Origin of the sequence: Kitasatospora sp. GAS204B (assembly GCF_029892155.1) — a bacterium.
Taxonomy (GTDB): Bacteria; Actinomycetota; Actinomycetes; order Streptomycetales; family Streptomycetaceae; genus Kitasatospora.
This window is the reverse complement of record NZ_JARZAG010000014.1, coordinates 115,344-209,509: the sequence shown is the minus strand read 5'-3', so window position 1 is coordinate 209,509 and position 94,166 is coordinate 115,344. Positions and strand designations below refer to the sequence as shown.

Below are 94,166 nucleotides of genomic sequence, written 5' to 3'. Positions count from 1 at the left end.
CAACCTCCTCTTCCACCTCGGACTCACCTACACCGCCACCTACACCGGCGACACCAACCACACCGCCAGCACCGCCCACGCCCACCTCCTCTAACAAGCAACCCCAGCCACGCAACAACACCGTGGCTCCCGCCAACGTCGCTGGTGGGCAATGGTGTCTGAGCATGCGTCCCGTCGCCGTCAGGCGGCGGGACGTCGTGCTTTCGGGTGATCGATGCGTCGAGGCAGGGGGCGCGGCTCACCGCGGTGGTCGGCGAGCGGGTGCTGCGGGTGGGCCTTCGCGGCGAGTCCCATAAAGGCGGCCGGGCCCGGGTGGCCTGGCGGACGCGGTCGGCGGGAGGCCGCCCTCGGGCCGTCGGAGAACGGCGGGCGCTGTCGTGCAGGGCGGTGACCGCCCCAGGGCGGGGGATCGTGTCCCCGACTTAAGTCGGTTGGAATCGTCGCCTGCCAGCCGGTGCGAGGACCGGGACAGCCCGTAGCGTGGTGAACCTGCCTCGCCGAAACGGCAATTTCGATGCGAATGATCTGGAGGGGCCCAAGGACTTTCTTTTTCTCGCGGCTGCCCTGGTGGATGCGCGGATTGCCGCGCGGGTGTGGCGGCGTGCGGCCGAGTGGCCCGGCGGGGCGGGCACTGTCCGCGCTGGGGGCAGTAGGTCTGCCGGAGAGGCGCGGGCGGTATACGGGCGCCTTTTGACCTATGGGGCCATCGCCCTCCCCGGGGGCGGGTGGGAGCGGTAGCCGTGGCTGGCCCGCAGCGCGCTGCGGCCCTGTGGCTCGCTGACGCACCATCATGAGGGCCTTCGTTCCTGGCAGGTTGGCGGCCCTGCTCCCCGGGGCCGGACCTTCCCAAGCATTCGATCCACAAGTGAAGGAGCCATCGTGGACGCGCGTTTGGCCACACCGTCGGCAAGGTCACCGCGGCGGCACGCGCAGCCGCAAGGCTCGCCCCGGGTCTGCGCCGTGGTCGGCTCCTCGGCCACCGAGGAGCAACTGCGGGCGGCGCTGGCCGCGGTGGGGGAGCGCTGCGAGCCGCTGGGGGGCAGCTGGGCTATGCAACTGTACGTGAAGGGACAGCAGTTCACCGTTCACCGTCTACCGCGGCCGGTGAGCGCACCGCGCACCTTGGACGTGATTCTGCCGTCCCTTGCGCAGTTTGACGTCGTGCTCCTTGCCTGCGAGGGCGATTCCTCCGGGTCGGTTGGCGAGAGGTGGGTCATCGAGGCCGTGCGCCGGGCCGGAGCCGGTTTCACCGACCGGGAGCTGGCGGGGATCGATGCGGCCATGCCGCTGCTGGGCCGCTTCGCGATACCGGAACCGGTCATGGCCGGATGGGCTCTTGTCTTCCGTGACCACTACGTGGAGAACAGTGTTGGCTTCCTGGCCGCGATGGAGCGGGTGGGCGTACCTGCGCAGTGGGTCTATGCGCTGTCCAAGGGCGACCGCACGCGCAACCGCGACCAGGTGCACGAGACGTTCCTGCGCCGCGGCTACCGCAGCGATGTCCTGGACAACTCCTTCATCAACGCCACCAGCACGGCCGCGAAGCAGGACCACGCCCGTCAAAGCGCTGAGCGGGTAGCCGAGTTCATCCGCCAGGCCCACGCCGTGCACCGCCGGGTGCTGGTCATCGACAACGGGGGGTTGCTCGCACTGGGCCACGGCCCAGCCGGCGGTGCCCGGGCGGACGCGGCCATCGAACTGACCGTCAGCGGACTCAAGCGCATCAAGGCCGCCGGGGCAGTGGAGATCCCGGTGGTGAACCTCGCCCGCTCGGCCGTGAAGACCCACCTGGGCTACAACGAGATCGCCGACAGCTGTCTGCGCCGCCTGCGCGAGGTCGTGTCGGGCGAGAAGTTCATCGGCCGCCGGGTGGCGGTCGTCGATCCGGACATCCTCGCCCTGATCCAGGCCGCCGAGCAGGGCTTCGAAACCTACCGGACCATGGCGCAGGCGCTGAGCGCGACCCGGCCGCTGCTGATTGTCGGCACCGCGGGCGAACAGGTCATCGACTGAAGGGAATTGGCGTTGCTTGCGGACGGCAGCTACCTGGCCGGCTTCGCAACGAAGGACTTCGCTCTCCTGTCCGAGTGCACGTGCGGCAGCATCGAGTGCGCCGTCGCCGGCGTGCGCCACCAGCTGCCCGATGGCCGCACGGTGACCCTGCTGGGGGATGGCCGCTCGCTCAACCTGTTCGAGAACGAGGGCATCCCCAACCGCGGCTATGACGCGTACCGGGTCGGCGCTCTCCTCGCCGCCGTGGCACTGTGCTGCCAGGCGCACGACCTGCCCGTCGGCCTCGACACCGCCCTGGCCGACCGGGTGATCGCCGAATCCGGGCTGTTCGAGGCGTACTACGACCTCTACCTGGGCGGGAGCTGAACCGTGATCCCTCAGCCACACCCCGCACACCCGCCCACCGGACTCCGGACCGCCATCGTGGGCCACGGAGTGGCCGGCCGACAGCACCGGGCGGCCCTGCGTGCCCTGGGCGCACACGTCAGCGCGGTCGTCGATCCCGCCCACGGCAGGTGGGCCGGCCCTGCGCACTGGACCGATCTGACGTAACCTGCCGCAGGAAGTGCTCACCGCGGTGGACATGTGGAGCGTGTGCTGCCCCACCGACACGCACCTGAGCACTGTGCGCACCCTACTGGAACGCGATCCGCGCGCCCGTGTGCTGCTGGAGAAGCCCGCCTGCCGCAGCGGTGAGATCGAGGAGTTCACCGAGCTGCTGGCTGCCCACCCCCAGGCCCGCCTGGTCCTGGTCGACCAGTACCGCTACTCCAAGGCCCCCGCCGTCCTGGCCGAGCTGCTGGCCTTGAGCACGGCCGCAGCACCGATCGATCAGCAGCATCGACATCACCTTCACCAAGGACCGCCGCACAGACATCGCCCAGGGCCGGTTCGTCGATCGGGACTACGGCGTCCTCGGCTACGAATGGCTGCACATCCTGGCAGTCCTGCGCACACTCATCGATCCGGCGGACTTCCACGGATATGTCACCGGCGATCTCACCTGCGCGCAGCTGACCCCGCGCCATGACCCCGACCTGTTCCTCAGCACACTCAGCGAGAGCGCGACTTCCCTCGGGCATCCGCGTCACCTGGCGCTCCCCCATAGTGGAGCCCGCCGGGCCGGCCGGCCGCCGTCGGCGCGCCGTGGTCCGGGCCGACCGGGCGTGCGGGGTGATCGACTTCGACCCCGTACTTCGCTGCGACGAACGCCCGATGGGCCGTAACTGCCACCGGGTGACCATCGAGGCGCCCGGCACCGTCCTCGAGAGGATACTCGTCGATTCCCCACTGACCACCGCGATCGGCGATGCCATCAGCCAACTGCGCGCGGCGCCCGGCCCAGCTCCCCTCGACCTGGCCCCGCTGGAGCGGATCGCCCGCATCGCGCACCGGCTGCGCCCCGCACTTCGCCCGTGAGACCCCGGCACCCGCACACCCCTGCGCCCGCTCACATGCCCGCCCGTGCCCAGGAGCACACTGTGACGCACATCTGCTTCGTCATCCCCGCCGACGAGTTCGAACGGTATAACGGCATTTCGTCCAATTCCCGGCCGACGTGGCCAACGCCGCAGCCCTGCTGCAGGCCGAAGGCTGCACCGTCTCGGGCTGGGACCAGCGGCTCCAAGCAGGCTCCCAGTTGCCGGCCGACAGAATCGACGGCCTCGTACTGGTGACCGCGATAGCCGACCGGGCCCAGTGCTACCCGCTGGACCTGACCCCTATACGGTCGCACCAGCCCTGGAGATTCGAGACCATGCTTCGCCCTGCCGAACGGCGCCTGGGAGAGTTGTTCGACCGTGCCGCGCCGACCTACGGCCAGGTCGGCATCGGGCTGTTGCGGCAAGCCGGCCGGCGCCTTGTGTAGCACGCGGAACTCGCCCCCCCCGCGACGCGGTCCTGGTCCTCGGCTGCGGCGCATGCCTCCTGCCCGCTGCGGGAGCAGTCGGCCCCAGCGGATTGGCGCTCGGCCTGGACCTGCCCGCCGAGATGCTCCGGCGCGCCCGAGCTGAACGGCATCCGGGGCAGGCGAATGTCAGGAGCGGGGGCGGCGCAGGCGTGTCGGCGGTCGCTGATCGCAGGACATCAGCGGATTCTTGCGAGGAGCCCCTGGCGTTCACGGCTCCGTTGGGAATCCGCGAACCGGGCTGGGATCAGGCTGCCAGTTCGAGTGCGGCCAGGTGTGAGGTTCGTGTCTTGCCCCACCCGGCCCCGCGGCTGCAACGCCTTCGCATCCGCTGGGAGCGCCGCGACGACATCCACGACCCGTTCCCCTGCCTGCTGCGCCATCACCTACCGACGCGTCAAGCCTGGTGTCAGCTCCTCGGGAACCAGCCTCGCTTTCACTCAGCCCGCCGAGCGGGAGCCCCGCCGCGGCCCGGGGTTTGCGCGCAACTCCCACAGTCATGAACCCGCCTAACGCCGTTGACACGCCATCGGCGGCGTCATATCAGCAGGCGCGGCTCCTCTTATCACACGAGGAGACCGCCCCCGTGTCGCACGAGGGGTCCTCCTCCTTCTCGAAAGGAAGACCACATGCTTAAGACCATCAAGCGCACTGCTGCCCTCGCTACCGTTGGCGTGTGCGCCGCCGTCACTCTCGCCGCAGGCGCGCCCACCGCGTCCGCTTCGACGGGCAACTGGACCTTTGAGGGCGGGTCGGGCCCCGTCACGCTCCAACACGGTGTCAACGCGGTCGCCCCGGGCTATGGGCTGACGTGCCAGACCGTTGACGGGTGCACCCTCAAGGCCGGCACCCAGATCGTCTTCCAGACCGCGAACGGTGCGACCTTGCTACCGCCGTCGGTCGGGACCTGGCAGCTCGGCACCCCTTCAGCGGTGGCCAACTGCAACGTGACCAGCCCCAGCACCATCCAGTGCATCTTCACCACCGACGTCAGCGTGCCCTACAACGGGCTCATCAGCACGAACAGCTCCGCGGTGATGATCGTGCCGACCAATCTTCCTCCCGGCACGGTCGTGGGCAGGCAGACCTGGTTCGACCCGGGCGGGATGTGGGCTAACAACCCTGCCGAGAACAACCAGACCTTCTACGTGGGCGCGATCTGAGTCGCCGCAACTGAAGCTTGAGTGGGTGCTCACAGCGGGCAGGCGGCACACAGCCGGCCCCAGAGGGCAGTGATGCAGACCCGGTTCCCATGACGAAGAGGGAACCGGGTCCCGCATTGATCCAGGTCCGCCGAGCCAGAGCACCGCCATCGCCCGGGTTGCGCGCAGTGTGTCGTGGTGTCCGCTCGAAAGCAGGTGGTCGCCGTGCACCTCGCGGTGTGGACGCAGGTCGGCAGCGGTATGAGCATGGGTAGCGCCGTGAACGGGCAGACTGTTATGGCCATCGCCCGCCGGGTGCGCGCGGCAGCCCGTGCGGCCAACTCCGTGGCCCTGGCCGTGATCTGCCCGGTCAGGTGGACCGTCCGCGCTGGCGGCGTTCCAGTAGCCCGGGGATCTGTTCGCGAAAGGCCTCGCCGACAGGCCTCTGGCGGGGCACACCAGTCGGCGCAGGCACGGCGAGCACGACCCGGCGGGCATCAACCAACACGTCCGCGACCATCCGCCCGCGACAGCCTTGCACGCGGCCGGTCAGCGCACCGCAATCCGGGCACGCCGCCGGCTCACCCGAAGTCAGTTTGGCGGGCCTCGCAGTCGAGCACGGGCTGAGCAGACACGGCCTGGGCGGCGAGTCGGGAAGAACCCGTACAAGCCTGCTGTTCCCCGCCACCGCCCCCGATGGACCGCCGCTGCCCAGCGCGCGCGCTTCAACTGGCGGACGGACGCTGGAGTATGGCCAATTTGAGAGTTGAAATGCTGATCAACGGCGCATGGCGTGTGGTCCGGGAGATCGTCCCGGCCCCATACAACCGCGGCAAGGCCGAGGCCTTCGAGCGGGTGCCCGCTCAGGAGGACGAGCGCGCCCGCCTGGCGGCGAGGCTGGAGCGGTGCTTGAGGGGCCGCGCAGAGTTGTGGGTTGTGTTCGAGGACGGCGACGCGGTCCTGTTCCGTACCGAGCCCGAGGGTCCGTTTCGCATCGAGATGGAAGCGGAGCTGAGTGAACTGGCCGAGACCATCCACAAGGAGACCGTCTTCGATGAGCAGGCGCGATCGGCACCTTACGTGCGGTAACCACCGTTGACAGCCGCCTGCATGCAGCGGCGGCGCAGCAGGACGCGGACGGCGTCCTGAGGCGCAGTCTCGCCGCGCTGCAGGGGGATGTCGAAGGCCACGTCCTGCTCCCGCGTGGGCGTTGTCAGGCGAACCCGGCTCGTTGGGGCAGCAGGCCCGGCCCGGGGTATGGACGTTCACGGCGGCGGCGAGGGCACTCCAGGAACCCACCGGGGCGGACCTGACGGCACAGGACGTCTCGTTGAGGGGCGCCGTGGGATGCGGCAGACCACCTCGTTGAAGGCCATCGTGAGCGACCGCTCCGCCCACGTGACCTCAGCGTCTGTTCCTGCTTGCCGAGCTTGCTGAGGTGGACTGGCAGGCGTTCGAGGCCGCTCAGCGCGGGTGGGGCCGTATCCAGCGGCCGCTGAGTGCCCAGGAGTTTGACGTGTCCGATAGTCCGACGATTCTGGCCTCGGCCCGTCAACGGGCCGAGGCCAGGTATGGGCACGTAACGACGTCGCGGTGTGCAGACGGGTCACCGTGATGCCGCCAGCGCTGCCTGTGATCCCTCTCCCGGTCAAGGCAGCGAGTGATCGCACCCATCCCTGAGAAGGCGCGGTTCTATCTGGTCATGACGACATGCCTCCAGTGTCGGCCCGTTCGGTCTACGACTCTGGCCCCCGACGTGACGATGTGGAGCTGTGCCCTCGATGGCTTCGACACCCACGAGCTGTGCGGGAGGCCCTACGTTCATGCTCGCCCAGCCAGAAGACCACCCGGCCGAGTTGACGCCCTCGAACTCATGCTCGCCAAGATCGATAGAGCAACGGCTTCTGACCACCACACCGATGGTCCGAGTCAAAGCGGAGCAAGCTCAGGTGAGCAGCTGCCCCAGCGCGGACCTCGCCCACCGGTACCGCGCGGTGGTGCGCCCGATTGGGTGAGCTGTGCGTGCATCGCGTCATCGGGCACGACCAGCGCCGTCCTCTCATCAGGCCTGCGGTTCGGGGCGTCTGGCGCACTGGGATTCGGCACGGGACGACTTCCGGACGCGGCCCTGTTCTGACCCCGTGCCGAAAGGGCTCTCGGCACGGGGTCTTCGGCATGCTCGAGCGCCGCGAAAGGGAAACAGACATGGGGAATGTACCCAAAGGCATGAGCCGGATCCGCTGGTGGTGGGTGAGGCTGGTGACAGCCGGCCAGCCGACACGGTGCGTCTACTGGCCGGCGCAGGGGCCAACGGGAACGCGGACCCTGCGGATGTATGACCGGTCCGGGCGCCACGTGGCGGTCCTGCACTGGCAGGTGTGCGATGCCTGCCGCTACGGGAAGATCAAGGCGATCTATCTGTGGCGCGGATGGCAGGGGCGCGGTTACGGCCGCCAGCTGATTGCGCGTGCCCTGTGGGAAGGCCCGACTTATACCTGGATCACCACCCACCAGACCCCTGACGGTGAAGGGTTCTTCGCGGCGATGGCTGCTGAGACCGGAGCGGCATTCGACTGGCTTGACGCAGGCTGCCCACACCTGCACGACTACCCGACGCTGCCAGCACCCGCCGCACGCTCCACCCGCCCTCCGGTTGTGGAGCGTATGGACGCCGCCGGGGTCCGCCGATACCGGGCAGCTGAGGGCGCCAGCGCACGCGGCCCGATCCGCGGCGAGGACCACCCGCAGGCGGCATCGTCGTGCCCCTGATGACCCGACGCAGGATGCTCACCGTGATGGCCACTGCCGCGGGCGCCGACCTGCTGCCAGCGAGCGTGCAGCGCGCGCTGGCAGCAGGAACCCCACGGCGCGGCTCGCTGCAGGACGTGGAGCACGTGGTCATGCTGATGCAGGAGAACCGGTCCTTCGACCACTACTTCGGCACGCTGGCGGGTGTGCGGGGCTTCGACGACCCGCATGCTCTGCTCCTGGAAACCGGCCGCTCGGTCTTCCATCAGCCCGACAACTCACACCCGGACGGCTACCTGCTGCCCTACCGGCTGAACACCCGCACCACCAGCGCCCAGGCGATCCCCTCCACCGACCATTCCTGGCACGTCCAGCACCGGGCTTGGAACGGCGGGAAGCTCGACGCCTGGATGAGCGCCCACCGGGCCGCCGACGGCACGCACGCGCCTTACGTGATGGGTTACTACACCCGCGAAGACATCCCCTTCCACTTCGCCCTGGCCGACAGTTTCACCATCTGCGACCACTACTTCTCCTCGGTCCAGGGCCCGACCTGGCCCAACCGGCTCCATTGGATGACCGGCGGCATCGACGCCGAGGGCAGGCACGGCGGCCCGGTCACCGGATTCTTTCCCGACAGGGAACTGACCTGGACCACCTACGCCGAACAACTGGAGGCCGCCCAGGTGAGCTGGCGGGTCTACCAGGAATCCGAGAGCCGCGACTTCAACACCTTGGCCGCCTTCGCGGCGTTCAAGCACGCCAAGCCAGGCGACCCCCTCCACGACAAGGCGATGACCGCTCAGCCCGCCGGCACCTTCGAAGACGACGCCCGCGCCGACCGGCTGCCCGCCGTCTCCTGGATCCTGCCGACCACCGACCGCTGCGAGCACCCCAACGCCCTGCCCGCGGCCGGCGCCGACTTCATCGCCTCCAAGATCGAAGCAATCGCCGCCAACCCCAAGGTCTGGGCGAAGACCGTCTTCATTCTCAACTACGACGAGAACGACGGCCTCTTCGACCACGTCCCGCCGCCGGTTCCCCCCTTCGGCACCGCCGGCGAGTTCGTCCAGGGCGTGCCGATCGGAGCAGGCTTTCGAGTACCGTGCATCATCATCTCCCCCTGGACCACGGGTGGCCGCGTGGCCTCCGAACTCTTCGACCACACCTCGGTCCTGCAGTTCCTGGAACGCTTCACCGGCGTACGGGCCGCTTACGTCACCGACTGGCGCCGCCAGACCTTTGGCGACCTCACCTCCGCCTTCCAGTTCGACAAGGGCCCCAGTACAGCGCCCCCTCTGCTTGACACCACTGCACCACTGGAGCAGGCCAAGCACGACGTCGCCACCCTGCCCGCTGCCACCCCGCCCGGCGCAAGCCAGCAACTCCCACGCCAGGAGCCGCGGCGCTGAGACCATACATCCATGCTCCGCCGTGGCGCGGGCGGGCGAACACCACCGAGCGGCACCTTCCATCAGTGTGACTCCTCCCTGGCGTGAGCGCCGGGGCTTTTCGCTATGCCGGGTTGGCGTTGCGGCGGGCCAGCTCGGCCCGTCGAACATTGGCGGTTGCCAACTGTTTCGGTGTGCGCCTGGTGAGGTTCCCCCACTGACCTGGACAGCTCGATACTGGGACGGATGGTCCCGGCTTCGACTTCATGGCGCTTGGTGGCTTCCGGTACCGGTTGGTCGAGCATGGCTTGGAGGAGAGGGTCCTGGACCTGGTCCCGGAGCGGATCTGCGAGGTGGGGTCGTTGCGGGCAAACCCAGCGGGACGGCCGCACTCTGACGCTCCTACCCCGCGAGCAGCAGCAGGTCCTGGCGCAACGCCACATCGAGCAGCGGACTGCGCAGTCGAAGGCCCGCTACGACGTCCGAGCAGGTGCTGAGGGCACGATCTCGCAGGCCGTGCGGCGCACCGGCATCCGCCGAAGTCGCTACACCGCACTGACCAAAGCCCATCTCGGTCATGTATTCGCCGTCACCGCGATCAACATCATCCGCCTCGACGCCTGGCTCACCGGCACACCCCTCGGCAAGACCCGCACCTCACACCTGGCAGCACTCGATCTGGCAGCCTGATCCCAGCCCGCACTGCGATTTCCCAACGGAGTCGCTAATGGCCGGGATTCCCTGCGAAGATCAAGGGATGGCGGACCCGTGCACGAGGCTGCGGCGGCACGCCCCGCCGCACCCCCAGGTGTGCACCCGTGCGGTGAAGGCCAGTTGATAGCGAGTCGTCAATGGTCTGCCGTCAGCTCCGGTGGCGGAGTACGAGCGGCGTCCACCGGATCGACGCGTACCAGGCTGCCCCACACCGCCATCCTGTAGCGGGAGGTGTACACCGGCGTGCAGGTCGTTAGCGTGATGTAGCGCCCGGGGCCCTGATAGCCCGAGCCTTCCGGGATCGGCGCGATGACACCGGTGTCGTTCTTGGACGTCCGCGCCAGAACTGAGTCCACCCGGTACACGTACCACGAGTCCCGGGTCTCCACCACCACGGCATCCCCCTTCTCCACCGCGTCCAGGTCATGGAACTTGGCGCCGTGCCCGTCTCGGTGCGCCGCGAGAGCGAAGTTCCCGCTCGGGTCCCATGGCATCGCCGAGTGGTAGGGCGTCTCGTACACCCCCGCCGCGCCCTCGTTCAAGATCTCCGAACCGGTGCCCATCCGGATCAGCACCTGGTAGTTCTTCCCCATGGCCGGCACGTGCAGGAAACCGACCGCCCCCTCGCCTTGGAACGGCCGGGGCGCCGCCGGTCCGGGCGGAGCGGCCCAGACCTGATGCAGGCGCTCACCGGCCCGGCCTGAGCGGTTATCAGCGGTGAGATTCGTCCACCAGAGGGCGTAGACGACGAAAAGAGTCAGGACCAGTCCGCCCGTGATCAAGAGCTCGCCCAGGACGCCTACCAGGGCGAGCAGGCTGCTCCGTCGGCGTTCGGTGGTCGCCTCGCAGCGGGTCATCAGCGGATCGCTCCCAGGATGCCTCGAGCTGGAGGCGGGGGAGGTGGGGGTCCTGCCGTGCGGAGGGCGGGGCAGGGTCCTCGGCTCGAGGCCGCGAGGCTGCGTCCTGTGCTTGGCAGGCAAGGACGGCAGGCGCTGCCGGGGCCTCGCGGTAGGTGGATCGTGTGCATCTGCGGTACTCCTGTCGCTCGCCTCTATCCGATGGTGGGTCAGCGCTCGGGGCTCACCCCGAGGGTCGGGTTTGTTCGCGTGGTGTACGAGCGCCCTAGGCGGCGCGAAGCAGGTCCGCCGCAACCGGAATATCTTCGACCCACCTTCTGGCAGGCGCGTGGCGGCCGGAAGGTAGGTCCGCCCTGGTTCACGTCCAGCAAGGAGCCGCTCAGGTCCACCGGCAACGGGCTCCGCATCCGGGGCAAGTTGAACCTGGCGAAAGCCGGTTCATCGCCAAGCGTTGCGCGGCACGAGGGGCGCGGGAGGCCCACGAATACAGAATCCCTGCCCGTAGCGACCTTAGGCAGGATGTGCTCAAGCCATGCATGTGCGATCACCCTCGCGTTCAACCGGGCCTCCAGGCCCAGTCCCGCCGGGGCGTGTCGTGCTCACCACACGCAGAGGGCATGCGGGTTATTCTCGGCTGTCATCGCCGTGCCACCTGGCCGCCTTTCAGGGCGGCGCGGACGGCATCGGCGTACTGGCGGAGCCGGTCGGGCAGCTGCCACGCCAACTCAAGTGTCCCGTCATGGTTGTCGCAGGGCCAGGGACGCCCCGCAGGCGAAGGGACGGTGGTGTCCGGTGCGGCGTGCAGTGCTTCGAGCACGTGCTGGCGGGCCTCTTCGATCCGCGGGTCGTCCTGCGGGTGTCCGCACTTGATCGGTGGCGGTCGGAACCAGAAAGCAACCGGGAACTCCTCGTGCACGCCGGGCGCGGACGGTCCGGGTGGCGCCATCGGGCCGGCTGCCACCACTTCGTATGCTTGTCTGGCATACGTGTTGGACAGGCGCCGGCGCAGGATGCGGCAGTCGGTAAGGTCACCAAGGGCACCGAGGTCGCGCAGGCACTGCGCGGCATCGGGGGCGGCTGTGGCCTGGGCCGAGCGCCGGGCCAGGTCTGCCTCGGCGCGATCGATCTGTTCGTCCAGGGCGTCAAGCAGGGCGGCTGTTGCGTCCAGCCGCTCCAGGGCGAACGCCCGCCGGGTTGCGGGCGAATGACCTCGTTCCATGCTCAGCTCCACAAGGGTCCGGATCAGGAGTGCTTGCAATCGCGCCCCCCGATCTGGCGTGCGCCTCAGGCATTCCTGGCCCTCTCGATAGGCGTAGGGATATGGCAGTGCCGACTTGCTAGGTAAGAATCCGAAGACGGCGGTCGGTGACGCGAGCGGTAAATAGTCGCCCCATCGTGTTTTTGGCAATTCTGTTTTCGGTCGCTTGAGCTACGGTCGTTCCCGGGTTCGCCATCTGAAGTCTATGCCCGGTACTGCCCGCAGCGGCGTACTTGCCGCCTACGAGTCGTTGGCATACCGTCAACTGCCCGCCGCGTGAGGGCGCTGCCTCGTGAGGGCTGCTGAGGTACCGCGTCCTGGCCCGACGCGCATGACGGGCGCGGCCGCTGACGCCATGCACCGAGACTGTTCCGGTCGAAAACCCAGGCTCACATTCGGGCAGGTGTATGGAAGTTGGGGCCGCTACGCGTCACGACCAGGCCGAACTCCCGCGTGCTGTCTGTCCACGCCATCCCATGTCGACCGGCGTACGGCGGAGCGGGCGCGCCGTGCGTGTCGCTGCCCTGGCGGGTTCGCATCGGTGTCGATCCCCCTCCCGGCCGGATAGAGCCAGGGCGGAGCACGCTTCCTCGCGCGGCGCGGTTGATGTTCCATGCGCCCCGCTTTCGAGCCCGCGACGCGGGCGCATTGGCGACCCGAGCGAGAGATCGCAGCCCCCTGGCGATGCTACCCGGGGGCCACAGGGCTGGGCGGTATACGAAGCCTGGCGAGGTGGGTAGTGGGTCAGGCGAACTGGTAACCAGGTCGGTCCGCGTGGCAGTGGGGCGCACGGGGCGCGGGGCGCGCCCTGGGCACTCGGTCAGCGCTGTTTGGTCAACGGCGCCGCTCGCGTGACCCGGGTCTGCGTGATGGCGCTGTTTTGACGTCGGTGCGTTGGGTGGGCTCACCTGCGGGCCGGGCGCCTGCCGACCTGGCTCGGACCGCAGGTGCTGCGAGGCCCGAGTGCGATTCCGCTGACGCCGCGTTTGCAGACCGGTGATGGGCACGAGGCGGCTGGTTTGCCGCGGGGTCTCGAGGTTCCGCCCGGCGCGTACCGATGCATCGGGTAAGGACTTTGGTGCGCCGGCGGGTGCATGCGCCGGGGTCGCGAGTACGGAACTCGGTCGGGAGTGCGATCCGGTGGTTCTTGTTGTGGGTGGGGGGTGGTGTGTTTTGGGGTTGCTGGTGGAATATGCCGGGTGTTGTTTGGGTTTTGGGTGTTTGGTTGGGGGCGGGGTGGGGCGGGTGTGAGGGGGTGGGGGGTTGGTCATGACGGGGTTTGGGGGTGTGTCACTCTTCTTGGTGGTGTGCTGCAGCCAAGCTGATGCACGACACTGTCTGCGTTGTTGCAACGATGTCTTTTGTCTCCTACACAGGGAAGCGTCATCGGCGTCGGGTCGAGGGCTGCGGGTGGTGGGTTGCCGTGGTGGGAGTAGGGCGGGTGCTCGTTCTGCGGCTGCTGTTCGGTTGGGTGTTCTCCGTGTGAGGTGCCTGGTCGGTGACCACTTGTGCGCGGCGTTGTTTTCCGGGGCGCCTCGGATCGAGCTTGTACTGGAGGCTTTGTGCCGACACCGTTTCCCTTCCCGCAGGCTGCGTCTGTGGATGTTGATGTTGATGTTGACGCGGGTGCGGTCTGCGGGGATCTGAAGGATGTGCCGGATGCTCGGCTTCTGGATCTGGTGCGGGCGGGTGGTCGTGATGCCTATGGCGAGTTGTTTCGTCGGCATCATCGGACGGCTTTGCGGTATGCGCGGGGGGTGTCGCGCTCGCCGGACGAGGCGTTTGATTTGACGGCGGAGGCGTTTACGCGGATTTTGCAGACGTTGGCGCGGGGATCGGGTCCTTCGACGTCGTTTGTGCCGTACTTGTTGACGACGATTCGGCGGATTGCGGTGGAGGCGGGTCGGGCGGCTGCGCAGACGTATCCGGTGGCGGATGTGCCGGAGCGGGAGTGTGCTCCGGCGGCGAGTGCTGATGTTCTGGCGCTTTTCGAGTATGCGACGGTGCTGCGGGCGTTTGGGACGTTGCCGGAGCGGTGGCGGACGGTGTTGTGGCGGACGGAGGTTCATGGGGAGGAGCCGGCGAGGGTCGCTGAGACGTTGGGGTTGTCGCCCAATGCGGTGTCGGCGTTGGCGTATCGGGCGCGTGAGGGGTTGCGTCGGGCGTATTTGACGCAGCATGTGCGGCAGGGGCGTCAGCGGTGTCGGCGGTTTGTGGAACGGTTTGGTGCTCATGCGCGGGGTGCTTTGAGTGAGGAGTCCTCGCGTGGTCAGGAGCAGCATCTGCGTGAGTGTGGGGAGTGTCGTGTGGCGTTCGCGGAGGTGCGTCATGTGGAGCGGACGTTGCATGCGGGAGTGGTGCCGGTGTTGGTGGGTGCGGTAGGGCTGTTCCGGGGTGGGGGTGGGTTGGTTCGTCAGGTGTGGCAATTCGGGTGTGATGTGGTAGGAGGCTGTGGGCAGTTGGTGAATATGGTGACGGATCTTGGTCCGTTGGCGGGGCTGATGGCGTGGGCGGGCCGGCTGGGTACTGGTGTTGTGCTGGTGGCGGCCACCGCTCTGGGCCTCAACTCGCCACCGGACCTGGAGCTGGATACACCCGTAGCGCCAGCGGTCTGTGCCAGCCCGGCGGTACCGGTTGCAGCGGCCCCCAAAGGCTGCGGCAGCATTCGTCCTCCTCTGGCGCCTCAGGCCGCGATCCGAGGGCCGGTCCCACCGCTCGGCAGACCCTGAGCCTGTCCCCCGAGAGGAGACTGTCCGGGCGACTCCAGGGGCCGAGCCCGCCCTCGAGCATGACGGGCCCTGCTGCCAACGGTTCCCGCTCCGGCTGCATCCCAACCTGCGTTGCCACCGGTGGCCGCAGCTGGGAGCGCGCAGGCCTTCACCGCGGATCCCAGTGGCCGGGCAAGAAGGTTGGTACCTCCCCTGGGATGCTGGAGTCATTCCCGTCTCGCGCCCGCGCTCCGGGTTCCAGGCCACAGCATGAACCGCTCCGCCGTGCACGCTTGACCGACGGGAAAAGAAAACTGCCAGACCATCAGATTTTGTTGGTTGTATGTTGTCGCTATAAGACTGAGCGTACTGGGAGCTCCTCTGAGCCCCATGAGGCCGGCCCTGAACCGTTCCGTTTAGCGGTTCGGCGAGGAGCCGGCCCCTGGGGGCGAGCCCCTGCCCCAGGAGAGCGAATTCGGGCCGAGCCGTGACGCGCCCGACCCAGAAAACCGCCCCTTCCCGGGACAACCGCTCTCCTCACGCGGTCGCCGGTGGCCTGAACCGCGCAGCCAGTCGGGTCGGATCCTGCAGAGTCGGCGTGGACAGCGGGGCGTGCGGGTGGGGTGTGCCTGGTGCGGGTGGCGTCATAACGGGCGGGTGCTGAGCTCCTCAGAGATGGACTGCGACGAGGGTCGGCGATCGCTGCTGCTGAATGGCAGGGCACGTAATCGGCCGCCGTCGTGGACCCATGCCCGGTGCGGCAGGCGCCATCGAGGTGAGAGTGGAGGTACCCGCCAGTGGCGGTGTCAGGAGCACGGGCTGGCCCATCTGCACGGACCGGGCACGTACACGGTACCCGCGGGCCCAGGCGCCCAGGAAAGCCAGTACGCCGCCCGTCCCAGGGGTGATCCGCTCGATGCCCCACGGGCCGCAGGCACCGACACCGTTCCTTGGCGGGATCCTTGTCCCTGCCGGCGCCATCGGACCCGAGAGGCAGGCCGGGGCCCGCGGCCGGGACGCCACTGTGAGGACCAGGTGCCGGCGAGCCCCGAGGCGGCCCGCCGGACGTCCACGAACCTGGCGGTGAGATGTCCGTTAACTCTGGCGTGGGTATCGCTGCTCTCTTCACCCGACCCGACATCAAGGGCCAGGCGAGACAGGGCCGCGGAGACGCTGGCCCACCCACCCACCAAGCCAGGCAGGTTCTCACGCCCGTTGCCATGCTCGATCCGATTGAGGTAGTGACATGCCGGCTGCTCGTGTACTCCTGCCCGTCGGACAGGATTTCGGCCCGCTGTACGGTGCGGACGGCCAAGCGGAACCGCCCTACATCATCCGAATCGGCTCGAGGTTCATCCACCTGCCCGAGGCGGCCTACACGGCGTGGCGGATCGCCAGCTTCACCGATCCGGGCCCGGGCGAGAAGTCGGTGACCACCAAGTTCCAACAGGACCTCGCGGCAGCCGAGATCGGCGGGGCGCAGCAGATCCTGGCCACCTTGCGCAGGGAGGAGGCTATCCAGATCATTGATCCCTCGGGCGGCAACGCGATCGATTTCGCTGCCACCCGCCGCTGCTGCCTGACGATGCGGGGACTGGGCAACACCGCCGGGGACCCCGAAGCGTTCCTGCTCGGCACCCCCGGACGGCCGCTGCTGACAGTCACCGCGACGCTGTACGCGGTGCTCATGCACGCGGCGATGGAGACGAACCTGTGGGCCAACTGCTGCGCTGTCGCCGATCGCGGGGACACATATGGGCGTGACAGCGGGGCGCTGGTGCCCGAGGACATCCTGTCCCACGTCCTGCGTTCTCTTCCGTTGCTGGTGCGGATGGGAGCTGTCTACCTCGATGCGACCTCGTCCACTTGACCCGTCCTGACGGGCCCGGGCGGATTCGCGCGAATCAGCGACACCACGGCGGCAGGCCACGGGGCGGCAAAGGCAGGGGGCGCCCCATGAGCGTGTAGCTCTTGCCGCTGATATGCCCAGGAGGGGCCAGATCGCAAAAGCCGAGCTTCTGGTAGAGCCGGTGGGCCGGGCGGGCGGGCGACAGCGTGGTGAGTACGGCCCACGGCTCGGTGGCCACGGCGCACAGCGAGCGCAGGAGGGCTTCTCCGATCCCGTGGCACTGCCAGTGGGGGAGTACATGGAGTTCGAGGACGGCGAAGGAGTCCTCAAGATCGACGGGATGGTCCCATGCGCTCAGCGCCTCCTGGAAAAGGCGTACCCAGTGCCATTGTTGACACGTCGGCGCGCCGTAGCTGAATCCGACGAGCTCGTCCTTGACCATGGCGCCGAATGCCCGGATAGTCGGATCCGTGCCTTGGTGAAGGATGAGTTGTGAGCGGTGCTGGGCCCGCAGGCCTGTCAAGTTGTTCGCGCGGGCCTGGACGGACACCGCTCTCTCCACCCATAGGCCAAGCTCGATGGAGGATATCCGTACAGGCCCGCCGTTCTGATGGCAGGGCAGCGGCTCTCCATGAGAGGCATGGGGGAGGGCTCTGCTGCCGGTGCCGTCCGCCACGCAGTACCACCACCTCTCTTGGAGGACTACTACAGGCTGCCTCCTACTGTGGCCGGTGTGGCAGCCGCAGCGCATCGGGATGAATACCGACTTGGCCAACTGGCGGGGCCCGCGGCGGCGGGCACCGCCAGCTGGCCCAGAACCGCATCGGTGGCCACGCCCTGGTGAGAGGCGCCAGGGCGTGGCCCGTCCTCGCCTGGGCATGGCAGGGGAGCGGAGGCCGTCGCGGGCCCGGCCGGGTCTCGTTGGTGCAGGTTTCATGTGCCGCCGAAGCGGTCGAGCGCCTCTTGGAACATGTCCGGGCGCACGCGCAGGACTCCGGTGAAGGGCAGGGCCATCTCATGAGTCAGCAGGAGCAGCAGGGCGATGGTGCTCGTGAGGCACAGGACCATGACTGCTTGGGCGAAGTCGGTGGAGAGGCCGAAGAGGAAGGTGAAGCCGATGGTGACCACGCCGCCGGTGATCAGGATGATCCACAGGTATCCGGGCAGGCCTTCTTGTGCTGCAGCCAGTCGGTCGCGCCGTGCGTCGTAGACTTCCTGCAGGCGGTCCAGGCAGCGGTCCAGCGCTGCCTGGCTTCCTTCGTCGGCGGGGTGGACGGAGGCGAGTACCGCCGACATGCTGTCCAGTTCCGTCCATGCCGCGGGGCTGGCCTGGTGGTGGTGGGTCATCAGGGACCATTCCGAGGTCAGCACGGTCTGGGCGTACTGGCGGGTGGTGGTCTGGATCTGGGTGTGTGCGGGCTGCGGGAGGCCGGCGGCGACCAGGTACAGGTCCATGAGGCTGTTGGTCTCGCTCTGGACGGTGGTACGGCTGGTGGACAGTGACTCCCAGGCGGTGACTGCCACCAGCCCCGTGGTGACGGCGTACACCGCTGCGATCACCGCGAAGATGAAGCCGGCGACTTCGTTGTACTGGACGCGGCGCTCCACGGTCAGACGCCGGTGGACGGCGATCATGAGGCCCGTGGTGATGACAAGGGAGCCGAAGAAGAGCAGGAGGTCGCTCGTCAGGCTGCCACCCATGGCAGTTCCTCTCGGGTACTGGTTCGTGCCCAGGTCGCAAGGGGCCCGCTATCGCCGGGGGTAGCGGCAGGCGTCTGTCGGGAGGGGGAGGGGAGCGGGTTGCAGCCGCGTGCCGCGTCGTCGCGGCCCGCCGGGCCGTTGTGCCCGGGCGGGGTCGGTTGGTCGTGGCGGAGGGCAGGGTCCTCCTGCAGCAGGTGCGGGACCAGGCCGCGTTCTTTGAGTGGTCGCGCGGTGACGGCTGGCACGCCGAGAAGCTGGGACAGGCCCGGGATGCCTCCACGGTGGGTATGGGCATGGGCGATGCCGATGAGGACGGCGTACTTTCCCGCTTCCGGCCCGGTTGTGCGGCGGTCGTCCTGGATGATCTGCGTCGCGTTGACGTTCATCGACCGTGCGCGGCGCAGGCGGTCCTGAGGTGTGGCGATCGGCAGGTCGACCGTCACCGCCGTCTCCAGGCCCACGACTCGCATTCCCATCTGTCGGGCTTGGCGCAGGAGCCGTTCTCGCCCGTTGTGCCCCCAGTGCGTATCGGCCCGCACCAGCAGGGCGTGCAGGCGGGGGTCCATGCGGCCGTGGCGCAGGTAGGCGTCGGTGAGTTCCTGGTAGAGGCCGGCGCGCAGGAATTCGACGTAGAGCGTACGTACGCCCGCCTGGTGCAGCTCGCCCAGGTGGTCCACGGTGAAGCCCATGGTGTGAGGGCACGCGTGGTAGTCCGCCAGGATGAGGCCTTGGCCGCTCAGCAGGGTCCTCAGCGCGGTGGCGGGGTCGCTGTCGTGCGCGGCACGGGCCAGGGCCTGTACGCGGGCTGGGGGGAAGAGGCGGTCGTAGGCGGCGAAGTCGTAGGCGTGGCAAACCTGTTGCGCATGTGCATCGAGGTGAGCCGTCTTGCAGGCTCGTGTCCTGCGGTGCCGATCGGTGGTGAACAGCTCGGTGGCGCGTGCAGCGAGTTGTTCTGAGCGGGGCACGCCCGTCAGGACGGCGGCAGCGTAGTAGAGGCGCCCGCACCAGTCCTCGCTCCAGAGGGCGATCCTGAGGAGGTTGCGGTGGATGACCGGGTACAGCTCGAGGAGGGTCTGCAGGTCGTAGCCGATCCCCACGGTGCATCCCGTGTCGTTCCAGGCGATGTTGGGATCATTGGTCGAGCGGGGGAACCCGGCACGCAGCCGGTGCCACCACAGGCTGCCGAGATAGCGTTCCTCCTCGGTCCAGCACCGGGACTTGAAGACCCCATAGGCCCAGCGCGGGTCGGCCCCCGGCCGGGTGAGGCGGTGGAAGTCAATCACAAACGGGCCCCTGGCGGGTTGGGCGAGGGCGTGGTCTTCTGCCATCGTCTGACCTCCATCGATGCTGGACGGAACGCTTGGATGCGTTCACGCGCACGGGACTGCTGTTCTTTCATGCTCCTGCCTGATCGGGTCTCCCGGAGCGGGGCAAGCACCGACAGCACTGTGCACGCCGTCGGGAAGCGGGCCGTTCGGCGGGCCCGCCCTTGTTCAGCGGACGCCGGTGCTGGCCAGCGCGCACACCGCGGTGGCGATGCGGGTGCTCGCGAGCCCGTCGCCGAACGGGGAGGGGGTATCGGCCAGGCGGCGCGCCAGTCCATCGTCGTCGATCATGGCGCAGGCCGCGTCGTGCAGTTGCCGTCCGGGCTGGACCACGACGGCGAACCCGGCGTCGACCGCTTCCTGGCGCTCGGTGGAGTTGCGAACCACCACCAGGGGCTTCTTCAGCACGGTCACCTCCTCCTGCACTCCTCCGGAGTCGGACACCAGCAGCCGGGCGTGAGCGGCCAGCGCGAGGAAGCGCGGATGATCCAGGGGCGGCAGCAGGCGCAGGCCGTTCGTCAGCTTGGTCAGTTTGTGGCGCCGTACGGCCGCCTGGGTGCGAGGGTGGACCGGGAAGACGACGGGCAGTTTCAGGGAGTGCAGCGACTCCAGGAGCGCGGCGAGCCGCTGGGGGTCGTCGGTGTTCTCGGGCCGGTGGATCGTGGCCAGCACATAGCCGTCGTCGGCCAGTTCGTAGCGCCCCAGCAGCCTGCGCGCCATTTCGGCACTTGGTCTCGACTCGAGTGTGGCCTCCACAACGGTGTTCCCGGTCCGCTGGATTAGGCGGTCCGAGACGCCCTCGGCGAGCAGGTTGCGACGGTTGCCCGGGGTCGGCACGCAGTGCAGTGCGGCCACCGACCCCACCAGCCGCCGGTTGATCTCCTCGGGCATCGACCGGTCGAAGGACCGCAGACCCGCCTCGACATGGACCACCGGCACTCCGCTGCACTCGGCCGCCAGGGCCCCGCCCAGGGTGCTGTTGGTGTCGCCCTGGACGACGACGACCGACGGGGCGCGGCGCGTGAACATGGCGGTCAGCTCCTTGACGATGGCAGAGACCTGGGTACCGCGCGAGGCACCGCCCACGCCAAGGATGCTCTTGTCAGGATTGTTGAGCTTGAAGGTGTCGAAGAACGCCCCCGACAGCGTCCGGTCGTAGTGCTGGCCCGTGTAGATGACGTGGGCCAGCGGACCCAGGATCCGGATCACATGAGCCAGCTTGATGATCTCCGGGCGGGTGCCGAGAACTACTGCCACTGAACCGGTCTGCATGGCTCCCTCTGAAGTGTAGCGACGGCCTGGATCAAGCCACATCAGCTTGCCTACACCGGAGGGAGCCCACCCGAGGCTGGTCATGACGATCCGAGGGCTGTCCGCTGGGCCAGACGGGAGCGGGCACCGCCTCCGAACCGGTGAAAGGAGGTACGGCCGGATGCGGTGCTGCCCCGTCGGCACACGGGCAGGGCCCCTGGGGTGCACTCTGCGCGCCGTCATGAACGCACCGCCCACGCCGTCTTGTCCTTGGAGCCGGCCGCGTGCCGCGGCTTCGCCTCCCGGCCAGGCTCTCGTGACGGGCGGCGCCTCTGCTGCCCTGCCTGCGACCCCCAGCCGACGAAGGAGAATCCGAGTGAGCGCAGCGAACGCCTTCAGCTTCGATCCCTGGGCGATGGTCGAGCACGGCCTGGAACCGCTCGGGCTGGCCCATGCGGAATCCGTCTTCGCACTCTCCAACGGCCACATCGGCCTGCGCGCCAACCTGGACGAGGGCGAGCCGCACGGCCTGCCCGGCACCTATCTCAACGGTGTCTTCGAGCTGCGCCCGCTGCCCTACCCGGAGGGCGGCTACGGCTATCCGGAGTCCGGGCAGAGCGTCATCAACGTCACCAACGGCAAGCTGATCCGGCTGCTGGTCGACGACGAGCCGTTTGACCTGCGGTACGGCGAACTGCGCGGCCACCGCCGCTCGCTGGACTTCCGCGAGGGCGTGCTGCGGCGCGAGGCCGAGTGGACCTCGCCAGCGGGGCGGACCGTCAAGATCCATTCGGCCCGGCTGGTCTCGCTCACCCAGCGGGCGATCGCCGCGGTGCAGTACGAGGTCGAGGCGGTCGACGGTCCGGTCCGGATCGTGGTCCAGTCCGAGCTGGTCGCCAACGAGCAACTCCCCGAGGGCAGCAGCGATCCGCGGGCGGCCGCCGTGTTCGAGGCGCCGCTGGTCGCCGAGGCGCACCACGCGCACGGCACCAACGCCACCCTGGTGCACCGCACCCGCTTCAGCGGCCTGCGGATCGCGGCCGGCATGGACCACCTCATCGAGGGCCCCAAGGGCGTGAGTGTCACCTCCGAGGCCCGGCGCGACCAGGCCAGGGTCAGCGCCACCACGGTGCTGCGGCCCGGCCAGCGGCTGCGGGTCACCAAGTTCATCGGCTACGGCTGGTCGGCCACCCGCTCGCTGCCGGCCGTGCGCGACCAGGTGGAGGCGGCGATCACCGCCGCCCGCTACTCCGGCTGGGACGGCCTGGTGGCCGAGCAGAAGGAGTTCCTGGGCGACTTCTGGGACTCCAGCGACATCGAGATCGACGGTGACGTCGAACTCCAGCAGGCGGTCCGGTTCGCGCTCTTCCACCTGCTGCAGGCCAGCGCCAGGATCGAGGAGCGGGCGATCCCCGCCAAGGGGCTGACCGGCCCCGGCTACGACGGGCACAGTTTCTGGGACACCGAGGCCTTCGTGCTGCCGGTACTCACCTACTGCCTACCCGCGGCGGTGGCCCAGGCGCTGCGCTGGCGGCACAGCACGCTGCCGCTGGCCCGCGAGCGGGCCGCCCAACTGGGCCTGGCCGGCGCGGTGTTCCCATGGCGAACGATCCACGGCGAGGAGTGCTCCGGGTACTGGCCGGCCGGCACCGCGGCCTTCCACATAGGAGCGGATATCGCGGTCGCCGTGGTCCGCTACGTCCGGGTCACCGGGGACGTGGAGTTCGAGCGCGGCTACGGCCTGGAGCTGCTGGTCGAGACCGCTCGGATGTGGCGCTCGCTCGGCCACCACGACGCGCAGGGCCGTTTCCGGATCGAGGGCGTCACCGGGCCCGACGAGTACAGCGCCATCGCCGACAACAACGTCTTCACCAACCTGATGGCCCAGGCCAACCTGCGCGCCGCGGCCGAGTGCGCCCAGGGACACCAGCTGGAGGCCGCCGCCCTGGGGGTGGACACCGAGGAGATGGCCGCCTGGCGCGACGCGGCCAAGGCGATGCACATCCCGTACGACGAGAAGCTCGGCGTCCACCCCCAGGCGGACGGCTTCACCGACCACCAGGTCTGGGACTTCGAGAACACCCCGCAGGAGAAGTACCCGCTGCTGCTGCACTACCCGTACTTCGACCTGTACCGCAAGCAGGTGGTCAAGCAGGCCGACCTGGTGCTCGCCATGCTGTTCCGCGGCGACGCCTTCACGCCCGAGCAGAAGGCCCGCAACTTCGCCTACTACGAGCGCCTGACGGTACGTGACTCCTCGCTCTCAGCCTGTGCCCAGGCCGTGATGGCGGCCGAGGTGGGCCAGCTCGACCTGGCCTACGACTACACCGCCGAGGCCGCCCTGATGGACCTGCACGACCTGGGCGGCAACACCCGCGACGGCCTGCACATGGCCTCGCTGGCCGGTGCCTGCCTCGCGCTGGTGGCGGGCTTCGGCGGATTGCGCGACTACGGACAGGCGTTGGCACTGCGGCCACTGCTGCCCGCCGGGCTGACCCGCCTGGCGTTCAGCCTGCGCGTGCGGAACAGCCTGATCAGGGTCGACATCGGCCGTGAGGAGGTCACCTACACCGTGCGTGAGGGTGAGGGAGTGCGGCTGCTGCACGAGGGGAGGGAGGTGCTGGTCAAGCGCGGGCAGCCGCAGAGCTTCCCGGCCCTGAGCGTGAGTCCGGGCGAACGCGCCGAGCAGCCCGCCGGGCGCGAACCGGCCCGCCGCCGGGCACAGCCCGGCCCGCCCATCGGCGTCCCTACGGCGGACGGTCGCGACCCTGGGGCCGAATGACACCGCAAACAGGCGCAGGAAGACACCTCCCAGATCCTGGGCGTGAAGCACGGGCTCGGCCGCCGACCGTCAAACAGCACTGCAAGGCCGCCGGTTCACCCGGGGCCATCCCCGTCCACAGCGGGGAGCGTGAGGGTGATCTGGTGGCGCAGATCGCGGAACTGGGCAGGGCGGTTGAAGCAGACCGCGCCGATCAGTAGCCCCTCGCGATGAAAGGTCGCGGTGAAGTCTCGGGCGTCGACATCGCCACTGAGCCTTGTGCGGTCGGCGGCCAGCGGCCATCCGCAGATCTGGACTTTCGTGCCGAACTGATCGGTCCAACACCAGGGCAGCGGCACATGGGCCATCGGCTTGCCCAACATGTTGAGGGCCGCGACGACACCGTGTTCCTGGGCGTTGGCCCATTGCTCGATGCGGCGGTGGCCGCCCAGGAGGGCATCGGGCTGACTGGTGACATCGCCGGCTGCGAAGATGCCCGGCTCGCTGGTGGCGCAGTAGCGATCCACCACGATGCCGTCATCGACGGCCAGCCCGGCTTCCCCGGCGAGCTCGGCGTTCGCACGCGTGCCGGTTGCGACCACGACAACATCGGCCTCCCAACTGCGCCCGGACCGGTCGGTCGCGGTCAGAACGCCGTTGTCGCCCGCACTCAGATCCTGCAGATGAACGAAGGTGTGCAGCCCCACACCTCGAGCGCGGTGCAACGCGGTGAGAGGGGCGGACACCTCCGCGGGCAGAAGATGGGCCAGCGGGTGCGGCGCCGCCTCGATGACGGTGACCTGGCAGTCCCGGACACGGGCACAGGCGGCGACCTCCAGGCCGATCATCCCGGCCCCGATCACCAGGAGACGGGCGCCCGGGGTGAGTTGCCTACTCAGGGCACGAGCTTGGCCCAGGGTACGCAGCGTGTGGACGCCCGCCAACCTGTGCGCCGAGGGCCACGGGCGGGGGTACGCCCCAGTAGCCAGCAACAGCCGGTCGTAGGGCAACGGCGCGCGGGTACCGAGGTCGACGGTGCGCCGCCGCGTGTCGATGGCGGCGACAGTGGTCGAGGTAAGCAGCTTGATATCCAGCCGCGTCCAGGTGTCCGATGTGTACAACCGCAAGCTCTGTGCTGCCATCTCGCCGCGCAGGAAGCCCTTGGACAGCGGCGGCCTGCGGTACGGGGCATCAGGCTCCTGGCCGATCAACACGATCGAGCCACGATACCCCTCGGCTCGCAGGGTGAGGGCAGCGGTGGAGCCGGCGATGCCGTTGCCGATCACCACCATCGGCTCAGGCACGGGTGATCTCGATCATCTCGAAGTCCGCCTTGGCAGCTCCGCAGTCCGGGCAGGACCAGTCGTCGGGGATGTCCTGCCAGCGGGTGCCGGCTGCGATGCCCTCCTCGGGCCAGCCGTGTTCCTCGTCGTAGATCCAGCCGCACACCAGGCACTGCCAGCTCTTCATCGGTTACCTCCAGGGAAACCCCGGGCTTTGGGCCGGGGAGGGATTGGATTCCCGCGTGGCGGGGTGGGGGAAGGTCGGTTCGCTGTGAAGGCGGCCCGGCGTCTGGGCTGCGTGAGGAAAAAAGGTGTACAACCTGGCGATTGAGGCACGTACTGCCGCGTGGCAGCAGCGGCAGGATCGGGTCAACTGCAGCGCCACCAGCGCGATGCTGACAGCGTGGAAGAAGACCGAGGAACTGTCCTACCTCGCTGAGGTGTCGTCGGTCCCGTTGCAGCAGACGCTTCGGCACGTGCAGGAAGCGTTCACCAACTTCTGGGCGAAGCAGGCTTCATGCCCGACGTTCAAGTCCCGGAAGCAGTCCCGCAACTGCGCCGAGTACACGTCCAGTGCGTTCCGCTTGCGCGACGGCCGGCTGACGCTGGCGAAGATAAGCGAAAAATCGCTCCCCGCGGACGGAAAATTGCGTGCTCGCCGGGTGAACCTGGGGCCTGCCCCGGACTGACATGCTTCGTCGGGTTGGCGCAAGCGTTCAGTCCGGTGTGGGCGCGAAGTCGGGCTTCTCCCGCACCGCGCAGTCGGGGCACACCCAGTCACTTGGCAGCGCGCTCCATGCGGTGCCGGGCGGGTAGCCCTCGCGGGGCGCGCCGACGGCTTCATCGTAGACGTACTCGCAGCACGGGCAGCGGTAGCGACTCATCGGGCGGCCCCGTAGCGGGCAAGGACCGCGGCGCGCCTGGCGGGTTGGATGTTCGCCTGGGTCACGTCGCCGGCGTAGTGGGCCAGCACCCGGTGGTCCATCACACGGCGCCACACCGGGGGGAGATAGGCGAGCAGGATCATGGTGGCATAGCCCGAGGGCAGCTCCGGGGCCCGCTCATCGTGGCGCAGCGCCTGGTAACGCCGGGTGGGGTTCGCGTGGTGGTCGCTGTGCCGCTGGAGGTGGTACAGGAAGACGTTGGAGGCGATGTTGTCGCTGTTCCAACTGTGCTGGGGGGTGCAGCGCTCGTCGCGTCCACTGGTGGTCTTGCGGCGCAGCAGGCCGTAGTGCTCCAGGTAGTTGACCGCCTCCAGGAGGCAGAAGCCGATGACCGCCTGCAGCAGCAGGAAGGGCAGGACGGCAACTCCGAAGACGATGACCAGGATGCCGAACACTGCCAGCGACATGGCCCAGGCGTTGAGCACGTCATTACGCAGACTCCAGGGCCGCTTGCCGAGCCGCTGCAGCCGCGCCCTCTCCAGCTGCCAGCCCGAGCGCAGGCTGCCTGTGACGGTGCGGGGCAGGAAGCGCCAGAACGTCTCTCCCAGGCGGGAGCTGGCCGGATCCTCAGCGGTGGCGACCCGCACATGGTGGCCGCGGTTGTGCTCGATGTAGAAGTGGCCGTAACCGCTCTGAGCCAGAGCGATCTTCGAGAGCCAGCGCTCGAGGGTGTCCTTCTTGTGTCCCAGCTCGTGCGCGGTGTTGATGCCGATGCCGGCGACCATGCCGACCGTGACGGCCAGCCCCGTCTTGTCGAGCAGGGACAGCCCTCCCGCGCTCCACAGCCGGCAGGCCACGACGAGGCCGACATACTGCAGGGGCAGAAAGAGGTACGTGCACCACCGGTAATAGCGGTCCTGCTCCAGGTACGCCAGGACGCTGTCGGGAGGATTGTGCGAATCCTTGCCGAACAGCTGGTCCAGCAGCGGGAACAGCCCGTAGACGACTAGCGCCCCTGTCCACCAGAACAGGCCGAGCCCGGTGGCATCCACCAGGGCCCACGCCAGGAACGGGAACAGCGGGACCACCAGACCCAGCGGCCACAGGTATCGCTTGCGGTCATGCCACCGCCACGCCCGCGCCTCCATGCTCACCGCTGCCATGCTCTCCCTCTCACCTGGATGGACAAAATTAGATTGAGTGTCCAGAAACTAGACACACAGGCCGTATATGTCAACCATTGTGCGAGCTGCGGCAGGCGGCAACTGCGGACCCGCTTCGTGGGGCGGACCAGCGGATTCGCTATGCTGACGCCAATGACCCGCTTCCGTGAGACCGTTCGCTCCCTGCTCCGGGAACGCCTGCTGGACGCGGCCTATGACCTCGTATCGGCCGACGGCTGGAGCGGGCTGCGGATGGCCGCCGCCGCCTCGGCCGCAGGAGTGAGCCGGCAGACCGTCTACACCGAGTTCGGCTCGAAGGACGCCCTCGGGCAGGCCCTGATCCTGCGCGAGGCCGAACGCTTCCTGCTGGGCGTGCAGGAGCAACTCGACGCCCACCGCGAGGACCTCGAGAGCGCGGCGCACGCGGCCATCTCCTACGCCTTGCGGCACGCCGCCGACAATCCGCTCGTCAAGGCCATCGTCAGCGTCGAACACAGGGGCGATCGCGACCTGCTCGACCACCTCACCACCCGGCCTGAACCCCTCCTCGATACTGCCGCCACCATGCTCGACGCCTACCTCGCCCAGGCCTGGCCCGCCATGGACGCGCACTCGCGTTCCCTGGCAGCGGACACCGCGATCCGCCTGACGATCAGCCACATCGTCCAGGGCACCCCCGCTCCTGAGCAGGCGGCAGCCCGCACCGCCCAAGTGATCACCCGCGTCGCCCAGCTATCTCGCTGATCCCCGCCGTACAGGGCGGCCTGCTGGCATCCGGCACAACACCGATCAACCGCGCCTCGCGGTGCGACCGGCCGCATGCGCGCGGGCTGCGGCGACGGCCCACCTCGCCTTCCGCCAGCGGCCCGCCCTGGCGCCGGAACCCCGGCCCGCGCCGCTGGACGGTCAGAGACCGCAGCAGCTGCGCTCGCCAGCGAAGAACCGTGGATCGGTGAACCTGCGGCTCCCCGTACGGCCTTCCCCACGGTCCGTTGCCGCAGCCACGGCCTTCGGCCGAGAATGGACATGCGGCAGCCGGGGGCAGCGCCGCGGTGGTCCTGAGCAGTGCGAAGCCCCGGTTCGTGTTGCCTGGGTGCTCGCGAAATCCCTTCGAAAGCACCGTCCGCGAGCGACCAGGTGGCATGAGGGCGCCATAACCGCGTCGATCAAGCGACGTTCGCGTGCCGCGCCTGCGGTGTGATCATGCACGCGGACCACAATGCATCCCGCAATATCGCCCGCAGGGGCGAGGCCGCGTGGATCGCGGGGTAGGTGACTCGGACGTGGGAGGCCACGCGGCAGTCAGCCGCGCCCTACCCGCAAGCCCGGGGGTCAAGTTGATATCCCATGGCGCCCAGGGTGAAAGCGACGGCGGCACCAGGGTAGGGCGCTGTGCAACGGCGTGTCAGCTTCCCCGTGGACCCGCTTCATCCTGGAGTCGATGTCCAAGCGGATCGCCTGGCCGAGCACTGCAGCAGCGGGCAGTGCCCGGCCAGTCGGCAGATGAACGTTCAAGCTCCAGGGATCGATCACTCAGGGGCGTGATCAGGCCACCGAGCGTGTCGGCCTGTGACTGGGGCATGTCGGGTCGTCGACGCCCCGGTTCTCCCGTTCGGGTCATGAGGGTGCACTGCGCGGCCACTCGATGTCCTGGGCGAAGAGCCAGGTCCCAGTGGGGGAGCAGTGCCGATGTGGGGCCATCGAATGGGAGGGCTCACCTTCAAGCGGCGCTGTCGCCCCCCCCCGGGGGGGGAGTGGCCGGAATATCCATACCGCACATGCGGGGGTGCTTGTAGTGTCTGCATTCCCAAGCTTTGTCGTGCACATTGCAGGCTTGGGAAATGGGCACTCCACCACATCCAGGTGCGGGCTGTGCCCTCGAACACATTCGCCATCCGACCAGCTGCAGGAGTGATCCCTCGTGACACGACTTCGCCGTGGCTCTGCCATCCGACGCCCCCTCAGTGCCGCCTTCGCAGCCGCTGGACTCACTGCGGTGTGCCTGGCTGGGGCGCCCGCCGCCTCGGCCGCCCCAAGTGCCGCTCCCGGGACGGTCATGATCGAAAGTGGCACCTTCCATGGTTACGTGTTGTGTGCCAGCCCGAACGACGAGTCGGTCTGGCTGCAGCCGATCAGCACCGCCAACCCCTACTGCATGTGGATGGAGCTCGGCGCCTCATCCCAGTTCACGCTGCTCAACCTGGCTAAGGGACAGGTGATGGCGTACACCGGCGGTAACCAGGGCGCAGTGGTGATGGAGGTCCCCGGCGCCTCGAGCCTGGGCGCGAACGCCCAGCTGTGGTCCTGGGGAGGAGGAGAGGACTGGGGCGCCAGCGCGCTGCAGTCCTTCTGGGACAGCGGTCAGAACGTTGACGCCATGTCCCCGGCCGGGGACTACCCCCGAACTGACCCGGTCCACACCCGCGGTTGGCGTCATGGTTACCAGCGTGAGCTGACGTGGAACGCGATCACTCCGGCCTGACACCTCGCCGGGCGTGTGACGGCGCCCGGCGGCGTGCTTGCCGGGCGCCCACGACTTCGTACGTCAGCGGTGTTCGGATCGAGCGCCAGCGGGCGGACGCCGGACATGGCAGCAGTTCCTGGAGCAGCGCGGTCCCGGCCTCCACGGAGGCGTCGCCGAGTTCGTGAGGAGAGCGCGGAGAGGCGCAGAGTGGATAGGTGTCCGATCGCCTGGCGAGCCCGAAGAGACGGCGGCACCCGAGTCGGTCGCAGCGAACGGACGTCCGTGGACAAGGGCGAGCGCACGGCGCACCGCCAGTTCGTGCCCTCGCCCGGTTCTCCAGTTCTACAAATTGCGGGCCGGTCGCCAAGCGTGGGTGGAGCGGGAGCACTCCGAGGCCTGGCCGGCCGAGCAGATCCGGCCCGCGCGGCACCTGGGGCCGGCCACAGATCACCCCCGAGCTGCGGCCGTTGTGGCACGGGAGGGTGAGTCCGGCGTCGACGGCGGCGCGGTCGAGCCTTCATGCGGGCGTAGCGCTTGACGGTGTTCAGGGCGACGTCGAGGCGGCGGGCGCATTCGAGCAGGCCGACGCCCTGGTCGAGGAGATGATGGACCCGCTGCCAGCGCGCGCGGGTGGTCTGCTCGCGTACGCCTGCGGGCCGGGCGGGGTCCACGACGGTGGCCCAGCAGCCGGCGTGGGAGCGAACCTCGGCCAGGACCTTGCCGCACAGGTTGCTCCACAGGCGCCACCTGTTGCTGACCTGCACCGCGTCCGGCAGGACGTCGATCCGCTCGCTGGTCTCGACGGAGTGTGGATGCGCTGGAGCAGGCGCAGGGCGGCGGTGTAGGCGACCGGCATCGCTGGAGCTCGTGTGAGGCGGGCGGCCGCCCGGCCGCATAACTCCTTGAGCACCTGCGAGATTTGCCTGGTTAGGCGGGTAGTACGGCGCTGAAGGCGCTCCAGCAGCCCGGGGACCTGTTCCCGGAATGTCTGCCGATGGCAGCCCAGCACCGGGCAGACCAGCCGCTTCACTCTCATCCGGACGGCTACCCGGCGGCCGTCCACCGGCATGTCCGCCACCGTCCGCCCGTGACAGTCGTGCACCTTCGCGTTCGGCACCCCGCACACCGGGCACGGCACCGGGACGTCCCTGGTCCGGGCCGTCACCCGGACTACCTCATCGCCACCCACCACATCTTCGACGACCAACGCCGACAACCCGGAAAACACCACGTTCACAAGAGAGTTGGAACCATCCATCTCCCATGATTGCAGCCGGAGACGCAGCGTCACCGACTACGGAACAGAGCCGGAATCCTGATAGTCCCATGCGCTCCCGTCGCTTGGTTCGCGGCCACGAGCCGCGCCCGTCATCGACTTTGGTCGGTGGCGGATGTGGCATTTCTGCGGGTCCGTTGGTGCTGTGCGGTGGATAAGTTGATCACCGGTCCTGTATGGCACTGGGTGGGAAGGGTCGATGGTGAGGGCTCTCGGGGCTGCTTGGCTCCTGCGCGGGCAGCGCAACCGTTGAGGGAGTCTGCGCGGTCCCGCGCGGAGCGTGCGGGTAGCGGCTTGGACTGCGCGCGGGAGCGCTGTATCCCAGGGGATGTGGCAGAGCCCGGTCCAGGCGGCGGGCGGGCAGGGGGCGCGGTGAGGGCGAAGTCCTGCGCGGGCGACCCGGGGGATCCTGTTCGCTTTTCGCGCTGAACCGCCGGGTCCGTCGTTCCTGCGTTGCGCCGGTCCCGGCTGTATCGGGCATGCGTTGTTGACATGGGGTGCGCATTTGGACCGGTAGACCGTAGATGGAGAGGGACGATGACGACGAGTACGCGTAGTAGCCGGTTCGAGGCGCTGGGGGCATATCTGCCACCGACGGTGTTGTCGACCGCGGACCTCCTTGCGAGGGTGAGCGGCACCCCGGATGTCGATCTGGAGCGGATCACCGGTGTGGCCGAGCGAAGGGTCTACGACCCTTCGCCGCAGGCGGGGGAGGACTCCTATGGCCTGGCGCTGAAGGCGGCGCGTGAGTGCCTGGCCAACTCTCGTTATGCCGCAGCCGAGTTGGATGTGGTCATCTCTGCCTCGATCACCCGTTTCAAGGACGGCGGCCGGTTCACGTTCGAGCCCTCCTTCGCCCGGATGCTGTCGCAGGAGCTGGGTGCCGATGCTGCGATCCACTTCGACGTGTCCAACGCCTGTGCCGGGATGATGACCGGCGTCTACCTGCTGGACCGGATGATTCGCGCGGGTGTGGTGCGTAATGGTCTGGTGGTCAGTGGCGAGCAGGCCACGAAGATTTCCGAGACCGCCGCGGTGGAGCTGACCGATTCCTATGACCCGCAGTTTGCCTCGCTGTCGGTGGGCGACTCGGCGGCGGCGGTGATCCTGGACGAGTCGGTGGACGAGGCCGATCGGATTCACTACGTGGACCTGATGACGTGTGCGGAGTACGCGCATCTGTGCATGGGGATGCCCAGTGACCGCACCCAGGGCATCGCTCTCTATACGGACAACAAGCAGATGCATACGAGGGACCGCCTGCGGCTGTGGCCGAGCTTTCACGGGGACCTGCTGGCCAAGCAGGGACGTACGTTCGCGGATGAGGGCTTCGACTACATCATTCAGCATCAAGTCGGTACCCGATTCGTGGAGTTCGTCAACGCTACCGGGGAGGAGGAGTTCGGTGTGGCGATGCCGCCCTCCCTGAATGTCGTTGCGTGGACTGGCAACACTGCCTCGACCGCGCATTTCCTGACGCTTCAGCAGCATTTGAAGGCGGGCAGCGCTCGCCAGGGCGCCAAGTTCCTGCTGGTTCCTGCCGCCTCGGGCGTGGTGACCGGTGCTCTGTCCGCGACGATCTCCACCCTGGGGGTGTGACCTGTGACCACTGTCATCACGGCGGCCTCGGGTGTGTTGCCTCCCGCTGGGCAGAGCGGGTGCACTGCGGTAGGGCTGGCTGCGCTGGCTGCGCGCGACTGCCTTGCCACGGCACGGCTGGCGCCGCAGTCCGTCGGCGCGCTGATCAACGTGGGCGTCTATCGCGAGGCCAATACCTTCGAGCCGGCCATGGCCGCGCTGATCCAGAAGGAGGTGGGGATCAACCTGGACTACCTTGCGAATCCCGGCCCTGCCGCGTTCTCCTTCGATCTGATGAACGGCGCCTGTGGTGTGCTGAACGCCGTCCAGGTGGCGCAGGCGTTGCTGGAGACCGCGAGTTGCGACCGGGTTCTGGTGACGGCCGCGGACGTTCACCCCGGCGGTTGTGCCGGCGATGACCCGTTGTACCCGTACGCGGATCTGGGTGGCGCGCTGCTGTTGGAACGCGGCACGCAACCAGACCGCGGATTCGGACGGGTGCGCACGTGGAGCCGGCAGGGGGATCCCGCGGTTGCGGGCCATTTGGAGACCGCGACCATGGGGGCCGGCGGCCGTGCGGTGGTCACTGTGGTGCGGGATGCGGACCGGGAGGAGCGCTTGCTCGAGTTCACCGCCTCGGTTGTCGCGGACTACGCCCGCGCCGAGGGCCTGGATCTGGCTCGGACGCTGGTCCTCTGCGGCCGCCCGGCGCCGGACTTCGGCGCTCGGTTGGCGTCCTGTCTGAATCTGGACGCGGCCCAGGTGCTTGCATCCGCCCCGCCTGGTCCTTCGATGGAGGGCACCGGCGAGGCGCATACCGCGGGCCCGGTCCTGGGCTACCTGCAGGCTACCGCGGCGGGCCTGCCCGCCGGCACCGAGCAGTTGCTGCTCGTCACCGCCGGGGCGGGGCTGAGCGCGGCATGCGCCAGCTACCGGCCCCCGCTGGAAACGGGAGACACCGCACTGTGACATCGCTGGCGCACTACCGTCTCGAATCGCAGGACTCGCTGGCCGACCAATTGGCGCATAATGCCGATGCCTTCCCGAGCAAGGTCGCGATCATTTCACCCGATGGCCGCATCGCCGGCGGCGAGGTCCGCTACCGGGAGCTCTCCTACCAGGAACTCCAGGCCCAGGTTGAGCAGTTGGCGAACGAGCTGGCCGCGATCGGCATCACCAAGGGCATGCGGACCGTGCTGATGGCCGCCCCCGGTCCCGAGCTGTTCGCGCTCGCCTTCGCTCTGTTCCGCCTTGGCGCGGTGCCGGTTGTGGTGGACCCGGGGATGGGGGTGCGGCGCATGCTGCACTGCTACCGAACGGTGGGCGCGGAGGCTTTCATCGGCCCGCCGATCGCCCACGCCGTGCGGGTCCTGGGATGGCGGACCTTCGCCTCGATCCGGATCACGGTGACGCTGGGCCGGCGCTGGTTCTGGGGCGGCCACACCCTTGAGGGACTTCGCCGGCGTACCGCCGAGGAGCACCAGCCGCGCACCATACGCGGCAGCGACCTGATGATGATCGGCTTCACTACCGGCAGTACCGGACCCGCCAAGGGCGTGGAGTACACCCACGCGATGGCCACCGCGATGGCCCGTCAGATCCAGGCCGCCCACGGGCGTCACCGCGAGGAGGTCTCGCTGGTGACACTGCCCCTGTACGGGATTCTGGATCTGCTTTTTGGATCCACCCTGGTCCTGGCGCCGGTAGCACCGGCCAAGGTGGCGCACGCGGACCCCGGCCTGCTGGTGGCGGCGCTGACCCGCTTCGATGTGTCCACCATGTTCGCCTCACCGGCCTTGCTGCGCGTCCTGGCCGAGCACCTGGAGTGCCACAACGCCGAACTGCCGGCACTGCGTTGCGTAGTGTCTGGGGGCGCCCCCGTACCGGCCGAGCTGGTGGCGAAGCTGAGTGCCGTGTTGGACAGCAGCGCCACGGTCCACGTGACCTACGGTGCCACCGAGGCGCTGCCGATCTCCTCCGTGCAGTCGGCGCAGATCCTCCATGAGTCGGCGGACCTGAGCGCGCTGGGAGACGGCACCTGTGTGGGCCGACCTCTTGCGGGTATCGAGGTACGGATCATCCCAGTCACCGATCTGCCGGTGGCGTCCATGGCGGAGGTGCAAGCACACTCGGCCTGGCAGGTCGGCGAGATCACGGTCGCAGGGCCGGCGGTGAGCCGCCGCTACCATGCCGCGCCCGCAGCGGACCGCCTGCACAAGATCCACGACGACAGCCCCCGCGGTCCGGCCAAGATATGGCACCGCACGGGGGACTTGGGCTACCTGGACGCCATGGGTCGGCTGTGGTTCTGCGGGCGCAAGAGCCAGCGGGTGCGCACCGGCGCAGGTGACCTGCACACGGTGCGCTGTGAGGGAGTGTTCAACGCCCATCCCCTGGTGCGGCGCAGCGCGTTGGTCGGCGTCGGCGAGGCCGACCGTCAGCGACCGGTGGTGTGCGTGGAGACCCAGCCGGGGGTCGGCCGGCGCCAGTGGCGGCGCGTGCGGGACGAACTGCACGCGCTGGCCGCGGCCAACCCGGTCACTCAGGGCCTGGGGGAGTTCCTGCGCCACCGCGCCTTCCCGGTCGATGTGCGCCACAACGCCAAGATCGGGCGGGAGGAGCTTGCCCGCTGGGCACAGCGCCAGCTGCAGCCGCAGGGTCGGCGCTGGGCGCTGCGGACGATCCCGCTGGCAGGCTGGGCCTACCTGCTGCTCGGCGCGGTCCACCCCGTCGACTCCATACCGCTGTCCGTGCTGTGGTGGATCGATGCGTTCCTGAGTGTGGTGGTGCACGCGGCCCAAATACCGGTGGCCCTGCCACGAGGGCGCGCGGCTGGCCGCCGGCCCGGGGCCACGATCGCGCTCACCATGTTGTATGGCGCCACCTGGTGGCGGTCCCTGTCACCGACCGCCAAGGACGGTGTGGCATGAGGATCCTGGTGACCGGCGCCACCGGGTTCCTCGGCGGTCACCTCGTGGACCGCGCCATCCGCGAGGGGCACCAGGTACGGGCCCTGGTACGGGTCGGCAGCGACATCACCGGACTGCGCGCCGTCGCTGGCCTGTCCCTGGTCTACGGGGACCTTGGCGACAGCCAATCCCTGCTGCGGGCGACCCGGGACATCGACGTGGTGCACCACAGCGCGGCCCGGGTCTCCGACATCGGCACCCGCGCCCAGTTCTGGGAGGCCAATGTCAGCGGTACCGAGCGGCTACTGGACGCCTGCCGACGCTCGCGGGTGAGCCGCCTGGTGTTCGTCAGCAGTCCCAGCGCCCTGATGGGAGTCAAGGGCGGCGACCAGCTCGACATCGACGAGGGCACTCCTTACCCCGACCGTTGGCTCAACTTCTACTCCGAGACCAAGGCCGCCGCCGAACAGCGGGTTCTGGCTGCCGACGAATTCGCCTTCACCACCTGTGCGCTGCGGCCCCGGGGGATCTGGGGACCGCGCGACTACAGGGGATTCGTGCCCCGGATGGTGGCGGCCATGAGGGCCGGGCGGCTGCCCGATTTATCCGGCGGCAAGCAGGTACTCGTGTCGCTGTGCCACAGTGACAATGCCGTATCCGCCTGCCTGCGCGCCGCCCAGGCACCCGCAGCGAACGTCGGCGGCCGGGCCTTCTTCGTGGCGGACCGCGAGCGCACCGACCTGTGGGCGTTCCTGGCCCGCCTGGCCGCACTGTTCCACGCCACCCCGCCCACCAGGCGCATCCACCCGCAGGTCACAGACGCACTGGCCAGGTCGGCGGACATGCTGTGGCGGCTACCGAAGCTGGCCGCCACCACTGCTCCACCCCTGAGCCGCTACTCGGTGGCCCTGCTCACCCGCTCCAGCACCTACGACACCACCGCGGCCCGCGAAGCCTTCGGCTACACCCCCGAAACGGACCAGGAGAGCGGCCTGCGCCGGCTCGTGGAATGGGTCGACTCGATCGGTGGGGTCGAGGCGCTCACCTATCGGCAGCCGGGTTGAGGCACCCCCGGGACGCAAACGGCACCCCGAAGGCCTGGCACGAGGAGAACGGAAGGCACCTGCAGTTGACATCCTCTGACAACGGCTCACGTCCAACCCTCCGAAGCTTCGCGGCTCCGAGCCAAAGACCCATTCTGGGCAGGCCGCGAGGACGGGCACCGGCGACTGACACCTCGGTCCGCGCACACAGCAACGCCGCCGTCCGCCCGTGGCCCGCAGGTCCGGCATGATCTTCGTGGGAAGAGGTGCCCTGCTGCGTCGGGCCGTGGAGTTCGCCCTCACCAACGGTCACTGTATCGACATGGTCTGCTCGGACGACCCCAAGGACGCGGGCCGCGAAGCCGCTGCTGGTGCTTGCCAGCACGTCCCCGACATCAATGCCCAGGCCCACTGGATCGTTGAGCGGTGCACGGACGGCATCGTGTGGTCCATCAACAACCGGACGATCTTTGGGCCGGCGCTCGTGGACTCGGGCCTGCGGATCTACAACATCCACAACGGTCTGCTCCCGCAGCACCGGGGACTGCCCTCGGTGGCCGTCATCTTCGCGCTGCTCCACGGCCACCCCGAGTACGGAGCCACCCTCCACGAGGTCGACCGTGGGATCGACACCGGCCGGGTACTGGCCGAGGAGCGTTTCCCCCTGCCCCCCGACGCCCGTTACCACGACGTCGTGCTGCGGGGGGTGCAGCAGTGCCACCACCTGTTCGAGGCGAGCCTGTCGGCGATCGTGGCCGGGCGGGACATAGCTGATGCCCCCGACACGTCGGCCGGCCGCCAACCGGGCTACTACGGCCTGCACGCCTTGCGCGAACTTGACCGCTACCGCGGCCATCCGGCCTTCGCCCGAGCCACCGACCTGGGTCCGCTGGCGCCGTACCTCCCAGAGGTGCTGGCGGCCCTGGCCCGGATCCCGTAGGCGTCCGTGCGCTGAACACCCCGGACGCCGAAGCGATCCTCGACGACGATTGCGTGCCTGCGGGTGGCGCGCCGGCCACCCGTAGAGGCTGGCCTGCCTGCTCACGCCGATCCGTCCCTCGGCTCGAAGAGCCCCCAGGTCCGGCCCGCGGGCCGTGGCACCGGGCGAAGACACTGACCGGCCCGTCCAGCAGCGCGGCACGAAGCCGGGCCCCTGCCACCCCACTCGTTAAGGAAGGATCCAGGTGACCGAACGTCAAAACGACGACAGTCAGGTAGGCGAGGGACCCGCCGGCCCCCATCGAGGCGCCCAGGCCCACGGGCCGCGCAGCGTCTACTTCCAGCGCCCGGTCGCGCCCACCGAACGGCTCTATCTGGCCGCAGGCCGGCTCGGCCCCCCGCTCGTGCTGCAGCTGCTGGTCGAAGGCGAGGGCATCCCCGACCCCCGCCTTCTGTGCGAGGCGGTGGCCGCTGCGGCCGACGCCTGCCCCGGCACGCGCCTGGTGACCGACGGCCGCACCTGGTACGACAGCGGGCGCCCCCCGCGGGTGCGGATCATGCCGACGGCCTCGAGCACCGACATCCTGCACGCACACGCAGCGGTACTGCAGGACGGCCTCGACCCCCGCACGGGCCCCAGCTGCGAAGTCGTCCTGCTGCCGGGCCCGGGAGAGCGCTGCACGCTCGCCTTCAGGGCACTGCACGCGGTGATGGACGGACACGGCGCCCTGACCTGGACGGGGGCGGTTTTCCAGGCCCTGCGTGGGCAGCCGCCGAGCCCGGCCCACGGCACGCACACCGACCACACCCTGCTCGCCGAACTCGGACGGACCGGCCAGCGCCCCACCCTGCTGCTCGACCAGCCCTCCCCGCTGGCCGCGGGCCCGGACACCGCCCGCCGGGGCGCACCACGCGCCGCCCTGTGGCGCCGACACACCCTGACGGGCCATCACCTCGCCTGCACCGCCCGCCTGGCCAGGGCCGTCGCCGACGCCACAGGGGCCCCTTCGGCCAGGGTGATGGTCCCGGTCGACCTCAGGCGCCACCGCCGCGAGCTGTCCTCCACCGCCAACCTCAGCCTGCCGGTCTTCCTGGATCTGGCCCGCGGAGCGCACTGGCAGGACACACAAGGGCAGTTGCTGCGCGCCTTGGCCGGGAAGCAGGAGCTGGCCGAGGGCTTCGAAACCCCCCTCGCCAAGCTCCCGCTGCCGGCATCTGCCCTGCTGCTGGCGGGGGCCCGGGCCGCAGCCGAGCGCCGCGAGCGCCACTTGGCGTCAGCCGTTGTCTCCCACCTGGGCCGCATCGACCCCGCTCGCTACACCGGCGCCGGCTTCCGAGCCACCTCGGTCTACGCCCTGCCCGTCCACGCACCTCTGGTCCCGGTGTCCTGCGTGATCGTGGAGACCCCCACCGGCACCGAGCTGACGGTCGGGATCCAAGGAAGGGCCCCGCTGGCCGGCAGAGCCGAGCGCCTGCTCGACGCACTCCTCGCCGCCTTCCCAGCAGCGAGCGCCTGCTCCCGCCCACCGGCCCCCGACATGGCCCCGCCGGCCACCGCCGCGACCCTCTGCCAGCCACCGGTCCCGATCACCGCGAAAGGCCCACCCCCCCGGCACACCACCGTGGTCCGCCTGCTGCGCGAGCAGGCGGCCCGCACCCCCCACGCGTCAGCCCTCGATGGGCCAGAGGGCGTCGTCACCTACACCGAATTGAACCGCCGATCGGACGCCGTCGCCCGTAAGCTGCTACGCACCGGCGTCCAGCCCCAGGACCTCGTAGGCCTGGTCGTCGAGCGCACCCCCGACGGGATCGCGGCGCTGTGGGGCATCCTGAAAGCCGGAGCCGCCTACGTCCCGCTGGACCCGCGCCACCCCACCGCCCGGATCCACCAAATCCTGCACGACAGCGGCGCACGCCTGTGCCTGACCCAGCGCCAGCTGATCGCACCGCTCACCCCCGGCACCCCGTGCCCGCTGCTGGCGGTGGAGGACACCCCGCACGCCCAGACCGAACTCGAACTGCCCGACCCCGACCCGGCGCACCTGGCCTACGTCATCCACACCTCCGGCTCAACAGGCACCCCCAAGGGCGTCCAGATCGAGCACCACTCGCTGGCCTCCTTCCTCAGCTGGGCCGCCGAGCTGTGCCGGGTCACGAAGGACACCCGCTTCGCGTCCCTGTCCTCCCTCTCCTTCGACATCTCCTGCATCGCACTGTTCGTCCCGATGCTCGCCGGCGCCACAAGCCTGCTCATGCCCGGCGAACCCACCCGCGCCGCCCTGCACGACCTGCTGCACCGCCACCGGGCCGACACCCTCGCCATCACCCCCACCCACCTGGAGCTCATCGAGCGCCTCGACCTGGAACCGAGGCACCTGCGCGCCCTCCTGGTCGGCGGCGAACAGTTCACCCGCACCGCCGCCCAGCGGGCCCGCCATCGCTTCGGCCCCCACTGCCGGATCATCAACGGTTACGGCCCCACCGAGGCCACCGTCGGGTGCATGGCCCACGTCGTGGACGGCAGCGAGCGCGGCGCCGCCATCCCGATCGGACGCCCCAGTCCCCACGTCCGGATCGAGCTGATGGACCGCCAGGGCCGACCGGTCGCCGAACGCCCGGGAGCGATGGGAGAACTCTGGATATCCGGGCCGCAACTGGCCCGCGGCTACCTCCACCGCCCCGACCTCGACACCGAGCACTTCCCCCAGGACGCCGCCGGCCGACGCAGCTACCGCACCGGCGACCTCGCCCGCCGACTGCCCAGCGGCGAACTGGAATTCGTCGGACGCATCGACGATCAGGTCAAGATAGCGGGCCACCGGATCGAACCGGCCGAAGTCGTCACCGCCCTCGAACGTCACCCCGGCGTGCTGCGCGCGGCCGTGACCGTACGCTCCCATCCGCGCACCGGCGCTCCCGCCCTGTGCGCCTACGTCGTGCCCACCGCCGGCAACCCGAGCGGCGACCTGGGTGCCACCCTACGCGCCCACCTCGCACGGCACCTGCCGCCCTACCTGGTACCCACGGCTGTCCTACCCGTCGACGACCTGCCGAACACCATCGCAGGCAAGACCGACCTGCACGCTCTGCCCGACCCCTTCGTGCTTCCCGCACCGTCGCACCCGCTTGAGGACGAGCCGAGCCCTCAGAACCCGAACGGCCCGGCGCCACAAAGCCCGCCGGTCATCGACGAGGTGGCACGGATCTGGGCCCAGATCCTGGACATCGATCACCGCACGCTGTACCCGCACAGCCACTTCCAGGAGCTGGGAGGCGACTCCCTCGCGGTGCTCGAGATGCTCTCCGCTATCGGCACACGCCTTCTGCAGCCCCGCCAGGAGCAGCACTTCACCTCCCGACTCCCGGAGATTCTCCCCGATCTGACCCTCAAAAAGGTCAGCGCCGAAGTGCAGCTCGCCCGCCAGGAGGGCGAGCTACACGAATGACCCTCGGCAGAGCCCACCTGGCGAGACCACCCGAACAACCCCGGACCGTCACTGACCGCCAGGAGCTTTCCCCGCCGGCAGGGTCCGCTTCCCGTCCAGCCGCACCACCGCCCCACCCACGGCAGCGCCCCCTGCGCCGAGGACGGCACACGCTCACCTGCGCCTTGGACACAATCCCAGCACCGTGGAGACACCTTGACCCCACACTTCACCTCGGCCCGACCCGAAGACATCAACGAGCTGCTGACGCTCTACCGCCAGGTCTACGGAGGCAGCTACGCCCTGCCGCTCGGCACAGATCCCGCAGTGATGGCCCGGGAGATCTCCTGCGCCGAGACGACCTGGCTGACCGCACGCGAGCCGGGCAGCGCGCGGATCGTGGGATCCATCATCGGAACTGTCGACCGCCACCAGCGACTGGGCAAACTCCAAGGACTGGCCATCCACCCCGACGCCCGTGGCACCGGCCTGGCCCGCCAAGCGGTGCACCAGCTCAGCGAGTTACTACTCGGCAAGGAAGGCGCCGCGGACTCCATCTACGGCACCGCGCGCACCACCTCCACCGCACCCCAGCGGATCTGCCTGAGCGCCGGGTTCCGCGCCCTTGGCATCTTCCCCAACCTGCACAAGGCCGAGCGGCACGAGACCATGGTGCTACTCGCCAAGCACCGCCCCGGCGTACTGGAGCGCCGCCTGCCCGTTCCCGCCATACCCGCCGAACTGGAACCACTGGTCAACGCGCTGCACAACTCGGTAGGCCTGCCAGAGCAGAAGCTTCCCCCGGTCACAGAGCCCCCGCCGCCGTCGCCCACCGACCGCACACACCGACGGCCACGCGACATGGAACTCGTGGATGCCCCCCACTTCGCCCTGCGCCGCTTCACCGAGACCATCCCCGACCCCTGCCAGCGCTTCTACCCGTTCCACACCCCAAATGTCCTGCTCAGCGCTGTCGACGGCACCCTCGAGGTCTACGCCCAGCTCAACCGCTCGGACGGCTACTGCGCACTGATCGCCGCAACCGAGCCACAACTGACCGATCTGGCAGAGGACTTCGAGTCAGTCATCACCACGCTGGCGGCACACGGCGCCTCACACCTGGAAGCGCTGTTGCCGCTGGACCGCTACCAGGACCTGCGGCTGCTGCTGGCCCGCGGCTTCCTGCCTGCCGCCGCCTACCCCGCGATGCGGCGCCAGGGCGAGGGATGGCGCGACTACGTGGTGATGGCCCGCAGCCTGCAGCCCCTGGACTTCCGCGGCCTGTCCATTGACGCGGCCTTCCAGCCCTTCACCGAGCAGTACATCGAGCTGTGGAAGCAGCACTACCTCAACACACAGGAGGTGTTCCATTGAACCTGTACAGCCGATACCTCGACCCGGTGCAGGTGCCGGACCCCGAGGCACTGCCGAACGTTCAGCGGCTCTGCGATCTGGCCGAGCCCTACGCCGTCTGTGCCGAGCACGACCGGCTCTTCGCCCTGGCGATGAACGAGTCCAACGCCTGGCACGCGGCCCGTTCGCCGTTCTTCGCCAAGCTGTGGGCCGCGAGCCAGGCGGCCAAGGAGCCGCTCGAAGGCGTCGAGGACCTGGCCCGACTGCCCTTCGTGCACGCCAACTTCTTCAAAGCGCACGAGGTGGTCTCGATCGCCGAGCAGGACGTCAAGCTGCACGTGACCTCCTCTGGCACCACCGGCCAGAAGTCGCAGATGTTCTTCGACGAGTGGACGCTGCGTAGCGGTCAGCGGATGGTCGCCCGGGTCTTCGACTCCTACGGCTGGCTGGACGACCAGGAGCCGGTCAACTACCTGCTCTCCAATTACCAACCCCGCCCCGGCCTCAACCTCGGCACCTCGTTCACCGACGAGTACCTGTGCCACTTCGCGCCGGTCCGCTCGGTGGAGTACGCGCTCAAGCACACCGGCGGCGGACACGAGTTCGACCCGTTCGGCTGCGTGCGCGCCTTGCTGCGCTACGCCGAAGAGGGAGCCCCGGTACGGATCCTCGGGTTCCCCGCCTTCCTCTCCTTCACCCTGGACCGGATGCGCGAACTGGGCCTGCCGCCGATCGAGTTGAACCCCAGGTCACTGGTGGTCTTCGGCGGAGGCTGGAAGGGCCACGCCGACAGGCAAGTTGCCAAGCCCGAGCTGTACCGGCGGATCCACGAGCAGCTGGGCATCCCGGACGAGCGGATCCGGGACGGCTACGGCGCCGTCGAGCACTCGGTGCTCTACATGGAGTGCGCCAACCACCGCCTGCACGTGCCGACCTGGTCGCGGCTGCTGGTGCGCGACGTGCGCACGCTCCAGCCGCTGGGCCTCGGCGAGCGCGGCTACGCCCAGTTCGTCTCGCCCTACATCACCTCCGTGCCCGCCCAGTCCGTGCTGATGGGCGACCTGGTCTCGCAGCACGCACCCGAGGAGTGCGGCTGTGGCCTGCCCACGCCCTGGTTCGCCGTGCACGGGCGGGCCGGACTCAGCCGTAACCGCAGCTGCGCCATCGCCGCAGCCGAACTGCTCAAGGGGACCCCGTCATGACCTCCGCGACGACTGCGGCACCGACCTCTATGAGGAGCGCCGCACCAGCCTCGCTGCCCACCGAAGCGCCCATCCACTACTGGCAGGGCGAGTTCGTCGACGACGCCGAGGCCGGGCGCCGGCTGGACGTGATCGAGGAGCGGGTCCGCGCCGTCCTCGCCGAGCCCCGGCTCAGCCCACTCACCGTGCTGGCCGCCTGCGACCTGCTGGCCGCCGCGCTGCGTGACCCGAACAGCCGGCAGTCCGAGGCGCTCAAGCAGGAGCTGGCGGACAGTCAGATATCCGCCGACGAGATCGAGCGGACCCTGCGCGACCTCGCCCAGGCGCTGGAGCGCGAGGCCCTGGAGGCCAAGCTGCTGCGCGAGCTCGGTGGGATCGACCCGGGCCGCCTGGCCCGCTTCGACTTCCGCCGGGAGATCTTCGAGGGCTGGTTGCCCATCGGCCTGCTGGTGCACGTCGCGCCGGGCAACGCGCCCGCCGCCGGTGCGCTCAGCGTGATCGAGGGCCTGCTCGCGGGCAACATCAACGCGGCCAAGACCAGCGGCGGCTCGCGCTTCACCCAGCTGCTGCTGGCCGAGCTGGCCGACCTCGATCCGAGCGGGGCGATCGCCGCCCGGACGATCGTGCTGGCCTTCTCATCCGCGCGCACCCAGTGGCTGGCCAAGCTGCTGGCCCCCGCCGACGCGGTCGCCGCCTGGGGCGGCGAGGAGGCGCTGGCCGGGGTGGCCGCGCTGGTGCCGGCCGGCTGCCGGCTGGTCGACTGGGGCCCCAAGCTCTCCTTCGCCTACCTGACCGCGGACGCCTGGGCCGAGCCGACCGCGCTGCGCGGCATCGCCGCCGACATCTGCCGCCTAGACCAGCAGGCCTGCTCCAGCCCGCAGCTGGTCTACCTGGACACCGAGGACCCCGAGCAGGTCGTCGCCTTCGCCGAGCGGTTCGCCGCCGTGCTGGCCGAGGCGGTCACCGAATTCGCTCCGCGCGCGCCCGAGTTGCTTCAGAGCGCGGAGATCAGCAACACCGTGCTGGTGGCCGGCCTGGAGGAGCACCTCGGCCTGACCCGGGTGCACGCCGCCCCCGACGGCAGCTGGCACGTGCTGGCCGACCTGCGCAGCGCCATGCGGGCCTCCCCACTGCACCGCACGGTCTGGGTCAAGCCGCTGCCCCGCACCCGGATCCTTCAGGTGCTGCGCCCGATGCGCCGCTACCTGCAGACCGTGGGCATCGGCGCCGAACGGGCCGACACCGCCGTGCTGGCCGGCCAGGTGCTTGCGGCCGGCGCCCAGCGGGTCACCGTCCCCGGCCAGATGCTGAGCTCCTACAACGGCGAGCCGCACGACGGCGTCTACGCGCTGCAGCGCTACAGCCGCCGGGTGGACGTCCAGTTGGACGAGCGGTTCACCACCGACGCCTGCCTGGACGACCTGGTCGGCGCCCGCGAGCTGACCCCGCCGCAGGTCGCAGTGACCGCCAAGACCGAGTTCGAGCAGCTGCAGGGTGACCTGAGCCGGGCCGAGGTGTTCTTCCGCAGCGGCGGCAGCTCCGGCGCGCCCAAGCTCTCCGCCTTCGCCTGGGACGACTACCACGAGCACATGCGCTCGGGCGCCGAGGGCCTGCTGGCGGCGGGCTTCGAGCCGCGCACCGACCGGGCGATGAACCTGTTCTTCGGCGGGTTGCTCTACGGCGGGTTCCTCAGCTTCTACTCGGTCCTGGAGACCCTGCAGGCCGTGCAGTTCCCGATGGCGGCCCAGGACGACCACGCGTTGGTCGCCCGCTCGATCGTCGAGCACCGGGTAGACACCCTCTTCGGCATGCCGAACTATCTGCTGCGGGTCTTCACCGAGGGCGCGGTGGAGCTTCGCGCCTACCGGGGCGTGCGCAAGGTCTTCTTCGGCGGCGAGCACTTCCCCAAGGCTCAACAGGACTGGCTGCGCGCGGAGTTCGGGGTCGAACTGATCCGCTCGGCGGCCTACGGCAGCGTGGACGCGGGGCCGCTCGGCTACCAGTGCGCACACACCCCGGCCCGGGCGCACCACCTGTTCAGCGGGCTGCAGACGCTGGAGATCCTCGACCTGGACGAGGACCGCCCGGCCGCGGCCGGCGAGGCGGGCCGGCTGGTCTTCACCGCACACACCCGACGCGGCCAGCGGCTGGACCGCTACGAGATCGGCGACCTGGGCCGCTGGTTGCCAGGAGACTGCGCGTGCGGGCGCCGCACCCCGCGCTTCGAGCTGCTGGGACGGTTCGGCGACATCTTCCGCAGCGGCAGCCACTTCCTCAACTACCGCCGCTTCACGACGGTGGCCGAGGAGGCACTGGGCCACCGGGGGGCGTTGCAGCTCGTGCTGGAAGAGGACGGGGCCGCCAACGAGTCACTGATGGTACGTCTGGAGGTCGTGGACGGTTCGGAGTTCACCGCCGACGCGGCAGCCCGCGCGTTCCTGGACGGCTACGCCGAGCTCGCGGCGGCAGTCGAGCGGGACCAGCTGGTGGAGCTGCGCGTCGAGCTAGTGCCGGCCGCGGCCTTCGAGCGCACGGCGGGCAGCGGCAAGCTGCGCGAGGTCCTGGACCGGCGCGAACGCAACCGCTGAGCGTTCACTGGCCAGCCCCCGACGCTCGGTCGTCGAACGCACCCCGCTGGCTCATGACTCGCCGCCGCCTGACCCGCGGCTACGAGGCGTTCGCCGTGATCCGCAGGCCCCTGCGTGTTCTCCCCGACGCCTCGCACGCTCCTCCTATGGTCTCATGGCCGGGCTCTGACGTGGAAGGAGCTTCTCAGTCGAGTCCAGGGCACAGCGGCCAGAGCCCAGATCCGAGGGGCTGCCCGGAGCACGAGGCCACAGCGGACCGGCCACAGGACAGCAAACCTGCTCGGGTCGCGGATGTGATGCGCAACAGCAGTGGGCAGGACGGGCGACGCGAACTCTGCGGCGACCGTAGGACAAGGCCCAACCGGGCCGAGGCGGCTGGTAGGTAACCGATGACTGCTTCGCGAGACCAACTGGTTCAGTATGAAGTGGAAATTGTGGACATATTCGAGCTGGTCCGTCGATGGCGGCTGGCGGCAGAGAAGCACTTGTCGCCCACCAAGCAGTCGCTACTGGTGACCTGGAGCGCTTTCGGCACGACGTTCGCCATCACGCGGGTGATCACGCACGGCATTCGCGGGGGGTGGCTGCCCTGGGGCAACGTCTCGGTCGGGACCAAGCATCTGCACCACTACAACTTCGGTATCGGCGTCCTGTCCGGGGTCGGGCTGGTGGCGGTGCGCGGCGACGAACGAGCGATTCGTCATCCACTGGTGGCCGGGGCCTACGGAGCCGGTGCGGCGCTGATCGTGGACGAGTTCGCTCTGCTGCTCGACCTCGAAGACGTCTATTGGGCCAAGGAGGGGCGCAAGAGCGTGGATGCGGCCTTCGGCGTTCTGGCGGCGCTGGGTACCTATCTGACCGCGGTCCCGTTCTGGCATGAGGTGGTCAAGGTCGCCCACCAGCATGTCAAGCACTACCGGCGCGCATGGGTGGGCGGTCGGAGCGAGAATCGTGTAGCGGAATGAGGCCTGCAGTGTCCTGAAGCTGGCCGACGCCCGGGCCGTGGGCGTCGGCCAGCTGCTATGGCCTACGGGTCCGTATGCTGTGTCACTCACCGCGCACGCGGCCATCGTTGCGTGACGCGGCGTCAGTGCCCGCGCTCGTCTACGAGCCGGACGAGTTTGCCGGTGCGTGCATTGACCGCCAACTCCTCGAGGCTCACCCACTCCACCGCCAACGGGTGGATGACGCCGCGCTCCACGTGATCGGTGAACATCGGCCTCTCCACGGCGAGACGCCTGGCGAGGGCGTTCTCGATAGCGCGGCGCGCCTGCTGCGCTGCCACGGCCAGCTCTACCATTTTGGCCGTGTGGGCCAGGCGCAGCACGAGTTCGTCGCGGGCCTCGCGGTGGCGCAGGACCACCTGCACCTCGCTGACGCGCCCTTGCACGTCGCTCTCTTTCACCAGGGTGCGCAAGTCATCCAGGTACAGCGTGACCGGGCCCACCCGTGCTCCCTCTTCAGCGCGTCCCAGCAGTCGCAGTCGGCGCCGGGGGTAGTCCACCCACTGGGCCAGGTCGCCGACGGGGTAGCGGATGATCGGCATCAGGCGCCGCACCAGGTCGGTGGCCACCACCCGCCCGCTCCGGCCCGGCTCCTCGATCGGCTCGCCGGTCTCGGTGTCCAGCAGCTCCACTACCTTGTCAGGGCCGAAGACCTGGTGGACTCGGGTGTCGTTCTCCCGGGCCACAGGGCCGGCCAAGATGCCGGCGTCCACGCTCGCGTACCCGATCGAGCGGACAACGGCTCCGGGAAAGGCCTGGGCCAGCAGGGTGAGCTGGTCGTCGTAGAAGGCCTCGCCACTGAAGAGCAGCAGACGGATCCTCGGCAGTGTGCCGACGGTCTGTGTGACATGCCGGGCCAGGCGGTGCAGGGAGGTGGGGGGCGCGGCGAGCACGGTGGCATCGAAGTCCCGCAGGGCGGCAACCGTGGCCTGCACAGGGGCGGCACCGCCGATCGGCAACTGGACGGTGGGCAGTGACGCCTCCTGGAGGAGGTTCAGAGTGAATACGAAGCTGGAGTAGAGCTCTCCCGCGTAGAAGAGGTTTGCCACGCGGTCGCCGGCGCGCAGTCCGGTGGCGGGTAGCCCTTTGGCGAACCGGCGGCTCATCTGGCGCCACTCCGTTCGGGTGTAGAGCGACACTCGTGGTGCCCCGGTGGTCCCGCCGGTCTTGAACACGATCCCGTCGGTATGCGGTGCCGTCAGGACCTGGCTGTGCTGCGGCCCGTGGGCGGCCCAGAACGTCGCGTGGTCGATCAGGGGCAGGGCAGCGAGGTCGTCGATGCCCACTGGAATGTCGGCATACAGTGCTTGGTAGAACGGTGAGTGATCGCGGGCGAACTGGACTAAGTCAGCCACCTGAGGCTTATTCACATGCTTCAACTTCCTTGTCGGATATGGGCAGCCATCAATATCTGTAATCTGCTGCGGTGGTGTCTACTCGCTTACGGTCCGCTGTGGCGTAGGCTTTGGTGGGTGCATGCCCACAGTCTTTCGTCGTAAGAGCTGGTGGCGCATGGCTCCCAGGGCTCGGCAAGTTGCGGGATGTCCGGTCTGCGAGCACCTGAGCCCGCGTATGGCGAGTGGTCGCTGCGGGTCTCTGGTGTCGTGTCGCAGGGCGGGAGCGATGCCGTGGGCGCCTGCGAGGCGGAGTGCGCCGATGCTGAGGTTGCTCCACGGCCAGCCCCGGTCCGCCAGGCGCTTGACTTGTCGCACACCGCCTCGACCCGCCTGGGTGCCCTGCCGGGCCCGACACTGACATGCTTGGCTGGCACGGGTCCGGACGCGCCCGCCTGGGAGATGCGATCCGTCCGCGCCTGATCGCGTCGCATCCCGTGTATCCGTGTGACGAGCGCGTGTGTATTGTGCGCGTTTACCACGCACGCTGAGACGGCGTGGCGCACCACACCGCCATCCCGTCAACGCACTCACAGAGGTGCTCGGGGCCGGGTAGAGGGGCTGTTCAGAGCGTCGGCCCGGGCAAAACGGACCCGGCGTCAGGGTGACACGGCCGAGCCGGGTCGTGGAGGAAGTGCACCGGACCAGAGGGTCCGCCCGATCCCGGGCCGTGGGTGCCTCACGCTCGCCCGGTTTCGTTCAAGCAGCATGGGCGGGCCGCTGCCGAGGGCGACCGGATCGAAGGCGGGCTGGGTGTCCCACGCTCGGACCTGCGTCCCTGCCTTGTGCCCACGGACGTCTCCCCGCACGCCCCGTCGCCGCTACGGTGCCTTCTGGAGGCCCGTCAAGACGGCCCGAATGGTCTCCGCGTACCGGCGGAGACGGTCGGGCAGCTGCCATGCCAGCTCCTGTGCCGCGTCCTGGCTGTCGGATGATGAGGGGCAGGCAGGTGATGAAGCAGCGGGGGCCTGCGCTGCTTGGAGCGCCTCGAGCACGCGCTGTCGGGCCGCCTCGATGCGCACTTCGTCCTCGCGGAGCCCGGTGCCAAGTGACGGCGGCTGAAACCAGAAGCCCATCGGGCCGCCTCCTCGTACGGCCGACGCGTGCGGCCCTTGGCCTGCATCCAGGCAGCTCACCAGCGCTTCGTACGCCTGTTTGGCGTAGGTATTGGACAGGCGTCGGCGTAGGATGTGCCATTCGTTAAGGTCGTTGAGGCGCTGCAGGGCTGTGGGGGCGGCTGCGGTTTGAGGCGAGGGCTGCCTGAGTTCGGCCTCAGCGCGGTGGATCTGTTCGTCGAGGGTGTCAAGCAGAGCTGCTGTGGCGTCCAGGCGCTCCAGGGCGAACGCCAGCCGGGTTGCGGGCGAATGACCTCGTTCCATGCTCAGCTCCACAAGGGTCCGGATCAGGAGTGCTTATCACGCCCCCAATCCGGCGTGCCCATCAGGCATTCCTGGCCCTCTCGATAGGTGCAATCACGCGGCATTGCTGACTTGGTGCGTAAAAATTCATAACGGAGGTGACGTATGATGAGTAGTTACCAAATTGTTTTTATGCGCTTCACTGGCTGCCCGAGCTGCTGGTTCGGCCACCGAGTCTAGGTCAATGCTGCTCACGATGACGTATTTTGGCCCATGGGTCGTTACGTTTCTCGACTCATCCGTCCCAGCTCAGCGCGGCTGCGAGGGCCGGTCGAGCCCCTCCTCGTGCGTCCAGCCCCGATGCCGCTGGTCGACCGGCGTACCTGGGCGCGCGCCTGCTTCTCCTGCGGAGCCTTGACAGCAAGGCGGGTTCCGCCAGGCAGCTGTCTCCGGATCTGCCACTCGGTGATGCTCAGAGAAAGCGGGGGACGGTTGCCGCCCGGAAGAGCCGAGGTGTCCCGCGCTGCGGAGCCAGGCTTCACCGCCTGGCCCTCAGTCACCAAATATCAGGCCTCAGTTGGAGGGCGTGAGCTCAACTCTCGAAGCAGGCAATTGTGGCAGCGGCCACCTGCTGCCGCATCTATGGCTGAGCCCGACCGTCGCCGGGGCGGCGAGCTGCTGGCCCGGTCCTCGTGCTTGTGGGCGTAGGTCGGGCTGATGTCCGAACTAGCCTGCCTCGGACCCGAACTGCTGACGCGTGCTGTGCTCGCTGTGGTGTCCGACGGGACTGGGTGCGCCCGTCGATCGCACGCTCGCTAAACAGGTTGTCCCTTCGCCGGCGTGGCGCTGAATGTGCTGCGGACAGGGATGGTGAGGGGGCGCCCGACACGCTCGATGCGCTGTCGTTCCGGCCTTCGAGCTACCATCCGGGCGCCTGGCGCAGCTAGGCGGGACGTGGAGTGTCCGATGCCAGAATGCCGATCGGCGGCCGGCGTCAATCCGCCGCCCCGTCAAGTGCTAAAGCTTGTCAGGTTTTCCCTGGACAGAGGTCAAGCCTCAGTCAAGTCTGATAATTCTATGGGAAATGTCTGCGTGGCGGGTGGGCGAGTCGGACTGTGCGCCGCCCCAGGCGACCTGCCAGCCCCACAGTCCCACGAGGCCCACCAGCCGTCATTTCTGAGAGGACGTCGCCATGTTCAGTCGCCGAGGCCATCGCCTCCGCCCGCTCACCCCATCCGCCCTGGCCCTGGCCGCGGTCCTCGCCGCACAGGCCGCCACGCCCGCCTCCGCCTCGGTCTCCCGCCCCGTGCGTTCCTTTTCCTCCACCACCCCGCACCTGGACGCCATCCAGCAGACGCTTCATCAAGTCTCCCCTGGCCTCGAAGGATCCGCTTGGCAACGTACCTCGGGCAACAACCTCGATACCACCGCCGGAGATCCGACGGGATGGCTGCTGCAGACCCCCGGCTGCTGGGGTGACGCGACCTGCGCCCAGCGCCCCGGAACCCAACGGCTGCTCGCTAAGACGACCGAGAACATCGCGCATGCGACCCGCACGGTCGACGTCTCCACACTCGCACCTTTCCCCGACGGACCGTTCGAGGACGCGATCGTCACCGGGCTCAAAGCCGCGGCGGAGGCCGGCAGCACGCTCCAGGTCCGCATCCTGGTCGGCGCCGCACCGATCGCCCATGCCACCGTGCTGCCCTCCGCCTACCGCGATGAGCTGGTCAGGAAGTTAGGCCGGGCGGCCGCGCGCATCACGCTCAACGTCGCGTCGATGACCACCGCGAAGACCGCCTTGTCGTGGAACCACTCGAAGCTGCTGGTGGTCGATGGGCGGAGCGTCATCACTGGCGGCATCAACAGCTGGACAGGTGACTACATCAACACCGCGCACCCGGTCACCGACGTTGACCTCGCGCTGGTCGGCCCCGCCGCGTCCTCCGCCGGCGCCTACCTCGACACCCTGTGGACCTGGACCTGCCGGAACACGGGAATCTTCTCGGCCGCCTGGTTCGCCTCCTCCAACGGCGCCGCCTGCCAGCCGACTCTGGAGAAGGACCGCAATCCGACTCCCGCTCCACCCGCAGGCGATGTGCCGGTGATCGCCATCGGAGGACTGGGAGTCGGTATCAAGGACGTCGACCCGACCTCTACCTACCGCCCGCTCCCGCCGCTCGCCACCGACAGTAGGTGCGGCCCGATCACCTTGCACGACAACACCAACCAGGACCGCGACTACGAAACGGTCAACCCCGAGGAGAGCGCCCTGCGCGCGCTGATCGCAAGCGCCACGAGTCACATCGAGATCTCCCAGCAGGACCTCAACGGCCTCTGCCCGCCTTTGCCTCGCTACGACATCCGCCTCTACGACCTGCTCGCCGCCAAGCTCGCCGCTGGGGTGAAGGTCCGCATCGTCGTCAGCACCCCGGACTCCGGCGGCAGCTTCGGCAGCGGGTACTCCAACATGAAGTCGCTGACCGAGATCACCGACCTGCTGCGCAACCGGCTGACCGCCATCACCGCTCACGCGTCGAGTGCGAACGCGGCGATGTGTCAGAACCTGCAGCTCGCTCCGCTGCGCGCGGCTGCGGATCCCACCTGGGCCGACGGTCACTCCTACGCTCTGCACACCAAGCTTGTATCCGTGGACAGTTCGGCCTTCTACATCGGCTCCAAGAACCTCTACCCGGTCTGGCTGCAGGACTTCGGCTACATCGTGGAGGCTCCGGCAGCGGCCTCCCAGCTCGACGCCGTGCTCCTCACGCCCCAGTGGCAGTACTCCCAGGCGGCTGCGACGGTCGACTACAAGCGGGGGATCTGCTCTGCCTGACCTGCTGCGGCCAGGCATCTGTCCACGGGCGGCTTTCCAGGAGAGGGATCGGACTGGTTGTACAGCTTGGTCAGGTGCGCTCCGCCCTGTCCCGGCTTGGGAAAATGGTTATCTGATTGAGGCTTGGGGCATGCAGGGACTCCCACGCCTGCGGGTATGACAGCAGATAGCAAGTGGTGGTCCGGCCGCGCTCCCCACGAGACGACGGCCGGACCGTGCCGCCGGATCGATCGGCTCTGTCGCCGTCTCCCCCACGAGGCAGCGGTCGAGCCGGGCGGTACGCGTCCGGGTCCGGTCGTGATTCCCCCACGGAAGGCGACCGGACCCCCGCCTTTGTTCCGCCCACGGCAACGAGCGCAGCGTACATGCCGGTTTGCCAGGCTGGCTACATGGCGTTGCTGGTTCGTCACTTGCAGCGCTCGCCGTGCGGCTTTGGGTGCCCCTGCGTGGGTGTGCAGCAGCCCGATGTTACGGGCGACGCGCCGCTTGAAGTACCCCCGCTGAGGGCTCTGCTGGCCAATTCACACAGCGAGGGCGAGTGACTGGCGCAGTTCGGTGAGTCGCGAGGTCCAACTGCTGCCGGGTGGGGTTCCGGTGAGCCAGGCGTCTACGCGGACGAGGTTGAGGGCCATCGCGGTGAGGACGTGCTGCAGGTGGACCTTGGCCAGACCTCGGTAGCGGGCGTGGTGGACGTCGCAGCGGTGGGAGGCCTGCGCCATGGTGCCCTCGACGCCGGAGCGGGTGGCGTACTGATCGCGCCAGGCCTCGGTGGCCTGTTCTTCGCGGATGCGACGCTGGGCCTCGAACTGTGGCTGGTCCCGGAAGGTCAGGCCTCGGGCGTTGGTGGCGGGTGCACCAGGGCCGGTCGGGGCAGGGCCCGCAGTCGGGCATTTTGACGGCACCTGGACGATTGGCAGGCCGTCGGCGCTGCTGGCGTCCCTCCAGTTGCGGCTGGCAGCTCCGTTGGGGCAGATGACGTTCTGATGCTCCCAGTCGATGGTGAAGCGGGTGAGGTCGAAGTCCTCGGGGCCGTGGGCCTGCCAGGCGGAGTCCGGAGGCAGCGGGCCGATCCGCTCGACTTCGTGCAGTGCCCGGGCGGCCAGGATGTGGTCGACACTCACGTAGTCGGCGTCGACGAGTTCCTGGTCGGGCAGCCGGCCGGCGTCGGCGAGGTCGCCGTGGCGGCCACCGCTCTGGGCCTCAACCCGCCACCTATCCGGTAGCTGGTGAGCTTGGGTGCTTCAGCGGCCACTGGCCCTGCGGGCTTCGCCAGTTGCTGGTTTTCCCATGCGTCACCTGCCCCGTTCGACCAAGCCCCCGGGCTGTGGGGGAGGCGTGGGCCGGTCTTGCTCGAAAGGCCCGGGGACCGGGAAGTAGTCCTCCAGAAAGGTGGCAACCATCTCGTCCTGCTGGGCCCGCAGCGCTTTTTGCACGGTGCCGTCGTTGAGACAGAAGGTGTCCATGTCCCGTGCCTTGAGCAAGCCGGACAAGTGGTCAATGTTCGTGGAACAGTCCACGTTGACGTGCCGGTGACGGACCTCGCCCCAGGCGACCTGGCGGGCGAGGAAGCCGCAGCTGACCGCCAGGGTGATCGGAGCCAGGTCGCTGGGCGAGCGGAAGACCGAACGGGTGGTCTGGACCAGCTCGGCTGCGAAGGAATCCGCGGTCGCTGCCAGCAGGCTGCGCAGCAGAGGATGGGCGGAGTGGCTCAAGGCGCGGCTGGTCGAGCGGCCGAACTCGCGCTCCACTAGAGCCCTGGTGTTCTTCAGCACAGCCACGTAGTTGTCGTCCTCCGGTGTGGCTGGACCTGGCGGAATGATGCGGGAGTCGAGGTTCACCAGCGGCACGCCGTTTCCTTGGAAGAACTGCTCAGGCTTGACCGGGCGTCCCAAGAACACGTCGTCGTTGAAGTAGAGGAAGTGTTCGCCCAGGCCTGCGATGCGGTGCAGCTGTGACTCGATCGCGTGCGAGTTGAAGACCGGAAGCGCCGTGGGGTCCTGGAAGATCTCGCGGTGCGAGACCACGGTGAGCCCTGGGCGTTCGGCCTGCAGCCAGGTCGGTCGCTGATCGTCGGTGACCAGGTAGATGTGCCGAATCCACGGGGCGTACATCGCGATCGAGCGCAGGCAGTAGCGCAGCTCGTCGCGGTTGCGGAAACGCTCCTCGCGGGCCCCGCAGGGTGGGTGTCCGGACAGCTGGGCCTGAGCCTGGGCCAGGCTGTGGCGCTGGCGCCAGGTCTGGTCGGTGTCGTCGACCCAGGTGACTACCGCGTCCACCGGGAAGGTGACGTCTTCCAGCAGGGGTTGGGTGAATGCTGCCGGCACCGGGTAGTCGCGCTCGCCGATGCGCAGTGTGCTGTCCGATGCCAGGGACGGCAGCCACCAGCCGAACGGCGGCTCATGGATGGCGGCGATGGCTCCGAGCGAAGGCGTGGCCGAGTCCCAAAAATCCAGATCGCAGCCGTGCTCCGGTCCGTAGCCCAGGGTGCGTCTTCCTGTTACCACCGGGCGGTAGATTCGAACGCCCTTCACCTTCACCGCGGGTGCGGGCGGCGCTGTGTTGCCGAGCTCCGGCAACGACTGGTGGGTGGGCGGGGACTCCAGGGCGCGTACGGCTTGTGGCAGGTGCTCGGCCAGTGAGGTGCCCAAGGTGACGTCGTGTCCGAGGAGGTCGGCGTAGACCGGTTGCCCGGCGAAGGCTTTCGCGAGAGCTGCCAGGACCCTGGTGCGCTGTCCCGGGGCGATCACGGCGCAGATCCGGCAGTCCTGCCCAGGCATCGGCGCGAAGCGCAGCCCGGCGGTGGCCAGGACGTCGGCGACTTCGGCGAAGTTGCGCACGAAGACATCCGCGGACAGGAGGTCGTCACGCAGCTCGGCGAGCCGTCCGTCGTGGTGGATCAGCCTGGGGCTGCTCTGCGGCACCTGGGCTTTGCCGTCGCTGCGCAGGTCGTCGTGAGGGTTCGGAGCGCTTGCCCAGCGCGCGCGGATCCTGTTGGCACCTGGCTGGTGCGGTACGGCGGTGTGCGGCCAAAGCCGGCGGATGCACCGAAGGATTGCTCGGCTCACGAGCCGGGCCCGGCGCAGGCGGCGCATCATCTCTCCAGACGGGGGCGTCCTTGCTGTGGGAAAGCAGGAGGTGTGAAGCAGTCTCGGGCCGTGCCAGGGCATCACATGCCTGAGCGCCACAGTGCCGCATCCCGCTCGGCGAGTCGCCTCAGCCTCAGCAGCTGCCTGCGCATCACGAGTAGGTCGCCCCATGCCAGCAGCTGCCTGAAGACGGTGTGCTGCAGCCCGTCCTTCTTCTCGATGTCGAACTTGATGACGAGGCGGGCGGTCTCGTCCTGGGGCTGGACCGTGCAGGTGATCGCCATGCGGCCGTAGCGGCTGCATGTGGGCTCGGGGAGCAGGGCGGTGACTTGCTGGACATCTGTGGGGCCGGCGGTGTCCAAGACCCAGAAGTCGCGCCGCAGGACCAGCGCTGCCAGGCCGACCTTGAGACGTCGCGGTCCCCTGCGCAGAGGGGAGTTGGCCCGGCCGCGGTTGTAGGGGGCGAGTGTCAGCTGTTGGACCCAGTGGAAGACCACCACGGTGGGGGCCCCGATACTCACGGCGCGCGTCCAGCCCTCGTAGGGGGTCGGCACGAGGCCGTCACACGGGTAATGACCGCCTTGCTCGAGTGCGGTAGCTCCCCAGACCCGACCGCGCAGCTCCATCGTGAACCTCCAAGGACGGCTGGGGCGGAGCTTTTCGAGAAAGCCCCGCCCCAGCTGCATGGCGTGTGCCGCGTCAGGAGTCCGCTAAGGGGTGCGACTTGACGTGGCACGGCTGTGGTGAACGCCCAGGTCAGCCCCGGGAGGCGCGACGGCGGCGAAGCAGCGCCAGGCCGCCGACACCGACGCCGGCCGCCGCAGTGGTGCCAGCGCCCACCGCCGGGTCGATGATCGGCGCGCCGGCCGGGCTGATCACGGTGGCGATGTTGCTGTCGTTGCCGTCGTAGTTACCGGTCATCCCACCGTCGTCGCGCCACGAGGTCTCGTACACCGGGGTGCCGTTGGGCAGGTTGCTGGGCACCGTCAGGGTCGCGGAGCCGGTCATGGACAGCAGCTGACCATCGGAGATGCTGCCGGTGCTGGTGGGCGAGCACACCACCTGGGTCGAGCTGGTGATGGTGCAGGTGCCGACCGGGCCGATCGGGGTCCCGTTGTTCTGGAGGGCCACGAGCGATGAAGTCTGGCCCACCGGCCCCAGGGTGGCGCCGTTCAGCGGGGTACCGACGATCACCATCGTCGGGTCGTACTGGCACCCGTTGCTGCTGAAGCAGCTGATGGAGAGGGCGGAGCTGGGGTACGTCCCGGTGAAGGTCGTCGTGCCCGGCTGGAAGATGGTCCCCCCAGGGGTACCCCACCCCCAGTCGCCGGTGGTGGCCGACGCGTTGCCCGCCATGCCCAGCACCAGACCGGCCGCGATAGCACCGGTGGCGCCGATCGCTGCCAGGCCCCGCTGGATGGATTTCATCATGATGTGTGCCTTTCGGGAAAGAAGTGGAACTACTGCTCGGGGAGAGCGCTCAGAGGGGGGTCAATGACGCAACCACCGCCGTTTGTGGGCAAGGTGGGTGACGGATCGTCATTTCACCTGCTGCCATGAGCAGGGGGCGGGTGTTCCCGCTATGACGGCGGGGACACCCGAGCGCCGCCTGCTGTCTCGGGTGTCCCCGCACGCGTGCCCACCCGAGAACGGGGAGTGTCCACCGGCCGCTGCTCAACGCGAACTGCCTGGCCGGCACCCTGGCCCCGGTCGTCGTCTTGGGGACGCGGAGGAACGTTGTCGCCCACGAGACCGAGAGTGGCGAACAGCAGCGGGATGAGCAGAAGGGTGCAGTACACGGTGGGAACCGTCTCCTGGAAGGGGCCGCTGGCGCCGTCGGTGAGGATGACCGCGCAGAAGTGGCCGACCGCGGCTGCGGCGGTGGCGAAGAGCGCTGCCCCCAGGCCGCGCCCGCCGGCGTCCAGGCGCCTGGAGCGCATGATGCGCAGACCCAGGAAAGCCGATCCCAACCACAACGGGGCGTAGACGAGCCAGCGAACCGGCGTGGTCAGCGACAGCGCCAGCGCGACGAACGGGAGCCGGTCCTCCTGTTCGTGCGGGTTACCGTGCCCAAGGGGATAATTGCCCACTGCATCGGGGTCGGGCTGGGTCAGCCTCGCCAGCGAGCGGTCGGCAAGCTTGACCAGTTGCTTGGGATGCAGCGCGTAGTACTGCGCGATCCGCGGCAGGTCGACGTGGTGGCTCAGTGCGGCGTAGCCCGGTGCCCCCGCGACATAGGCGAGCGGGACGCCTGCGTAGCCGGCCAGCGAGGGGTCCCCCCCCAGGCTCTTCAGCGCGCTTGGCGGGCTGGGAGCGGAGGGAAGGATCTCCATAAAGACCTGCCGGTATGCGCTCGTCCCCAGATCGGCGTGCGACTGCTGGCGCTCGAACCCCACCACCGCGGCCGCCAAGGCGGCACACAGCACCAGAGCCGGCACGCGGGAAGCCACACCACGCAGTACCGACACAGCATGGCGACCATCGCAACCGGCCTCGTCATGGTCCTGACGCACAAGCCGTGGGTGCGACAGGCGCACCCCACGCCACAGCATCACCACCACCACACCCACCAGCAGCGCCGGGGACTGCCGCGTGGCCGCCAGTGTCCACAGGGCCACCGCACTCACCGTGAGCAGGCCGCCGACCGTCGCGTACTCGCGCCGGGCCAGTCGCAGCAGGGCGCACAACAGGCCCAGCATCCCCACGATGACGGCCGGCTGCGCGCTGGGGGAGTCGAAGAAGGGGGCGATCGCGGAGTCCATGGTCGCCAACGCCACCATGGACGCCACCGCCACGCGCATCCTCACATGGAACGGCAGTACACAGACGAGCAGGCCGATCAGCACCGCGAAAGCACAGCAGCACAGCAGCGCCAGCACCCGCAGATCCAGTTCGCCTGGCCGACCGAGCAACGCGGTGAACTGCTTGGCCACCACCAGCAGGAGATGCTGCGAACTGGGATACGGGCGGTCACCACCTACCCCGGCACATGCCTCGCCCGCCCAACGGAAAGCACCGAAACGCGGGGCGAAGTAGGCCGACGGGTCGGGCAGGGCCCGGCGGGGCGCCAGGTTCAGGGAGCACATCAGCCCATGACCACTACCGTCGTCGCCGCGGCCAACCGCTCCGCCGATGAACAGTCGCGCCACCATGGCCACGCCCCAGAACCCAGCTGTCGCCGCCGCCGCACGAGCCACCTGCCACCGCATCGCCGGCACCCGGGGCAGGGGGATCCCCGTCCGGGGGAGCGGGATCCCCATCCGGGGCAGGCGAGGCACCCACCGCGTGGTAGTCGCGCCGGACTGCGGCTCTGGCGCAGTCGCCGGTTGCACGCGCTCTTCAGACATTGATCGTCACCGGTTCCTCTCGGTCGATACCGCGTGCGTCGCCCATCGTCTTGCCGTCCCGCCCGCCCCGTCCGGCGATGGGTTGCCATCACCGCGTCGCCACCCGGCCCAGGCAACGATCGCGACCCGGGAGGCACCGATAGGCACCTGTGGGCCCTTTACCGAGCCACTGGCCATCAGCCCGCCTGCCCGTCAACGGGCTGCTCGGGGGCAGTCGGATCGTCGGTCGGGGCGGCAGGCTTCTCCTCGGCAAAGCCGTGCACACTGCCGGTCACCAGCGTGGTCTGCTTCGCCGGCCCGACCCAGCACGAACCGATGGTGCTCTCGCTGTCCGCAACGCCGTGGGGCGTGTCGACCTCCAGGATGAGGTCCGGGTGCTCGGACAGGGCGGAGCCCATGTATCGCTCGGCCTGAGCGGTGCACACCGCCGTGCCCGCGGCCTGGACGCGTTGCGGCCCTTGGGCGAGTTGGGCACGGCTGAAACCCAGCCACGGAGGAATGAACTCGCGCGAATGATTGCGATCGCACGTCGTTTCCACGTCACCGACCCGGCACCGGCGAAAACGCGCGCCGTCGGCCACGTCGAGCACGTTGTGTACCGGCTCCGAGATGCTCGGCACAGCCGCGCCGTCGACCGGCTGAGGAAGCGCGTCGCACCGCGCAGTGCGCATACCCGCGCGCCACTCGGCCACCGTGGGGAAGAACACCACGACGTCGATCGCGGTGACTCCATCGTAGGGACCCGACCCCAGGTACCGGTTCAGGGCGTCACGCGAGCACAACTGCGCGGACAAGGGCCGCAACTGTACGGGATCGGGCCGCTCGGCCTCCCGCGCGATCGCACCGGTCAGCGAAGCGGTGGCGAAGGTCTCGCTCTGGTGAGCCTGCTCGCACGGCACAGGCAGAGACGTGTCCGACCCCACCGATGGACCCAGCAGCTCCGGCTGCTCCAACTGGTGACAGCTACCCACCTGCCACGATGTCACCAACGGCGCCCGAGGCTCCGACACGCCCAACAGAGCACTCGGCAACGGGCGTGAGCCCATGAGCAGCACAAGCCCGCAGCCTGCGGCCAGACCTGCCATTCGACGCCACACCCGCATGGTTTTGCCCTCCTTCGCCGTGACCGTGACCGAACACCTCCCAAAGACAGGGGGCTCACCGAGCCGCCGTTTACCGCCGCACGCACGAGGTGCCCGGAGCGGGATTCGAACCCGCACGGCCCGTAGGCCAGGGAGGTTTAAGCTCCCGGTGTCTGCCGTTCCACCACCCGGGCGAGAGTGACCAACTGCCCCGCAGACCCCGTTTCCACGGACCACGGCCCACGCGGCGACGCACCCGTCCGGCGGGCTTGCGCTCGCACCGCAGGAATGATTCCGCTAGCAGTAAGTGCCTTGGCAGCGGGATATGACGGCCCGTGCCCTGAACGGCCCAGCCAGAGTTGCCCCCGTCACGGACGTGACCTTGCCTCACCGTCGCGGCCGCCCACCGACCAGACCATGCCCCCACCGGGCCACCCCGCTGCGCCCCGCACGACCGCCCCAGGAGACGGCTCACCCGATGCCGAGGTCCGGATCGACCTGGGCTTGACCACCTACGCCGTGCTGTCGGACGGCACGGTGATCGACAACCCCCGGATCCTGCGCAAGGCGGAGAAGCGGTTGAAGGCCGCGCAGCGGGAGTTGTCCCGCAAGGCCAAGGGGTCGAAGAACCGGGCCAAGGCCCGTGTCAAGGTCGCCAAGGCGCATGCCAAGGTGGCCGACACCCGCAAGGACTGGTTGCATAAGAGGACGACCAGGATCATTCGCGAGAATCAAGCGATCTACCTGGAAGACCTGAACGTGCGCGGCCTGGGGCGTGGCCGCCTGGCCAAGTCCGTGCACGACGCCGGATGGTTTACCTTCCGCCGCATGCTGGAGGAGAAGGCACTCCACTATGGGCGGTGTGTCGGGATCGTGCACCGCTCTTTCCCCTCCTCCCAGCTCTGCTCGGACTGCGGGCACCCTGAGGGCCCCAAGCCCCTGGCGGTCCGCACATGGGTGTGTGGTGCGTGTGGGGTGCTACATGACCGTGACCTCAACGCTGCTCGAAACATCCTGGCCGCCGGGCAAGCGGACAGGCTGAATGCCCCCGGAGGGCCGGTCAGACCCGGCGTGGCAATCCCACGCCGGGCACGGCCCGTTGAACGGGGAACCCACCGGAACGCCGGCGATACAGGGCGCAAGCCCCGTGCCGACGGCGCGGCCGAAATCCCCGCGCTCTAGCACGGGGAGGATGTCAAGCGGCTTCTGCCAGGTGATGGCGTGTTGGATCCGCCGGCCCCAGGCAACCGGCCTGCGATGCCCGAGGCGGAAGCGGCGCGAACGGTGGCATGGCACCTTAGGCCCGGCCGAAGACCGCCCGAAGCGGTCACAGCGCACCGGTCCGCCCTCATGGCCCTTGCGGCGGCGCCCCTGGCGAGAGTGGCGGCCGAGCGTGCGGCGACGTTGCCCATGGCGCTGCCGCCGCACCTGCTCAACTGCCCGCAGACACGAATGGGTGAGCGGGCGGCTGCGGGGCGGCGGCTGTGGAAGTTGCCAACAGCCGGGCCCGCACGAATGGCGCCCCTCGGCCTACCCGGCGCTCACGCCCTGCGGCGAAGCAGAGGCACGCCGAGGTCGCGACGCCGTTTGATTCCGGCCCCGCGATGGCGCATACCCGTCATCGGCATCACCACGTGGGATGGCCCCTGTCTCTCAAGGTATGAACAGTCTGCTGCCGTACATACCCGAACAGGCCGCCCGAGCCGCCCGCCCGCCCGCCCACCGGTCAGCTGGGGTCTCCGGTTGGTCTTACGGATCAGACGGGGAAGCCACCGCCTCCACAGCCGTCCGTTGGGCGTTGTGGAGCATCCTGCTCAACGTAGCCATGTGGGCTCTGCAGTTCGCCTTCCAGGACGCAGCGCGGTTCGTGCGGCAGATACTGGGGCTGCCGCACCTTCCGGCAGCGGTCTCGGCCCGTCTCCCCGCTCTGGAGCCGGCGTGCATCATGCTCACCCTGTTGGCGGCCACGACTGCCTGCCTGCTACCCCGGCGCGGTGGTCGGCTCTGGACGGCTGCGCAATCGGTGATCGTGGCCGTCATCGCGGCACTGGGGGTCGTGCCCGTCATGGCCCGCTGATCCGCGAGCGTCGGCTATGCAGGACTGGATCCGCGACTGATCGCGGTGCGCCGGTCTCAGCTTGGTGGTAAAGCGATTCTGAGTGTTGCTTTGGCCCTGCCCGGTGCGCCCTCCGCACTGTGGACCTCAGCTCAGAGGGCCGGTTCTGCTGCTCGACATATTGGCGGATTGTCGACAGCGGAGCTCCGCCAACCTATCTGGCGAAGTACGAGCCGAACTACTGGCGCTGTGCGCGCCAGTAGCCATGTCAGCCATGAGTCGGCAGCCGCCTGATAGCCACACCCAGCACCCCCGGGCGACCCAACCATACGACTGGCTCGATTAACCCAGCTCAGAAGGTAGAGCCACCTGATCCGTGCTCCGGTCGCCGCGGTTTATGGGTGACCGAGGTGGACCGCTGTTGCCCGGGCCCGGGCTTCGTCGGCAGCTTCCCGAGATTGGCCGTGCTGCTGTTGAGGAAGCTGGGGTGCCGCACCAACGGGGTCTTCAGCTTCCCCAGATTCCCCTTCTCCCTGGGCAGTGTCATCTTCTGCGGGGGATCGAATGCTTCGGTGAAACGGAGCTCCTTGTTTCGCGGTTCGGACTTTCCGGGCCCGGCGGGCGGTTCGGCATGGGGGACGGGAGCCTCCTGCTCGTGCGAGCTTGTGGTCGACGTGACGCCCGGGTGTTCTTCTCGGGGGCTGCCTGCGCCGACTGGCGGGACTGCCTGGCCGCTCGCCCCGAGGGACGAGCGTTGCTTCTCCGGTGCAGGCTGGTCCTCCCGTAGGTTCACCTTCCGGTCCTTCTGCTGCTCCGCCCTTGCCACTGCTGTTGCCTCTGCAACTCCCCTGTCAAGTTCCTCGACAGCCTTCCCTCCTTCGGGATCGTTCTTGAAGATGCCGGCGAAGGACTTCCTCAAGCTCTTGCTGTCGCGGACGGCGAACCCCAGGGCGGCGATCTTCTCGATCGGGTCGTTACCAGCCATCCTTAAGTTCTTTTCGAAAGCTCCCAGATTTCTCATGGAGAGACTGGAAAGCTTATCCATGAGTCCGCCGGTCGCCAGCTTCTCGCTGCGACGCTCGGCTTTTCCTGCAACCTTGACCATAATTGGCCGCATGCCATCGGCGACCTTTTCCGCGTCGGCTGCTATTTCAGCCAGGCCGCGTTCGACGTGCAGGCCTTTCGCCACGGTGTCCGCCCGGTTCCTGACTGTTTCGTCGGTGGGCTCAGGCTCGAAGGAGCTGTTGAAGAAAGCCGCGTCGAATTTCAATATCCTTTCCATCTTCCAGTGCAGGTCGCTTGTGCTGATGCCGGATCGTACCGCTCCCCTGATGGAATCTGCCGCCGCGTGAATTTTCCGTAGCGTTGCATTGAAGTGGCCATAGGTTTCTGGGGACGTGATGTGCTTTGAATGCATGACTGCGGAGTATGCTTCGCCTGTTGAGAGCAGAAGGTTCTTGTCGATCTTCTGGGGGACCGGCGGTACTGTTGGGTCAGACATCTGGGCTCCCTGGGAGAAAAGGTTTTATCCTCTCCGAGTGAGGATCTGCGCTCGACCACCCGCTTTGCCGGAAATGGCCGCAAGGCTTGTTGCCGACTGCACTTCCTCCATCTTTTCGTGTGTCCAGAGCCGGAGCATCGGGAAAACCACTCAGGGGCCTACTTGAACCAGAGGACAGCGGCTGGCGGAACCGTGCGGTTCGGCCGTTGCGGGATGCATCATGGGCGGCGCGGGAGGCCCTTGGTGTTTCCGGGCCGGGGCGCCCTTTCGATCAGCGATGACCGCTGTAGATCACGATCTACAGCGGTCATCGCTGATCATCCCTGAAGGGGCGGGGCCGGTTGCTGGCATGGGTACGGCCGCCACGATCATGACCGTCTGTGACAAGACCCGAACGCGGCGGCCGTGGAGGCCATGGCGGGCGCAAGAGGTGTGGCGGGCCATTCGCCACACCGGTCGCTCTGGCCACCTCGTGGCCGTGGTCCGTACGAGGTGGCGCATAGAGAAGGACTTCCACGCCGCGAAGTCGCTGACCGGACTCGATCATGGGCGGGTGACCTGCTGGAACTCCTGGATGCGCTGGAGCCTGATCGCCGCCGCTCTCCTGGTCGTGGTCCTCACCGCAGTCACCCCGCCCGAACTGCTCGTTCTGCTCAGGACCGTCGCCCTGCCCGCGCCATGCCGCGACCTGTGCACATCCTGTACTGGTCACGCTGGACACGCCGTCACATAACCGCTCGGTTGCCTGTCACGGCCGCTTGAACGAGATCACCGCAGTCGCCGCCTGATTGTCGACTGCGGAGACCACGATCTACGGCTGCTGTGACAGGCAGGTTGGCGACGGCCCGGGGCGCTGAGTGTGCCGCTGACTACCTCGCGCGGTCAGGGTGCCCGAGGTGGGGATGGGGGCCTTCCAGGCATCGCAATCCGATGCTGCTGCTCTCGTCGTAGCTTTTCCTCCGGTGAGTCATTTGTTGTGTCCTTCGCCGGCGACGGAGTCGCAGATTGGGCTGGTGCTTGGATTCTTTGGAGGGCTCCTTCGAAGCTGCTGATGGCCCTGGTGATACCGTTTTGAACGGTGCGCTGGGAGTTATCTATACTTGTGGAGACAGATTCTTGTGCTCTCTGCATGGCAGCGGTCACCGTCTTGGCGCGTTTCGCAGCAGTCGATTCCGTTTCTTCCGTGTTCCCTTCGGCCTTGCGTTTCTCTCCTGCGGCTTGCGGTGCTGGTGTGGAAGGTACGGGTGCTGCGGGTGCGGGAGGGGCCGGTGCCGCCGGGGGTAGGGGTGCTGCGGGTAGGGGGGCTTGCTGCGGCGCGGCTTGCCTTGCGCTTGCCGCTGGAACCACACTTCTGGTCGGAGTGGGAGCCGCTATGATCACGCGGCCTCGGGCAGTGATGGGCAGCACAGCCACGGGTGGGTCGGAAGTCATGAGATAATTAGCCATGAAGTGCCGCTCTACCTTGTGGGCCTCGCGCTCCATTACGGGACCGTCAGAATACCTCTGATAGGTATCCATCAGCCTTTTATTGATCACTTCCTGAAGGTCGAATAAGCATTTTGAGGTGTTAGTCGTGAATACAGCCGGTCCACTTTGTTCGGCAGCGGCTAAGGCACGGCTTCGGTCCCGGGAGCCTCCCCTCATTTTCGGATTTCGAAGACGCTGTAGTCCGGTATCGACCCATCCCGGCATTACTGCCAGATCCCCCATTAGGCGCCTTCCTCCGGCGCTCTGGTCGCTATCGAAAATTTCGATCGTTTCGACTGTTCGATGCCGCATGTGCTTGGCTTCGAGGTAGTCCCGGTTCGCCTTGTGGAAACGACTTGAGGCCTCTAGCTTCCCTGTGAGGTTGGCATCTGCGAGGAGCGGCGCATCGCTGTTCTGGGCAGACTTCACCGCTCCGATCTCGGAGCTGAATATTTCATCCCCCAGCCGAGCTGCCTCCGCCATTTGGTCGGGTGTCCCGTGCAGGGATCGTGCGCCACGGAGGCCCGAAAGGGAGAACGGGAAGCCGTCGACCAGGGTGAGCAGGCTTTGGAGTTCTCGCTCCGAGGCGTTCGGGCGCTTTTGCTTCCCCGCTATAGCTTCACAGGTGTAATGCTGGAGGTGGGATTCTTCGTGCAGGACGACGGCAGTCGCCCTCAGCACCTGCTCCATCGTCTGCGGCTCCGAAATCGCCGTGCACCTGATCACCCAGGTTGAATAGTCGAAGTTGGCGACTTCTCCATTCGGCAGGTGGCCTGGCGCCTGGACAATAGCAGCCGGTGTGTACCCGCTGGCGGCTAGGTGGTTGTTCGTGTACTCGAGAGCGAGGCGCTGCACGTCGGCCGCCCCCTGGGGGGGAATCAGCCCTGTGGACGGGTCCTGGCGGCTCCTGGCCTCGCTGGAGACATGGGTGTAAAAGCCTCGAAGGAACTCGTCGTTGCCGAGGTATGCCGGTATTTCTGCGGGCCGGGCTGGGCTCGTCATCTACTGCCCCCTTGGCGGCTCTGTACTCTTCTGGCAGTCAGCCGCCTTTTTCTGACGGCTGGCCTGAGGCGGCGCCAGCTGATCGCCGGGCAGCCTGAATAGCCATGGGAATATTGTCCCCCCTTTGCTTGTGTCGGTGGGCCGAGAAGGCGCAGGTTTTTCCGTAGAAGCACCGATCGCAGGGCTTCGGCGCTGGATGCCAGTCCTGCCGCATGCCTTGAGGGATGTCGTCGACGTCGATTGCGGGCAGGCGCTTGGCATGGCTCAAGCAAGCTCGGCGGTATCGCGAGGGCAGAGGCTGAGTTGGGCAGTGGCCACGCACGCCGCGGCGGCCGCCAGGAGCAGTCCGACGCGCATCTGGGCGGTGTCGCTGTCCGGTGTACCCCAAATGGTGGCGGCCAGGGCTGGGCCCAGGGTGAGTCCTAGTCCGCGGGCGAGCTGGATCGGGGAGTTGGCCGCTGCCCACCGCTGGGGCGGCGCAGTGGTCATCGCTAGGCTCTGGGGCGGTCCGAGGCAAAGGCCTGTGCCGAGTCCGGCCAGCGCTATCCGCCAATCGATCTCCGCCAGGGACCAGTTGGCGTCCAGTGGAACGAGCAGTAGCAGGCCGAGCGTGGTTGCGCCTGCTCCGACGACAGCCAACCGGTGGGGGCCGAACCGGTCGGCCAGGTGGTTGCCGAGTGGCCCGGCGATGGCCAGGGCGAGGGCGAACCACAGCGTGGTCAGGTGGGCGCCGGAGCCGTGCCCGCCGCGTCCCAGGTACAGGGTGGCCAGGCTGAGCGTGATGGCGCAGGCTACCGCCAGGGTGAAGGTGGCGGTATAGGGGCCGGCTGATCCTGCTGCGTGCGGCGCCGAAGTGATGGAGCGCCTGCTGTTGTGCCCCGGCCCCATGACGACGAGCACGAGGCCGGCTGCGGGCAGTAGCCAGAGCGGAGAGGCGGGCGAGGAAGCCAGCGCCAGGAGCAGCGCCGTCCCCGCGGAACCGGCCAGGGCGGTTTGGGTGAGCCAGGTCTTCTTGGGTAGGCGTGGCACGCGCCGAGGCGATGTGTCGCGGTCGGTGATCGGCAAGGCAACCAGGCAGAGTGGCACGGTGAGCAGGAGGAGCGCCGGTCGGCCGAGGTGCCGGGCCACCTCGGTTCCTGCAGCGGGTCCCAGGAGCGCCCCGAGCGCTCCGAGGACGGCAGGCACGTTCATCGCGTGCCCGCGCCTGTGGGGCCTGGCCGAGCGAGCCGCCAGTACCGGGGCCCACGCGAACAGCATCGCCCCGAACATGCTCTGGACCAACTGCGCGGCAATCAGCCAGGGCAGGGAGGGAGCAGCAGCTGAGGCCGCTCCGCACAGTGCGAAACCACCGGCCGCGCACCGCGGCGCGCAGCGTGTCCGGCCCTGGTCCAGCCCCCACCGTCGAGTCAGCAGCAGTGCGATGAGCGGAAATTGATAGCCGAGCAGGGCCCACCGGGTGCTCGCGGTACCGGTTGTCTCGGCCAGCGCGGCGGTGGCGATACCTGTGTTGAGCATCGCCGCGAACGACAGTATCCCGGCGGCGGCGACCAGGAGCCGATGGTCCTGGTCGGCCACGGGGTTCCCCTGGGGGCCGGAGGTCTTTGGCCCTGCTCTGTCTTGTCGCGGTGCGAGGTGGGAGGAAGCCAGGTCAGGGTGGGGCATAGTTTTGAATCTCTGGTGCGGGAAGCCGCCAGGTGGCGGCCTTCGTCGGAAAGCAGCCGGCTAGCGATCAGGGGGAGCTGCCGGCCTGGAACAGGGGCGCCAGGCAGGTGTGATGGCTCGACCCGGGCGCCGGGTGTGCACTACGGCCTGGCTGTGCCGAGTGGGTTGCCAGGTGCGCAGGCGCAGGCTGTTGCCTATGACCAGTAGTGAGCTGGCCGACATGGCGAGCGCGGCGATCATGGGGTTGAGCAGTCCTGCCGCGGCCAGTGGGATGAGGGCTGCGTTGTAGCCGAAGGCCCACACGAGGTTGGTGCGGATGGTGGCCGCGGTGCGCCGGGCCAGACGTACCGCGGCCACCAGCAACTCGATGTCGCCGCGCGCCAGAATCACCCCGGCCGCACCGATCACGGCGTTGGTGCCGAAGCCTAGGGCGATGCCGAGATCCGCTGCGGCCAGCGCGATCGCGTCGTTCACCCCGTCTCCCACCACGGCGACCGTGCGCCCGCCCGCCTGCAGCTCCTTCACCAGCTCGGCCTTGCCCTCGGGGGAGGTGCCCGCGTGGATCTCGCTGATGCCCAGCCTCTCGGCGACGGACCTGACGGCACCCAGCCGGTCCCCGGTCGCCAGGATGGTCTCCAGGCCCATGCCGCGCAGCAGGTGCACAGCACGGTAGCTGCTGGGGCGCAGCGCGTCGCCAACCGCGAGGAGGGCGGCCGGCTCCCCGTCCAGCTCCACCGCCACGGGCGTGTGGCCGGCCTCCTCGGCGCGTGTGCGCGCCTCACGCAGAGCCTGGGGTAGGTCGGTGGCGTCGGGGCGGATCACCCGCACCCACGTGCCCTCCACCATGCCCTGGACACCGAGACCGGGTACCATCCGGAACCCCGAGACCGGGGGCAGCGGCAGCCCCGTTGCTGTGGCCAGGGCCTGGCCGAGGGGGTGCTCGGAGGGACGCTCGACGGCGCCGGCCAGTCGTAGCACCTCACCGAGCTCGACCCCGCAGACCACCGCCTGGGAGGCGAGGCGCATCTGGCCGGTCGTCAGGGTGCCGGTCTTGTCCAGGACCACGGTGTCGACGCGGCGCAGGCTCGCCAGCACCTGTGGCCCCCGTACGAGGATGCCGAGTTCCGCTCCGCGCCCGATGGCGGCGAGCAGCGCGGTGGGCGTGGCAAGTCCGATCGCGCAGGGGCAGGCGACCACCAGCACCGCGATCGCGGCTGTCAGCGCCTGCTGGGCCCCGGCCCCGGTGCCCAGCCAGAATCCGAGTACGCAGAGCGAGATGCCCAGCACGAGCGGAACGAACACGCCGGCGACCGTGTCGGCCAGGTGCTGCGCGCGGGCCTTGCCAGCCTGGGCCTGGGCCACCAGGGCAGTGATGCGGGCGAGTTGGGTGTCGGCGCCGATGGCTTCGGCGCGCACCAGGAGTACGCCCTCGAGGTTGAGTGTCCCGCCGCACACCCGGTCGCCGATGCGGGCTGGCACCGGTCTGCTTTCACCGGTCAGCATGCTCGCATCGAGTGTCGAGCTTCCCTGCACCACCACGCCGTCGGTGGCGATCCTCTCGCCTGGTCGCACCACGAACTGCTGGCCTGGCAGCAAGTGTCCGATGGGGATCAGCCGCTCGAGGCCGTCCTCGCTCAACCAGACGTCTTTCGCGCCCAGTTCGGCCAGGGCCCGCAGTGCGGAGCTGCTGCTGGCCCTGGCCCGCCGTTCCAGGAACCTACCGCACAGCACGAACAGCGGCGCCCCCACTGCCGCCTCCAAGTGCAGGTGGGCGCCCGCACCCGGGTCGGCGGAGAGCGAGAACGGCATCCGCATCCCCAGGGTGCCGGCCGCGCCGAACAAGAGCGCGTATGCCGACCAGCCGAAGGAGGCCAGGACGCCCAGGCTCACCAGGGTGTCCTGCGTCGCGGTGGCATGGCGAAGCCCGCGCCAGGCCCGTGTGTGGAAGGTGGAGGATCCGATCGTCACCACGAAAGCGGCCAGCGGGAAGCAGGCCCACTGCCAGCCGCGCAGCTGCAGCGCTGGCACCATCGAGACGGCGATCACCGGTACGGCCGTCACAACGACCAGGAGCAGGCGCAGCTTCTCCTCAGGGTCGTGCGGCGCCTCGGTCGTCGGAGCCGGCTCAATGAGTGCCTGGGCGGTGTACCCCGCGTCCTGCACCGCGGTGACCAGGTCGGCCACGGAGACGGTCGCCGGGTGCAACACCCGCACGCGGCCGGTGACCAGGTTGGCCCCGGCGCTGACACCTGTAAGGCGGCCCAGCTTCTTCTCCACCCGCGACACGCAGGCCGCGCAGGTCATGCCACCCACCTGCAGGTCGGTTGTCACCAGCTGCCGGGGACTGCCAGCCGTGCCTGGTCCAGCGCGAAGGCTCATCGCGCCGCCTGTGCAGACGCCAGCTCCCGCAACCCCATACCCGGCATGTCACCGGTGAGCGGCGTCTGCCTCAAGCCGACCAGATCAGGTATGGGTGGGCCTACGGTCCGGCACACCCCATAGCAGGCGCCGAGCAGCAGGAAGGCGAGCAGAAGGGGCCCCGGCCGTGCCGGGCCCCAGAGGCAAGCGTCATGCTCGGTTGCCGACATCACGCGATCTCCGGAAAGGGGGTCCGCGCGCCCGGCGAGCAGACAGCAGCGGGCAGGCTGAAGGGCTCGGTCAGCGCGGGCCGGGAGCGCCGGTGCACAGCATCCCTGCCTGGCGCCTGCCCGAGGCGCGCGACGCGCTCCTGCACCTGGGCGCCGACCGCGTCCTCCTCCGAGTGCAGCAGCGTAAGGAGTTGGGCGCGGGCCCGGGCGACCCTCGATCGCACCGTTCCCAGCGCGCACCCGGACACGGCGGCGGCCTCGGCATAGCTGAGGCCGATCACCTGGGTGAGGACGAAGGCCTCACGTCGCTGCTGGGGCACGAAGGTCAGCAGATCGACCAGCACCACGTGGTCCTCGAACCTTGACGGTTCGTGCAGTTGCACCTCCGCAGCAGCATCCCCGAACACCAACTGCGGGCGGGTCGCACTGCGGCGGTAGCGGTCCACGACCGTGCGCCGGGCTATCGACAGCAGCCAGGTGCGCGCCGAGGAGCGTCCGGCGAAGCCGGGCAGTCCTCTCAAGGCTCGCAGGAAAGTGTCCTGGGCCAGATCGTCAGCGGATTCGGCGTCGGTGAGATAGGCGATGAACTGCCACACATCACGTTGAGTGGCTCGCACGAACGCCTCCACGTCTTGGGGACATCCTTCGCCAGCGGCCAGAGCCAGCGCGGTCAACTGCTTGTCATCCACACCGAACCTCCGCCAGCGGCACCGGTCGAACTGGGCAACTGGGCTCCGCCTGCTGACGGCACAGGAACTCGCGCATCCCCAAGGCGGCCGGCGTTTGTCCTGGCCCCCCTGCGTCGTGGGCGATCGCCCGCAGGAGTCCCCTGGTGCGAGCCTGGTGGTCCAGCCCATGGCGCGGTGCGCCGCTCGGCGCTGGGTCGCTGGCCGAGAGGCGATGGCCCAGCGGCCGGCCACCGCAGGGCTGCGGGCGCATAGACACCGGCGGTGGTGCTGAGCCGGGTAGCCCCCCGTGCGCTCCGAGCACGAGACCGCCCCGGCAGCCCGGACCACAGCCGCTGGAGAAATCGCTCACGCAGCCACGGGAGATCTCGGTCAGCTCCCGCGCACCGGTCTGGATATTCTCCGGCCTCCCCCACGAGACCTGGACGCCGCCGCGATTTCCGGCCGCGATCTCCTGTCGATTCACGGCGTTCCCACCCGGAATCAAACCCCGAGCGTCCCGCGTGGCTTGCAACGTGGTCAGGCCGATAGAGACACCAAAACGGACACCGCTCCGCACGATCCCCCGCTCAGGAATTCGCACCTGCCCCGTCCCGGGCGCCCCGGCCGGCTGGAAACCGGCCCGTGCCAACAGCCCCTCACCCCGCAGGCCCTGGAGAGCAGTGGGCATGCCGGGGCAGGGCGCCCCGGCCGCCGCCGAGAGCTCCATCGGTATTTCCGGCTGTCCTCCCCGGACGCACCCGATGCCCGCACCCCCACGGCCGGCATCGATCGCCACGCGAAAGGGGACGCCGGCCCACCAGGCCGGAACACACGAACCGCCTCCCCAACCGCTGCCGCTCCGAGCAGCGAATCCCAACCCGGCCCAGCCGCAGCGGCGGGCAGCGCCTGCCCCCACCATGTGCCGCCGACTCATGCCATCGCAAAGCCGCCTGCCCGCCCTGCCAGTACACCCGGACCACCTCGGCCGCTGCGCCCCGCCAGCGGGCCACTGCCGACGAGAGGCATATTCCGCTCCCCATCCCCAAGGGAGCGCGGCAGAGCTGTTTCTGAGAAAATAATGAGGACGACCGTTGGGGTGGCCTGAGAAGCCTTCCAGTGTCATCTCGACCATCGAAATCATTCAACTGACCTTACAGGCCAGGTGATCGCCAGGCGGCCTCCGGAATGCGACACGACTCACCGACGAAAGTCGAATAATGACATGGCTGGTGGATGGGGGAGTGCGCTACTCGGCCACTTAGTATGGATGGGTGAACACCCCAACGCCGACTCTTCCGACACAGTGGCCCCTCTGGGCCGATGTACCGCTCGTGGCTGTCATCGGGATGCTGTCGGTGAGCAACGCCCAGCACGTCGGCGCCGACATTCCGGCCCACCTCGCACTGTGGCTGGCCATCGCGGCCAGCCTGGCACTGCCACTGCGCCGCTCGATGCCCCGCCGGGTCGTCGCCCTTGCCGTGCTCGCCGCGGTGGTGGGAGTCGTGCTGCCTCTGTTGATCATGCTCTTCCACCTCGCGGCCCGGAACCGCAGCAACCTCGGCGCGTTATGCGCAGCCGTGGCAATGATCGGAAACGCCTACCTCGACCCGGACCAGAGCCTGTGGACCGCGCGGCCCTACGGTCCGGCCCTCCTGGTCGCCCTCTCCTTTGCGCTGGGACTATGGGCAGGAGGACGGCGGCGCCTGATCGCCGCCCTGGCCGCCCAGATCGAACACTTACGTACCGAGCGCGAACTGCGCGCGCGGCAGGAGAAGTTGACGGAACGGGCCCGGATCGCGGCCGAGATGCACGATGTCCTGGCCCACCATCTGAGCCTGATCGCCCTCCACACCGGTGTCCTGGCCGCACGCGCGGACCTGCCCGAGCCGGTGGCCGAACGGCTGACCATCCTGCGGTCAGCCTCCACCGCGGCCCTCAACGACCTGCGCGAAGTCCTCAGTGCCCTGCGCTGCCCCAACCAGGCGCCCAACACCGTCGCACCGCCCGCCCTCAGGGGGATCTCCACACTCGTCGACGAAGCACGCGCGGCAGGACAGATCATCAACACGCAGATCGAAGGCGACTCCCAGGCCGTACCCGCGGCCCACCACCTGGCAGTGCTCAGGCTCGTCCAGGAAGGGCTGACCAACGCCCGCAAGCACGCCCCCCATGAACCGGTGCAGGTGGATGTGACATACAAGCCCACGACGGTGGAGATCAACAACAAGCTGCCGCAAGACTCCTGCCAGCCCACCACCGCCCCCGGCGGCGGTCACGGCCTGAACGGCCTGGCCGAGCGGGTCACCGCGCTCGGCGGACGGTTCGCCGCCGGACCCGCCGACGGCAGGTGGTTCCTGCACGCCCACATCCCCTGTTCCCAGCAGCGCGGCAAGGACGTGCCCGCATGATCCGCGCAATGATCGTCGACGACGACGCACTGGTCCGCCTCGGCCTGGCCGACCTCCTCGCCAGCGACCTCGACATCACCGTCGTCGCCCAGGCAGGCGACGGCCTGCAGGCCCAGGAACTCGCCGCCGCCCACACCCCGGACGTCGTGCTCATGGACGTACGCATGCCCCGCCTCGACGGGATATCCGCCATCAAGAAGCTGCGGGCCCTGCCCCGTCCGCCGCACGTGATCACCCTGACGACCTTCGACGTGGAGGTCTACGTCTACGACGCGCTCGCCGCCGGCGCAGACGGCTTCCTCCTCAAGGACACCGACCCCGCCGAGATCCTGCGTGCCGTCCACCTCGTCATGTCCGGCAGCGCCATGCTCCACCCCACAGCCGCACGCCACCTGATCGACCGCTACCACCACACCGCCCGGCCGCACGCCCAGATCGCCCAGGCCCGCATCGCCACCCTCACTCCCCGCGAGACCGATGTCCTGTCGCTGCTGGCCGATGGCGCCACCAACGCCGAGATCGCCGACGGCCTGGGCATGCGCGAAAGCACCGTCAAGGCCCACGTCAGCCGCATCCTCACCTCGCTCGACGTGGGCAACCGCGTCCAAGCCGCCCTGCTGGTCCGCGACGCCGGGCTGCGCCACGCACCCGCCACGCCGCCCAGCCGCCAAGGCCGGTCCAGCTGAACACACGACAACCCAGCCACGCACCCGCCTTCGCACCGTTCCAATTAAGTGATCAGGGGTGAGCCTTCGGCCCAGGTCTGATCAGTGCGCGCGTCCCGGACGGTGTTGGATACGCGACTAGTCGCCCGCGTTCTCGTTGTCCCTGTCCGGCTGCGTGCATCGTGTGGACGGTCCGTGGCGGGGAGGCGGGTTTCCTCGCGTCCGCGGGCACACCCCGGCGACCCACACCGTCACGGCTTCGGAGTAGGCGGAGATGACCGAGGAGGCGGAGGCGGCGGGTCCTGCCGATGCCCTGGAGGATTGTCCTGCCCGCCGCCGGTGCGGGGGAAGGCCGGAGGGGTCGGCGACCGTGACCCGGGAGGTTCCGCTTCCGGCTCCGGGGGCGTGTAACCTGCTTTCTCCTCCGCCAGCTTCCGTAGTCCCTCCTCGAGGCTTCCTCGTAGCCCGGAGATGTCTTGAAGCGCCGGCTTCGCGATATGTTTCTGGATGTCGTCGAACCCCTGAGTGGTGAGCCCGACGTTCTTCTCGGTGTCGTACTTGAATTCTGCGTTCTTCGTGTGCTCTGCCCGTGCGTCGTGCACGGCGGCGACAATATTCGGCCCCACCTGCGCCACGGTGAACGCTGCGAGGGCCAGATTGGCGATCGGGATGTTGCTGGCCACCGAGCTGGCAAGGCTTCCGCCGACAGAGGTGGCTGTGGCTGCGACAGTACCAATGGTGCCTTCATCGCTGACGGCTTCAGATGCCTTGGTTGCAGCGGTCTGCCCCAGTGCACGGATCTTGCTCGTAGTTTGATCGACGGCGCTCTTTGTCTGCCTGGTCAGGGACCGCGTCAGGTCGCCGCTCCTGGGGGGCACGGGCGGAGGTGTGTCGACATTAGCATCGAGCTTGGCATCGATTTCTGAATCTGTCGCGGGCGAAGGCTTGGACGCAAAGCGGCTGTAACTCCGGGACAACATGAGGTTGGTTGGTTCCCGGTGGTTCATGCGCTCGTACTGGCTGACAATTTCCGCCGCCTCAGTGTTTCGGGCATAGACGGCCGGCAGTGTCTCTTGAACAAATTTCGTAGCCGATCTTATGCCGTTTTCAACAGCCTGGAGAGACTCGGAAAGAGAGTTTTCCCTGCCTCTGATCGTATACATTCCCTCAGCGGCGCTAACGAGGCTTCCGGCGACGTTTCCACCGTACGGAATATTTGATGCGGCGGTTCCTGCGGTGGCGAATCCAATGGCTTTCAGTTGTTCTTTTTCGGAGATCTCCGGGATTTTCTTCGTACCCTCGCGCCAGTACCCCACCACGGTTGACAGCGTGATGTCGAAATCGATCCCATGTTTTTCCGGGTCTTCCAGGATTCTTCTGGCGATAAAATTGACAGGCTCCCCGACCGCCGTTGCGTGTTCGGGGTCGGCAGTGGGATCCTGGCCGTATTTGACCGCCAGAAGCTGTATTTTAGTCGCATTCTCCGCCAGGACGGCCGAGAAGCGGAGCTGATCGATATCCCGGACAATCAGATTCGTGTTCTTGGTGAAGTTGTCGGCCGCCTGATCAAATTCCGTGTCAACGATTTTTTTTGACGCCACCCCCAGGCCGAAGTTGACGGCGCCGGCGACAGGAGCGACAGCAACCGCCGCCGGCGGCACCAGCAGGGACGTGGCGCCGGCGATACCGCCGATGACAACCCTGGCTCCGGCAAAACTGAGGTGGATGGACCTGGCCGAGTTGCCGCGGGCGATCGAGTACTCCTCGGTGGCCCGCGCTATTCGTTCCATCCCCTGCAGTAGAAGTTGATTGCGATCCGTCTCGGCCGACGGGTTGGGGGGAACAGTCATCTGTGCTCACGTCCTCTCCGGGCCGAACGCCACCACCAGGTCTGCGGCGGCCCTGTTACGGCTCAAGGTCTACAAGGCCTCCTGAGCGGGCTCGGCGATCTCATCCGAGGCCTCGGCCTGCCCAGTGAAGTCCTCGAAACCACTGTCGGTCGGATTGATGACAGCGGACCGGGCGACGTGTCCGCTGGACTTGCAGCGCTGCCAGCCGGCACGCTCTGGCAGGCGGTCCAGGCAGGGCCAGAGCCAGTAGGAGTGCCAGGCGAGCAGGTCGTCGCGCGGGGTGTCGGGCCCGAAGTAGGCGTTGGTCCACGAGACCATCAGAGCGGTGAGCTCCTCCACAGCGATGGAGTGGCGGTACCAGCACGGCGGGATCTGGCGTTCCGAGTCGAGCGAGTAACGGCTGTTGAGCCAGTCGACGAAGTCCCTCAGCTCGCGCCACAGGTCAGTGGCGTTTTCTTCGCTGGCGTACCGCCAGGACCAGCGGCAGGGTTGCGCCTTGTCGTCGTCCTGCGCGGGCTGTCCCTGCTGCTGGCCCTGGTAGAGCGTCTCGATATGGCCGATCACGGTGTTGAGGGCCGAGGTCACGGCCTCCAACTCCTCCGCCTGCTGGTCGATAACGCTCTCCAGCGAGACGACCTTGCCTACCAAGAACGCCGTGGACGCGTCGTCCTCGTCATCCTCGTCCTCGTCATCCTCGTCCTCGTCGTCCTCGTCCTCGCCGGGGCTGATGTCTTCGAGGTCGGTGGCGTCGTCCTCGTCATCAGATTCTTGGGCATCGTCGTCTGAGGCCAGTTCCATCAGGAAGTCGATGCGCTCCTGATCGGCCGGTAGATCGGACTGCGGCACCGTGTCGTGAAGGTCGGCCTCTTCACCGGATTCCTGGAGCGGAGGGGCTTCCGCATGGACCTCCGGGGGCCCGTCCTCGGGAGACTGCGGAGTCGGGTATGCATCGGGGTGTGCCTCGGTGGCCATCAGGACCTCCCGGTCATCTTCCGGGCCTCTTTCATGCCCGCTTTGATCTCTTCGGCGTCGGAACGGTTCATCCACGGCTCCAGGCGGGCCATGATCGGCGGCATGTTCCGGTACATCAGCAGCCCTTGCCCCGGGGGCATTTGCCGGATCTCGGTGGGGGTGTAGACCCGTTCGCGACGCTGGGAGTAGGAGTAGGAGACCTCGCCTTTCGGGCCGGTGGAACTGGAGGTGGTGGGCAGATCACGCTCCCCGCACAGCCGGGAGAGTTGTTCGAGGTCGTCGGCCTCCGGAACGCCGCCCAGGACGATCTTGGTTGTGGAGGCGCCGAAGATCTGGCCGGCCTCCTCCTTGCCCCAGCGCGCCCGGGCCTGGGCGAAGGTCTGCACACAGGCGCATACCGTGATGCCACGCCCGCCGGTGTCCGCCATGTAGGTGGGCAGGCCCGGCAGCGGACAGCCGGTGGCGGCCTCGTCCAGGACGATGCGCAGCGGCGGGTCGAGCCGGCCGGAGTCGGTGGACTGGCTCATGCGCTTGCCGATCTGCACGATGTCGTCCACCAGCGCCGTGCACAGCGGAGCGGTGGAACCGCCCTCACCACCGGAGTTGAGGACGAAGATGGTGCCGCCTCTGGTGATGAACTCCTCGACGTTGAACGCCTCGCCCTGGGCGGGTGAGCACTTCTCGAGCACGCTCGGGTTGGACAGCGACTTGAGGACCAGGGAGATGGTCATCTTGAGGCTGGCGATGGTCTCGTTGGCGCCCTGGGTGTAGGTGCGCAGGTCCTCCGACCAGGCCCCCACGGCCCGCGGGGAGCCGCGCAAGATGTCCAGCGGTTCCAGGTCGGTGAAGTCGTTGGCCCAGCGGACCACGTCGCGCATGTTCTTGCCGCCGAGCGCCGCGGCGTGCAGGAGGCAGCGAAGGACCGTGCCGGCGGACTCGGTGAAGAAGCTGGTGTTGCCTCCGCTGCCCATGGGCTTGGCCGCGACCATGGCGTCCGCGCGCCGGATCGCCGTGGCGGGGTCCTCGCAGCCGCTGACAGCCGACCAGCGCAGGAGGTGCGGCCAGCCGGAGATGTCCTCGGGATCGAAGACCAGGACCGGGCCGACCTCCCGGCGTGGGATGGCGCCCACCATCAGCAGGTCGGCCTTCGTACTGGAGGCCACCAGGGCCCCGGGGGCGTCCAGCATGAGTGGACCGCACAGGGAGACGGTCTTGCCGGATCGGGGAGGTCCGACGACGAAGAAGGAGTCTTCGTGGCTGGCCCACAGCTTCTGGTTGCTCTGGGTGTCGCGGCCGAGGTAGACCGCCGCGGTGCGGAAGTCGAGGTCCTTGACCCCGGCCAGTGAGGGGCGGTCGCGGGCGGCGCGCTTGTGGACCGCCGCCTCGCCCAGGACCCCGACGAGTTCGGCTTTGGTCGCGGTGCCTTCTCGCGCCTCACCGTCCTTGCCACGCCGGCGCGTCCAGAGCACGTAGCCCACAGTCGCCAGCGCGCCCAGCACGAGGAAGATGATAAAGGCCAGGAATCCCGTCAGGACGAGGTTCGGCAGGGGGCCGGCCGACGCCGGATAACCGGCCATCGGATCGGTGGGATGGCTGAGGATGGCCCCGATCGTGTCGCCGATGCCGATGTTCGGGGCATGGCCGCTCAACTGTCCAGCGATCAGGACAGCCAGATGGAAAGCCAGGAACGGAAGGGCTGCGAGGGCGAGCAGGGGCCCGTAGGTCCTCAGCATCATCGTCTCGGGATTGCGCGGAGGACCGCCCTTGGGGGGAGTTGCGGCTGGTGCCATTGGAGCCTCTTAGGGAAGGAGAGCGGCCCGGTTGGGGCAGGACGCGGAGTGCAGGAGCGTCGGCGTGGTCAGGCACTGTCCTCCTCGGGAGGCGGTTCGCCGGGCGCCAGCCGCTGGAACATCCCCGAGTCGGTGTTGGTCAGCTCCGACTCGATGGACGAACGCAGGTGCCTCACCAGCAGCGGAGGCCGGGAGCCGATCTTCAACAGGCAGACACCCTGGGGTAGTTGCCGGATAGTGTCCAACGCGGTGTGCGGCAGGCCGAACAGGCGCACGCACTCCAGGGCGTCGTCCTGGCGTGCCTGCCCGTAGATGAAGACGGTCTCCGCCTCCTTCAGCAGCGCGATGGCGGGCGACAGCGGGTCGATGTCCGAAGGGTGGTGGATCGCCACGCCATTCGACAGGCCCAGGCCGCGGGCCAGCTTCCAGTTGCGCTGGAAGACCTTCGCGGTCGGCCCGGTGACCAGGTGCCAGCCCTCCTCCACCACGAAGTGCGTCTGCCAGCGCCCCTGTTCATTGGCCAGCAGATTGGACAGCCACGTATTGATGATGGTCATCACGATCGACAGGGACGGCCCCTCCTCGGGCAGCAGCGACAGGTCGAACACCGTCAGACGCGAGTCCAGCCGCACATCGCTGCTCGTGGGCCCGTCGATCAGCCCGCTGAGGTCATCCGAGATCAGCCGCTCCATCTCATAAGCCGAGTCCCGCCCCCACTCCCGCAGTTCCGCCACCGACGTCACCGCGTGGTCGGCGGCCTGCTGCGAGGGGTGCAGCAGCGCCAGGTACACGTCCTTGAGCGTCGGCTCGTACCCCCCGTTCAACCCGCTGGTCAGAGCAGCCCGATGCGCCTCGCGCAGCGCCTTGCCCTCGCGCGGACTCAGCGGCCGATCCAGCGCCCGGTGCATGATGGTGCGCAGCAGCATCGACTGACCGGCCGGGCGCTCCTCCTGCCCGGCGGGCACGTTGCCCTCCTCGTCCTCCTCATCGACCAAGGAGGCGATCCGCGGATCCAGGGGATTGATGCACGAGCCGCCGCCACCGATCCGAAAGATGACCGGCTCGCTTCCCAAGAATCGAGCGAGCATCGTGTTCTCCCCGGAACGGCTGCCATCGGGCCACCGCTGGAGCTTCTTGTCGATGACCACGGCACGCCGCCCCGCAAGGATCAGCGGACGCAGCACGGCCCAGGTCTTCAGCAGCGAACTCTTCCCCTTGCCCACGTCGCCGAGGACCACGTAGTTCGGGCTGGAGATGACATTGTCCTCGTAGGCCTGGAACACGTCGTGGACCACCATCTGACCGGAGATCACGTCCTGCCCGACGAACAGGCCCCGCGGGCTGGAGGGTGGCCCGGCGATGGCGATGTTGAGCGCCTCCGCCTGCCGCGTCGTGGTCTTGATCGAACGGCAGCGTGGCTCGTAGAAGCCGCGCTGGTCCAAGAACTTGCGACGCTCGGACATCCGCAACTGCGCCGGCGCCGTGGGCCCCTCGCCCACGGTCGGCTCCGCGAACGGGCCTTCAGGTTCACCGGTGCCGCCAGCCGTCTCCTGTTCTGTGCTCGGGGCCGCACTCTCCTCGCCGGGGAAGTCCCCACTGCCGCCGGGGATGTCCCTGCCGGTGTCCTGTGGGCCTGTGGCGGTGCCCTTGGCACGCCACCCTTTCCTGAAGCTGACCGGCAGGCCGGCCGACAGCGTCTGGGTGATCGCCTCGAGCATGCGGGGCCGTCGCAGGGGCCGCGAGTCGTCTTCGTCCGGCACCTGGTCCACGGCATCCTCCCGCGCCGGGGGATCGGTGGGGGGGCCTTGCGTGGGCTCGTCGGGGGGAAGGGTCATCGCTGGCGCATCCCCCGGGCGAGCGGCCAGGTGAACACCTGAGCCAGGTCGTGGGCGCCGTCGAACCACCGCAACGAGGACAGGCCGCACTCGCCCGCTTTGTCGGTGATCAGGTCGCTCGCGCGGCGCATGGTCTTCTCCGAGGCGGTGACCGACAAGCACATGTTCCACCGCACCCCGGCATGTCCCGAACCGGGACGCAAGTCATCCAGACGACGCATCGAAGCGGTGGCCTGGGACAGGTCCCCGCCGTCGGTGATCTTGCCGCCCTCCCGGTTGGCGATGAGCTTGCCGCGGTCCTCACCGGCGTCACGGCGCGCTTCGCTCCGTGCCCTCTTCGCCGGCTCCAGGCGCAGATTGACCGACAGGGTGCGCACCACCGCAGGCTGCACACCGATCAGCAGCGGGGACAGCCACCGCATGTGGACCGGCTCCAACGTGACGGCGTCGGCCGGCACGGACGCCACCCGGGTCGCCCACCTGCCGTTGGTGATCACCTGGCGCCGCTCGGCCCGGGACTCCTGCCAGCAGTGGGCGAAGTCCACATCCCGCAGGTCGTCAACGTAGTAGTCGGGGTCCTGCATACTGCGCAGCAGTGCGGCCAGCCGACGCGGACCGAGCAGGCGCACCGGATTCTGACGCGCACCCGCGCTCAGCGAGGCCAGCCGGCCCATCTCCATGTCCACGATCTGGCAGCGCACCATGTCGTCACCCGGCTGCCCGCCGAGGTCGCGGGCGGCCTCGACGAAGCCGACCGAGAAGGGGATCCGGGCGATGATGTAGTTGCGGTGCTGCTCCAGGGATTGCTGGGCCTCACCGAGCAACCCGGCATACGACTCGAACAACTCCCGAGGCACGCCTTGGGCGTGGTTGTTCACGATGTACCACTCGTGGGCGGCCGGATCGACCGGGACGATACGGGTGAGGAACTGCAGCTCCTTGATGAGCGAGGTCGTGCCGGCGCAGGTGGCCAGCATCCGTCCGAATGCCTCCGCCGTGTCCCAGATGTCTTCTTCCCTGGTGATCCCCGAGGGCTGCCCCTCGATCTCCATCACGGCCGACAGGTAGTCCGGTTCTCCCGGATTGCTGTGCACGAGGACCGCCAACTCCCCGCCCGCCGGGTGCGGGTAGCTCAGCAGTCGGATCCGACCGATCGCCTCCGGCACGGCGCGCACCGTCTGCGTCTCTGCAGCGGGAGTGGTCGCCGCCTTCTTCTTCCGCGCGCGGCCCCGGCCGGTTCGGGGTGCCTTGCCGGTTTCAGGCTCGGGTTCCGGTTCGGCGGGAATGGTGGCGATCACGGGAACGAATGTGGTCTTTCCGGTGCGAGTGCGTATCATCCACAGCAGTCGGGAGCCGATGATCTGTCCCAGTGAGCGGCCGAAAGGCAGCTCACGGGTCACTAGGAACACCGAGGCGCCGGCCAGGACTGCGATGATGAGGCCCGGTATCCCGCCGACCGCGAGATAGGTGATCAGTGCGACACCGGCGGCGACGATGCGATCGCGCTTGCCCAGTCCGCCGAGTATGCCACGACTGCCGCTGTCACCGCCGAGAATGGATGTGCGTTCGGGCATGGCCGACCTCCTCACTCGCTTCCGGGAAGACCACTGGTGGCCGAGTTCGCCAGATTGCTGGCCCCTTGCGCAACCGTCATGGCAGCGGTCAACGCGGCGAGGGGGAGGAAGGCCGCCGAGCCGGCCTTACTAGCGGTTTTCGCGGCACTGGCTCCGGCACTCGGCCCCCCGCCCCCGCCCCCGCCAGTGCCCCCGCCAGTGCCGCCGCCCTCGTGGTGCCCGCCCCCTGCGCCCGAGGACAACTCCTGGGCGTAGCTGACCTGGGCGTTGCCGGCCAGGGAGCTGACCTGTCCGGTGATCGCCCCGGCCACGGCCGCGCCGGCGTGGGCGCCGATCTCCTCGCCGCCACCCGGCAGCAGGGGCGCGTATTTCATCAAGCTCATCGGCGCCAGGGCGATGATCAGCAGCGCGATGGTCACCATCAGAAGTTTCACCAGGCTGGTGAACTCGCCGGACGTGGCCGCGCTCGGCTGGGCCAACTTCGCGACCGCGCTGGCGCTGGTGCCGGTGCCGGTGCCAGGACTGGCGCTAGTGGAATTGGCATGAATGAACGCCGCCATCGATCCCAGGAGGAAGAACAGCAGGGGCTTTCCGAAGGCGGCCCCGATCCAGATGTAGGGAAGCTTGATCGCCCGCGCACGCAGCTCCGGATCGATCATCATGACGAATGCGATAGCCATCACCGTGCCGGTCATCCACAGGGCGATGGACAGGACAGCGAGCTGCAGGATGACGGCGATGCAGACGACGAGAAGAATGATGAGGACGATGATGAGGGCTATGACCAGAGAAGGGACGCCAGTGAGCGGGTCGCCGTAGGAGCTGACGCCTTCAGCTCCTGCGATCATCCCGGTGATATCGGTATAGAGATAGCCGTAATTTGTAGTCTCGAAACGAATCACGTCATTGGTCAGGGCGTTGGCACCCTTTTCCAGAACGACGCCTATGGCGGGGCCGGATCCCCACATCAGGATAGTGATCGGAAGGTAGTGGAACAGGCTATCAAACGTCTGGTGCGAACGTTCGGGGTAGCGGGCGTGCCGATAGAACACGCGCATCAGAATGATGACAAGGACGAAGAGCGAAATCCCCAGGCCGAAGTCGTACTGCGCGATGAATCCCTGGTCTGCGGGGTTGAAGGCGGTGGCCTGGGATGCTCCATTCTGGAGGTAGGTCAGAAAAGATGCGATCGGACCGGAGAGGGTCGTCACTGCTCCGTTGGCGATACAACCAGCGAGATTCAGGGTGAAGCAGGTAGGGCTGATGAGCTGGCCGAAGAACGCCTGCAGGGCGCCCTGCAGAGACATCTGCAGGGCGCAAGGGCTAATGCTGATGCTGGCCCCGTTGGAGTTGCCGCCGCCACCGCTGCTACTGGGGCTGGGGCTGGGGTTGCTGAGGCTGTTGCTGGGGCTGTTGCTGGGGCAGCTGAGGATGCCGTTGATGGAGTTGCTGCTGGGGCTGCTGCTGGCTTTCGTGCTGCTGCTGGGCGTCGCGCTGGGGCTGGATAGCGCGAGGGCGGCGGACTGGTCGGCTGCCCTTGGTGGAACGGGTATGGCACTTGGTGAAGCGGACGCCGACGGGGCTGCGCTAGGCCCCGCGGGCACACCCGCCTGCAGGGCCTGGAGTTGATGTTCGATAGCGCTGGTGGAGCTTGACGCCGTCTGCGCGGTCCGTCCCGCAGCGGCACCCGGAGATGCGACGAGCACCAGGGCGAGGACGGTTGACAGGGCCAGGAGAAGGGCGATCGTCCGACGGATGCGCCGGAGGTGCAGAGCCTTCAGCCTCATGAAATCGTCCTTTTCATTGCTCGCGACGGGTGCGGCTGCCAGGTTTCACCTGTCCTCAATCACTACGACCAACCAGAACTACCGGTCAGAGTTGCGATGGTTGCGATGATGACCGGGATCAGGCCGAGGCCGACCAGGGCGATCAGTGCGTGCTTGATGTCCTTCGCGGCTTCGGTGACCTTCTCGGCGTAGCCCTGCTGGCGTGCTGAGGCGTATTGCAGGAAGGCCTTGCCCAGATAGCCGATGCAGCCGAGGAGGACGAGGAAGTACAGGATTCCGATGATGCCTGCCACCGCAGTGGTAAAAGACCCGAAGTTGCTGACGTTAGGCGCTATGCAACTCGCAGAGAAACCGTTGCTGCAGTCGTTTGAGCTGCCGGGCTGGTTGCCTTTGCTGCCTTTGGCGAGCAGGTTGCTGGAGCCGTGGATCACTGCGGTCGTGGTCGGGCTGTAGGCCAGGGTTGTCAGTGTCGCTAACATGGGGGGCCGCCTTGCTGTCTCAGGTGTCGCTGCCGGGAGCGGGAGCGGGGGTGTCCGTGTCCTTGCGCCGTTGGAGAATGCGAGCCAATCTGTTCACTCGGGTGTGACCCGGGGCCAGTGGAGGGGCCGGAACGAGAATCAAGGCGGGCGGCGTGGACGGTGTGCCTTCGTCCTCCGACTCGGAGGCGGTGGACGCTGTCCCTTCGTCCTTAGGCTCGGAGGCCGGGGGCTCGGGCTGGTCTGCACCGGGGAGGATCAGCCATCGGCGCTCGTGCTGGTGGTACAGCCGCGAGAGGTGAGCCGACTCCTGAACCGTCGTGTGACGAGCGGCCGCGCGAAACAAGTCGTGGACCATTTCAACTCCCCTTTGCTAGGGATTTCCCTGCAATCGTCACAGCCCGCTTAGCGGGCAGGGACGGGGGAAGTCACGATCGGTCTACGTATGTTGAGCGGCCATACCCCTGGCGGTGCGGCGGGCGTTCAGCGCGTGGTGATCATGCGGGCCGGCAGGCCGGAGCGGTCGGCAGTGGCCGTGCGGGAACACGGCGAAGCTCGGTCAGGGGATGCAGCGGCTTGCCAAGTCGCCCTGAAAGAAGGGAGCTTCGGTGCGCCGGACCTCTGCCGCTGGCGGCCATGGCTCCTGCGGAGCTGTTGCGGGTGACTTCCCCTGTGCTGTCGTTCGTGGGCGATGCCATCGCGGCACGGCGTGCTGCTGATCGTGCGGATCTCAGTCGGCGCGCGGCAGTTCGGAGGTGTCCTTGCGGGCTGCCCCAGACTTGGTGAGAGCGCGCGCGGACAGCCTCTCGGCGACGGTCCTGGCCGGGTACATGAGGGTGAGGAGAAGCATGGCCACGATGCCGTCAGCCCAGAAGTGATTGGCCGTCACCACGACGACGACGAAGGTGGTCAAGGGGTGGAGCAGCAGCAGCCATCGCCACGGGCTTCGACTGATGTACACGCTGAGGAGGGCAGCCAGTCCCGCCCAGGCGACATGCACCGAGGGCATGGCGGACAGGCTGTCGGCCGCCAGCAGGTGTTTGAGCAGTGCGGTGCTGTAGATGGACTGGTGGTACTTGGCTCCCAGGTCGACGAATCCGTCACCACTGAGGAACCGCGGCGGGGCCACCGGGATGAGTTCGATGAGCAGGCATGCTCCGGTGACCATGACCAGGCTTGTCCTGGCCCACGGGTAGAAGCTGCGATGCCGGACGATGATCCACGCGAGGACAGCGCAGAAGACGGCGATGTGCATGACCTCGTAGTAGAGGTTGGCAGCCCGCACGAGCAGTGGGTGGGGGAGGATCCAGTGCTGCCATGATGCTTCGTTCGGCAGCCCGAGTCGTAGTTCGGTGTGGTGGATCCATTGGGCGCGTTGGATGGCCTCGTCAGCCCGCTCCGGTGCCAGGCTGCTGACGAAAAGCCACAGGCTGACCAGTGCGAACAGTACCCCGGTTTCGCGTAGGCCTGTTGCGGCCCGCTTCCACCCCATGCGATGGGCCCCGTAGGCCTCGAGGAGCACCGTCAGGGACAAAGCCCCGAGCAACTGCCAGGTGAAGTGCATGGTGTGCATGGAGATGACCGCCGGCCTGAGAGGGGGCGCCGGTGGTGCCCTGGAAGTGGATTGTCGGGCCCTGGCCTGTCGGTGCTTCCGCAACCCCGGAGCGTGTGGCCAGGTGTGCAGGGTCCGCACGGTGTGGCGACGGGTGCGCTGGGCCTTGCTCCCCCCTCGGGGTAGGGGAGCAAGGGCCGGCGCACCCGTCGCCACATGCCGTGACGGTGCGTCAGATCTGCGACTCCGCCGGGCTTCCGCTGGAGATACCTGGGCGGCTCATCTGCGGGCGGGGGCGTCGGCCCAGGATCTTGAACAGGACCAGGAAGCCGAGGGCGAATCCCGCCAGGGCGACCAGCGATCCGACGAACTTGTGGCTGATCTCGTATCCCGTCTGCATGCCCCAGGCGCGGATGAAGAGCAGGATCAGGGCGAGTCGCAGCTGGTTGGCCGCGATGATGATGACGCCGGCGGCGGCCAGGGCGGCTGTGATGCGTGCCAGGCTGATGCGCGTGCAGGCCATCAGGACGGTGCCGGCGGCCATCAGGGGGACGAGAAGGATGAGGACGGTGCACTCGGCGGTGATCTTCAGGCCGAGCGGTGCGCGGGTGCCGATGCCGACGTAGACGGTGTCGGCCGACGACTGGCTCCCGCCCGACATGACGGAGCCCATGAGGTCGGCGCAGACGCGGGCCTCCATGGAGCGGAAGTCCGCCTGGCGCAGGAGCAGCAGGAGGGTGGCGAGAGCCAGGAGCGCTCCCATCACCACATGCGGGACGCGTTGCGCGCGGGCGCCGGTGAGGCGGACCGCGGCGCGACGCACTGCGGTGAGGGGGGAGTGGCGCAGGGGGCTGGACGTCATGGGAACGCGGTCGCGGCGGCGGGTGGTCGCCGGTTGCCGCTCTCCTTTCGTGGCAGGGCGAACGGGCATGGAGCCCGGGGTGGTGAGAAGAGGTGTGTGGTCAAGCCTCCTTGGCGATGGGGCCGCTGACGACCCTCTCGGCGTTGCGGCGGGTCTTGGCCCAGCCGCTGCGGCCCAGCAGGAGGCGGATGAAGGCGTACACCACGGACACGTACATGTAGTAGACGTAGAGCCAGTGCGCCAGCCCCCATCCCAGCGAGGTGGTGAAGGTCGCCTCCGGTGCGCACTGTCGCCGGTAGATCGGTCCCCAGATCGCGAACGGCAGGACGCCGAGCAGGAGGAGCATGCCGATCAGCCACCAGGACTGCAGCAGCCAGGGCAGTGCGCTCTGCGGGCTCTCCAGGAACTGGCGCAGGATGGTGGCGAACACCACGGGCCACACGACGGCGCCGGCCAGCTGGATGAACGGCAGCAGCAGGAAGTAGCCCGCCTCGAGGACCCCGGCGCTGGAGAAGTGCTTGGACCGGACGATGGCCGGCAGGTAGCGGCAGCACTGCATGTTCCCCTGCGACCAGCGGGTGCGCTGGACGAGCAGGCGCCGCATCTGCGGCAGGCCTTCCTGGGAGACGTGCGTGTCGTGGACGTAACGGTTCTGGTAGCCGGCGAGCAGGATGTGCAGGCCCAGTTCGTAGTCCTCCAGGAGCGCTCCGTGCCAGGGGCGTTGCTGGGTGGCCGCGATGGTGTCCAGGACGGACAGCCGGGTGAACTGGCCGTTACCGCCAAGGCCGACCGAACCGGTGCGCGAGCGCAGCATCTGCATGGCGGCGATCGTGGTGCGGAACTCCAGGTCCTGCATGCGCACGAGCAGGCGGCAGAAGCTGTTGTAGAGGGGGCCCCGGTCCCAGCGGGGATGGGGCTCGTCGCGGTTGCGCATCCAGACGCTGATCTGGGCGCCGCCGACCGCCGGGTCGCCGAACACTTCAGGCGCTGCGACATAGTCCAGCGCGTCGGGGGCGAGTTGGCCGTCGGCGTCCAGCACGCCGACGATCACCTTGGAGCGGTCGGTGCCGGGAGGAAGGAAGCGATCCAGGCGCTCGTAGGCGGCGTTGAGAGCGTCGCCCTTTCCGGTGCGCGCGTCGGGCAGGATACGGCGCACGAGGTGGACACGCTCGTCGGCCAGGCCGTGCCGGGCCACGACATCCGCGGTGCCGTCCTCGCTGGCGTCGTCGATCACCCAGATGTGGCAGAAGGGGAAGGCCTCGCGGACGTTGCGCAGGGTACGGTCGATCACCGCCTCTTCGTCCCGGCACGGGACGAAGAGGTGCCACGCGAAGTCGCCGCTGCGCCCGGGCGCACTGGGTGAGCGCCGAAGGAACGGCAGGAGGATGGAGGCCAGGTAGCTGAGGAACAGTACGACCATGAAGACCGATGTGTCCTGGACCAGGCTCAGCCCTGTCAACGGATCACCCCCAGGAGCAGCCGACCGGCGGGCCTGACGGCGAGCGGACGAGGTGGACGGGCCCGCCGGGGGCGCCGTGCGCCCGGCAGTCGGTGACGTTCCGCGCCGCCGTGGGGAGCCGGCGGATTCGAGGTGGGCATGTGCGTATGCCTTTCAGGGGTTGCTCTGGTGCGGGACGTGTCTACGCGCGCCGGGCCCGAACCCACCTCACGGTCATGATCCCGCTCAGCAGCAGGACGACGGCGAGCAGCGCCATCATGGAATGGAAACCGGTCGCCGCGAGTGCTCCGGCGCCACCGACACCTTTTGCTCCGTACAAGGGAGCCCTCCTTAACGAACGTGGTTGGAGAGCAGCCGCCCCGGTGGACGGACTGCGAATCTGACGATGCGTTAGACGAGAAGGCGATAGACCCGGTGGCATGACGAGACGAGACGACGGGCGCCCCTGTAAGTGCGTGATCGTCACCCGGATGGCCGCAGAAAAGGGCATGGCAGGCGCTCCAGGGTTGTCGAGGGCCGCAAAGTCGAGCGCCTCGGGTTGCACTGCCGCGCGTTTCGGTGGCAGGGCTATTGCTTCGGAGGGCCGGTAGCCGATTGCCTCTCCGGGGAAGTACGTATTCCGGCACGCAAACTGTGTTCTGGGAAAAACGGGTCGATTAGGGTGCTAATGCGACTGCCTGGTTTTTGCTGCCCGGCAGAGCGCGTGGAACGCGGCCGGCGAAGGTCGGGTTCTCTCGGCGGCCGCCAACCGCGTTGTACGCACAGAAGGGTGCGCCCCATGGACGACCAACAGCGCTACGAATGGGCCCCGGATCTCTCCGCCGAGGCGGCGGCCTCGGCTGCCCGCCTGCGGGAGCATGAGGCGCAGATCGCCCGGCTCCACGAGGAACAGAGACTCGTGCAGGAAAGGGCGGAGAAGGAGCGCCAGCATCTCGCCCAAGTCCATGAGCGGAGACGAGCGGAGGAGATCGCTCGCCAGAACATGCTGAACGAAAGCCAGAAGCTCGAGAGCGAGAGGCAAGGGGGATGGCTGCGCATGTAGGCGGGCCCCACCAGAGCGCGCCGCGCGGACGGCCGAGGGCTCAGGACTGACCCGACACGCGACATCCTCGCGTCTGACAACCCAGCCAAGACCCCCACGTTCCTGTCGGAGTTGACCGAGGGTCTTCTCGGGCTGCCCGGAACACGGCTCGCACGGGAGGAGAGCGTCATACCGGCCCGAAAGCGGCCTCTTCCATGCAGGGGACCGTGCGCCGCGAGCGCACCGACCGGCAGGAAACCCCGGCGAACCCGGGCTCGGACGGCAGAAGGGCGGATCGGATGCGCTTGCGAGGCTATCGCGCGGCTTGCCTGCCCCAAGGTTCGCGCCCGCGCCTGGTCGACGACGATGCGAGGCCTGACTTCAGAAGTTGGGAGGCAGCATGAAGATCGTGGGGATCCGCGGCCCGGTGGGCCGGCGCAGTGTGCGGCTGCAGGCCGCGGCGTGGGCACTGGTCGCCGCAACCGCGTGGCTGGCGGCAACGACTCCGGGAGCGTTGGGCGGCACGGCCGCGCAGGCGGCGCCGGCCCACAAGCCGGCCCCGGCCGAGGGAAGCGGGATATCCGAGGGAAGCGCGATACCCGGGATATCCGGCATACCCGGCGGCTCGCCTCTGAGGATCGGCGCGGTTCCGCCCAGCGCGTTCGCCGTGCAGCCCCTGTTCGTGCAGCCCGTGCAGCCCGTGCAGACGGTGCAGGCCGCCTTCGGGACGACCGTGGACACCCGCATACCGGCCCTGGTGTTCGCCGCTTACCAACAGGCCGCGGTGAATGTCCAACTGGCCGACCCGACGTGTCACTTGTCGTGGCAGCTGCTCGCCGCGATCGGTCGCGTCGAGTCGGATCACGCCGACGGCGGCGAGGTGGACGCTTCCGGCCGCGCCACTCCGCCCATCATCGGACCAGCGCTGAACGGCACTTCAGGCTTCGCACTGGTTCCGGCCGTTGACGGCGGGCATTGGGACGGTGACAAGGTGTTCTCGCATGCGATCGGGCCGATGCAGTTCCTGCCCTCGACATGGAAGCAGTGGGGTGCCAGCGCCAACGGCACCGGGACCGGCGACCCCCAGAACGTCTTCGACGCTTCGCTGGCCGCGGGTCGTTACCTGTGCGCCGACAGGGTTGACCTGTCCACCTCCGAGGGCCTTCGCCAGGCCATCCTCGGATACAACCCCTCGCAGCAATACCTGCAGGCCGTCCTGACCTGGCAGCAGGCCTACCTGGGCAATCCCGTCAGGACGCTGCCTCCCGTCGTCGCACCGGCCCTTCTTCCCATCGCGCCCAGCTCCGCGAGCACCGGGCCCAGAGCGGTGACGACGCCGGCTCCATCAGCGGCCCCGCCCCGCCCGTCCGGCACTCCGGCTCTGCCCGCCACCACTTCCACCCCCTTCGCCCAGGCGGCACCGGCTGGGCCCACCGCACCCCCTGGGGCCATAGCCGCCCTACCGGCACCCGCCCCCTCCGTTGCCCTGGCGTCACCGGCTGGGCCCACCGCACCCGCTGGCGCCATAGCCGCCCTACCGGCTCCCGCCCCCTCCTCCATACCCGCGCCTTCACGGACCGTGGGGTCACGGCCGGCGTCGAGCACCGCCTCCGCGCCCACGCCACCCGCCACCTCCGCACCAAGCGCCGGCACGCCTCCCGGCGTCGCCCCCAGCGCGCCGCCCAGCTCCCCGCCAGCCGCCGCATGCACCAGGCCCGTTCCCAGCCCCTCCACCTCGAGCGCGACGCCGACATCCGCCTCCGCGTCCCGGCCCTCCAACGCCCCCACCACCGTGGCACCGGGCTCCGCCCTGGTCCTGGGCCAGTGCACCGGCGATCCACAGGTCCCGCCCACCCCGACTCCGAACCCGCCGGCTACGAGCACCCAGCGGTCCGCAACACCGGTACGCCCGGCGCCCGCACCCACCACCGAGTGCACCGTGCGCGCTCCTGGTTCTGGCACAGCCGCCTCCCCTGCCCCCGCGGCAGGCAGCCCCTCCGCCACGCCGCCGCCCACGATCTCCCCGGTACCCACCCCCGCTGCCTGCAGCCAGTCCGCCACGGCAACGCCCGTGCGGGCCGGCACGACACCCTCCCCCTCGTCGCACTGACGACACCGCGGACCGACCGAACCTCACCCGGCCCACGACGGCTGCGTCGAGCAAGCCGCTGCGCGGCTGCGAGCAAAGGAGACCACTGAGGTGGCCAAGGATCCCGACACCCCCGCCGCGGACACCCTGGAGGGTGGCTCGCAACCCGAGGGGCGAGCACGCGGGCAGGGCATCGAGCAGGGCAGCCGCCTGGCCATGACCGCCTTCATTGGCCGGCGCCAATTGCTGACCACTGCCCGCCGGATGCTCTCGGACAGCCGCCTGGTGACCTTCACCGGCCCGGCGGGCGTGGGCAAGACGAGGGTGGCCCTGAAGGTGGGCTCCGAACTGCGCAGGGCCTTCCCCGCGGGGGTCTTCCTGGTGGAGCTGGACGAGACGGCTGCCGAGGACGTCGCTGACGCCGTCTACGCCGCCCTGCTGGGCGAGGACGAGGGGGCCCGGGAGCCGGATCCGCTCTCCGCCGTGGCCGCGCGCGTGCACGGGCAGCAGTGCTTGCTGATTCTCGACACCTGCGATCACGTGGTCGAGGCGTGTGCGAGCCTGGCCCTGGACCTGCTGTCAGCCGTCCCGTACCTGCGATTGATCGTCACCAGCAGGCAGCCGCTGGGCATCGCGGGGGAGAACATGGTCCCCGTCCCGCCGATGGCCCTGCCCCCACCAGGCCCCCTGTCACGGGAGATGCTCGTCCAGTTCGACGCCCTCGCCTTCTTCGTTGAGCGCGCCACGGCGTACCAGCCGGACTTCGACATCGACTCCTGCGACCTGGACACCATCGTCGAACTGTGCCGGAGCCTGGACGGCCTGCCACTTGCCCTGGAACTCGCCGCGGCCCGCCTGCCCGTTCTGACGGTGCGTCAGATCGTCCAGCGCCTCGACCAACGCTTCGAGCTGCTCGTGGCCAAGGGAGCCCACCTGTGCCCCCGCCACCGGTCCTTGCGCGCGGCGGTTCAGTGGAGCCACGATCTGTGCCTACCGGCGGAGCAACTGATGTGGGCGCGGCTGTCGGTGTTCACCGAGGGGTTCGAGCTCGAGACGGCGGAGGATGTCTGCTCGGGTGACCCGATCTCCCACGCCGAGGTCTTCGACTTGATCGCCGCTCTGGTGGAGAAGTCCGTCGTGGCGCGCGACGAGACGCAGGGCATCTCGCGCTACCGGCTGCTGAACACCGTGCGTCTGTACGGCCAGGAGAGACTGATCGAAGCGAACGAGGTCGAGCTCATGGCTGCCAAGCGCCGCACCTGGTGCCTGGCACTGGCCAAGGACATGGAACTGGGCTGGCTGGGCCCCGACCAGGCCGACTGGCGGGTGCGCCTGGAGGTGGAACACCGCAACATCATCGACACCCTGGAGTACTGCCTGGACAACAACACCGATCCCAGCGCGACCACCCGACTGGCTGCCGCGTTCTGGGAGCAGCGGTTGTACACGCCCTCGTTGACGCAGGGTCGAGCTTTCCTGGAGCGGGCACTGGCCCAGCCGGGCGCCACCAAAGCCGTTCAGGCCCGAGGCCACCGCGCCGGCGCCGTCCTGTCCCTCCTGCAAGGTGACTGGCGCGGTGCCCACCGGCACCTGGACACCTACGCCTTCCTGGCCTCCGAGCTCAGGGACCCGGCCGAAGACGCCCGATTGCAGTCCACGTTGGGGCTCGCGCACATCTTCGACGGTGAGTACCAGCGAGCGGCCAACCTTCTGCGGGAGTCCCTGACCACACACCGGCTCCTGGGGCAGAGGGAGGAACTCGCCCTCGCAAGCATGCGGCTGGCTGAATGCGAGGCCCTCGCCGGGCGCCCCCAGTCAACTGAGCACAGCCGCTTCCTCTTCGAGCAGCCGCCAAGCGCCTACTGGTTCCACTCCCATTCCCTCTACATCATGGCGCTGGTCCGCTATCACGCCGGTGCGCTCGATGAGGCGCGCCAGCTGCTGCAGGAAGCGATCCGCCTCACGTGGAGTTTCCAGGACCTATGGGGGCTGGCCATGTGCCTGGAGGTCTTCTGCTGGGTCGAGACGCGGCGCCATCCCGATGAACGCGCTGCGCAGTTGCTGGCCGTGGCCCAGTACGCCTGGCTGTCGGGGGGCGTCAACGTCGCCGGACTGCTCCATGTGACCGCCCACCGTGGACGGGCCATCGCAGCGCTCCAGGCCGCCCTGGCGCACGAGAAGTACAGCGCCGCCTCCGACATGGGTCAGGTGCGCAGCCTGGAATGGGGCGTGGGCCTGGCACTGGAACAGCTCGAGCCGCGGCCTCAGCAGCTGCCGGACACCGAGAAGCTGACCCCCCGGGAGCAGCAGGTCGCCACGCTGGTGGCCGCGGGCCTGACGAACAAGGAGATCGCCTCCCGGCTGGTGATCGCCCAACGGACCGCCGAGACCCATGTGGAGCACATCCTCGCCAAACTGGGCTTCACCTCACGTGCCCAGATCGCCACCTGGGTCACCCGCTACCACAAGGGCAGGGAGCAACAAGTGGCGAGAGGCGAGGACCCCTTCGAGATCCGCACAGGCAGGCCCGTGCAGCCCGGCGTGGCACACCAGCTCCCCCCAGGGAGCACCCGATGACACCGTCCCGCATCACGGTGGCACCGTCCTTCCCTCACCTCGCGCAATGACCTGGCCGGCTCACGTCATTCACCGGCCACAGGCTCCTCCTCCTAGGAGAGCCATGCGCTGACGACGGTAGACCAACCGATCAGGAGTACACACGATGGACAGACACCACCACCGGGCCAAGCGTTTCTTACCTCTTGCCACGCTGGTGGCACTGGCTCCAACCCTGGGCCTCGTGCTGGTCGCACCGGCGGCGCAGGCAAGCAGCGCCTCCGGCGAGCCGAGCAGCGTGCTCGAGTCGTCGGCCGCACCTGGCAGTGGCCATCCGCCGTCCCCCGACGCGCAGGCCGCTGTTGCCGAAGCCGAGCAGCAGCGAGCCCTCGCCAAGCTCTGCCTCCTCCAGCAGCAGCTGAGGCAGTCGCCCTCCAGCGACGAGACCATGACGGCGGCGCTGCTCGCGCGGATCGATCACGACCTTG

66 protein-coding genes, 1 tRNA gene and 2 pseudogenes are annotated in these 94,166 nt (G+C 68.6%); 34 read left to right on the top strand and 35 right to left on the bottom strand.

Going from position 1 to position 94,166, the window contains the following annotated elements; translation table 11 throughout:
* Positions 1–879: 879 nt before the first annotated feature.
* Together P3T41_RS20845 and P3T41_RS20840 are read left to right on the top strand one after the other, a co-directional pair.
* Positions 880–2,013 carry a hypothetical protein gene (locus P3T41_RS20845; RefSeq protein ID WP_280691477.1) on the top strand — a complete coding sequence of 378 codons (1,134 nt, stop codon included), beginning with the start codon at positions 880–882 and terminating at the stop codon, positions 2,011–2,013.
* Positions 2,014–2,019: 6 nt separating this feature from the next.
* Complete coding sequence (locus P3T41_RS20840; RefSeq protein ID WP_280691476.1) at positions 2,020–2,379, top strand: hypothetical protein; 360 nt, start codon at positions 2,020–2,022, stop codon at positions 2,377–2,379.
* Between the two features lie 268 nt (positions 2,380–2,647).
* Here the strand turns inward: P3T41_RS20840 and P3T41_RS20835 are convergent, their stop codons facing one another.
* Entirely contained in the window at positions 2,648–2,854 is a 207-nt protein-coding gene (locus P3T41_RS20835; RefSeq protein ID WP_280691475.1) for a hypothetical protein, read from the bottom strand.
* A gap of 266 nt (positions 2,855–3,120) precedes the next feature.
* Between P3T41_RS20835 and P3T41_RS20830 the strand changes: the two genes are divergently transcribed.
* The 7 genes from P3T41_RS20830 to P3T41_RS20800 all read left to right on the top strand — a co-directional run bounded on the left by P3T41_RS20830 (position 3,121) and on the right by P3T41_RS20800 (position 9,890).
* Positions 3,121–3,432: a hypothetical protein gene (locus P3T41_RS20830; RefSeq protein WP_280691474.1), complete on the top strand. Its 312-nt coding sequence runs from the start codon at positions 3,121–3,123 to the stop codon at positions 3,430–3,432.
* 139 nt (positions 3,433–3,571) lie between these two features.
* Entirely contained in the window at positions 3,572–3,880 is a 309-nt protein-coding gene (locus P3T41_RS20825) for a hypothetical protein (protein WP_280691473.1), read from the top strand.
* Between the two features lie 668 nt (positions 3,881–4,548).
* Positions 4,549–5,082, top strand: coding sequence for a hypothetical protein (locus tag P3T41_RS20820; RefSeq protein WP_280691472.1), 534 nt, complete (start codon positions 4,549–4,551; stop codon positions 5,080–5,082).
* A gap of 729 nt (positions 5,083–5,811) precedes the next feature.
* Positions 5,812–6,150, top strand: coding sequence for a hypothetical protein (locus P3T41_RS20815; protein WP_280691471.1), 339 nt, complete (start codon positions 5,812–5,814; stop codon positions 6,148–6,150).
* A gap of 1,086 nt (positions 6,151–7,236) precedes the next feature.
* Complete coding sequence (locus P3T41_RS20810) at positions 7,237–7,830, top strand: hypothetical protein (RefSeq protein WP_280691470.1); 594 nt, start codon at positions 7,237–7,239, stop codon at positions 7,828–7,830.
* Positions 7,830–9,221, top strand: coding sequence for an alkaline phosphatase family protein (locus P3T41_RS20805; protein ID WP_280691469.1), 1,392 nt, complete (start codon positions 7,830–7,832; stop codon positions 9,219–9,221). Before P3T41_RS20810 ends, P3T41_RS20805 begins: the two co-directional genes overlap by 1 nt.
* Before the next feature lie 225 nt (positions 9,222–9,446).
* Positions 9,447–9,890 carry a transposase gene (locus P3T41_RS20800; RefSeq protein ID WP_348533679.1) on the top strand — a complete coding sequence of 148 codons (444 nt, stop codon included), beginning with the start codon at positions 9,447–9,449 and terminating at the stop codon, positions 9,888–9,890.
* Positions 9,891–10,048: 158 nt separating this feature from the next.
* On the opposite strand, the gene P3T41_RS20795 is transcribed toward P3T41_RS20800, so the two are convergent.
* The gene (locus tag P3T41_RS20795) at positions 10,049–10,771 is read right to left on the bottom strand and encodes a class E sortase (protein WP_280691468.1); all 723 of its coding nucleotides are present in this window, start codon (positions 10,769–10,771) and stop codon (positions 10,049–10,051) included.
* 637 nt (positions 10,772–11,408) lie between these two features.
* On the bottom strand, positions 11,409–11,990 hold the full coding sequence (locus P3T41_RS20790) for a hypothetical protein (protein WP_280691467.1): 582 nt from the start codon (positions 11,988–11,990) through the stop codon (positions 11,409–11,411).
* A gap of 1,637 nt (positions 11,991–13,627) precedes the next feature.
* Here P3T41_RS20790 and P3T41_RS20785 point away from each other — a divergent pair.
* Both P3T41_RS20785 and P3T41_RS20780 read left to right on the top strand, forming a co-directional pair.
* Positions 13,628–14,758: a sigma-70 family RNA polymerase sigma factor gene (locus tag P3T41_RS20785; RefSeq protein WP_280691466.1), complete on the top strand. Its 1,131-nt coding sequence runs from the start codon at positions 13,628–13,630 to the stop codon at positions 14,756–14,758.
* Positions 14,759–15,983: 1,225 nt separating this feature from the next.
* Positions 15,984–16,607: a hypothetical protein gene (locus P3T41_RS20780; protein WP_280691465.1), complete on the top strand. Its 624-nt coding sequence runs from the start codon at positions 15,984–15,986 to the stop codon at positions 16,605–16,607.
* A 34-nt stretch (positions 16,608–16,641) separates the two neighbouring features.
* Here P3T41_RS20780 and P3T41_RS20775 read toward each other — a convergent pair whose 3' ends face one another.
* The 4 genes from P3T41_RS20775 to wecB all read right to left on the bottom strand — a co-directional run bounded on the left by P3T41_RS20775 (position 16,642) and on the right by wecB (position 20,968).
* Positions 16,642–17,136 carry a GNAT family N-acetyltransferase gene (locus P3T41_RS20775; RefSeq protein ID WP_280691464.1) on the bottom strand — a complete coding sequence of 165 codons (495 nt, stop codon included), beginning with the start codon at positions 17,134–17,136 and terminating at the stop codon, positions 16,642–16,644.
* Between the two features lie 383 nt (positions 17,137–17,519).
* Positions 17,520–18,287, bottom strand: a complete 768-nt coding sequence (locus tag P3T41_RS20770; RefSeq protein WP_280691463.1) for a DUF4239 domain-containing protein — start codon at positions 18,285–18,287, stop codon at positions 17,520–17,522.
* Entirely contained in the window at positions 18,272–19,615 is a 1,344-nt protein-coding gene (locus tag P3T41_RS20765) for a hypothetical protein (protein ID WP_280691462.1), read from the bottom strand. The genes P3T41_RS20770 and P3T41_RS20765 overlap by 16 nt, the downstream gene beginning before the upstream one ends.
* A gap of 165 nt (positions 19,616–19,780) precedes the next feature.
* The gene (gene wecB, locus P3T41_RS20760) at positions 19,781–20,968 is read right to left on the bottom strand and encodes a UDP-N-acetylglucosamine 2-epimerase (non-hydrolyzing) (protein ID WP_280691461.1); all 1,188 of its coding nucleotides are present in this window, start codon (positions 20,966–20,968) and stop codon (positions 19,781–19,783) included.
* A gap of 271 nt (positions 20,969–21,239) precedes the next feature.
* Here wecB and P3T41_RS20755 point away from each other — a divergent pair, with 271 nt between their 5' ends.
* On the top strand, positions 21,240–23,645 hold the full coding sequence (locus P3T41_RS20755; protein WP_280691460.1) for a glycosyl hydrolase family 65 protein: 2,406 nt from the start codon (positions 21,240–21,242) through the stop codon (positions 23,643–23,645).
* A 95-nt stretch (positions 23,646–23,740) separates the two neighbouring features.
* Here the strand turns inward: P3T41_RS20755 and P3T41_RS20750 are convergent, their stop codons facing one another.
* Both P3T41_RS20750 and P3T41_RS20745 read right to left on the bottom strand, forming a co-directional pair.
* A complete protein-coding gene (locus P3T41_RS20750) occupies positions 23,741–24,928 on the bottom strand; it encodes an FAD-dependent oxidoreductase (RefSeq protein WP_280691459.1) in 1,188 nt (395 codons plus the stop codon).
* Positions 24,921–25,094 (bottom strand): rubredoxin, encoded by a 174-nt coding sequence (locus P3T41_RS20745; RefSeq protein ID WP_280691458.1) that lies wholly within the window; start codon positions 25,092–25,094, stop codon positions 24,921–24,923. Before P3T41_RS20745 ends, P3T41_RS20750 begins: the two co-directional genes overlap by 8 nt.
* A 63-nt stretch (positions 25,095–25,157) precedes the next feature.
* Between P3T41_RS20745 and P3T41_RS20740 the strand changes: the two are divergent.
* A pseudogene (locus tag P3T41_RS20740) lies at positions 25,158–25,530 on the top strand (transposase); the annotation flags it as partial.
* 93 nt (positions 25,531–25,623) lie between these two features.
* On the opposite strand, the gene P3T41_RS20735 reads toward P3T41_RS20740, so the two are convergent.
* The gene (locus tag P3T41_RS20735) at positions 25,624–25,791 is read right to left on the bottom strand and encodes a rubredoxin (RefSeq protein ID WP_280691457.1); all 168 of its coding nucleotides are present in this window, start codon (positions 25,789–25,791) and stop codon (positions 25,624–25,626) included.
* Positions 25,788–26,954 (bottom strand): alkane 1-monooxygenase, encoded by a 1,167-nt coding sequence (locus tag P3T41_RS20730; RefSeq protein WP_280691456.1) that lies wholly within the window; start codon positions 26,952–26,954, stop codon positions 25,788–25,790. Before P3T41_RS20730 ends, P3T41_RS20735 begins: the two co-directional genes overlap by 4 nt.
* A gap of 153 nt (positions 26,955–27,107) precedes the next feature.
* Here P3T41_RS20730 and P3T41_RS20725 point away from each other — a divergent pair, with 153 nt between their 5' ends.
* The 3 genes from P3T41_RS20725 to P3T41_RS20715 all read left to right on the top strand — a co-directional run bounded on the left by P3T41_RS20725 (position 27,108) and on the right by P3T41_RS20715 (position 29,436).
* Positions 27,108–27,698, top strand: a complete 591-nt coding sequence (locus P3T41_RS20725) for a TetR family transcriptional regulator (protein ID WP_280691455.1) — start codon at positions 27,108–27,110, stop codon at positions 27,696–27,698.
* Positions 27,699–28,151: 453 nt separating this feature from the next.
* A complete protein-coding gene (locus P3T41_RS20720) occupies positions 28,152–28,226 on the top strand; it encodes a hypothetical protein (RefSeq protein ID WP_280691484.1) in 75 nt (24 codons plus the stop codon).
* A gap of 784 nt (positions 28,227–29,010) precedes the next feature.
* Positions 29,011–29,436 (top strand): hypothetical protein, encoded by a 426-nt coding sequence (locus tag P3T41_RS20715; RefSeq protein ID WP_280691454.1) that lies wholly within the window; start codon positions 29,011–29,013, stop codon positions 29,434–29,436.
* Positions 29,437–29,936: 500 nt separating this feature from the next.
* Here P3T41_RS20715 and P3T41_RS20710 read toward each other — a convergent pair.
* Positions 29,937–30,646, bottom strand: a pseudogene (locus P3T41_RS20710) (transposase family protein); the annotation flags it as partial.
* A 585-nt stretch (positions 30,647–31,231) separates the two neighbouring features.
* Here P3T41_RS20710 and P3T41_RS20705 point away from each other — a divergent pair.
* From P3T41_RS20705 to P3T41_RS20660, 10 genes are all read left to right on the top strand, one after another.
* Complete coding sequence (locus P3T41_RS20705) at positions 31,232–32,293, top strand: 3-oxoacyl-[acyl-carrier-protein] synthase III C-terminal domain-containing protein (protein WP_280691453.1); 1,062 nt, start codon at positions 31,232–31,234, stop codon at positions 32,291–32,293.
* 3 nt (positions 32,294–32,296) lie between these two features.
* The gene (locus tag P3T41_RS20700; protein WP_280691452.1) at positions 32,297–33,241 is read left to right on the top strand and encodes a hypothetical protein; all 945 of its coding nucleotides are present in this window, start codon (positions 32,297–32,299) and stop codon (positions 33,239–33,241) included.
* Positions 33,238–35,202, top strand: a complete 1,965-nt coding sequence (locus tag P3T41_RS20695; RefSeq protein ID WP_280691451.1) for a fatty acid CoA ligase family protein — start codon at positions 33,238–33,240, stop codon at positions 35,200–35,202. Before P3T41_RS20700 ends, P3T41_RS20695 begins: the two co-directional genes overlap by 4 nt.
* Positions 35,199–36,245: an NAD-dependent epimerase/dehydratase family protein gene (locus P3T41_RS20690; protein WP_280691450.1), complete on the top strand. Its 1,047-nt coding sequence runs from the start codon at positions 35,199–35,201 to the stop codon at positions 36,243–36,245. The genes P3T41_RS20695 and P3T41_RS20690 overlap by 4 nt, the downstream gene beginning before the upstream one ends.
* Before the next feature lie 208 nt (positions 36,246–36,453).
* Positions 36,454–37,164 (top strand): formyltransferase family protein, encoded by a 711-nt coding sequence (locus tag P3T41_RS20685; RefSeq protein ID WP_280691449.1) that lies wholly within the window; start codon positions 36,454–36,456, stop codon positions 37,162–37,164.
* Between the two features lie 244 nt (positions 37,165–37,408).
* Positions 37,409–40,609: a non-ribosomal peptide synthetase gene (locus P3T41_RS20680; protein ID WP_280691448.1), complete on the top strand. Its 3,201-nt coding sequence runs from the start codon at positions 37,409–37,411 to the stop codon at positions 40,607–40,609.
* A gap of 195 nt (positions 40,610–40,804) precedes the next feature.
* Entirely contained in the window at positions 40,805–41,962 is a 1,158-nt protein-coding gene (locus P3T41_RS20675; protein ID WP_280691447.1) for a GNAT family N-acetyltransferase, read from the top strand.
* The gene (locus P3T41_RS20670) at positions 41,959–43,143 is read left to right on the top strand and encodes an acyl-protein synthase (protein WP_280691446.1); all 1,185 of its coding nucleotides are present in this window, start codon (positions 41,959–41,961) and stop codon (positions 43,141–43,143) included. Before P3T41_RS20675 ends, P3T41_RS20670 begins: the two co-directional genes overlap by 4 nt.
* A complete protein-coding gene (locus P3T41_RS20665) occupies positions 43,140–45,731 on the top strand; it encodes an acyl-CoA reductase (protein ID WP_280691445.1) in 2,592 nt (863 codons plus the stop codon). Before P3T41_RS20670 ends, P3T41_RS20665 begins: the two co-directional genes overlap by 4 nt.
* 434 nt (positions 45,732–46,165) lie before the next feature.
* Positions 46,166–46,696, top strand: coding sequence for a hypothetical protein (locus P3T41_RS20660; RefSeq protein WP_280691444.1), 531 nt, complete (start codon positions 46,166–46,168; stop codon positions 46,694–46,696).
* A gap of 122 nt (positions 46,697–46,818) precedes the next feature.
* Here P3T41_RS20660 and P3T41_RS20655 read toward each other — a convergent pair whose 3' ends face one another.
* Together P3T41_RS20655 and P3T41_RS20650 are read right to left on the bottom strand one after the other, a co-directional pair.
* Complete coding sequence (locus P3T41_RS20655; protein ID WP_280691443.1) at positions 46,819–48,090, bottom strand: phenylacetate--CoA ligase family protein; 1,272 nt, start codon at positions 48,088–48,090, stop codon at positions 46,819–46,821.
* 860 nt (positions 48,091–48,950) lie between these two features.
* Entirely contained in the window at positions 48,951–49,508 is a 558-nt protein-coding gene (locus P3T41_RS20650; protein WP_280691442.1) for a hypothetical protein, read from the bottom strand.
* A 1,171-nt stretch (positions 49,509–50,679) separates the two neighbouring features.
* On the opposite strand from P3T41_RS20650, the gene P3T41_RS20645 reads away from it, so the two are divergent.
* Complete coding sequence (locus P3T41_RS20645; protein ID WP_280691441.1) at positions 50,680–52,323, top strand: phospholipase D-like domain-containing protein; 1,644 nt, start codon at positions 50,680–50,682, stop codon at positions 52,321–52,323.
* A 521-nt stretch (positions 52,324–52,844) separates the two neighbouring features.
* On the opposite strand, the gene P3T41_RS20640 is transcribed toward P3T41_RS20645, so the two are convergent.
* From P3T41_RS20640 to P3T41_RS20610, 7 genes are all read right to left on the bottom strand, one after another.
* Positions 52,845–53,444, bottom strand: a complete 600-nt coding sequence (locus P3T41_RS20640) for a transposase (RefSeq protein ID WP_280691440.1) — start codon at positions 53,442–53,444, stop codon at positions 52,845–52,847.
* A 171-nt stretch (positions 53,445–53,615) separates the two neighbouring features.
* Positions 53,616–55,415, bottom strand: coding sequence for a hypothetical protein (locus P3T41_RS20635; RefSeq protein WP_280691439.1), 1,800 nt, complete (start codon positions 55,413–55,415; stop codon positions 53,616–53,618).
* 74 nt (positions 55,416–55,489) lie between these two features.
* The gene (locus tag P3T41_RS20630; RefSeq protein WP_280691438.1) at positions 55,490–55,930 is read right to left on the bottom strand and encodes a hypothetical protein; all 441 of its coding nucleotides are present in this window, start codon (positions 55,928–55,930) and stop codon (positions 55,490–55,492) included.
* Between the two features lie 235 nt (positions 55,931–56,165).
* Positions 56,166–56,840 (bottom strand): hypothetical protein, encoded by a 675-nt coding sequence (locus P3T41_RS20625; RefSeq protein WP_280691437.1) that lies wholly within the window; start codon positions 56,838–56,840, stop codon positions 56,166–56,168.
* Positions 56,841–56,989: 149 nt separating this feature from the next.
* Complete coding sequence (locus tag P3T41_RS20620; protein ID WP_280691436.1) at positions 56,990–58,561, bottom strand: hypothetical protein; 1,572 nt, start codon at positions 58,559–58,561, stop codon at positions 56,990–56,992.
* A gap of 371 nt (positions 58,562–58,932) precedes the next feature.
* A complete protein-coding gene (locus tag P3T41_RS20615; protein ID WP_280691435.1) occupies positions 58,933–59,709 on the bottom strand; it encodes a septum formation family protein in 777 nt (258 codons plus the stop codon).
* A 240-nt stretch (positions 59,710–59,949) separates the two neighbouring features.
* Positions 59,950–60,032, bottom strand: a tRNA-Leu gene (locus P3T41_RS20610).
* Positions 60,033–60,126: 94 nt separating this feature from the next.
* On the opposite strand from P3T41_RS20610, the gene P3T41_RS20605 reads away from it, so the two are divergent.
* A complete protein-coding gene (locus tag P3T41_RS20605; RefSeq protein WP_348533678.1) occupies positions 60,127–61,020 on the top strand; it encodes an RNA-guided endonuclease TnpB family protein in 894 nt (297 codons plus the stop codon).
* Between the two features lie 616 nt (positions 61,021–61,636).
* Positions 61,637–61,915, top strand: coding sequence for a hypothetical protein (locus tag P3T41_RS20600; protein ID WP_280691434.1), 279 nt, complete (start codon positions 61,637–61,639; stop codon positions 61,913–61,915).
* Between the two features lie 331 nt (positions 61,916–62,246).
* On the opposite strand, the gene P3T41_RS20595 is transcribed toward P3T41_RS20600, so the two are convergent.
* The 4 genes from P3T41_RS20595 to P3T41_RS20580 form a co-directional block, all read right to left on the bottom strand.
* On the bottom strand, positions 62,247–63,395 hold the full coding sequence (locus P3T41_RS20595) for a hypothetical protein (protein WP_280691433.1): 1,149 nt from the start codon (positions 63,393–63,395) through the stop codon (positions 62,247–62,249).
* Between the two features lie 2,733 nt (positions 63,396–66,128).
* Positions 66,129–67,439 carry an MFS transporter gene (locus P3T41_RS20590; RefSeq protein ID WP_280691432.1) on the bottom strand — a complete coding sequence of 437 codons (1,311 nt, stop codon included), beginning with the start codon at positions 67,437–67,439 and terminating at the stop codon, positions 66,129–66,131.
* 147 nt (positions 67,440–67,586) lie between these two features.
* On the bottom strand, positions 67,587–69,905 hold the full coding sequence (locus P3T41_RS20585) for a heavy metal translocating P-type ATPase (RefSeq protein WP_280691431.1): 2,319 nt from the start codon (positions 69,903–69,905) through the stop codon (positions 67,587–67,589).
* Positions 69,906–70,113: 208 nt separating this feature from the next.
* On the bottom strand, positions 70,114–70,803 hold the full coding sequence (locus tag P3T41_RS20580; protein ID WP_280691430.1) for a sigma-70 family RNA polymerase sigma factor: 690 nt from the start codon (positions 70,801–70,803) through the stop codon (positions 70,114–70,116).
* 1,325 nt (positions 70,804–72,128) lie between these two features.
* Between P3T41_RS20580 and P3T41_RS20575 the strand changes: the two genes are divergently transcribed.
* Positions 72,129–73,190 (top strand): histidine kinase, encoded by a 1,062-nt coding sequence (locus P3T41_RS20575; RefSeq protein ID WP_280691483.1) that lies wholly within the window; start codon positions 72,129–72,131, stop codon positions 73,188–73,190.
* On the top strand, positions 73,187–73,876 hold the full coding sequence (locus P3T41_RS20570; protein WP_280691429.1) for a response regulator transcription factor: 690 nt from the start codon (positions 73,187–73,189) through the stop codon (positions 73,874–73,876). Before P3T41_RS20575 ends, P3T41_RS20570 begins: the two co-directional genes overlap by 4 nt.
* Before the next feature lie 230 nt (positions 73,877–74,106).
* Here P3T41_RS20570 and P3T41_RS20565 read toward each other — a convergent pair whose 3' ends face one another.
* The 6 genes from P3T41_RS20565 to P3T41_RS20540 form a co-directional block, all read right to left on the bottom strand.
* A complete protein-coding gene (locus tag P3T41_RS20565) occupies positions 74,107–75,705 on the bottom strand; it encodes a hypothetical protein (protein ID WP_280691428.1) in 1,599 nt (532 codons plus the stop codon).
* A gap of 69 nt (positions 75,706–75,774) precedes the next feature.
* Positions 75,775–76,677: a hypothetical protein gene (locus P3T41_RS20560; protein WP_280691427.1), complete on the bottom strand. Its 903-nt coding sequence runs from the start codon at positions 76,675–76,677 to the stop codon at positions 75,775–75,777.
* A complete protein-coding gene (locus P3T41_RS20555; protein ID WP_280691426.1) occupies positions 76,677–78,413 on the bottom strand; it encodes a TraM recognition domain-containing protein in 1,737 nt (578 codons plus the stop codon). The genes P3T41_RS20560 and P3T41_RS20555 overlap by 1 nt, the downstream gene beginning before the upstream one ends.
* A 122-nt stretch (positions 78,414–78,535) precedes the next feature.
* Positions 78,536–80,302: a hypothetical protein gene (locus P3T41_RS20550; protein WP_280691425.1), complete on the bottom strand. Its 1,767-nt coding sequence runs from the start codon at positions 80,300–80,302 to the stop codon at positions 78,536–78,538.
* Complete coding sequence (locus tag P3T41_RS20545; RefSeq protein ID WP_280691424.1) at positions 80,299–81,876, bottom strand: hypothetical protein; 1,578 nt, start codon at positions 81,874–81,876, stop codon at positions 80,299–80,301. Before P3T41_RS20545 ends, P3T41_RS20550 begins: the two co-directional genes overlap by 4 nt.
* 11 nt (positions 81,877–81,887) lie before the next feature.
* Complete coding sequence (locus tag P3T41_RS20540; protein WP_280691423.1) at positions 81,888–83,183, bottom strand: hypothetical protein; 1,296 nt, start codon at positions 83,181–83,183, stop codon at positions 81,888–81,890.
* A gap of 19 nt (positions 83,184–83,202) precedes the next feature.
* Between P3T41_RS20540 and P3T41_RS20535 the strand changes: the two genes are divergently transcribed.
* Complete coding sequence (locus tag P3T41_RS20535; protein WP_280691422.1) at positions 83,203–83,505, top strand: hypothetical protein; 303 nt, start codon at positions 83,203–83,205, stop codon at positions 83,503–83,505.
* Between the two features lie 220 nt (positions 83,506–83,725).
* Here the strand turns inward: P3T41_RS20535 and P3T41_RS20530 are convergent, their stop codons facing one another.
* From P3T41_RS20530 to P3T41_RS20515, 4 genes are all read right to left on the bottom strand, one after another.
* Complete coding sequence (locus tag P3T41_RS20530; RefSeq protein WP_280691421.1) at positions 83,726–84,142, bottom strand: hypothetical protein; 417 nt, start codon at positions 84,140–84,142, stop codon at positions 83,726–83,728.
* Between the two features lie 727 nt (positions 84,143–84,869).
* Positions 84,870–85,712: a phosphatase PAP2 family protein gene (locus P3T41_RS20525; RefSeq protein ID WP_280691420.1), complete on the bottom strand. Its 843-nt coding sequence runs from the start codon at positions 85,710–85,712 to the stop codon at positions 84,870–84,872.
* Positions 85,713–85,923: 211 nt separating this feature from the next.
* The gene (locus tag P3T41_RS20520; protein ID WP_280691419.1) at positions 85,924–86,553 is read right to left on the bottom strand and encodes an exosortase/archaeosortase family protein; all 630 of its coding nucleotides are present in this window, start codon (positions 86,551–86,553) and stop codon (positions 85,924–85,926) included.
* Between the two features lie 100 nt (positions 86,554–86,653).
* The gene (locus P3T41_RS20515; RefSeq protein WP_280691418.1) at positions 86,654–88,012 is read right to left on the bottom strand and encodes a glycosyltransferase family 2 protein; all 1,359 of its coding nucleotides are present in this window, start codon (positions 88,010–88,012) and stop codon (positions 86,654–86,656) included.
* 778 nt (positions 88,013–88,790) lie between these two features.
* On the opposite strand from P3T41_RS20515, the gene P3T41_RS20510 reads away from it, so the two are divergent.
* A complete protein-coding gene (locus P3T41_RS20510; protein WP_280691417.1) occupies positions 88,791–89,054 on the top strand; it encodes a hypothetical protein in 264 nt (87 codons plus the stop codon).
* Positions 89,055–91,233: 2,179 nt separating this feature from the next.
* Positions 91,234–93,699, top strand: coding sequence for a LuxR C-terminal-related transcriptional regulator (locus P3T41_RS20505; RefSeq protein ID WP_280691416.1), 2,466 nt, complete (start codon positions 91,234–91,236; stop codon positions 93,697–93,699).
* The last annotated feature ends 467 nt before the right edge of the window (positions 93,700–94,166 follow it).

Bases quoted from the DNA above. Each gene is read 5' to 3' on its own strand.
- P3T41_RS20835 (WP_280691475.1), bottom strand. From the start codon at position 2,854: ATGCTGCTGATCGATCGGTGCTGCGGCCGTGCTCAAGGCCAGCAGCTC.
- P3T41_RS20820 (WP_280691472.1), top strand. From the start codon at position 4,549: ATGCTTAAGACCATCAAGCGCACTGCTGCCCTCGCTACCGTTGGCGTG.
- P3T41_RS20815 (WP_280691471.1), top strand. From the start codon at position 5,812: ATGGCCAATTTGAGAGTTGAAATGCTGATCAACGGCGCATGGCGTGTG.
- P3T41_RS20810 (WP_280691470.1), top strand. From the start codon at position 7,237: ATGCTCGAGCGCCGCGAAAGGGAAACAGACATGGGGAATGTACCCAAA.
- P3T41_RS20805 (WP_280691469.1), top strand. From the start codon at position 7,830: ATGACCCGACGCAGGATGCTCACCGTGATGGCCACTGCCGCGGGCGCC.
- P3T41_RS20800 (WP_348533679.1), top strand. From the start codon at position 9,447: ATGGTCCCGGCTTCGACTTCATGGCGCTTGGTGGCTTCCGGTACCGGT.
- P3T41_RS20795 (WP_280691468.1), bottom strand. From the start codon at position 10,771: ATGACCCGCTGCGAGGCGACCACCGAACGCCGACGGAGCAGCCTGCTC.
- P3T41_RS20790 (WP_280691467.1), bottom strand. From the start codon at position 11,990: ATGGAACGAGGTCATTCGCCCGCAACCCGGCGGGCGTTCGCCCTGGAG.
- P3T41_RS20780 (WP_280691465.1), top strand. From the start codon at position 15,984: ATGCCGGCTGCTCGTGTACTCCTGCCCGTCGGACAGGATTTCGGCCCG.
- P3T41_RS20770 (WP_280691463.1), bottom strand. From the start codon at position 18,287: ATGGGTGGCAGCCTGACGAGCGACCTCCTGCTCTTCTTCGGCTCCCTT.
- P3T41_RS20765 (WP_280691462.1), bottom strand. From the start codon at position 19,615: ATGGCAGAAGACCACGCCCTCGCCCAACCCGCCAGGGGCCCGTTTGTG.
- wecB (WP_280691461.1), bottom strand. From the start codon at position 20,968: ATGACCAGCCTCGGGTGGGCTCCCTCCGGTGTAGGCAAGCTGATGTGG.
- P3T41_RS20745 (WP_280691458.1), bottom strand. From the start codon at position 25,094: ATGAAGAGCTGGCAGTGCCTGGTGTGCGGCTGGATCTACGACGAGGAA.
- P3T41_RS20735 (WP_280691457.1), bottom strand. From the start codon at position 25,791: ATGAGTCGCTACCGCTGCCCGTGCTGCGAGTACGTCTACGATGAAGCC.
- P3T41_RS20730 (WP_280691456.1), bottom strand. From the start codon at position 26,954: ATGGCAGCGGTGAGCATGGAGGCGCGGGCGTGGCGGTGGCATGACCGC.
- P3T41_RS20725 (WP_280691455.1), top strand. From the start codon at position 27,108: ATGACCCGCTTCCGTGAGACCGTTCGCTCCCTGCTCCGGGAACGCCTG.
- P3T41_RS20715 (WP_280691454.1), top strand. From the start codon at position 29,011: ATGATCGAAAGTGGCACCTTCCATGGTTACGTGTTGTGTGCCAGCCCG.
- P3T41_RS20705 (WP_280691453.1), top strand. From the start codon at position 31,232: ATGACGACGAGTACGCGTAGTAGCCGGTTCGAGGCGCTGGGGGCATAT.
- P3T41_RS20690 (WP_280691450.1), top strand. From the start codon at position 35,199: ATGAGGATCCTGGTGACCGGCGCCACCGGGTTCCTCGGCGGTCACCTC.
- P3T41_RS20665 (WP_280691445.1), top strand. From the start codon at position 43,140: ATGACCTCCGCGACGACTGCGGCACCGACCTCTATGAGGAGCGCCGCA.
- P3T41_RS20650 (WP_280691442.1), bottom strand. From the start codon at position 49,508: ATGGAACGAGGTCATTCGCCCGCAACCCGGCTGGCGTTCGCCCTGGAG.
- P3T41_RS20645 (WP_280691441.1), top strand. From the start codon at position 50,680: ATGTTCAGTCGCCGAGGCCATCGCCTCCGCCCGCTCACCCCATCCGCC.
- P3T41_RS20635 (WP_280691439.1), bottom strand. From the start codon at position 55,415: ATGCGCCGCCTGCGCCGGGCCCGGCTCGTGAGCCGAGCAATCCTTCGG.
- P3T41_RS20625 (WP_280691437.1), bottom strand. From the start codon at position 56,840: ATGATGAAATCCATCCAGCGGGGCCTGGCAGCGATCGGCGCCACCGGT.
- P3T41_RS20620 (WP_280691436.1), bottom strand. From the start codon at position 58,561: ATGGTGGCGCGACTGTTCATCGGCGGAGCGGTTGGCCGCGGCGACGAC.
- P3T41_RS20605 (WP_348533678.1), top strand. From the start codon at position 60,127: ATGATTCCGCTAGCAGTAAGTGCCTTGGCAGCGGGATATGACGGCCCG.
- P3T41_RS20595 (WP_280691433.1), bottom strand. From the start codon at position 63,395: ATGTCTGACCCAACAGTACCGCCGGTCCCCCAGAAGATCGACAAGAAC.
- P3T41_RS20585 (WP_280691431.1), bottom strand. From the start codon at position 69,905: ATGAGCCTTCGCGCTGGACCAGGCACGGCTGGCAGTCCCCGGCAGCTG.
- P3T41_RS20575 (WP_280691483.1), top strand. From the start codon at position 72,129: ATGCTGTCGGTGAGCAACGCCCAGCACGTCGGCGCCGACATTCCGGCC.
- P3T41_RS20570 (WP_280691429.1), top strand. From the start codon at position 73,187: ATGATCCGCGCAATGATCGTCGACGACGACGCACTGGTCCGCCTCGGC.
- P3T41_RS20565 (WP_280691428.1), bottom strand. From the start codon at position 75,705: ATGACTGTTCCCCCCAACCCGTCGGCCGAGACGGATCGCAATCAACTT.
- P3T41_RS20560 (WP_280691427.1), bottom strand. From the start codon at position 76,677: ATGGCCACCGAGGCACACCCCGATGCATACCCGACTCCGCAGTCTCCC.
- P3T41_RS20555 (WP_280691426.1), bottom strand. From the start codon at position 78,413: ATGATGCTGAGGACCTACGGGCCCCTGCTCGCCCTCGCAGCCCTTCCG.
- P3T41_RS20550 (WP_280691425.1), bottom strand. From the start codon at position 80,302: ATGACCCTTCCCCCCGACGAGCCCACGCAAGGCCCCCCCACCGATCCC.
- P3T41_RS20545 (WP_280691424.1), bottom strand. From the start codon at position 81,876: ATGCCCGAACGCACATCCATTCTCGGCGGTGACAGCGGCAGTCGTGGC.
- P3T41_RS20540 (WP_280691423.1), bottom strand. From the start codon at position 83,183: ATGTCTCTGCAGGGCGCCCTGCAGGCGTTCTTCGGCCAGCTCATCAGC.
- P3T41_RS20535 (WP_280691422.1), top strand. From the start codon at position 83,203: ATGCTGATGCTGGCCCCGTTGGAGTTGCCGCCGCCACCGCTGCTACTG.
- P3T41_RS20530 (WP_280691421.1), bottom strand. From the start codon at position 84,142: ATGTTAGCGACACTGACAACCCTGGCCTACAGCCCGACCACGACCGCA.
- P3T41_RS20525 (WP_280691420.1), bottom strand. From the start codon at position 85,712: ATGCACACCATGCACTTCACCTGGCAGTTGCTCGGGGCTTTGTCCCTG.
- P3T41_RS20520 (WP_280691419.1), bottom strand. From the start codon at position 86,553: ATGACGTCCAGCCCCCTGCGCCACTCCCCCCTCACCGCAGTGCGTCGC.
- P3T41_RS20510 (WP_280691417.1), top strand. From the start codon at position 88,791: ATGGACGACCAACAGCGCTACGAATGGGCCCCGGATCTCTCCGCCGAG.